Origin of the sequence: Agromyces fucosus, assembly GCF_004134865.1 — a bacterium.
In the GTDB taxonomy this organism is placed as follows: domain Bacteria; phylum Actinomycetota; class Actinomycetes; order Actinomycetales; family Microbacteriaceae; genus Agromyces; species Agromyces fucosus.
In genome coordinates this window covers 287,668-403,010 of sequence record NZ_SDPO01000004.1, presented here as the reverse complement: position 1 = coordinate 403,010, position 115,343 = coordinate 287,668, and the positions used below count along the sequence as shown (strand labels likewise).

Below are 115,343 nucleotides of genomic sequence, written 5' to 3'. Positions count from 1 at the left end.
GAAACCGAGTTCACGGGGGGAGTTCTGAATGCCGATGCGAACGTCCACGGTACGCCTTTCTGCTCTTGCGCCAACCCTACGACACCGGCTCGCGGGGCCGGTGCAGGTTCACTGTCGGCGGAACCCGTTAGCGTTGCCGACATGCAGGTCACCGCGACATCCGACGCCCCAGTTTCGAGGCTCGCGGCAGATGGGCACGTGGCGGTCTTCGGGGCACCCGGCAGCGGCAAGACGACCTTCGCGGTCGAGCTCGTGGCCGACCGCATCGAGCGTCTCGGCCACGCCACCGACGAGGTGCTCGTGCTGTCGGCGACACGGGTCGCGGCGACCGCGCTGCGCGACCGGCTCGCGGTGCGCCTGGGCGTCACCACGCGAGGGCCGCTCGCCCGCACGGCGAACTCGCTCGCGTTCCAGCTGGTGCGCGCGTTCACCGGTGCCCCGGTGACGCTGCTCACGGGTGCCGAGCACGATCAGATCATCGGCGAGCTGCTCGAGGGCGGCATCCGCGACGGGTTCGGGCCCGTCTGGCCCGATCCGCTGACGCCCGAGGTGCGCGTGCTGCGGGGGTTCCGTTCAGAGCTTCGCGACCTGCTCATGCGGGCCGTCGAGCACGGGGTCGACGGGCCTTCCCTCGCCGCGCTCGGCGAGCGCACCGGCCGACCCGAGTGGGTCGCGGCCGCGGCGTTCCTCGAGGAGTACGACGAGGTGAAGGCGCAGTTGCGACCCAACCAGTACGACTCCTCCGAACTCGGCGCGTTCGCGGCCGCGATCGTGCGCCGCAGCACGACGGATGCCTCGGCCGAGGCGGCCCTCGGGCTGCTCGCGCGCGTGCGGCTCATCGTCGTCGACGACGCCCAAGAGGCGACCGAGTCGACCGCCGCGCTGCTCGGGGCGTTCGCGGCCCGCGGGGTCGCGGTGATCGCGCTCGGCGACCCCGACGTCGCCTCCAACGGATTCCGCGGGGGTCGCGCCGAGCTGCTCGGCTCGCTCGGCTCGGTGCTCGGCACCGGGGCCGTGCAGCGCATCGAACTGCCCGTCGTGCACCGGGGTCGACCAGAGCTGCGCTCGATCGTGCAATCGGTGAGCAGCCACATCGGCACCGCGCTCGGCGGCACGCATCGCTCGGCTGTGCGCGAGACGCCGGCCGATGCCGAGATCGACCCGCTCGCCGCCGTGCTCGGCATCGAGGCGCCGTCGCACGCGGCCGAGTGCCAGGCGGTCGCCGCCGTGCTGCGTGAACGCCACCTGCTCGACGGCGTGCCGTGGTCGTCGATGGCCGTCGTGCTGCGCTCGGGTGGCGACGTGCCCGCCTTCGAGCGGGGTCTCGCGCTCGCCGACGTGCCCACCGCCGGCAACGCCGCGCGCACCGCGCTGCGCGACGCCCCTGCCGCCGCAGCGCTGCTCGCGGCGGCCTCGCTCGTGCTCGACCGGGAGCCGCTCACGCCCGAGCTCGCGGTGACCGTGTTGACCGGGCCGATCGGCCGGCTCGACAGCGTGGGCCTCCGCCGGCTCCGCCTCGCCCTGCGGCACGAAGAGCTTGCGAACGAAGGCTCGCGCACGGCCGATGAACTGCTCGTCGAGGCGCTCGGCGCGCCAGGCGGATTCGAGACGATCGACGCCGCGCCCGCACGACGTGCGGCACGACTCGCGAAACTGCTCGCGACGGCGCGAGGCGTCGCCCTGCGCGGCGGCACGATCGAAGAGGTGCTCTGGTCGATCTGGGAGGGCAGCGGGCTCGCGACGGAGTGGGCCGCGCAGGCCGCAGGCACGGGCGTGCTGGCCGAAGAGGCCAACCGAGCACTCGATGCTGCGGTGGCCCTCTTCGCCGCCGCACAGCGCTTCGTCGAACGCGAGCCCGACGCACCGCCAGTGCGATTCGTCGACGAGGTGCTCGCGAGCGAGCTGCCCGAAGACTCGCTCGCGCCGCAGCGCTCGGCCGAGACCGTCGTCGTGACGACGCCGCCTGCCGTCATCGGCCGGGAGTTCGAAGTCGTCGTGATCGCGGGGCTGCAAGACGGCGTCTGGCCGAACCTCCGGCCACGCGGCACCCTGCTGCATGCCGCCCTGCTGCCGCGCGTCGTCGCCGCCGCCCGCGCCGGTGCGCCGCTTCCCGCGCCCGAGACGGTCGCCGAGGCCCGTGCGTTCGTTCGCGGCGACGAGCTGCGGCTCTTCGTGCTCGCGGCCTCGCGTGCGAGCCGCCAGCTCGTGCTGAGCTGCACGGCCAACGACGACGAGCAGCCGTCGATGCTCATGGGCTACGCGAGCGAGCGCATCAAGACCTCCCGTCGTCGGCCGCTGCACCTGCGCGGCCTCGTCGGCGCCCTGCGCGAAGAGGCGACGAGCTCGGGCGGCGGTGAGGCCCCCGCCGCGCTCGCGCTGCTCGCCGAGCAGGGCGTACCCGGTGCTCACCCCGACGAGTGGTACGGACTCGCCGAGCCGTCGACCACGGCACCGCTCGTCGACCTCGAGGGCGATCCCGAGGCGCTCGTCTCGGTCTCGCCGTCGCAGATCGATCGCGCAGAGGAGTCTCCGCTCGGCTGGTTCATCGACCACGTGGCCTCGCCGCCGTCGGGTCTGGCCGCCTCGATCGGCACGATCGTGCACGCCGTCGTCGAAGAGGCGGGCGCCCGCGACGACGGCGACACGAGCATCGAGACGCTGTGGGCCGCCGTCGAAGAGCGCTGGCGCGAACTGCGGTTCGAGGCGGGCTGGGTGGCCGAGCGCGAACGCCGGGGTGCACGGCGCATGGCCGAAGGCGCATCCGACTACCTCGCCAACTTCGTCGACGACGGAAAGGTGCTGCTCGGCGCAGAGGGGCGCTTCACGCTCATCGTCGACCGGGTGCGCATCTCGGGCACGATCGACCGCGTAGAGGCCTCGGCCGACGGCACCACGGTCATCGTCGACCTGAAGACGGGGCGCACCCCGCCGTCGGCCGCCGAGACGGCCGCGCACCCGCAGCTCGCCGCGTACCAGCTGGCCGCACGGGCCGGTGAGGTGCCGAACAGCGGCACGCTCGGCGGTGCGAAGCTCGTCTACCTCGCCAAGCCGACGCGCGGCAACGCCTTCACCGAGCGGGCCCAGCAGCCGTTCGACGACGAGGCCGAGGCCGAGTTCCGGCAGCGCCTCGGCGACGTCGCCCGCACGATGTCGGGCAGTGAGTTCGATGGGCCGGCCGAACTCGGCTACCGCTCCAGGTTCGGCGGCTGGCAGTATCGCGTGCACCTCGTGCCGGCGGTCTCGGCATGACGGCGGCGGGCGGTCTCGCCACGGGTGGCATCGGGGCGGGCGGCATCGGGGCGGGCGGCATCGCCGCGGGCGACAGCGCGCCGAGCGACATCGCCGCTGCCGACATCGCCGCACGGCTCGGGCTGCATGCGCCGACGGCAGAGCAGCGAGCGGTGATCGAGGCCGACCCGCGCGGCCAGAGCATCGTCGTCGCGGGCGCCGGCAGCGGCAAGACCGAGACGATGGCCAACCGCGTGGTCTGGCTGCTCGCGAACGGGCACGTCGCCGTGCCCGAGGTGCTCGGGCTCACGTTCACCCGCAAGGCGGCGGGCGAGCTCGCGGAGCGCATCCGCGAGCGCATCGCCCAGCTCGTCTCGCTCGGCATCGCCGACGTCTCGCTCGACCCGCTCGAGTCGGCGTCGGTCGGCACCTATAACGCCTTCGCGAGCGCCATCTACCGCGAGCACGCGATGCTCATCGGGCGCGAGCCCGATGCGGCGGTGCTCGGCGAGGCATCCGCCTGGCAGCTCGCACGCTCGGTCGTGGCGGCCTCGGCCGACCCGCGGCTCGTCGAGCTCGACGCCTCGCTCGACAAGGTCACGGGCGCGGTGCTGTCGCTCAGTCGCGCGCTCGCCGAGAACGTCGCCGACAGCCGCGACGTGCGCGCGATGACTCGCGACTTCCTCGCCATGGAGGGGCTGCCCATCGAGGCACCGCGCAAGCGCACCGACTTCGCGTCGTTCGTCGACGCCCTCGGCATCGTCGGGGCGCTGCCGCCGCTGCTCGAACTCGCCGACGCGTACGCCGAGGCGAAGCAGCAGCAGGGCTTCGTCGAGTTCTCCGACCAGGTCGCGCTCGCCCTCGCGATCTGCGAGCGCCATCCCGAGGTCGTCGCCGCGCACCGCGAGCGCTACCGCACCGTGCTGCTCGACGAATACCAAGACACGAGCATCGTGCAGACCCGCCTGCTCTCGGCCCTGTTCGGCGAGCAGTCGGTCATGGCGGTCGGCGACCCCGACCAGTCGATCTACGGATGGCGCGGCGCGAGTGCGGCGAACCTCGCACGTTTCGGCCGCGACTTCGCGCCCGGGGGCGACGCCGCCGTCTACGACCTCTCGACGAGCTGGCGCAATCCGAAGATCGTGCTCGAGGGCGCGAACACGCTGATCCTGCCGCTCGACGCGGGCATTCCGAAGGCCCCGCTCGGGGCGTCACCCTTCGCCCAGCCCGGCCGGCTCGAGGCCGCCTGGTCCGAGACGATCGAAGAGGAGGCCGACCTCGTGGCCTCGTGGTTCGCCGAGCGCCTCGGTCGTGCGGGGCGTGGCGTGGCACCCGAAACGGGAGCACGGAGCGGTGCGCTGCTCTGCCGCACCTTCGCGAACGTCGGCATCTTCACCGCCGCGCTCCGTGCGCGGGGTGTGCCCGTGCACGTGCTCGGCATGGCGGGCCTCCTCGACCAGCCCGTGATCGCCGACCTCGTGTGCGTGCTCCGGGTGCTCAACGACCCGACCGCAGGCTCCGAGCTCGTGCGGGTACTCGGCGGCGCACGCTGGCGCATCGGGCCGGCCGATCTCGCGGCGCTGCACTCGCTCGCGAAATGGCTCGCCGATCGCGACCTCTCGACGAGGCGACTCGGCGATGAGGTGCGCGCGGGGCTCCGTGCCTCGATCGCCCCCGATGAATCGCCCTCCATCGTCGACGCCCTCGACTTCCTGCTCGTCGCGCCCGATTCGCACTCGGCGCTCGCCGCGTTCAGCGAGGTCGGGCTCGCCCGAATGCGGCGCGCCGGTGCGCAGCTGCAGTCGCTGCGTCGCCGGGCCGGGCTCGGCCTCGTCGACTTCGTCAGCCTCGTGCAGCAAGAGCTCCTGCTCGACATCGAGGTCGCCGCGAACTCCTCGCAACCGCTCGGGGCGCCGAGCCTCGAGGCGTTCGACGAACTGCTCGCGGGATTCGCCGAGGTCTCGGAGCACGCCACGCTCGGCGCCTTCCTCGGCTGGCTCACCGAGGCCGAGCAGCGCGACCGCCTCGCGCCGCGTCAAGACGAGCCCGAGCCGGGCGCGGTGCAGGTGCTGTCGATCCACGGATCGAAGGGTCTCGAGTGGGACATCGTGGCCATTCCGCGCATGGTCGACGACGAATTGCCGTCGAAGCCGCGCTCGTCGAAGGGGTGGCTCTCGTTCGGCGAGCTTCCCAACGAGTTCAAGGGCGACGCCGACGAGCTGCCCGAACTGCAGTGGCGAGGCGTGCAGAGCCAAGCCGACTTCGACCGCGCGGTCGGGGACTTCGCCGAGGAGAACAAGCAGCGTCATGCCGAAGAGGAGCGCCGCCTCGCCTACGTCGCGCTCACCCGCACTCGCAGCGACCTGCTGCTGACCGGGTCGTGGTGGGCGAGCCAGAAGGCGCCGCGCAAGCCGAGCCCGTTCCTGCGCGAGCTCGTGACCGCCGGGGTGATCGATGCAGGCGTGCTGCCCGGCGCGCCCGAACACGACGAGAACCCGCGCGCCGGCTCGACCGAGCGCGTCCGCTGGCCGCTCGACCCGCTCGGCGTGCGCCACCACACGGTTGTCGCCGCCGCCGAAGCCGTGCGGGCTGCCGCTGCTCGCCCGAGCGGAGAGGGCATCGGTCCCGTGCTCGCCGATCGCATCCGGCTGCTGCTCGAAGAGCGTCGACGTCGCGCCGAGGGGCCGGCGACCGCCGAGGTGCCCGTGCGCGTGCCCGCCTCCCGATTCAAGGACTACGTCGACGATCCCGCCGCCGTCGCCGCGCAATTGCGCCGGCCGATGCCCCAGCGGCCGTACCGGGCGACCCGTATCGGCACGCTGTTCCACCAGTGGGTCGAACAGCGCTCGACGGGCGAGCTCGAGGCCGCCGCCATCGATGCCCTCGACGGACTCGAGGCGTACGCCGAACTCGACATCCCGCCGGACGAACGGGTGGCCGACCCGACCGCCGAGCGGCTCCGAACGCTGCAGGCCACGTTCGAGGCGTCGGAGTGGGGTGGTCGCAAGCCCTCCGCCGTCGAGATCGAGTTGCACCTGCCGATCGGCGACAACGTCTTCGTCTGCAAGCTCGATGCCGTGTTCGACGTCGAGCCGTCGAGCGAACTCGGTCGGCGAGGCATCCGTCATCAGGTCGTCGACTGGAAGACGGGCAAGGCACCGCGCGACGCCCACGATCTCGAACTGAAGCAGACGCAGCTCGCCCTCTACCGGCTCGCCTACGCGAACTGGGCCGGCGTCGAACCCGACGCGATCGACGCGGTCTTCTACTTCGTCGAAGACGACCAGGTCATCAGGCCCGACGCCATCTACGACGAGGCGGCGTTGCGGCGTGCCTGGGCGTCGGTCGCGGCATCCGAGCCGGTGCCCTCGCCGCGCTGACCAGTCCGTCGATCGGCGGCCGGATCTGCCGGGCCGACCGGTTCAGCCGGCTCGGCCCGCTCTTCAGCTGAAGGTGACGCGTCGCCCCAGTCCGAGAGGTCGAGCGGAATGGGCGCGGTCGCGTCGAACGGCGCCGTATCGCGTTCGCCCGCCTCGCGACGCTCGAGATCGGAGAAGTCGTAGCTGTCGGTGAGCAGGCTGCCGCCGGCTTCACGCGACAGGCCGTCGCGTGGCGTCTCGTCGAGCATGCGCTCGACGTCGCCCACGGTGAGGATGGGCCCGGTCTCGGGGGAGAGCGGTTCGCTCGAGCGGTCGTGCACGCTCTCGACGAGCCCGTCGAGGAGTCCGACCGCGTCGGCGATGATGGCATCGTCGCGCACCTCGACGCCGTGCAGGAGCCACTTCGCGAGCTCGAGCTCGCCGTAGAGCAGCGCTCGCTGCGGCAGGTGGGAATCGGCCTCACCGGCGCGGGCGCCGAAGTAGGCGTCGAGTGCACGCTCGGCGGCAGCACCGCGCGAGGTGAGCAGCCAGTGCAGGTCGCGGGCGGGGTCGCCCTGCGCGAGCGCCGACCAGCCGATCAGGCCCGTGACGGTGTCGCCGTCGACGAGGAGCGAGTCGGCTGCGAGCGCGCCGTTCACGACGGTCGGCCGGAACCGCCACAGTGCGGCGTCATCGGTCGCCTCCTCCCAGCGCCGGAGCAGCGCGGCGGGCAGGTGTCCGGTGTCGGCGGCCCGGTCGATCAGTTCGACGACGGCGTCGTGCGATTCGTCGGCGGTCTGGCGGGGCAGGCCTGCGTCGGCGATGAAGCCCGTCGGCAGCGCGTGCACCGCGGCGAGGGCGAGGCCGACCGAGGTGGCGATGCCGTCGTGCTCGGTGAGCTCGTCGGCGGAGCGCGCGGCACCGGGAACGAAGGTCGTGACGACGGCGCGGGTGCCGTCGATGGGCGCCTGGCCGACGACCTCGGGCAGGGCGAACGGCAGGCGCGAGCGGATGCCGGGGGTGAGTGCGCGGAGTGCCACGAGGTCGGCCGACTGCTCGGACTCGGCGGCTTGCGAGCGGGGCACGCGCAGCACGAGCATGCGGTCGTCCGTGCTGTGCAGCAGCACCGCGTCGTAGGCGCCGTGGCTCCTGCGAGTGTGCGCACGCACGGCTCGCACCTCGAGTCCGGGCACCGCCGCCGTGGCCAACGCGGCTAGAGTGAGAGGAGGTCTGGCCATGGCATTCAGCTTAAGCAGGCAATCGCGACTGCGGGCGACCGCCACGCCTTCCGGCCGACTCCGACTCCGACCCGGGCAACGAGGGGTGGCACGTGATCGAACCGACATCGCCGGTGTTCGCGCAATCGACGATCGACCGGGATGCCGCGTCGCGCGCGGATGGCGAGCTCGAGGCCGTGCTCGACGCCGACCCCGAGACGAAGGTCGTTGCCGTGCACCGGGGGCGGGCGCTGATGGCCGAGCGCATCGACGGTTCGGCGCCGGCGCTGCAGCTGTCGCACCCGCACGCCCTTCCCGAGCCGGTGCTGCGCTGCTACCTCGGCCGGGCCGACGGCTCCCGCTTCGAACTGCGGGTCTTCGATGAGGATGCCGCGGCGACCATCGAGCCCGAATCGGCCAGGTGGCAGGGACTCCGCGATGCCGCGGCCGTGCTGGGCGTTCGCGATTCGAGCCTCCTGGTCGAGGCCGTCGCCCTCGCGAACTGGCACGAACGCCACGGTCGCTGCCCGCGCTGCGGCGCCGAGACGACTCCCGTGCAGGCCGGGTGGGCCCGGCGGTGCACGGTCGACGAGAGCCTGCACTTCCCGCGCACCGATCCTGCCGTCATCGTGCTCGTGACCGATGACGACGACCGCGTGCTGCTCGGATCGAACGCCCTCTGGGCGCAGAACCGCTACTCGCTGCTCGCGGGCTTCGTCGAGCCCGGCGAGGCGCTCGAGGCAGCTGTGGTGCGCGAGATCGAGGAGGAGGCGGGCATCCTCGTCGACCGGGTCGAGTACGTCGCCTCGCAGCCGTGGCCGTTCCCGGCGAGTCTCATGCTGGGCTTCACGGCGCGCATCGCAGCGGGCGCGGTGCCCTCTTCGGCGGTGCCCGACGGTGAGGAGATCCTCGAGCTCCGCTGGTTCTCACGTGACGAGATCGTCGCCGCGCAGGCCGAGATCGGGCTGCCGGGAGGCATCTCGATCGCACGCTGGCTGCTCGAGCGCTGGTACGGCGCCCCGCTCGATGCCGAGGGGGCGGGGCTCGCTTGGTCGACGTCGTGACTGTGTCCGACCCCCTGCTCGACGCGCTCGACGACGAGCAGCGCGTCGCGGCAGAGGCGTTGCTCGGGCCCGTGTGCGTGCTCGCGGGCGCGGGCACCGGCAAGACCCGGGCGATCACCCATCGCATCGCGTACGGCGTGGCCTCGGGGACCTACGACCCGGCCCGGGTGATGGCCCTGACCTTCACCTCGCGGTCCGCCGCCGAGCTGCGGGCGCGGCTCAGGGCCCTCGGAGCGGGTGCCGTGCAGGCGCGCACGTTCCACGCGGCGGCCCTCGCGCAGCTCAACCACTTCTGGCCGATCGTCGTCGGCGGCGGTGCGCCCCGGGTGCTCGAGTTCAAGGGGCGTCTGCTCGGCCAGGCGGCCGAGCGTGCTCGGGTGCGGGTCGACACGGCGACCCTGCGCGACGTCGCGGCCGAGATCGAGTGGCGCAAGGTCTCTGGGGCTGGGCCAGAGAGCTACGCCACTCGCCTCGCGACGCGGGGTGCGCCGGGCAACCTCACCGCAGAGCAGTTCCTCGCGGTCGTCGACGCCTACGAGTCGCTGAAGGACGAACGGCGCATGCTCGACTTCGAAGACGTGCTGCTCGCCATGGCCGGAATGATCGAGTCCGAGGCATCCGTCGCCATGCACGTGCGCGAGAGCTACCGTCACTTCATCGTCGACGAGTACCAGGACGTCTCGCCCGCGCAGCAGCAGCTGCTCGACCTCTGGCTCGGCGGTCGCCGCGATCTCTGCGTCGTCGGAGACGCCAGCCAGACCATCTACTCGTTCGCGGGCGCGAGCGCCGACTACCTGCTCGACTTCGAGCGCCGCTACGAGGGCGCCACGGTCGTGCGGCTCGAGCGCAACTACCGTTCGACGAGCGAGATCGTCGACACTGCGAACCGGCTCATGCGAGGTCGTGCGGGCGCGTTGCGGCTCGAGGCCGTCACCGATGCAGACGAGACGGATGCCGCGGCGCCGGCGTCAGCCGCCACCCCGACGCCGTCGGGTGCGACGAAGCCGCAGACTTCCCTGAAGGACACCGGCGAGCCCTCGATCACCGAGTACGCCGACGACCTCGCCGAGGCCCGAGGCGTCGCGACCCGCATCCGCGCGAGCATCGACGCCGGTGCCGCACCCGAGTCCATCGCGGTGCTGATGCGCGTGAACTCGCAGACCGCGATCCTCGAGCGGGCGCTCGACGAGGTCGGGGTGGCCTCGCGCGTGCGCGGTGCCTCGCGCTTCTTCGACCAGCCCGAGGTGCGCGAAGCGGTGCACGCCCTGCGCGCCGCCGCGCTCACCGTGGCGGGCGAGCCGCTCTTCAAGTCGGTCAGCGACGTGCTGCGCGCCCTCGGCTGGAGCGCACAGGCGCCCGACGGTCCGGGCGCGGTGCGCGCCCGATGGGAGTCGTTGAACGCGATCGCGAGGCTCGTCGACGACGCGCCGCCCGGCACGACGTTCCGGACGTTCGCCGACGAGCTGCGCGCCCGGGCCGAGGCCCAGCACGAGCCGACCGTCGCCGCCGTGACGCTGGCGACCATGCACTCGGCCAAGGGCCTCGAGTGGGACCACGTCTACATCGTCGGACTGACCGAGGGCATGCTCCCGATCGCCTACGCGAAGAGCTTCGACGCCATCGACGAGGAACGGCGACTGCTGTACGTCGGCATCACGCGGGCACGGCGGCGCCTCGAGTTGAGCTGGCCGCGTCAGGGCGGCGGGTATCGAGGCGAACGGGAGCCGTCGCGCTTCCTGCAGGAGCTCGGCACCCGCACTCGGGGTGCCACGGGTGCTGCGCCGGCGTCGCGGTCTCGCCCGGTCGGCCGAGCCTGATCGAGGCGCCCCGCAGCGGGTGCCGCGACCAGGCGAGTCGGTCGTCGACGACTGAGGCGACGAGTGCGGCGACATCGTGCACGGCCCTCGGCGTGCAGCTCGCTGCCGGACGACCGGCGAGTTGGGCGGCGATCACGGGCCAGGCGGGGTCGGCGTCGCGCCGTGCCAGCTCGAGGCAGCGCAGGCACGGCCCGTCGCCCGGCTCGATGAGCGGGCCGACGCGCGCGCCCTCGTCGTCGAACACGACCGCGAGGTGCGGCACGTCGGCACGCAGCCACGGCAGGTGCCGGGCGGGCGAGACCACCCAGGTCGCGGCGATGACCGCGAGCGCCACGTCCTCGGCCGCGAGCGCATCGTCATCGGCGCGCACCGGCTCGTAGCCGAGCATCGTGAGGTGCTCGGCGAGGCGGTCGGCGATCTCGCGCGGTGCGTCCACGGCGATGCGATGTCGCGGTCGAGCGGATGCCGCGGCATCCGTCACCGCTTCGAACGCCGGGGCGAGCAGCTCGAGCAATGCCCGCACGTCGTCGGGAGTGCCGCCGAGGGCCGTGCCGATGGTTTCGAGGGTCGAGGTCGATGCGCCGTGCCGGAGCGCCGAGATGAGCCCCGTCTCGAACGCGCCGGGATCGTGCAGCACGACGCGCGGCGTGGCACCGAACTGCAACTCGGTGGGGGAGCGCCATACGATGGGCAGGACCGGGTCGATGCGCGGGGACATGCCGAGAGCATGCCGGAATCGCGCGCCGATCCGCGGAATCCCTCCACAGGTTCGCGCGCGCGGGAACGGCTCGGCCTGCGAGTCGTTCAGCGCGGCGGCTCAGCCCGCGTTCAGCTCGGGGGTTCTTCGCCGTCTTCGCCGGGCGCCGCCGGCGTCTCTCCGCGGAGCAGCTGTTCGAGGGCCTGGTCGAACTCGTCGTCGGCCTCGGTGGTCTCGGTGCCCGTGAGGCGAGCGATGAGGCCCGTGGGGTCGTCGAGGTCTTCGGCGGTCGGCAGCAGGTCGGGATGCGACCAGAGGGCGTCGCGCGCCTCGACGCCCACCGCATCGGTGACCGCGCGCCACATGGCGGTCGCCTCGCGAAGGCGGCGTGGCCGCAGTTCGAGGCCGACGAGGGTCGCGAAGGCCGACTCGGCCGGACCGCCCGAAGCGCGGCGGCGACGGATCGTCTCGGCGATGGCGACGGACTTCGGCAGTCGAGCCGTGGCATCGGCGGTCGCCGCGTCGACCCAGCCCTCGACGAGCGCGAGCATCGTCTCGAGACGTGCGAGCGCCGCTTGCTGCGACTCGCTCTTCGCGCGGATCAGCGCACCGTTGACGACGGCGTTGCGCAGCTCTTCGGTGTTCGACGGGTCGAAGCCCTCTGCGAGCTCCTCGAGCCGGTCGGTGTCGATGTCGATGCCGCGGGCGAACGCCGTGATGGCGGTGATGAGGTGGAGGCGCAGCCAGCGCGCGTGCCGGAAGAGGCGCGCGTGGGCGAGCTCGCGAACGGCGAGGTAGAGCTCGATCTGATCGGTCGGGATGTCGAGGTCGTTGCCGAACTCCGCGGCGTTCTGCGGCAGGATCGCGGCACGGCCGTCGTCGAGGAGGGGGATGCCGATGTCTCCGCCCGAGACGACCTCGGTGGCGAGCTGGCCGACGACCTGGCCGAGCTGCATCGCGAACAGTGCTCCGCCGATGCCGCGCATCATGCGGCTCGCGCCCTCGATCATCGAGCGCATCTCTTCGGGAGCCTGCTCGCTCATGACCCGCGTGAGCGCGTCGGAGATCGAGAGGGCGACGGGCTCTGCCAGCTGGGACCAGATCGGCATCGTGGCGGCGACCCACGCGCGTCGCGTCATGAGCTCGGGAGTGGTGGGCAGTGCGCCGAAGTCGACGGCCTCGTCGAGCCACAGCGAGGCGACCTGGAAGGCCTGGTCGAACCGCGCTCGCTCGTCGTCGCCGACCTGGAGCTGGCCGCTCGCGGCGCGCTCCTCTCCCTGCTTGACCGCCACGCCCCAGTCGATGCCGTCGTCGGCCTTGTTCATCGCCTGCTGCAATTGCGAGAACAGTGCTGCCAGGCTCGCCGGGTCGTTGGGCAGGCCTGCTGCGCCCGCGAGGCTCGACGGATCGATGCCGCCGCCGCCCGAGAGCATCTCGCGGAGCATCTCGCGGAACTCGTCTTCGGGGCTCCGGTCGTCGGGCTCATCTTGCCGATCGGCCACTTTCGCCACCTCCCAGTCGCGTCTGGTTCAACCGTAACGCGGGGGCACGGCGGAGTGTCTGGGAAATGGCCTAGGCTGGGCGTTCCGGGTGTCCGCCCTTCGCGAACAGGGCCGGCACGCGAGTTCGAACACCGCCCGGAAGGATGTCGGTTGAGCATCTTCGACGACGAGACCCCAGGGTCGGACCACACCTCAGCGCCAGACCAGTCCCGCTGGAAGTCCGAGCCGAACGAGGGGCGTCGCCCACTGCGCGAGCGCATCGGATGGATCGCGATCACGGTCGCGATCGTGATCGGCGTGATCTTCGCGTTCATGCCGTCGCCCTACGTGATCGAGCAGCCCGGTCCCGTCTACGACACCCTCGGCGTCGCCGAGAACGGAGACGACGAAGAGGTGCCGCTCATCGAGATCCCCGATGAGACCACCTACCCCACCGACGGCGAGCTCAACCTCCTCACGGTCTCGGTCGTCGGTCGCCCCGGCCAGACGCCGAACTGGCTCGAGGTGCTGGCCGCGTGGTTCGATCGCACGCGCTCCGTCATCCCGGTCGAGGCGATCTTCCCGCCGGGCATCAGCAGCGAAGACCGCGACGCCCAGAACCAAGCCGCCATGGTCGACTCCCAACAAGACGCGATCGCGGCCGCGCTCGTCGAGCTCGACTACGACTTCCCGCGCGAGGTGACGGTCGCCGGGCTCCTCGAGGGCTCGCCCGCCGACGGCATCCTCGAAGAGGGAGACGTCATCGTCTCGTTCGACGGCACCGACGTGAACTCGATCACCGAACTCCAGACGGCGGTGCGCGAGCACGGCACGGATGCCCCGGCGCAGGTCGACATCATCCGCGACGGCGCCCCGCTGACCGTCGAGGTGACCCCCGTCGACCGCGACGGCACGGCCGTCATCGGCGTGGGCGTGCGCATGGTCTACGAGTTCCCGATCGACGTCGAGCTGCAACTCGACGACGTCGGCGGCCCGAGCGCCGGCATGATGTTCGCGCTCGGCATCGTCGACAAGCTCACGCCCGGGCCAATGACGGGCGGCGAGATCTTCGCGGGCACGGGCACCATCGACTCGGCCGGCCGGGTCGGACCCATCGGAGGCATCCGCCAGAAGCTCTGGGGCGCCGAGCGCGCCGGTGCCGACTGGTTCCTCGCCCCCGAGTCGAACTGCGACGAAGTGAGTGGCAACGTGCCCGACGGCGTAACGGTGTTCGCCGTGAAGACCCTCGACGAGGCCCGCACGATCGTCGAAGACGTCGCCGACGGCGACGTGACGGGGTCCTACCCCTCCTGTCCCGCCTGAACAGGCGATTCAAAGGAACGCAACTCTAGGATGGAATCCCGATCCCATCCCGACCGAACACGAGGCCGAGAGTGTCAGCACAGCCGCAAGAACCGAGGATCCCGCGCAGGCGCGCCCCGATCGCGATCACGATCGGCGTCGTTGCCGCGCTCGTCGTCGCGTTCTTCGCCTTCGCCGGCATCTACGCCGACGTGCTCTGGTACGACCAGCTCGGCTTCCTCTCGGTGCTCACCACCGAGTGGATCGCACGCATCGTGCTCTTCCTCGTCGGCTTCGTGGCCATGGCGCTGCCCGTCTGGGGATCCATCCAGATCGCCTATCGTTCGCGTCCCGTCTACGCGAAGCTGAACTCGCAGCTCGACCGCTACCAAGAGGTGTTCGAGCCGCTGCGCCGGCTCGCGATGTACGGCATCCCGGTGGTGCTCGGCATCTTCGCCGGCGTCTCGGCGTCGAGCCGCTGGGAGGGCACCCTCGCGTGGCTGAACCGCACGCCGTTCGGCACGACCGACCCGCAGTTCGGGTTCGACGTCGGCTTCTACGTGTTCGAGCTGCCGTTCTACCGCTCCGTCGTGGGCTTCGCCTCCGCCGTCGTGCTGCTGTCGCTGCTGCTCGTCATCGCCACGAACTACCTCTACGGCGCGCTCCGCGTGAGCGGTCGCGAGATCGTCATCTCGAAGTCGGCGCGTATCCAGATCGCGGTGACCGCCGGCATCTACCTGCTGCTGCAGGCCGTCAGCATCTGGCTCGACCAGTACGCGACGGTGACCGAGACCGGCTCCCTCATCACGGGTGCCTCCTACACCGACGTCAACGCCACGATCCCGGGCCGGGGCATCCTCGCCGCGATCGCCGCGGTCGTCGCCGTGCTCTTCTTCATCACCGCGATCATCGGGCGCTGGCGCCTGCCCCTCGTCGGCACGGCGCTGCTCGTGGTCTCGAGCCTGCTGATCGGCTCCCTCTACCCCTGGGTCATCCAGCGCTTCCAGGTCGACCCGAGCGCGCGTTCGCTCGAGGAGCCGTACATCCAGCGCAACATCGACCTCACTCGAGACGCGTACGGCATCGCCGACGTCGAGGAGATCCCGTTCGAGGCGAAGACCGATGCCGAGCAGGGTGCGCTGCGAGAAGACGCCGCGACGACGGCGAGCATCCGCCTGATGGACCCGCTCGTGATCGGCCCGGCATTCCAGCAGCTCGAGCAGTTCCGCCAGTACTACCAGTTCCCGTCGGCCCTCGACGTCGACCGGTACGAGATCGACGGCGCCTCGCAAGACACGGTCGTCGCGGTGCGCGACGTGAACCTCTCGGGCCTCGGCGACGCCGAGACCTGGTTCAACTCGCACCTCGTCTACACGCACGGCTACGGACTGGTCGCCGCTGCGGGCAACCAGCGCTCGGTCGACGGCCAGCCGGTGTTCCTGCAGTCCGGCATTCCCTCGTCGGGCGTGCTCGGCGACTTCCAGCCGCGCGTGTACTTCGGCGAGAATTCGCCCGCGTACTCGATCGTCGGTGCGCCGAAGGACGCGAAGCCAATCGAGCTCGACTATCCGTCGGGCTCCGAGGGCGCCGACCAGACGCAGACGACCTTCGCGGGCGACGGCGGTCCCAAGCTCGACAACGCCTTCACGAAGCTCGTGTACGCGCTGAAGTTCCAGTCCGAGCAGATCTTCCTCTCCGACCAGGTCACGACCGACTCGCAGATCCTCTACGACCGCGACCCCGTGCAGCGCGTGCAGAAGGTCGCCCCGTACCTGACGCTCGATTCCGACACCTACCCGTCGGTCGTCGACGGCAAGGTCGTCTGGATCGTCGACGGGTACACCCTCTCCGACCAGTACCCGTACTCCAACAAGGTCAGCATGAGCGAGGCGATCGCCGACAGCGAGACGCAAGCGCCGACGCTCGCCTTCGACGAGGTCAACTACATCCGCAACTCGGTGAAGGCCACGGTCGACGCGTACGACGGCACCGTGACGCTCTACGCGTGGGACGAGAAGGACCCGATCCTCCAGACCTGGCAGAAGGTCTTCCCGACGACGCTCGAACCGATGAGCAAGATGTCGGGCGACCTCATGAGCCACGTGCGCTACCCGTCCGACCTGTTCAAGGTGCAGCGTGAGGTGCTCGGCCGCTACCACGTGACCGAAGCGGTTCCGTTCTACTCGCGTGAAGACGCGTGGACGACGCCGAAGGACCCGACCGCCGACACCGGCAGCACGCTGCTGCAGCCGCCGTACTACCTGACGATGCAGATGCCCGGTCAAGACGAGCCGGCATACTCGCTCTACTCGACCTTCATCCCCGAGGCGCGCGGCGAGCAGAGCCGCAACGTCCTGCGCGGCTATCTCGCGGTCGACGCCGATGCCGGTGCCACCGACGGCGAACGCGCCGACGGGTACGGCAAGCTCAGGCTGCTGACGCTGCCCGAAGACGACAACGTGCCAGGCCCCGGTCAGGTGCAGGCCAAGTTCAACTCCGACCCGACGGTCTCGCAATCGCTGAACCTGCTGAAGCAGGGTCAGTCGAACGTGATCAACGGCAACCTGCTGACGGTGCCGGTGGGCGGCGGCCTCCTCTACGTGCAACCCGTCTACGTCGAGTCGACCGGCAACACGAGCTATCCGCTGCTGCAGAAGGTGCTCGTCGCCTTCGGCGACCAGATCGCCTTCCAGGACACGCTCGACCTCGCGCTCGACGTGCTCTTCGGCGGCGACTCGGGTGCCGATGCCGGTGACAACGAGGTGGATCCGGGCGCGACGCCGCCGCCGACCGAGGAGGGCGGCGAGACGCCGACCGATCCGACGGCGCCGAGCGATGAGGTGCAGGCGCTGCTGAACCAGGCGTCGCAGGCGCTGAAGAACAAGCAGGCCGCGCTCGCTGCCGGCGACTGGGCTGCGTACGGCGCCGCCGACGCGCAGCTCGCCGAGATCATCGCGAAGCTGCTCGAAGCCACCAAGGCGGAGTGACGTGGGCGTCGACCTGCGCGGAGGCGAGTGGCTCGACGACAATCTCGCGAACTGGGACGAACGCGTCGCGGTGCACGTGGCATCCGAGATGTACGACCGCACCCGGCTCCGCGAGGGCGGCGACGTGCTCGACCCGATCGTGCGGGAGACGCTCGACCGGCTCTATCCGAACGGCCTCGAGGGTGTGCGGGTGCTGCACCTGCAGTGCCACTTCGGCTCCGATACCCTGTCGCTCGCGAATCTCGGCGCCACCGTCGTCGGTATCGACTTCTCGCCGCAGGCGGTCGCCGAGGCGCGCCGCATCGCCGAAGAGCTCGAGCTCTCGCACCGCGCCCGGTTCATCGAGGCGAACGTCTACGATGCCCGCCACATGCTGCCCGAGCCCGAGTCGTTCGACCTCGTGTTCACCTCGTGGGGCACGATCGGCTGGCTTCCGGATGTCGCGGAGTGGGCGCGCATCGTCGCGTGGTTCGTGAAGCCCGGCGGCCGGTTCGTCTTCGCCGACGGGCACCCCGCCGCGTTCGTGTTCGACGGCGACGGCGGGCCCGGCGGCCTGCCGGTGTTCGCCTACCCGTACTCGAACGAGTCGCCCGACGTCATCGACGATTCCAGCGACTACGCCGACGCCGAGGCATCCCTCGCCAACGCATGCACGTGGGAGTGGATGCATCCGCTCGCCGAGGTCTTCGGGGCGCTCCGCGAGGCCGGCCTCGACGTCGAGACGTTCACCGAGCACTACCGCGTGCCGTGGCGCATCTTCCCGGCGACCGTCGAGGTGGGCGAGGGCATGTACGGCTGGCCCGCCGAGCAGTGGCTGCCGCTCTCGTACGAGCTCGTCGCGGTGCCGCGCACGCCATCGGCCTGAGCAGGTCGGCGCTCGTCGCGGCCACGGCCCCTGAACAGCACGGATGCCTCGGAGCGAGTCTGCTCCGAGGCATCCGCTGTTCTCCGGAATCAGTCGAGCGGGCCCTCCTCAGCTGACCGCAGGGCGTCGCCGAGTGCGCTGCCGAGCTCGCCCCGGTAGTCGCCCGAGAGGTCCCACCACATCGCGCCGCCGTAGCCCTGGGAGGCGAGCCACTCGGCCTTCGCGGTGACCGAGTTCGGGTCGTCGAGGCTCCACCACTGGCCGCTCGCGGCGTCGTACCGCCACGAGGCGCCGAGTGCGGGGTCGAAGTACGCCTCGCCGAGGTCGCGGATCTCGTAGTACGGCTTCGTGCCGAGCGAGGTGACCGCGGGGTCGGGAGTCCATCCGGCGCGGTCGCCGACTGTCACTCCGGTCCAGCCCTGCCCGTAGGCCGCGAGGCCGACGTTCAGCTGGTCGGGGCGGGCGCCGCCGGCGGTGTAGAGCGCGATGGCGTTGTCGATCGCGAGGCCCCAGTTGTTGGCGCCGTCGGGGTGCAGGTTGCCCTGGTGCCCGGTGTTGCCGGTCCATCCGCCGGCGTAGTCGTAGCCTTGCACGTTGAGCCAGTCGATCGAGTCGAAGAGGCGAGCGGTGTTCCAGCCGCCCGCGTTCGTGTTCCAGCCGCCGGCGGGGCCGAACGCGGTGAGCAGGTAGTCCTCGCCCGTCTCGGCGCCGTAGGCATCGAGTTGCGCGCGGAACTCCTCCATGAGCGCGAGGAAGTTCTCCTTGTCCTCGGGCTTCGCGTTCGCCGTCTCGCCGCCGTTGACGGGCCACTCCCAGTCGACGTCGATGCCGTCGAAGATGCCGGCCGCGGCGCCCGGGCCGCCGAGGGTGCCGACCTTCGGCAGGTCGCCCTTGAGGTAGACGTCGATGCACGAGGAGACGAGCGCGGCGCGGCTCTCGGGGGTGGATGCCGCCTCGGAGAAGTTGTCCGACCAGGTCCAGCCGCCGAGGGAGATGAGCACCTTCGTGTCGGGGCTGACCTCCTTCAGCTTCTTCAACTGATTGAAGTTGCCGGCGAGCCGCTGGTGCTTGTTCGCCTTGTCCTTCTTGCCGTCGACGGAGTCGGCCGCCGACACGAGCCGCAGGTAGTCGTTCTGGGCGTCGCCCTCGCCCGGGACATCCGTGATCTCGCACTTCAGGTTCGTCGTGACGTTGCCGAAGGCGTAGTTGATGTGGGTGACGTCATCGATGGCCCCCGTGCGCAGGAGGTCCTCGATCTGGTAGTCGCGGGTGACCGGGGTGTCCGCCATGAGGTAGCCGACGGAGCGGTAGCCGTTGATGTCGGCCGGGCCGCCGGAGCCGGCGTGATCGTGGTGGCCCTGGCCATGGCCGCCGTTTCCGTGGGCGAGTGCGGGGGAGACCGCCGAAGCGGCGATGAGCGCGGCGGCGGCGGCCGTGACGGCCGCTCCGCGGAGCAGGTGGCGTGGTGACATTGAATCCTCATCGATCGTCGTCGGAGCCGTGCTGGGTGAACGGTTGCGGTGAACCTAGCAAGCTCGGATCGAGTTTGGAAAGATTCCTAACAAAGAATGGGGGATCGGGTGCAGCTCGCGGCGGGATCGTTGCGGATTCCTCCATCGAATCGGGCGAACTGTGCAGTCCGTGCACACCTCTTCGGGTGCGTGAAAGCGGATGCCGCGGCATCCGCCGCTCGTTTCATCACCTCCTCCGCCTCGATTCGACGGGGCCCGACACTCGTGATAGAGTTTCTTCTTGTGCCGCGGGGTGGAGCAGTTCGGTAGCTCGCTGGGCTCATAACCCAGAGGTCGTAGGTTCAAATCCTGCCCCCGCAACCAAACGTTCGTCAGAACGCACAAGAAATCCCGGTCTCGAACGAGGCCGGGATTTCTGCGTTTGCGGCGTTCCATGACGGCCCCTCCCTCGTCCCGTGACCGGATGTTGCGGTCGGCGGCGATCCGTGACGGAGCCGCTGGCGATGCAGGCTCGCAGGCATGACAGTGGCGACATGACGACACTCGACGCCACTGCCACCGCCACCGCCGCTACTCCTGCCACCACCGCCAAGTTTGATCGCGCGGCCTTCGCCCGCGAGTGGGAGGACTGGCACCGCGACCACGAGGCCCGTCGGGCCGACCCGCACGGCTTCCTCGCCGTGACCGCGATCCACTGGCTCGACGAGACGCCCACCCGCTACGACGGCATCCCGGGCAACTGGTGGACGGATGCCACGGGGCCCGTCGTCGAACTCGACGACGGCGAGTCCCTCGTGGCAGCCGACGGCACGGGCATCACGGGGCGCCACGCCTTCGGTCCGATCGTCGAGCGCGGCGGTGTCGTGGTGCGAGCCGGTGACGTCGCCGTCGAGGTGGCGCGCCGCGGTGGCCGCGACATCGTGCGACCTCGCGACCCCTCGAACCCCTACCTGGCGCGCTTCACGGGCACGCCCACCTACCTGCCGAACCCGCGCTGGCTCGCTCGCGGGCGGTTCGTCCCCGCCGAGACGGCACGCGAGGTCACGGTCGGCTCGGCCGCCGAGGGCCTGCAGCACGTCTACGAGGTGCCCGGCGAGGTGGAGTTCGAGCTGCGCGGCGAGACCTTCCGGCTCGTCGCGTTCAACGGCCACGCGCCCGGAACGCTCACCGTGCTCTTCACCGACGCCACGAGCGGGCTCACCACCTACGCAGCCAATCGCTCCCTCGAGATCGACGCTCCCGACGCCGACGGCGGCGTGCTGCTCGACTTCAACCGAGCCGTGAACCTGCCCTGCGCCTACACCGACCACGCCACGTGCCCACTGCCGCCCGCGGGCAACCGGCTGCCCGTCGGCATCGAGGCTGGCGAGAAGACGCCGATCGAACGCGACGTCGCTGACATCGCCTGACCTTCGAGCGGAGAGAATCCATGCGCTTCCAGATCCTCGATATCGTCCCGTACGTTCGGAACCCGCTCACCGGCCGGCTCGTGAGCCCGGCGGAACGGCTCGACCAGACCGTCGAGTTCGCCGGCCGGGCCGAGCGCCTCGGCTTCGACGCCTTCGCGGTGGGGGAGCGCCACGCGGGACACTTCCTCTCGTCGTCGCCCACCGTGCTGCTCGGTGCGATCGCGGCCGTGACGTCGACCATCCGACTTCAGACGGGGGTGACCGTGCTGTCGGTGCTCGACCCGGTGCGCGTCGCCGAGGACTACGCGACCATCGACCAGCTCTCGCGCGGGCGCCTCGACCTCACGATCGGCAAGGGCAACGAGGCGGCGCAGTTCCCGCTCTTCGGGCTCGAGATCGACGACCAGTGGGAGCTCCTCGCCGACCGGTACGCGTTGCTGCGACGGCTCTGGCGTGAGACCGACGTCGACTGGGAGGCGACGCCGTACACGCGTGCGCAGCGCGGCACCACGACGCTGCCGCGGCCGTACGCCGGGGCGCCGCGGGTGTGGCACGGGTCGGCGACCACGCTCGCCTCGGCTGCACTGGCCGCGCGCTGGGGCGACCCGCTGTTCAGTGCGAACGCGATCCAGCCGCTGCGCAACTACGCGGTGCTCGTGCAGCACTACCGCGACGAGGTCGCCCGTCACGGCCACGATCCGCGGTTCGCGTACGTGGGGGCCGGCGCCGGTGCGCTGTTCATCGCCGACACGACGCAGCAGGCGCGCGAGCTGTACGGCCCGGTCTACGAAGCGCTCGTCGCGGCGACGAACGTGCCTGGCAACAACTCGACGTTCCGCGACATCGACCACGCGATCGCCGAGGGGCCCGCGCTCGTCGGCAGCCCGCAGCAGGTCATCGACAAGATCGGCCGCTTCCACGGCGCACTCGGGCACGACCTGCAGTCGATCAGCCTGCCGACGACACTGCCGGTCGAGCAGCAGGTCGAGCTCATCGAGCGGTTCGCGGCCGAGGTCGCGCCCGTCGCGCGGCGCGAGTTCCCGAGCACGCTCTGGGGGCCCGGAGATCCGTATGCGCTGCGGCCGGCGGTCGGCGGCGGCGTCGAAGCGGATGCCGCGGCCGTCGTCGAGGCCGCCTCGGCGCCCGTTGGCCGACTCGCCGAGTCTCGAGGAGCGGCCCGGTGAGCGGCGTGTCAGGTGTCGCCCGTAGGATCGAGGATCGATGAGCGACACCCAGCAGACACAGGTGCGTCTCGCACGACCCGACGACTACGACGAGGTCGCCGCCCTGTCGCTTCGCGCCTACGAGCTCGACTACGAGATCTCCGACGGATACCGCGCCTCGATCCTCGCCGTCGGCGATCGCGCCGCCGAGCACGAGGTGTGGGTCGCCGCGGATGCCGCGACGGGCGCCCTGCTCGGTTCCGTCGCGACGCCTCGGCCGGGCCGCACCATCTCCCCGCTCGCGGAGCCCGGCGAACTCGACTTCCGGCTGCTCGCCGTCGACCCGTCGGCTCGCGGACGCGGTGTCGGCGCGCTCCTCACCCGCCATGTCATCGAACTCGCCCGGCAGCGTGGGCTCGACCGGGTCGTCATGAACAGCGGCCCGCAGATGGTGGGGGCGCACGCGCTCTACGAGAAGCTGGGGTTCACCCGCCTCACCGACCGCGAGCGCGAGATCGTCGACGGGGGCCGCACATTCCGGCTGCTCGCGTTCACCATCGACGTGCACGCCGGAGCTGAGGCCGGGCGCGACGAGCTCGGCGTCGCCTCATGAACGCGCTCGACACCGACGTCGTGGTGATCGGCGGGGGAGCGATGGGCTCCTCGGCCGCGTGGAACCTCGCGCGCCGCGGTCGCGAGGTCACCCTGCTCGAACGCTTCGCGCCGGGCCATCGCAACGGCGCCTCGCACGGTGCCTCCCGCAACTTCAACCTCGCGTACGCCGAGCCCGCACACGTCGCCATGCTGCTCGAGTCGCAGCTCGAGTGGCGCGAGCTCGAGGCCGAGACGGGCACCGCGATCCTCGACCAGGTGGGCCTCGTCGACCACGGGCGCAATCCCGGCCACGACCACGTGCACGCCGCGCTCGCCGCGGCCGGCATCCCGAGCGAGTTCCTGCCGCCCGAAGAGGCGGGGCGACGCTGGCCGGGCCTGCGATTCACGACGAGGGCCCTGCACCTGCCGACGGCCGGTCGTCTGAACGCGGATGCCGCGGTGCGGGCGTTCCAGTCGGCGGCGGCCGCTCGCGGAGCCGACGTCCGGCATGAGACCCCCGTGCGCAGCATCCGCGTGCTCGACGACGACCGCGTGCAGGTCGAGACCGATCGCGGAACGATCACGGCCCGCCGCGCAGTGGTGGCCGTCGGCGGCTGGACCTCGAAGCTGCTCGGCGGCCTCGTCGCCCTGCCGCGCCTCGTCGTCACGCAGGAGCAGCCCGCGCACTTCGCTGTGCGCGACGAGACGATCACCTGGCCGGGATTCAACCACCATCCGGGTGCCGACGACGACTGGTGGTACTCGGGCACCTACGGCATGTTCACCCCAGGCGAGGGCGTCAAGGCCGGATGGCACGGGGTCGGCCCCGTGGTCGATCCCGACCGGCGCGACTACGAGGCCGAGCCCGTGCAGTTCGCGGCGCTCCGCCGGTACGCCCGCGAATGGCTGCCCGGCGTCGACGCCGACGTCGCGACCCCGATCAGCTGCACGTACACGACCACGCCCGACTCGACCTTCGTGCTCGACGCCTCGGGGCCGATCACGGTCGGCGCCGGCTTCTCGGGGCACGGCTTCAAGTTCACGCCCGCGGTCGGCCGCATCCTCGCCGACCTGGCCGACGGGCGTCCGTCGTCGGGCATCTTCCGACTGGGGCGATTCACCACAGCCTGAACCGGCACCGCCTGCGCCGGCGTAGGAGTTCGCCACATGCCGACGACGGAATTCGTCATGTGTCGATCCGTGAAGGCCGCCATTCCGACGTTCTCGCGTCGGAGTTGACGTGGGGTGACGCTATCGGTCGCCCCATGAATCACCCCGTTGCCCCGCCCTTCGCCGCTCCGTAGCTTCGACTCGACCCGCTCCATCTCGGCAGCGGAATGCATCGACGAGCAGGACGGAGTGAGCGATGACCACCCAGTTGAGCGTGCGGCACGTGAGCGCGGACGACACGTTGGCGAAGCCGTTGCTCGCCGACCTCGAGCGCGAGTACGACGGCCGCTACGGCGACTTCTTCGGCGAACGTGCGAGCACGGAGCTGACCCGATATCCGGCGTCGGACTTCGCGCCGCCCCACGGCGCGTTCCTCGTCATCCTGGACGACGGCGAGCCGATCGCGGGCGGTGCGTTCAAGCGGTTCGACGACCGCACCGCCGAACTCAAGCGCGTGTGGACGCACCCCGATCATCGTGGCCGCGGCCTCGGTCGACGGGTCGTCGCCGAACTCGAGGCCGTCGCGCGGAGCCGCGGCTACACCGCCGTGACGCTCACGACCGGGCCGCGCCAGCCCGAAGCCGTCGCGCTGTACCTGGCGAGCGGGTACACGCCTCGCTTCGACCCGTCGCTCCCGGCCGACCAGATCGGCATCCACGCGTTCGACAAGGCGCTCGTCACCGAAGGAGTCCGCGCATGAGCCGCATCGTCGCCCCCCGATCCGAGACCACGGCGCATCCGGCAGGAACGGCGACGCCCACGAGTGACGCGGATGCCGCGACCGGCGAGGCGACGTCGGCGAGCGAGCGACCGGCGGATGCCTCGGCGGACTCCGGGGCGCAGGCCGGCCCCACGGGCGGCCGGCCGGACGCCGGCCTCCGGGTCGTGCCCGTCAAGCACTGGGGTCGCTGGGCGTTCTCTGCGATCGTCGCATTCGTCATCCTCCAGTTCCTGTGGTCGCTCGCGACGAACCCGCAGTGGCAATGGGACGTGTTCGCGGAGTACTTCTTCGCACCGTCGGTGATCAACGGCCTGTGGCTGACGCTCGGTCTCACGGTCGTCTCGGGCGTCGCGGGCTTCGTGCTCGGCGCCGTGCTCGCCGTCTTCCGCCTGTCGAAGTCGCCGCTGCTGAACGCGGCGGCATGGTGGTACGTCTGGTTCTTCCGGTCCGTGCCGCTCGTCGTGCAGATCCTCGTCTGGTACAACCTCGGATACCTGTATCCGACGCTCGGACTCGGCACGCCGTTCACCACGGACTTCTGGATCGTCGAGTTCCCCACGACGACGCTCATCAGCGCGTTCGCCGCGGCGGCCATCGGCCTGTCGCTGCACCAGGCCGCCTATTCGGCCGAGATCATCCGGGCCGGCATCCTCTCGGTCGACCAGGGCCAGCTCGAGGCCGCCGGCGCGCTCGGCCTGCCCCGCAGCATCCGCTTCTTCCGCATCACGCTGCCGCAGGCCGCTCGGGCCATCGTGCCGAACGCCTTCAACGAGATCATCGGGCTCGTGAAGGGCACCTCGGTCGTGTTCATCGTCGCGCTGCCCGAGCTGTTCTACACCGTGCAGGTCATCTACAACCGCAACCAGCGCGTCATCCCGCTGCTGCTCGTGGCGGTCGTCTGGTACGCCCTCATCACGACGGTGCTCTCGATCGCCCAGTACTACGTGGAGCGACGCTACGCCCGCGGTTCGGTGCGCGAGCTGCCGCCGACGCCCGTGCAACGGGCCCGGCGCTGGGTCGCGGAGCACTGGAACCGGCTCGGCGACGGGCAGACCTCGGCCGACCCGCCGCCCGCTCGACCCGCCCCCGCACGACCCGAACCCGCCGTGTCGGCCGCTGCTGCGGCATCCGACCAGTCCCGCACCGGAGGTGCCGCATGACCAGCACGACGCTCACGCCATCGTTCGACGAGCAGTACGTCGCGACACGGAAGGTCGCGACCGTCGGCCGCGTCGAGATCTCGGACGTCACCAAGTCCTACGGTGCGAACACGGTGCTCCGCGACGTCTCCCTCGCGATCGAGCCCGGCCAGGTCGTGGCGCTGATCGGGCCGTCGGGGTCGGGCAAGTCGACCCTGCTGCGGGCGATCAACCACCTCGAGACCGTCGACCGAGGATCGGTGACGGTCGACGGGCAGTACATCGGGTACGAGCGGAGGGGCGACACGCTCCACGAACTGCGCGAGGCCGAGATCCTTCGGCGACGCACCCAGGTCGGACTCGTCTTCCAGAACTTCAACCTGTTCCCGCACCTCACGGCGATCGAGAACATCATCGAGGCGCCGGTCGCGCACAAGCGGCTCACGAGGCCGGATGCTCGCGCGCTGGCCGAGGGCCTGCTCGCACGGGTCGGCCTCGCCGACAAGGCGGACCACTACCCGAGGCAGCTGTCGGGCGGCCAGCAGCAGCGCGTCGCGATCGCGAGGGCGCTCGCGCTGTCGCCCAAGGTGCTGCTGTTCGACGAACCGACCTCGGCGCTCGATCCCGAACTCGTCGGCGAGGTGCTCGACGTCATCCGCGGCCTCGCCCGCGACGGGACGACGCTCGTGATCGTCACGCACGAGATCGGATTCGCCCGTGAGGTCGCCGATCGCATCGTGTTCCTCGATCACGGCGAGATCGTCGAGCAGGGAACCCCCGGCCAGGTGCTGCGGAACGCCCGGCACCGTCGCACCCGCGACTTCCTCGCGAAGGTGCTCTAGACCAGAGCGCCCGGCGAGGAGGACCCGGTGCCCGCATCGCACTGCAGGCACCGGGCGAATCCGAGAAACCGACCCGGCTATCGGACGGAACCAACACTAGGAGAGTCCTCTCATGGCAATCAACAAGAAGCAGCTGGGGGTGATCGTCGCGGGCGTCGCGGCCATCGCCATCATCGGCGGCGGCGTCGTCTGGGCGGTCGGCGCCGGCAACTCCGCCGCGGCCGAGGATGCGGCGTCCGGCAGCACCGAGGAGCAGGTGCAGGCGGCGTCGCAGTTCGACCTCACGTCGCAGAACGCCGAAGACCGGCCCACGGTCGAGCCCGTGCAGGCCGCGGTCGACGCGCTCGAGGCGAGCGGGTTCACGCCCATCGAGGCCGGCAAGCTCACCGTGGCGATCTCGCCGTTCGCGGCGCCGCTCGGCGTGCTCGCCTCGGACGACGACGCCACGATCATCGGTGCCGAGGCGGACTTCGGCTCGCTCGTCGCCGACGGCCTCGGCCTCGAGTACAACCCGGTCGCCGTGAACTGGGCCGACTGGCCGCTCGGCATCCAGTCGGGCAAGTACGACCTCGTCGCGTCGAACGTCACGGTCACCGAGGAGCGCAAGGAGCTCTACGACTTCGCGAGCTACCGTCAGGACCTGCTCGGCTTCTACGTGCAGGCCGACAGCGACATCGACGCGATCGAGAGCGCAGCGGACATCTCGGGCCTGAAGATCGTCGTCGGCTCGGGGACCAACCAGGAGAAGATCCTGCTCGCCTGGAACGCCGAACTCGAGGAGGGCGGCGACGCGCCGGCCGAGCTCGTGTACTACGACGACCAGGCGGCATCGGACCTCGCGCTGTCGTCGGGCCGCGTCGACGCCTCGTTCGGGCCGAACGCGACCGCGGCGTACCGCGCCGCGACGACCGGCGAGACGAAGCTCGTCGGCACCTTGAACGGCGGATGGCCCGAGACCGCGCCGATCGCGACGGGAACGCTGAAGGGCAACGGGCTCATCGAGCCGGTGCAGCTCGTGCTGCAGTCGATCATCGACGACGGCACCTACCAGGAGGTCCTCGATCGCTGGGCGCTGACCACGGAGGCCGTGGAGGAGTCGGAGATCAACCCGCCGGGGCTGCCGAAGTCCGAGTAGCAGCCTGAGAACGACGGATGCCGCGTGGCCGATGGGCCACGCGGCATCCGTTCGTTCGCGTTCGCAGTTCAGGCGCTCGTGAGAGCCTCCCGATCGTGGGCGGTACGGGCGCCCTCGGCGAGATCCGCTGCGTCGGCGAGGCCGGATGCTCCCGCCCCCGACCAGGCGTCGGCGAGCAGCCGGTACGACGCGACTCGTGCGTCGTGGTCGTGCGTGATCGTCGTGACGAGCAGCTCGTCGGCGCCGGTGACGCGCTGGAGGGTCTCGAGCAGCCCGACGACGGTCTCGGGGGAGCCGACGAAGCGCGTGTCGAGCCGGTCCTGCACGGCGGTGAGCTCGATGGAGGCGAGTGCGGAGTCGGGCAGGGCCTCCTCCGGGCGCGGGTACGGCACGGCGCCCTGGCCCTCGCGGATCGAGAGCACCCACTCGGCGTAGCCTGCCGCGATGCGGTGCGCCTCGGCGTCGGTCTCGGCGACGACGACGTCGACCGACACGATCGTGTGCGGTCGGTCGAGCCCTGCCGACGGCTGGAAGTGCGCGCGGTACTCCGCCAGCGACTCGATGACCCCGCTGGGCGCGACATGGTAGTTGGCGCCGTAGGGAAGGCCGAGGCGCCCGGCGATGCGGGCGCTCTCCCCGGCGGTCGAGCCGTGGATCCAGACCTGCACGCCGCTGCCCTCGGCGGGCTGCACGGTGACGGCGATGCCGTCGCCCTCGTAGTCTCCGGCGAAGAAGGCCAGCAGGTCGTCGACCGTGTCGGCGAACCGCGCGGCGTCGCCGGGCTCCCGCCCGAGGAGCCGTCCCTGCAGCGCGAAGCGCGCTCGGTCGGTGTGGAACGGGCGCACCGGGGGCACGACGAGGCCTTCGACGATGCGGTTGACGAGGGCCCCGGATGCCGCGACCGCGGGCTCCGCAGCCGGCGCTGCGGCCGGCGGTGAGGCGGCCGGAGCTGACGCCGCGGCCCCCGCCGATGCCGGGGGCGGGAACCCCGAGCGGCCGAGCCCGAGGTCGACCCGGTCGGGCCACAGCGACGCGACGGTGCCGAACGCCTCGGCCACCTGAAGCGGCTCGTAATTGCCGAGGATCGTCGCGGCGGTGCCGACACGGATTCGCTCGGTCGCGCCGGCGATGATGCCGAGCAGGGTGTGCGGCGCCGACCCGGCGACGCCGGGGTTCAGGTGGTGCTCGGCCAGCCAGTAGCGGGCGTACCCGAACGCCTCGGCGTGCCGCGCGAGGTCGATCGAGTTGCGCAGCGCTCCGCCCGCGGTGTCACCGTCGGCGATGGGCACGAGGTCGAGCACCGCGAGCGGCACGCGCCTCGCGCGCGGCCCGCGGCCCGCGGCATCCGTCGACTCAACCGACACGACGCACCTCCTCGGCGATCTGGGTGGGTTCCGGCAGCCCGAGCGTGCGGCGCAGGGTCGCGCCCTCCTCGTACTCGGTGCGGTATACCCCGCGCTCCTGCAGCTCGGGGATGACCCGCTCGACGAACTCGTCGAGGCCGTGCGGCGAGGTGGTGCCGACGATGACGAAGCCGTCGGTCGCGCGCTCCTGCACGTAGCGGTCGAGCTCACGGGCGACGCTTGCGGGCGTGCCGACGAACGACTGGCGTCCGGTGACCGCGATGACGAGCTCGCGGATGCTGAGCCCCTCGGCCTCCGACCTGGCTCGCCAGGCTCGGGCGACCTGCACGGCGTTGGGATAGCGCGGTGCCCAGCCCTTGGTGATCGACGCCTCGGGATCGGGGTCGAACTCGGGGAGCGGCCCATCGGGGTCGCGGTCGGAGAGATCGACGCCCCAGACCTGCTCGAGCACCGTGATCGCGGTCTTCGGTCCGACCTGCGCGAGCGCGTCCTCGCGGGCCCGCTCCGCGGCCTCGGCCTCGGTGTCGCCGAGGGCGAAGGTGACGGCGGGCAGGATCTTCAGCGAGTCCTCGGTGCGGCCACGGCCGGCGAGCCGGCCCTTCACGTCGCGGTAGAACTGCTGCGCCTCCTCGAACACGCTGTGCCGCGAGAAGATGACCTCGGCGTGATCGGCGGCGAAGTCGCGGCCATCGGCCGAGTCGCCCGCCTGCACGATCACGGGATATCGCTGCGGGCTGCGCGGCACGTTGAACCGGCCCGCCACGTCGAACTGCGGCCCGTGATGCGCGAACGGCTCGATCGCGTCGTCGGCGAGGAAGCGCCCGCTCGCGCGGTCGGCCACGACGGCGTCGGGCGACCAGCTGTCCCACAGCTCCTTCGCCACGCTGACGAACTCCGAGGCGCGCGAGTAGCGATCGCCGTGGTCGAGGTAGCCGCCACGGCGGAAGTTCGCGCCGTGGAACGCATCCGAGCTCGTCACGACGTTCCAGCCGGCCCGGCCGTTCGAGAGGTGGTCGAGCGTCGCGAGCTGGCGGGCGAGCTCATAGGGCTCGTTGAACGTGGCACTCAGCGTGCCGACGAGGCCGATGTGGTGGGTGACCGCCGCCAGCGCGGCGAGCACCGCGAGGGTGTTCGGGCGGCCGACGACGTCGAGTTCGTGGATCCGCCCCTTGTGCTCGCGGAGCCGCAGCCCCTCGGCGAGGAACAGGTAGTCGAACCGGCCGCGCTCAGCGGTGCTGGCGAAGTGCTCGAAGGCGGCGAAGTCGATCTGGCTGCGCTGCAGCGGGTCGTTCCAGACGGTCGTGTTGTTGACGCCCGGGAAGTGGGCGGCCAGGTGGACCTGGCGGGGTGTCGTCGTCATGCTGCGGTCTCCTCCACGGCGTAGCGGTTGGCGGGGCGCTCGAACCCGAGGCGTTCGCGCAGGGTCGCCCCCGGGGCATCCGCTCGGTCGAATGCGGGCAGCACCCATTCGGCGAGCTGCTCGAGGTCGCGAGTGAGGCGGGCGGGGCGCAGTCGCACGCCGTCGTAGCCGGCGTCGGTCCAGGCGCCGATGCGCTCGACGAGTGCCTCGGGCGTGCCGGCGAAGATGAGGGCGTCGGATGTCGCCGGCGCGCCGTGCTCGGCGTCGAGGCGTTCGAGCGCGGCGGTCGCCAGCTCGGGCGTCGCCTCGAGCAGCACGACGACGTCGGCGAGCACCGAGAGCGGCCGGCCCGTGCGGCCGACCCGCAGTTCGGCGTTGCGCACCTCGTCGAGGATCGATCTCGCCTGGCTGTCGTCGTGCGGCGTGACGAAGACGAGGTCTGCGCTCGTCGCGGCGAGCTCGTACGGAATCGTCTGGTGCGCGAGCGCGGTCACGAGCGGCTGGCCCTGCGGTGATCGCGGGGTGATCGATGGGCCCTTCACCGAGAACTGCGCGCCCTCGAAGTCGGCGTAGTGCAGCTTGTCGCGGTCGACGAAGCGCGCGGTCGCGGCATCCCGGATGATGGCGTCGTCCTCCCAGCCGTCCCAGAGGCGCCGCACGACCTCGACCGCGTCGCGGGCCTCGTCGAACAGTTCGCGGAGGAGGGCGGAGTCGCCCCGGCGCACCGCTTCGAGGTCGAGGGGCGCGAGGGTCCGGCGACCGAAGTGACGCGCCTCGTGCGCCGCGCCCGAGACCTGCACGCGCCATCCCGCACGCCCGCGGCTCGCGAAGTCGAGCGTCTGCAGGCCGGTCGCGACGTGGAACGGCTCCGTGTGCGTGGTCGTCACCGTCGGCACGAGCCCGATGCGGGTCGTCGTCGGCGCGATGAAGGAGGCGATGAGGAGGGCGTCGAGGCGGCCGCGCACCTCGTCGGTCCGGTCGTCGGCGGCGCCGAACGCCGCTGACTGCAGGCCGAGGGCGTCCTCGATCGTGAGGAAGTCGACGCCGGCTCGTTCGGCGGTGCGTGCGAGGTCGATCCAGTAGCCGGTGCTGAAGAGTTCCGTTGGTCGCGCCGAGGGGTCGCGCCACGCGGCCGGGTGCCAGCCGGCGCCGTCGAGGGCGACTGCGATGGTCGTTCGTCGTGTCATGGCGGCCACTCTCCGCCCGGTATCCGATCACTGCAACGGCGCCCGTCACGGGGCGCCGTCGATCGCAACATCCCTTCACGCAGGATGCCGCGGGGCGGATCGCGCGCGTCATCCGCCGTCGCATTCGCTCACATCGCTTCACGGCGCGTCACGCGACACCATGCGGCTTGCCGTCGGTCGTCGGCCTCGGCACAGTGGTGGCGCGCGACCAGCGACAGGAGACTGAACGACATGACTTCCAGCCGAGTCCCCGCCGCAGGCTCGCTCCTCGAGGAGGAGGCCCTGCGGTTCATCCGCGACCTCATCCGCATCGAGAGCGTCAACACCGGCCGTCCCGACGCCATCGGCGATGGTGAGACCCGCGCCGCCCGGTACGTGCAGGCCGCGCTCGAGGAGGTCGGGTACGAGACGACCCTGCTCGAGTCCCGGCCGGGCCGGGGGAGCGTCGTCGCCCGCCTCGCGGGACGCGATCCGTCCCGCGGGGCGCTCGTCGTGCACGCGCATCTCGACGTCGTCCCCGTCGAGGGGCAGGACTGGACGCATCCGCCCTTCGGGGCCGAGATCGAGGACGGCGTGCTCTACGGGCGCGGCGCCGTCGACATGAAGAACTTCGCCGGCGTCATCCTCGCGGCCGCGCGAGCGTTCAAGCGCGACGCCGAGGTGCCAGAGCGGGACCTGGTCTTCGCGTTCTTCGCCGATGAGGAGGCCGGGGGCGTGTGGGGCGCGAAGTGGCTCGTCGAGCACCACCCCGAGTTGTTCGAGGGAGCCACCGAGGCGCTCAGCGAGGTCGGCGGGTTCTCCGTGCCGCTCGCGCCCGGGCGCCGCGCCTACCTCATTGCGACCGCCGAGAAGGGCGTCGCATGGGCCCGGTTGCGCACGCGCGGCCGCCCAGGCCACGGCTCGCGGCCGACGGCGGACAACGCCGTCGTGCGCCTCGCCCGCGCCGTCGCGGCGGTCGGCGAGCACCGCTTCCCGGTGACGCGCACCCCCGCCCTCGACGCGTTCCTCGAGCGGTTCGGAGCGGCGCGCGGCGTCGAGTTCACGGATGCCGCGCTCGAGACGCAGCTCGACGAGCTCGGGTTCGTCGGCGGCATCGTCGGCGCGACCCTGCGCGACACCGCGTCGCCGACCGTGCTCGAGGCCGGATCGAAGACCAACGTCATCCCCGCCGTGGCGACCGCCGCGCTCGACCTCCGGATCCTGCCCGGACACGAGGACACGTTCCGCGCCGACCTGCAGCGCCTCGTGGGCGACGACGTCGAGCTCGAGGTGGGGCGATGGATCCCGCCCATCGCCGCGCCACTCGATTCCCCGCTCCTCGGGATCGCCCAGCATGCGATCGCCGCCGAGGACGACCACGGCGTCGTCGTGCCCTACCTGCTGCCTGCGAGCACCGACAACAAGCACCTCGCCCGCCTCGGCATCGCCGGCTACGGCTTCGTGCCGCTGCGGGTGCCCGACGACTTCGACGTGTTCTCGCAGTTCCACACGGCTGACGAGCACATCCCGGTCGACGCCCTGTACTTCTCCGCGCGCGTCACGTGGCGACTTCTCCGCGAGGCGTGACGCAGCAGGGCGCGGTCACGCGGCGACATCCGCGGGGCATCCGATCGCGTTCGACGGCCCATTCGTGACACCCGGATACGCCGCGTGAAGGCCCGTTTCGCTCGCTTACCCTGCGCGTCCGATGCGATCCCGGCATGGGCCGAAGGGGGTTAGCGTCCCATCCATGCCGAACATCTCCATCGTCGCCGTCTCCGGAAGCCTGCACTCGCCGTCGAAGACCACCGTGCTCGCCCGCGAGATCCTCGAGGGTTTCGCCACCGCCCTGCGTTCGGGTCAGGGCGATGACCTCGAGGTCGATACGCACCTCATCGAGCTCTCCGACATCGGCCGCGAGTTCTCGGGAGCGCTGAGCCGCTCCGACCTGAGCCCGATCGCCGAGGAGGCGCTGCGCCGCATCGAGTCGGCCACGCTCCTCGTCGTCGCCAGCCCGGTGTACCGGGCCTCGTTCACGGGCCTGTTCAAGCACGTGTTCGACTTCGTCGGGCAGTACGCGCTCATCGACAAGCCGGTGCTGCTCGCGGCGACGGGAGGCAGCGACCGGCATGCGCTCATCATCGAGCACCAGTTCCGGCCGCTGTTCTCGTTCTTCCAGGCGATCACCCTGCCGATCGGCGTGTACGCCAGCGACACCGACTTCGTCGACTACCGCATCGATTCGCAGGCGCTGCGCGACCGCATCGAGCAAGCCATCAGCCGCGGTCTCCCGGTCGTTCGGAGCACGGTGCTGCCGGTGTCGGAGTACGTCGCGACCTGGTAGCCGTAGGGGAGTCGACCCAGCGGTTCCTCTGAAGTGGTCGAGCGGTCTCGAACCGTGACGTAAACTGGTCGAACCACCGCAGATGACTCGATCATCCGGTGGATGACTGCCGCAAGGCAGTCGGTGACGCGGGGTGGAGCAGTTCGGTAGCTCGCTGGGCTCATAACCCAGAGGTCGTAGGTTCAAATCCTGCCCCCGCAACCAAGGTGTTCGTCAGAACCCACGAAGAAATCCCGGTCTCGAATGAGGCCGGGATTTCTGCGTTCACGGTGACGAGTCGTCGCTTTCGGCCAGATGCACGTCAGCTGCCGCTCAGCGGTGCGGTAAGCGGCGCGGCCGACCGTTGACTGCACGAACGTGCACCCTGTTGGGCGGACAGCGGCCCCCTGACTCGTCGACCGGCCGATCGAGCTCGGTTTCCTGGGAGGATGTGCGATTGCTGTTGGTTGTTTACGGCGTATGCTTATGCTGTAAACACGGCTCGGAAATGGAGGGGCGATGCGTGAGAAGCTGACGAAAGATCGAGTGATCGACGCCGCCATCGCGATCGCCGATGACGGCGGCCTTGAAGCGATCAGCATGCGCCGGGTCGGCGAGCAGCTCGCGGTCGAGGCGATGGCCCTCTATCGCCACGTGAGCAACAAGGACGAGCTTGTGAACTCGATGGTCGAGCGGGTGGCCGCCCGGTTCAGCGTTCCGCCGACGGAAACGGGCTGGAAAGGCGCGCTGCGAGCGAGCGGGATCGCCGCATACGAGGTACTGAAGGAACACCCGTGGGCGTCAGCCCCCCTCGCTTCGCGCGGACATGTCGGCCCGGAGCGGCTGCGCTACGTCGATGCCGTGCTGGACCGCCTCCGCGAAGGAGGGCTCTCCGTGCAGCTGGCGCACTATGCGTTGCATGCCTACGACGGTCACGTCATGGGCTCGATGCACCGGCAAGCCCGAAATGACGGCGAGGCGGACGCAGGTGTCGAGGTGGCAGCCCTTCGCGCCGGCGAGCTGTCGGCGCAGTACCCCCGCATCGCGGAATCGATGACCGAAGCAGTTCACGACGAAGACGCCGAGTTCGAGCTCATCCTCGATCTCATCCTCGACGGCTTCGATCGCCTCGCCCAGGCCGGACCGTCGAGGCCCTAGCCGGAGCGTCACCCCTCCAGGTTCCGCGTGCCCTGTCGCCCCAGGCACACACGCCCGGCCTCGTCGTGCGCCCGCGCCGACGAGACGGCAATTCCATGCACGTTCAGAAAGAGGACAATGATGACCTTCGACTTACCCCCCAAGCGTCAGTGGGCGCTCCTGAGCCTTGCGATCGCACTCGTGCTCCTCGGCGGCGCCCTCGGCGCCCTCGTCCAGACAGCGTTCGGCGCTGTCAGCGTCCGCGACATCACGATCGCCGGCGAACGCGGCGAGATGATCGCCGGCAAGCTCTACATCCCAGACTCCGCAACGGCGGAGACACCCGCGCCGGGAATCCTCGCGATCCACGGCGCGAACAACTCCAGCGAGATGCAGGATGCCTACGCGATCGAGCTGTCCCGACGCGGATATGTCGTGCTCGCGCCCGACCAGTACGGCCACGGTGGATCCGACGGACATCAGGAGTCCGGCTGGATCGGCGCGGCAGCCCTGCGCTATCTGCACGAGCTTCCGATGATCGATCCGGACAACGTCGGCATCGGCGGGCACTCCCGCGGCGGCGCCGAAGCCTACGTCGCCGCCGCGACCGAACCCGACCTGTACCGGTCGATCGTGTTCGAAGCCTCGGGCCCGGTCCCGTACGCGCTGCCCGACCCCGAGGACCCGCCGACCCTCAAGAACGCGCTGTTCATCATGTCGTCGTTGGAGGAGTTCGCCGAACCGGTCTGGGGCGAAGCCGTACCCGCGAACGTGCCCGACGGTGACATCGCGATGGCCCAGGTCGGCACCGACCAGCCCGTCGTCCTCGACGAGGTCTACGGTGACGTCGCCGACGGTTCCGCTCGGAAGATGGTCCTCGTCGCCGGCAACCACCCGTTCATGACCTTCAGCTTCGATGCGGTCCAGAATGCCGTGGACTGGTACGGCCAGACCCTCGACGGGGGCGCGGCGCTGAACGGGCAGGTATGGATCTGGAAGGAGATCGGGGGAGGCCTCGCGCTCATCGGCGGCTTCCTCGCCGTGTTCGCCGTGGGCGGCCTGCTCTGGGGTTCGCCGGCGTTCGCCGCTGCGCGTCGACTGGTTCCCCCCGCTCGCGGCGAGCGCTTCGGGTGGCCGTGGCTCATCGCGGCGGCGATCACCGGCGTCGTCCCGGTCGTGACGTTCTGGCCGTTCCAGGAACTCGGCAACATCGGCCTGGCGGGCCTGCCGTTCTGGCCGCAGACGTGGGCCAACGGCATCCTCGCCTGGGCCGTTCTGAACGGCGCGATCTCGCTGGTGCTCATCGCGACCTGGTACGTCCGCTCCAAGCGGCGCGGCCGCGTCTCGGTGCACGACCTCGGCCTGACGGCGAGCGGAGGCTTCAGCTGGGCGGTCGTCGGCAGGTCAGCGGCCGTCGCGCTGCTCGCAGTGGGGTCCGCGTACCTGCTGCTCGTGCTCTCCGACTGGCTCTTCAAGACGGACTTCCGCTTCTACACGGTGGCGCTGGCGATCATCGACGGGCGGCACTGGGCGATCTTCCTTGCCTACCTGCTCCCGTTCGTCGCGTACCTCCTCGTGCTCAACGTCGGACTGAGCTCGCAATTGCGATGGACCGGGGCGAAGCTCACGCCGGCGCGGCAGATGATCGCATTCTCACTCGTCCTGGCTGCTCCACTGCTCGTCGGCTTCCTCATCGACTACCTGCCGATGCTCACCGGGGGCACGATGCCGGTGAACGAGCCCCTCAAGTCGCAGTTCGTGCTGATCGGATACCAGTTCCTGATCATGCTCCCGCTCGCCGCTTGCCTGGCCGTGTACTTCTACAAGGCTTCAGGCTCGGTCTACACGGGAGCATTCACGGCCGCCCTCCTGATCGTGTGGAACATCACCACGACGACCACGATTCACGCTGACGACGGCGGTGAGTGGGGCGCGGGCGCCATCATCGCGAGGATCGTGGTGCCCATGCTCATCGGCATCGGATTGATCGTGCTGGCCGTCTTCCTCGCTCGAAGAGGACGTGGCGCCCCGGAGGAACCCGAGAGCACCACAGGTGAAGAAGCGCGCGAAGTCCGCGTCTGAGCACCTGACGAATTCCGCAGCAGGAGGCGCCGGTCCACGACGCCGCTGCGGAACAGGAGGGGGCGTCCGCCCGAGATCGGGCGCTCCCTCCGCCCTCTGCCCCGACCACATGAAGGGGTGCGGCGAACAGCACGGCCGGGATCCGGACACTCGGTACGGTTGATGCATGACAGTCGTTGACCGTGACATGGTGCTGATCGAGGGCGGATCGTTCCGTATGGGGTCCGACGAGTTCTACCCCGACGAGCGCCCCGTTCACGAGCGTCGGGTCGACCCGTTCTGGATCGACCGGCACGAGGTCACGAACGAGCAGTTCGCCGAGTTCGTCGAGGCGACGGGCTACGTGACCGTCGCGGAGCGCGAGTTGGACCCGGGAGCGTTCCCCGACGCGGATCCGGCCGATCTCGTTCCCGGAGCGATGGTGTTCACACCGACGAGCGGCCCAGTCGACCTCCGCGATTGGCGAGGGTGGTGGCGTTGGCAGCCCGGTGCGTACTGGCGGAGCCCCTTCGGCCCGGGGTCCTCGATCGACGAGCGCATGCGGCATCCGGCCGTCCATGTCTCCTTCGAGGACGCGACGTCGTACGCGGAATGGGCGGGGCTCCGGCTGCCCACCGAGGCCGAGCACGAGTTCGCGTCGCGCGGCGGCATCGATGGTGCGCCGTTCGCGTGGGGCGAGGAACCCTACCCGGGCGGCGTCGCGCAGGCGAACTCCTGGCTGGGCCGGTTTCCCTACGACAACCAGGGAGTGGGCGGAACGGCCGAGGTCGGCACGTACCCCGCGAACGGCTTCGGGTTGTTCGACATGATCGGCAACGTCTGGGAGTGGACGAGCGACTTCTACACGCCTCGCCATGTGCGATTGTCGGATGCACCGGTCGACGCCGGGAAGCGTGCGAACCTGCTCGCTCGCGCCAGCGCAGACGAGGCGTTCCCCGCGACGGCACGGCGGGTCCTCAAGGGCGGGTCCTTCCTGTGCTCGCCGGAGTACTGCCTGCGCTTCCGGCCGGCGGCGAGGTCGCCGCAATCGGAGGACACCGGGATGTCGCACATCGGATTCCGCTGCGCGAAGGACGCATAGCCGGCACCCGATCGGCCCGAGGCACGTGACGTCGCCGCATCGGCTCTGCTACCGTCCGAACGGAAGCCGAATCCAAGTGGGGGAGACGAAGAGATGGCCGAGAAGCCGAACATCATCCTGTTCATGTCGGACGACGTCGGGTGGGGCGACCTGGGATGCTACGGCGGCGGTGAGAACCGCGGTGCGCCCACGCCGAACCTCGATCGGCTCGCGGCCGAAGGCCTGCAGTTCATGTCGTTCTACGGGCAGCCGAGCTGCACCCCCGGGCGCGCCGCAGCCCTGACCGGTCGGCTTCCGATCCGCAGCGGCATGACGACGGTCGCCTTCCCCGGGCAGGGCGGCGGTCTGCCCGCAGGGGAGTGGACCCTCGCGAGCGTCCTCAAGAAGGCCGACTACGACACGTGCCACATCGGGAAGTGGCACCTCGGCGAGGACCCCTCCGCGATGCCGACGGCCCACGGCTTCGACGAGATGTACAACACGACGCTGTACCACCTGAACGCGTACACGTACACCGACAAGACCTTCAACCCCGACTTCCCGTTCGACGACGAGGCGACCATGAAGATGTGGGGCAACGTCACCGGGGCGATCGAGGGCAAGGCCGGCGAGGAGGCGCGCGAGGTCGAGAAGATCGACGCCTCGAACATCCCCTTCATCGACGAGAAGTCGACGAACCACGCGCTCGACTATCTCGACGACCACGCGAACGGCGAGAACCGGTTCTTCCTCTACCTGAACACCGCGAAACTGCATCAGCCGAACCTGCCGCACCCCGACTTCGAAGGTGCCTCGCTCGCCAAGTCGAAGTACCTGGACTCCCTCGTCGAGCTCGACCATCGGGTGGGTCAGGTCGTCGACAAGGTGCGAGAGCTCGGCATCGCCGAGAACACGCTCATCGTCTGGACGACCGACAACGGCGCGTGGCAAGACGTCTACCCCGACTGCGGGTACACCCCCTACCGCGGCACGAAGGGCACCGACTACGAGGGTGGGAGTCGGGTTCCCGCGATCGCGTGGTGGCCAGGCACGATCGAGGCCGGACGACGCAACTCCGAGATCGTCGGATCGCTCGACCTCATGGCCACCTTCGCGAACCTCGCCGGTGTGGACCTGCCGACCGACGACCGCGAGGGCGAGCCCACCATCTTCGACAGCTGCGACCAGTCCGCCCTCCTTCGGGGCGACGGGCCGTCCACCCGCGACCACTGGCTCTACATGACCGAGACCGAGATGGTCCCCGGAGCCATTCGCGTCGGCAAGTGGAAGGCGGTGTGGAACATCCGCGACGGCTGGCGTGGCCCCGCCTCGTACACGGCGATCGTCCCGGAACTGTTCGACCTCTGGCAGGACCCGCAGGAGCGCTACGACATCTTCATGACGAGTTATGCGGAGAAGACCTGGCAGGCGCCGCAGATGGCCGCACGTCTCCTCAGCGTGCTGCCGACCTACACGAAGTACCCCAATCGCCCGATCCAGTCCGCGGGAATCAGTTACGCCATGTTCGAGATCGAGGACGCGCAGGTGCAGGAGCAGCTCGCGAAGATGCTCCACGGCTTGTCATCGGCCGGATGAACGCGAACCACGGCTCCGTTCGCGACGAGGCCGCAGCTCAGCCGATCGCCTCGTGGATCGCGCGAAGGGCGTCTTCGAGGCTGCCATAGGTCCGGACGACTCCGAGCCGTGGGCGCATCCACATCATCTCGTACACGCCGTCGAGGTCTTGGAGGTAGCCGATGATCCGGAGGTCGCCGTCTTCGAAGCGGCCGTCGCAGACACGCCACATCGTCTCGCTCAACGGGGTGAGGTCCACCTTCTCGGTGCTGCCTGCTGCTCGAAGCATCCGTACCCTCCCGTCTTGGGCGAAGGGTCGCACGCTCCCGGCGCTTGGGGGAACCCGAGCCGGGCGTGCGCGTCGATCTCGCGGTACCGCGTGCGACCCTTCTGTCGGCTCTCGGAACACCGACTCATTCGATTATCGGGAGCCGATCGACAGTGCAACAGGGACTTGACAAACCCATCGAAGAACGCCCAGAACGTCGTCCCGTGCGGGCGCCCGATCGCCTCTGGCGCGCGCGTGCCCGTCGTGCTTGACTGACCGAGGACGTTCCATGGTGCACATCGGAGAACTGGCGGTCGCGCATGTCGGAATCGGAAACCCATCTCGACGACGGACCGATCGTCGTGGGCGTCAAGCCCGGCATCCCCTTGCGGATCATCGAGACCGCGGAACGCACCGCGGCGTCGTTCGGGTGCGAGGTCGTGTTCGCCTACGTCGAGCTCAACAGCGCCCTCGTCGAGCTCGACGACACGGAGCTGCGCACCCGGGAGTCGCTCGATCCCAAGATGGACGACGAAATGGCGGGCGTCGCCGCAGAAGTCGGCGACATGCTCGAGGGGGCCCTCGCCGGCAGCGAGGTCTCCTGGTCGTTCCGAGTGCTCGCCGGCGATCCGGCGAGCGCGTTGTCGCGACTCGCCGCTGATCTCTCCTCGAGGATGCTCGTGGTCGGCACGCGTCGGCACGGGGGCCTCCACCGCGTCGAGGAGTTCTTCGCGGGCTCGGTCGCGAAGTCGCTCGCGATGGGCCAGGACCGCCCGGTGCTGCTCGTGCCGTTGAGCCGCATCGACCACTGAGTCGCGGCACTCAGGTGGCTCACGCCGCAGGCTCACGCCGCAGGCCCGAGCCGCCGGCCCCAGCCGCGACGAAGGGATCCCGGCCTCATGCGAGGCCGGGATCCCTTCGGTCGTCAGGTCGTTCGACCCACGCGGGGCGCTATGCGGACTGCAGCGCCTTCGCCTTGAGCGACTCGAACTCGGCCTGCGTGATCGCGCCGCTGTCGAGGAGCTGCTTGCCCTTCTCGATCTCCGCCGCCGTCGACGACGAGGAGGAAGAGCCTGCGACGCTCCGGATGTAGTCCGCACTCGCCGCCTGCGACTCCGCCACCCGGGCGGCATTGCGCTCCGCCATGCCGCGACCGCGCGCGATCAGGTAGATGAACGCCGCGAGGAAGGGCACGAACACCAGGAACAGGACCCAGAGAGCCTTCCCCCAGCCGTTCAGCGAGTGATCCCGGAAGATGTCGACGATCACCGTGATGAAGACCCAGATGCACGCGATGACCACGTAGAACCAGAAGAGCCAGATGATGAAGTCCCAGAAGCTGTTCATTGCCGACGGCCTTTCGTTTCGTCTGCCGCAGTTTCACTGCGGCTTCCGCGAGGCTATGGCTTCGGTCTCACGGGCGCATCATTCGAATCGGATGATTCGCCACGATGCGTTCTCGCAAGCCGCAAGGGGTGCCGGGAACTGCTCGAGGGCGTACCCTCAGCGCATGGGAACGTTGTACTACGGCGACTCCGGCACCCCTATCGGCATCGAAGATCGCACGCTCGCACACCTCAAGGTCGCGGTGATCACGAAACTCCGTCGTGGCGAGAGCTTCACCCTCTCGTGGCAGCACACCGAGGATCAGCCGCGCGGGCGGAGCACCATCTGGCTGCATCCCGCCGTCTCGCTGCGCTTCGTCTTCGACGAACCCGAGCAGCCCGAACTCAACCGGCGCTGGATCGAGGAGCTCATGCGTTCCGCGAACAGCACCGGCGGGGTCCAACTCGTCGCCGAGGAGCTCGACACCACCCCGATCGAGACGATCCCGGAGCAACCGGTGCGCGTCGGCGTGGACGTCCAGCCCGTGGAGGACGGCGACTGACGGATCCCACGGCCCTCGAGAGACCGGCGGATCAGCCCTCGTCGACGTCTCCGCGTCGGCCGGACTTCCCGCCGAGCCATCCGCGCCGGCGGAATGCGACGTAGAACACGATGTCGAGCGCGAGCAGCGCGATGCCCACGGCGACCCAGCCGTACTCCCACTTGATGAGCGGCAGGTTCTTGAAGTTCATGCCGTACAGGCCCGCGGCGACGGTCGGAATCGCGAGCAGCGCCGCGAACGCCGAGATGGTGCGCATGTCCTGGTTCTGACGCGCGGCGACGTTGCTCTCGTGGCTGGAGACGACGGCGTCGAGTGCCTCGTGCTGGGCGGACGCGAGGCTCGCCACACCCTCTGCGGCATGCTCGAGGTGCAGGAGACTCGGTTGGAGCGCCGGCTCGTCCGCGGCGAGCGCCTCGAGTTCCGACGTGCCCGCTCGAAGCGCCGCCGCGAGACCCGACGCGGCCCGATCGATCCTGCCGATGCGTTGCCGCAGCCGGTAGATGCGGCGGTAGTCCTCGCGCACTCGGCTGTCGAAGACCTCGGCCTCGACCTCGTCGAGATCCTGCTCGACCTCGGCACCGAGTTGGACGAAGTCGCGGACGACGGCGTCGAGGATGCGGTAGACGGCGGACAGCGGCGACGAGACCGCGTTCAGCGCGGGCGCATCGGGTTCGTCGGGTTCGTCGAGCACTGCCCCGATGTCGCGGATGTCCTCGTCGGGCCCGCGCTGCACGACGAGGAGTTCGTCGCCGTGCAGCACCATCGCGATGTCCGTGACGGCACGCGTGGATCCGTCGGCCGTCGGGTTGAGATCCCAGACGGTGAGGTACAGGTGACCGTCGAAGGTCTCGAACTTCGGATGCTGGCGTCCCTCGAGGAGGTCGGTCACGACGAGCGGGTGCAGCCCGAAACGGCGCCGCGCACGCTCCAGATCGTCCCGGCCCGGATTCACGAGGAGGACGGGCCGGAACTCGGGAGGCACGGCGTCCGCCAGGGGCCGTCCCAGGTCGAGGTCGTGGCTCACACGCTGTTGCGACCCGCGACCATCCGGATGATCCATCCGATCACGGCGATCGCGAGGAGGACCAACCCGACCCAGAGGAGGAAGTTGAGGGATTGCACGAGGCCACCGGTGATCGCCAGGATCACGGCGACGACGACGACGATGATCAGCAGGATGTTCATGGGAGACTCCCTTCGCCGGCCCCGGTCTGGGTGGGAGCGGGGCCATTCAGTGACGTAACAGTAGGCCGTCGGAATATTCGCCGTCGAGGGCTTGACAGGCGCGCCGCCCGCTCGGCGAGGATCTCGCTAGGCGAGGATCTTCTGCACCGTCGTGCGCAGCTCCTCGCTGGTGTGGATCTCCTGGTCGAGGTTCGCCTGGAGGAGGCCGACCACCTCCGAGAGCCCCATGCTCTCGGCCGGAAGGATGAGCGACTCGTAGGCCGCGATCTCGTAGTGCTCGTTGCCGAGGGCGCAGGAGACGGCGACCTGATCACGCAGTTTGGCAGCGCTGCGCTCCAGCGTCGACGCCGCCTGCTTCGAGATGCCCTTCGTGCTCGGCGAGGGGGCCGTCGAGGACTTCAGGTCGGCGGCCGCGAACGCCTTCTGCAGATTGGCCAGTTGCTCCCTGGTCTCGTCGGCGTGGTGGCGGAACAGCTTCTTCACCTCTGCGCTCTTCGCAGCCTTCGTCAGCTCCTCGAGCGCGGCCAACGAGTCGTTCTCCATCGTCAGCGCCGTTCGCAGCTGGAAGTGAAACAGCTCCGTCGGCGTGTCGAGCGTCTGCTGGACCATTCGATCCTCCTTCACGTGTGGGCCGTCCATCTGGCGATGGGGCCGCTCCGGTCGTGTCCCGACCATGTTGGTCCAACGGCGTCGAGGGGGTGAAGGGGGTTGCCTCGATGGTGCTGCATATGCATCACCGGCTGGCTCCCGGCTCCTCGGCAGCCGAGTCCGCCGCGATGGAGTGCTCCTCGCCGAAATGTCAATCCCTTTCTGCGGAGTGCGGCCCCGCGTAGCTTCGAGATGCCGGCCCCGATGGCGTGGCCGGCCTGAACGAGGAGCACACCGATGAGAGACCCCGACCCTACGGAGTCGAACACGGACGACGAGCTCGACCGGGGGGTCGAAGCGGCGGAGCAGCATCAACAGGCTGAAGAGCACGCCGATCCCCACGAGCAGGTCGTCATCCGCGACCCCGAGACGGGTCGCACGAGCGAGGAGCCGGCACAATGAGTTCCGTACTCGATGAACCGACGCGCGACGAGCGCGCCTTCCGGTCGACCGGACTACCACCGATCGGACTGTGGTGGCCGATGCTCGAGCGCCCGCTCCGACGGGAGGTGCTGGAGAACGTCGATGCACCGCTGCGTGCCGTCGTCGTTCGCCGCATCTTCGAACTCTGCGAGCTCGACCCCGGCCGGGCGCCACGCCTCGGCGTCCGACTCGGCGACAATGAGCGCGCCTACATCGCCGGATGGATGCACTCGGTCGACTGGACCTGACACCTGATCGACCGGACCTGACGTCGTGGGCCTGACGCGTTCGTCGGAACCTGAGGGCCGCGTCAGGTGATCGCGGGCGGCCTCACTCGTCGGGGTGGGTTTCGCCCCGGTCGAAGCGATCACCGCCGTCGACGCTCGCAGCGAGTTCCGCTGCGACGCGGTCGAGTTCGCCCGCGGGAACGGTGAGCTGCGCGTCGCTGAGGCGTTGCGCGAGGGCCTGCCGGATGTCGTCGATGGAGTGGCGGCCGAGATCCGCGCGTGTCTGCGCGATGATGCCCTCCCACTTCGCACGGGTCGACGCATCGTTCTGGTCCATGATGGGTGCGTCCTGCACGCCGTCCGGGGCGGCGTCACTCCAGGCGTTGCCCCGCGAGTCCGGTTCGGAGTGCATTCCGGTGTCATTCGTCATGAGGCCACGCTGCCCTGACGGGCGGTGGGAGGGAAGGGGCTTGACATGAGTCCCGCGACCTCGGCGAACGGCATGGAGAGCGGAGTCGGCGCCCGGCGCTCCCGCCCGTCGCATCCTTCGCGATACAGCCCGCGCAGCCCGATCGCGCCCGAGTCGCGGTGACGCTCCCGTTGGCGCGCGGCACCGGTGCCCTCGAGGCGAATCCGCTCGAGTCCGTCGATCACGAGCTCGAGGTCTCCGGATGCCTCGAGCGAGGGGCGGATCCACTCGACGAGGCCGTCGGCCAGGGCCCACACGGTGCTCATCGTGCCGGAGAGCGGGTCGGGGAGCCGTGCGTCCGCCCCGCGGCGCCCGGCTTCCCAGAGCGCCGCGTCGACCAGTTCGGCCGGCGCGCAGGAGCCGGCGGCCCCCTGCGCGGAGGTGTCGACGATGGCACGGGTCAGGGCGGCTGCCATCACCGAGTCGTCGACCGAGAGCTGCGCGTCGAACACCCGCACCTCGACGGTCGGGAAACGCTCCGAGAGCCGGGCCGCCCATGCGATCGATCCCAGGTCGATGAGCGCTCCCATGTCCACCAGAAGCTGCGTGCGACGGCGATAGTCCGCGGCGTCGTCGAACACCGGCGGGCACCCGGCCGTCGGCATCCGTCGGAGGATGACGTTGCGCCAGCTCTCGAAGCCCGTGTCGCGGCCGTGCCAGAACGGTGAATCGCCGGTGATCGCGAGGAGGAACGGCAGCCAGTCGCGGGTGCCGTTCAACGCTCGGACTCGAGCATCCGGGTCGACGACCTCGACATGGACGTGCAGGCCGTTGACCTGGTGGTCGACGAGCATCTCGCCGAACTCGCTCGCGATGTGCTGGTACCGTTCGGTCGGCACGATCGCCGCGGCGCCGTCGACGTCAAACGGCGTGCCGCCGGCGAGGGGGATGACCGCGAGTTCGCGTGCCGCGTCACCGAGCGCCGTGCGGAACGCGAGGAGTTCCGTTCCGGCGGCCGCGACACCGGTCTGGATCGTCGTCGCGTACTCGAGTTGCGCCGCGAGGAACTCGCCGCCGATCTGCGGTGCCAGCTCCTCACGTACGGAGAGCCGGTCCCTGATCTCACCCGCCAGGGACACCGGGACGAGGCGGTGCGGGTCCACCAGCATGAACTCCTCTTCGACTCCGAATCGCAGCATGGCCGTGTCCCTTTCGCCGGGTGAGTCGAGTGTGACCGCGAACGACGGCGTGCTGGAAGGGGTTGACGGGTCCCCGGCCCGGTGTTAGCCGCTCGGCGCGGAGATCGGCGTCCCCTTCACGGCTCCTCTCAACCCGCCGACGCCCCGTTCCCCCGGAGCGATTGATCCGGGCCTGGGGCCCGATCCTCCGACCTGCTGGAGGCCGGGTCCGAACCGGCGAGCACCTCGTCCAGCAGGCGGAACGCGTTCTCGACGGTGGCGTCGACGACGTCTGCCGGATCGCCCGCGAAGCGGAACTCCTCGACGACGGTGCGGTCGCCGACGGATGCCGCGATGAAGACCGTTCCCGGCGGGTTGCCCTCCACGGGGTCGGGGCCTCCCGCACCGGTCGCGGAGACGGCGATGCCGGCACCGAGGAGCCGGCGGACTCCCACAGCCATCTCGACTGCGCACTTCGCGGTCACCACCGGCCCAGGAGTGACGCCGAGTACGTCGAACTTGACTCGGGAACTGTAGGCGACGAGGCCGCCAGCGAACCAGTCGGATGCGTCGCCGGTCGCCGCCAGCGCCGCATCGATCGCACCGCCGGTCAGCGATTCGGCGACGGCGACCGTCGATGCCGACGACATCGCCCGGTCGCCGATGCGCTTCGCGAGCACCTCGATCCGCTCATCGTGCGGCGTCTGCGCGGCACCGGTCTCGTCGCTCACGGCATCCCCTGTTCGCCCTCGTCGAAGTTCGTCCCTCGCCCGTTCGCGCGCGGACGGGCGTCGGTCGATCCCACGCTAGAGCGCGCCCGGCCCGACGAAGAAGGGGTTGACTTCGAGGGTGCGCGGGCGGGCTGTCAACCCCCTATCGACTCGGGCCGATCGTTCATACGGTGAAGGTCACCGAGAACAGCAACAACGAAATCCCTACGACGATTGGAGGACGACCATGTCGCGATCCGAATCACTGATCGACCCGACCACGAAGCATCCCGCCGGCCCCTTTCCACGCCAGCAGCAGGACCCGCCCGGCCGCACCGAGGAGATGGCCCCGACGCCCGATCACGGGGAGGAGAGCTATCGCGGCGCGAACCGGCTGGTGGGGCGCAAGGCGCTGATCACCGGCGGCGACTCCGGCATCGGGAGGGCGGTCGCGATCGCGTTCGCCCGTGAGGGCGCCGACGTGGCGATCTCGTATCTGGAGAGCGAGGCGAGCGATGCCGAGGAGACGGCACGCTGGATCGAGGACGCCGGCCGCATGCCGCTCCTGCTCCCAGGCGATCTGCGGTCCGAAGCGCATTGCGAGCAGCTGATCGAGCGAGTGCGGTCGACCTTCGGCGGCCTCGACCTGCTCGTGCTGAACGCGGCGCACCAGCGCGACCGGGGCGGCATCGACGAGATCCCCACCGACGACTTCGAGACCGTCATGCGGGTGAACCTGTTCGCACCGGTCTTCCTGGCACGCGCAGCGGTGCCCCAGATGCAAGCCGGGGCGAGCATCATCACGACGACCTCGATCCAGGGGTTCGATCCCTCGTCCCGCCTCGTCGACTACGCGATGACGAAGGCCGCGCTGGTCGCGTTCACGAAGGCACTGGCCGAGGAGCTCGGGCCCCGAGGCATCCGCGTGAACGCCGTGGCGCCGGGCCCGATCTGGACTCCGCTGATCCCGGCGACCGGATGGCCCGACAAGCTGCCCGACTTCGGTCGCGACACGCCGCTCGGCCGGGCCGGCCAACCTGCGGAACTCGCGGGAGCGTACGTCTACCTCGCTTCGGAGGATGCGTCGTACGTCTCGGGCGCGATCGTGCCGGTCACGGGCGGACGCCCGCTGTAGAGCCCCGAACGGAGGTGGGACGCGGGGCGCGCGCGAGTCGTATCATTCGAGCATGGGCAAGCTCATCTACAGCACGTCCCTGCGCGAGTTCGACATCGACGACCGCGCCCTCGCCCACCTCCGCGTCGCGATCCTGACCAAGCTGCGCCGCTCCGAAAGCTTCGCGTTCACCTGGGAGCACGGGATCGAGCGCGGCAGCGGGCGAACGACGATGTGGATGAACCAGTCCATCCCCGTGCTGTTCGTCTTCAGCGGCAACCGGCCGCCGAAGCTCAACCGGATCTGGATCGAGGAGCTGATCCTCTCCGCCAGCAGCACCGCAGGGCTGCACCTCGTTCCGGAGCCCGAGGCGTCGGAGCCCTTCGAGCTCGACTGATCGCCCGACCGCCCGCCTTCACGTGTTCGTGAGGATCACGAGCCGCTGCGTCGCCCGGGTCATCGCGACGTACCGGTCGACCGCTCCCTCGATGCCGGTGCCGAACGACTCGGGGTCGATGAGCACCACGAGGTCGAACTCGAGGCCCTTCGCGAGCTCGGGCGTCAGGGACCTGACGCGCGCGGAACGACCGGATGCATTCGTACCACTGCCGCTCGCTGCGCTGCCTGCGATCACGCACGCGGTGCCCTCGGCGTGCTCGGCGAGCCATGCCTCGAGGATCCCGTCGAGCTCTGCGACCGCGCCATGGGCGACCGGGATGCCGCTGCTGCGCACCGACGTCGGCACGTTGGCATCGGGAATCGCCGCCCTGATGACGGGCTCCGCCTCGGCCATGACCTCCTCCGGAGTGCGGTAGTTGATCGTGAGGTGGGCGAGCGCGACGTGCTCGAGCCCGATGCGCGCGAGGCGCTGCTGCCAGGACTCGGTGAACCCGTGCCTCGCCTGGGCGCGGTCGCCGACGATGGTGAGGCTGCGCGACGGGCAGCGTGCGAGCACCATCCGCCACTCGGCATCCGTCAGCTCCTGCGCCTCGTCGACGACGATGTGGGCGAACGGCCCGGCGAGTTCGTCGGCGCCGCGGCTCGGCAGTTCGGCCTCGTCGATCAACGAGTACTGCACGTCCTGACCGCGCAGCATCGTCATGACGCCCTCGCCGTCGTCGTGCACCTGCGCCTCGAGCAGGTTGTCGATGACGCGCGACATCTCCTCGCGCTGGGCGGCGGCGGCAGCCTCGCGCCGTCGGCGGTCGCGGGATGCCTCGGGGTCGCCGATGCGCTGCCGAGCAGCGTCGAGGTAGGGGAGGTCGGCGACGGTCCACGCACGGGGGTCGGTCCGCTGCAGCAGCCGCACCTCGTCGTCGGCGAGCCAGGGGGCGCATCGCCGGAGGTACGCGGGCACCGACCACAGGTCGGCGACGACCCCGGCTGGATCGAGCACGGGCCAGGCGCGATTGAAGGTCGTGCGGAGTTCTCGACTGTCGGCGAGGGCGGCGCGGAGCGCCTCGGGCTCGACGTCCTCGTCATGCTGTTCGGCCAGGATGCCCAGCAGCTCCTCCCAGACCTCGAGGCGGGCCTCGTTGTGCGGGGTGCCGGGCTCGGGAGCGTCGAACGCCTCGGCCCAGTCGTCGGCGTCGACCGACACGTCGGCCCATGGCGTCTCGATCGTCATGCCGGCGCGAGGCGGACGCTCGTAGTATCCGACCGCACGCTCGACGGCCTGCACGAGATCGCCCGAGGACTTCGCCCCGGCGACTGCCGGATCGGGCTCGGCTGCAGCGGCGGCGCCCTCCGGGACGAGGTCGCGGAGGGTGCAGGTCGCGACGCCCTCCTCGCCCAGCCCGGGGAGGATGTCGGCGACGTAGTCGAGGTAGGGCTGGTGCGGGCCGATGAACAGCACCCCGCCGCGACGGTGCCCGAGGCGCGGATCGGAGTAGAGCAGGTACGCCGTGCGGTGCAGCGCGACGACGGTCTTGCCGGTGCCGGGTCCGCCGTCGACGACGAGGGCGCCGCGGGAGCCGGCGCGGACGATCGCGTCCTGGTCGGCCTGGATGGTGCCGAGCACGTCCTGCATCCGGGCCGAGCGGGTGCTGCCGAGGCTCGCGATGAACGCCGACTGCTCGTCGAGCGCGGCATGCCCGTCGAGCGCGTCGGGCGTGAACACCTCGTCCCAGTAGTCGGTGACACGGCCGCGGGTCCAGCGATATCTGCGGCGGCTGGTCAGGCCCATGGGATCGCCGTGCGTCGCCCCGAAGAAGGGTTCCGCGGCGGGGGAGCGCCAGTCGACGAGCAGCCGGCGCCCGTCGGGCGCGGTGAGGCCGAGCCGCCCGATGTACACGGGCTCGCCGCCGTCGGCGGCGACGATCCGGCCGAGGCAGAGGTCGAGGCCGAAGCGGCGCAGGGTCCGCAGCCGGCCCGTGAGACGGTGGATCTCGAGGTCCCGATCGAGCGCGGCCTGGCCGCTCCCGCCGGGCGCCCTCAGTTCGACCGCGAGACGGTCGGAGACCTCGGCGATGGAGTGCCGGAGGGCCTCGGCGATGGCCGAGAACTGCGCCTCGTCGTCCGCGATGAGCGACGGGGCGGCCTTGGCGGCGAGGGAATCGGGAAGGTCGAACACGTGCGAAGTCAGTGCAGCTCCTCTGCGTCGTGAGCGGATGTCTCCGGCTCGGCCGACCAGTATGCGCCGCCGAAGGGGCCTTGCCGCAAGCCCCCCTCTCCGCGATATCCTGAGAGTGGAGAGCATTGGTGCTCTCCTTCGTCGTTTCTCCGCCTGTTCCGCGGGCTGTTCCGCCGGTGTTCGCGGTCATCCAGCTCCTTTCACCCGGATTGGGTGATGACCACGGCTCCCCCCGGCCATAGGTTGTGCTCGCGTGCCCGGTCTCCACGGCACGCGGATCGGAGTCCTCATGTGGTGGACGAAGAAGCGCTCGCCTGCAGTAACGGCGGCGTCGGCGCCGCCGTCGGCGACCGTCCCGCCCGAAGCGGTCCTCGTGCGGGACGAGCACCGAAACGCGTTCATCCTCATGGGCATCGGCGGTGGCACGGTCGCGGTCTTCGGCCTCGCCGCGATCTCGGGCATCTTCGCCCCGGTCTTCCTCGCCTTCGTGCTCACGATCTGCGTGCACCCCCTGCGACTCTGGCTCGAGGCTCGCGGAGTGCCCCGGGGCATCGCGACGGGGTCGGTGATCCTCGCGGTGACGCTGCTCCTCGTCGGCCTCGGGTACTTGATCCTCATCGCCATCGGCCAGTTCGGCACGCTGCTGGCCGACTTCAGCGACGAGATCGCGGCGTTCGGCAAGTCCGTCGCGGCGTGGCTGAACTCGATCGGCATCGACTCCACCGAGGTCAGCACCATTGCGGCCGGCTTCGACCCGTCGTCGCTGCTCGGGTTCCTCGGCGGGATCGTCGGCGGACTCACCGGGTGGGTGACGGGCCTCGTGATCATCTTCACGATGCTGCTGCTCATGGCCATGGACGCGGCGTTCCTGCCGCACCTGCACCGCCAGCTGCAGCCGGTCCGCCCGCTCATCGTCTCGGGGTTCGTGAACTACGGCGACAACATCCGCCGCTACATGGTCGTGACCACGGTCCTCGGCCTCGCCCAGGGCGTCGTCAACTGGATCGCCCTGCTCATCCTCCAGGTGCCCGGCGCATTCATCTGGGGACTGCTGGCCTTCATCTGCTCGTTCATCCCGAACATCGGCTACTTCCTCGCGATCATCCCGCCGATCATCTTCGGCGCGCTCGTCGGCGGATGGCCCACGGTCATCGCCGTCATCATCGTCTACGGCGTGATCAACGCCGTCATCCAATCGATCATCCAGCCGCGCGTCGTCGGCAAGGCGGTGAGCCTCAGCCAGACGATCACGTTCTTCTCGGTGCTGTTCTGGGCCGTCGTGATCGGACCGATCGGTGCGATCCTCGCCATCCCGCTCACCCTGCTCGTGCGCCTCCTCCTCGTGGACTCGAACCCCTCGATGGGATGGATCCGGCCCATGCTCGGCGAGCTCGACGAGACGAAGCAGATCATGGCCGATTCCGACGCCGAGACCAAGGCCGCGCGCCAGGAGCGGAAGGCCGCGAAGGCTGCGAATCATCCGTTGTAGGTGATGCGGCGGGGGCCCTGCCGCGATTGTCTGTCAGAACGATGCTGCGCCGACGAGCAGAGGGGGAGGACGTCTCATGGACTACACCGACCGGCTGCGACGCCTGGCGATCAACGACGAACGGCTCGCCGAGACGGAGACCGGCGAGGTCGTCGCCGGAGCAGGCCGACTCGACCCCAAGTCGCTGGCGCTCGCGAGGATCGCCGCACTCGTCTCGATCGGCGGCGCAGAGCCGTCCTTCGGGGCGCAGGTCGACGCGGCGATCAGTGCCGGCACGACGGCGACGCAGATCGTGGACGTGCTGGTCGGCGTCATCCCCATCGTCGGGCTTCCGAGGGTCGTGGCAGCTGCGCCCAAGGTCGCCCTGGCGCTCGGGCACGACCTCGAGGTCGATGTCGACGAACTCGGAGCGGCCGAGCCGCGCTAGGCACCGGGCTCGGCGTTCGCGACCGTCGGCTCAGAGCCCCGAACCGAGCAGCCCGAGCTGCGTTGCACGCTCGACCGCATCGCTCCGTGCGGAGACGCCGAGCTTGCGATAGATCGATCCGAGCTCGGAGCTCACGGTGTTGCGCGAGACGAAGAGCCGCTCCCCGATCTCCCGGACGGAGAGGTGCGTCTGCAGGTACGGCAGGAGTCGCAGCTCCGCCGGGGTCAGCGGCGGGCCGCCGCCGTCGCCCTGCTGCTCGCTCATCGTCACGAGGCGCCGGAACTCCTCGACCTGCCGAGTGAGGGCGCCGAGGCCGGGCCTGCGGAGGAGGATGTCGTCGATCTCGCGCAGCAGGTGGTGCGCGGTCGCGTGATCGGCGACGGCCCAATAGACCTTGGCGAGCTGCAGCCGCGCCCGGACCGCGAGGTAGGGGAGCGCCTCGGTGCAGGCGGGGCGTGCGCGCATCGCCCGAGTGAGCTCCCGGCGCACGGCGGCGAGGTCGCCGTGGTGGAGCGCGAGGCGTGCCGCCTGCGTGAACGCGAGCACCGCCGTCGCGTAGTCGTACATGTGCCGCTCGTCGATCGCCTCCAGTGACGCGGTGACGTGCGCCTCCGCCTCGTCCCATCGCCCGTCGTCCATCGACAGCAGCGCGAGCTCGGCCGCACAGGCGACGAGTCCCTCGGCGTTGCCCGTCGCCGAGGCGATCGCCGCGCCTTCGCTGAGCGCCGTCACGGCGCCCGGGACGTCGCCGACGAGCAACCTCGCCTCGCCGCGCAGCTGGAGGGCCTGATCCCGCCACGGGCTCCAGCTCGGCTCGGCCGCGCACGCCAGCTCCGCGTCGGCGAGCGCCTGCTCGGGGCCGGCCGCGCACATCGCCGACCGCAGCATCGCGCGGGCCGAGTCGAACGACGCCGAGCCGTCATCGGGCACGCCGTCGTACGAGATGTTCTCGAGCATCGACGCCCACCGTGCGGCCTCTGTGGACTGACCCGCGAGCGCCATGACCCATCCCGCGAGCACGGCGAGCGGGGGGTACGCCTCGATCGCCGGATCCCCGATCTCCCGCATCCATCGCTGTACGGTGGCGAGCTGCCCGGACTGATAGCTCGGCAGCGCCGTCGCGGCGACGAGACGTGCGGTTCGCGCGCGCTCGGCCGGCTGGTCGAGCAGCAGTTCGATCGCCATGGCCGTCGAGCCCTGCGCTTCGAACCAGCTCGCCGCCCGGCTCTGGAGTTCGGGCACGGCCTGCGATTCGAGGCGCCGGAGCTCGCCGAGCAGGAACTCGCGGTAGAGGGCGTGGTACCGGTACCAGCCGCGGCTGCGGTCGAGCGGGACGATGAACACGTTCGAGGCATCCAGTTCGGCGAGCACGAGCTGGGCGTCGTGGGTGCCGAGGATCGCATCGCAGAGCGGAGCAGAAAGGGTGTCGAGCACCGACGTGCGCCGGAGGAAGCGCTGGTGATGCTCGGGCAGGTTGACGAGGGACTCCCGGTACAGGTAGTCGGCGACATAGCGATCGTCGCCCGAGACGGTCGCCGGCGGCCGGTCGCCGTCGCCGGCGATCGCGGCGGCGAGCACGACGCCGACCGGCCAGCCCTCGGTGCGTTCGACGAGCTCGAGTGCATCGTCGGCCGAGAGCGGCACCTGCGTGTTCGCGAAGATCGCCTGGACGCCGACGGCATCGAGGGCGAGCTCATCGGCCGTGATCTCGAACGCATCCCCTTCGGCGCGCGCTCGAGCGATGTGCCAGGGTTCGCCGCGACTCGCGACGACGAGTTGCGAGCCGGCGGGGATGCCGGCGAAGACGACGCTGAGCACGTCGCGGCAGGCTGGATCACGCAGCTCCTGCAGATCGTCGAGCACCAGCACGAACGGCGCCGGGGCACGGCGCAACGCGGCGGCGAGCAGCGGTGCCTCGCGGCCGAGCAGGGCGACGCCATGCCCGGTCACCGGGAGCGGCCCGCGCGCGCGACCGGCCTGGATGCGTGCCACGGCAGCAGCGAGGAGCGTCAGCAGTGCGGCCGGATCGTCGTCGTAGCGGTCGAGCGACACCCAGGCGACGGGGCGGCGCTCGCTCCGCGTCCATTCGGCGAGCAGGCTCGACTTGCCGTACCCGGCGGGGGCGGTGACCCCGACGAATCGGCGCCCGCTCGAGCGGGCCGCCTCGATCTGCGGGGCGCGACTGACGTAGCCCTGGGCCGGCGGCTCCGGGGCTGAAAGTTTGGCGTCGAGCAGTTGCTGATCGAGCTCGACTCCCGGCGTCTCCGCCGACGGGGCATCACCGCGCACGGTCGAAGCATATTGACCGGTCGGCCGCGCAACAACGCCCCGATGTGGGTGTGTCGAGATGAGACCTGCGACGACGGATGCCCCGTGCTCCGCCGTTCACCCGCGAATCGGCAATCACGCGATGTGAATGATGCCCCGCGCGGCGATCAGGGCCACGCTGACGATTGTTCATTCGAATCGCCGGCCGACGATCACGCCGACGGCGCCGAGCAGGAGGGCACACGATCATGAGCACTGTTCCACAGCAGAGCGGGTGGATCGGATGGATCGGCTTCGCGGCCATCATCCTCATCCTCAACGGTGCGTTCAGCGCATTGCAGGCGTTCGTCGCGCTGCTCGGCTCCAACACGTACTACACGGTCACGGAAGAGGGGCTCTTCCTCTTCGACATCACGGGCTGGGGATGGTGGAACCTCATCATCGGCCTGCTCCTCGTGCTCACCGGTGTCGCCCTCCTCTCGGGAGCGACCTGGGCGAGGGTCGTCGCGATCATCGTGGTCTCCCTGAGCGCGCTCGGGCAACTGCTCCTCATCCCGGCGCAGCCGTGGTGGTCGATCATCGTCATCGGCGTCGACATCCTCGTCATCTACGCGATCACCGCCCACGGCCGGGAGCTCGCGCAGGCCGACGGCTAGTCGCTGCCGACCTCGAGACTGCCGCAGGCACTGGGACCGGGGGGTCCAGTGCCTGCGGCCATGTTCGGCCGTGCCTGGCGGCGTCGTGGTTGCGCTCAGCGAGCGGCCGGCACCGCCTCCGCGGCATCCGTCGGCACGCCCTCGCGGCGAGCCGCGGCATCCGTGCCCTTCGGCCGGATCAGCACGATCGCCAGCACGCAGCCGACGAGCATCGCGACGCCGGCGGCGACGAACGCCGCCGAGTAGCCGCCCACGAACGCGTCGAGCTGACTCGCGGCGCTCGTGACGACGACACCGCCGGCGGCGGCTGCGTAGGCCGTCGTGAAGATCGACAGCCCGAGCGAGCCGCCGATCTGCATCGCCGCGTTCACGGTCGCGCTGGCCGCTCCGGCGTCATGGCCGGCGACACCCGCGAGTGCGAGGTTCTGCATGGGCACGAAGAGCATCGCCATGCCGATGCCGAGCAGCACGAGCGCGGGCAGCACCTGCACGAGGTAGTCGCCGCCCACGGTGATGAGGCTGAGCAGGAAGAGCCCGCTCGCCGCGACCAGGGGGCCCCCGATCATGAGCGGTCGGGCGCCGAACCTCGACAGGAACCGGGTCGCGAGCGGCGCGACGAGCGCGATCACGATCGTCAGCGGCAGGCTCGCGAGACCGGCCTGCAGCGGTGAGAACCCGAGCACGATCTGCAGGTGGAACGTCAGGTAGACGGTGGCGCCGATCATCACGCTGCCGGCGATCGCCTGCAGCAGGAACGCGCCGCCGCGCACGCGGTCGAGCACGATGCGCAGCGGCAGCAGCGGCTGGGCCACGCGTGACTCGACCCAGACGAAGAGTGCGAGCAGGGCGATACCGGCAGCGATGAAGGCGATGGTGCCGATCGAGACCCAGCTCTCCTCGGCGAGCGTGAATCCGAAGACGAGGGAGGCGAGGCCGAGCGCGACGGTCACGACACCGAGCCAGTCGTAGCGGTTGTCGCCCTCCGCCCGGCTCTCGGCGACGAGCACGGCGCCGGCGACGATTCCCACGATCACGATGGGCACGTTGACGAGCAGGCACCACCGCCAGTCGACGAACTCCGTGAGCAGGCCGCCGAGCACGAGGCCGACGCCGGCACCGGCGCCGGCGACCGAGCCGAACACCGCGAACGCGGTGTTTCGCTCGCGCCCGCCCGGGAAGGTCACGGTGAGCAGTGCGAGTGCCGCAGGCGCCATCATGGCGGCGAACGCGCCCTGCAGGCCGCGGGCCAGGATCAGCTCGCCGCCGCTCTGGGCGATGCCGCCGACGACGGAGGCCGCCCCGAATCCGGCCATGCCGACGAGGTAGGTGCGCTTGCGGCCCCAGTAGTCGGCGATCCGGCCGCCGAGCAGGAGCAGCGCGCCGAACGCGAGGGCATAGGCGGTGACGACCCATTGACGTTCGGAGTCGCTGAGCCCGAGGGCGATCTGCGCCTGCGGGAGCGCGATGTTGACGATCGTGCCGTCGAGCACGACGACGAGTTGCGTCGTCGCGAGGATCACGAGGACCCACCAGCGCCGGGAGGAGGAATTGGACATGGGCGTAGCCGAACCTTTCGGAGGAGAACGCGTGAATTCCGGGGTTTCCAGCCCGGATCGTTGCGCACTCTTCAGCGGCTCGACCACGCCAACCTCGGGGTTGGCCAGACGTCGAGGATATCAGTCGTCCCGTTTCTGTCGCCCCGAGCGCACTGCCGAGGAGCGCCATAGGCTGGTGCCATGCAGAGGGAGACCGAGGGCTTCGGCGTCGCCGTCGCGCAGTTCGCGCCGGACGACGACGCGGCGCGCAATCGCAGCGAGATCGAGCGACTCGCCGCGCTCGCCGCAGCGCGCGGAGCGGGCCTCGTGGTGTTCCCGGAGTACTCGAGCCACTTCACGCCCGAACCCGGCGAAGGATGGCTCGCGGCGGCCGAATCGCTGGGCGGTGCGTTCACGACCCACCTCGCCGCGGTCGCCGATCGGCTCGGCGTGCACCTCGTCGCCGGCATGATCGAGCGGCTCGACCGCGAGGGCGACGCCGCCGACGACCGACGCGTCGCGAACACCGTCGTCGCCGTGGCGCCCGGCGCCGGCCTCGTCGCCACGTACCGCAAGCTGCACCTCTACGACGCGTTCGGGCAGCGGGAGTCGGCGTGGGTCGCCCCGGGAGCGCTCGAGGCGCCCGAGATCTTCGAGGCCGGCGGTCTCCGCTTCGGCCTGCAGACCTGCTACGACGCGAGGTTCCCCGAGGTCACCCGTCGCATCGTCGATGCCGGCGCCGACGTCGTGTGCATGCCGGCCGAATGGGTGCGCGGCCCGTTGAAGGAGTCGCACTGGAGGGTGCTCACGACCGCGCGCGCGCTCGAGAACACGATCTACGTCGCCGCCGCCGACCACGCCCCGCCGATCGGCGCGGGCAACAGCATGGTCGTCGATCCCATGGGCGTCGAGCTCGTCACCATCGGCGACACGACGGATGTCGCGGTCACCTGGGTCTCGAAGGCACGCATCGACGCCGTCCGCACGGTCAACCCGGCGCTTGCACTGCGTCGCTTCGCCGTCACCTCGCGCTGAGCCCGGCGAGGCGAGCGGAGGCCTCCTCGAGCACCTCTCGCCGCTTGCAGAACGCGAATCGGACGAGGCTGCGGTAGCCGTCGTGGCGATCGGGGTGCACGAACGCCGTGACGGGGACGCCGACCACGCCGGCGAGCCCTGGCAGCGCCCGGCAGAGCTCGGCGCCGTCGGTGTACCCGAGCGGCGCGGCATCCGCGATCACGAAGTACCCGGCCTGCGGAAGCGAGAGGGCGAAGCCCGCCGCCTCGAGGCCGGAGGCGAGGAGGTCGCGCTTGGCCGCGAGAGCGGCCGCGGCATCGGTGAAGAAGGCGTCGGGCAGCCCGAGGCCGGTCGCGATGGCCGGCTGGAACGGTGCGCCGTTGACGTAGGTCAGGTACTGCTTCACGGCGAGCACGGCGGTCACGAGCGGCGCAGGCGCGGTGAGCCAGCCGACCTTCCACCCGGTCGTCGAGAAGGTCTTGCCGCCCGACGAGATCGAGATCGTGCGCTCGCGAGCTCCCGGCAGGGTCGCGATCGGGATGTGCGTCGCGCCGAACACGAGGTGCTCGTACACCTCGTCGGTGACGATCAGCGCGTCGTGCCGTTCGGCGAGCTCGACGACGAGCGCGAGGGTCTCGGCATCGAGCACGGCGCCCGTCGGGTTGTGCGGCGAGTTCACGAGGATCACGCGGGTGCGGTCGGTCACGGCCGCCCGTAGCTCGCCGTGGTCGGGCCGCCAGCCGCTGACGGCGCTGGACCCCGGCTCGCTCGCCAGCGGCTCGCGAGACCAGCGCAGCGGCACGGTGCGATGCACTCCGCCGGCGCGGGCGATGATCGCCGCGTACGCGTCGTAGTACGGCTCGAAGGTCACGACCTCGTCGCCGGTGTCGACGAATGCGAGCAGGGTGGCCGCGAGGGCCTCGGTGGCGCCCGCCGTCACGAGCACCTCGGATGCCGCGTCGACTTCGATGCCGTACCACCGGCGCTGATGCGCGGCGATCGCCTCGCGCAGCACCGGCATGCCGGCACCGGGCGGGTACTGGTTCACGCCGTCGGCGATGGCCTGCCGCGCCGCCTCGAGCACCTCGGCCGGGCCGTCTTCGTCGGGGAAGCCCTGCCCGAGGTTGATCGCGCCCGTGCGCGCCGCGAGCGCGCTCATCTCGGCGAAGATCGTGGGGGCGATCGAGCCGTCGGCGGCGAGGAGGCCGGCGCCGGCCGCGGTGCGCTGCCAGGGCGCACGGCCCGGCGCGGGGGAGTAATCGCTCACGTTCTCACCGTACGCGAGGGTGGCGCCGCTACGCTGGCGCAGGCAGCGAAGCTCCCGGCGACGGCATTCGGAGAAATCCCGGCGCGGGGATAGCAGAGTCATAGACTCCGCCGATCGGGCACACAGCTTGCTTCGGGATGCTGGCATCGCTTGGAAGGAGCACACCATGACCGACACCACGAACGGAGCCGCGGGGGAGCCCCGCGAGGACGACGTCATTCCGACGCCCGCGGCCGCCGAGAGCGCTGCCCCCGTCACCCCTGAGACTTCCGCCGCAGCGACCGAGACCGCGTCGCTGAGCGAGACCCCTGCGCCCGAGGCCGAGTCGACGGATGCCCCGGCGCCCGTGGCACCCGCGACCCCGGCCGCCCCCGCGGCGCCGGCAGCGGCAGCGCCGGCCGCCGCCGCACCCGTCGCAGCCCCTGCGGCCGCGGCGCCCGCCGCTGCACCCGCTGCACCCGCGGCCCCGACTCCGGCCCCGGCTCCCGCCGCGACCGGTACCGTCTACGAGCCCGGGCAGGAACCCCAGCCGTACAGCGCCCCGCAGTACACGAAGCAGCCGACCCAGCCGACCCAGCCCGTGGCCGCGGCATCCGCAGCCCCCGCGCAGCCCGGCCAGGTGCCGCCCGCTTTCGGCGGCCCCGCCGCGCCCCAGAACCAGACGCAGCCGACGGTGCCGCTCAACGGCGTCCCGGCCGCTGGCACCGCTCCCGCAGCGCCCAAGCAGCGTCGCGTCGGACTCGGCGTCGCCGCCGCGATCGTCGCCGCCGCGCTCATCGGCGGCGCATCGGGCGCGGGCATCAACGCCCTGCTCGCGAACGACAACGGTGCGCCGACGAGCGATGCCGCGAACTCCGCGCAGAACATCGTCGTCAACGACACCGACTCGGTGAACCAGATCACTGCCGTGGCAGCGAAGGCGAGCCCGAGCGTCGTGACGATCTCGGTCTCCGGCGGCCAGGCCGGCGGAACCGGCTCCGGCATCATCCTCTCCGACGACGGCTACGTGCTGACGAACACCCACGTCGTCACGCTCGACGGCGCGACGGGCGACCCGACCATCCAGGTCAAGACGAACGACGGCCACCTCTACACGGCCGAGCTCGTCGGCACCGACCCGCTCTCCGACCTCGCGGTCATCAAGCTGGTCGACGCCTCGGGCCTGACGCCCCTCGAGTTCGCCGACTCCGACAAGCTCAACGTCGGCGACACGGCGATCGCGATCGGTGCACCCCTCGGCCTCTCGGGCACCGTCACCAACGGCATCGTCAGCGCGCTCAACCGCTCCATCGACGTGGCCTCCTCGGCCGCGCCGACGACCCCCGACGACTCGCAGGGCGACGGCGGCGACCAGGGCGGCGACGGCGGCGACGGCTCCGACAGCCCGTTCGACTTCTTCTTCGACCTGCCCGACCCCGAGGGCGGCGAGACCCCGCAGCAGCCGAGCGCTTCGGCCGGCCAGGTGTCGCTCCCGGTCATCCAGACGGATGCCGCGATCAACCCGGGCAACTCCGGCGGCGCGCTCGTCGACTCCGACGGCAAGCTCATCGGCGTGAACGTCGCGATCCTCTCCACGGGCGGCGCGGCCCAGGGCGAGACCGCCGGCAACATCGGCGTCGGCTTCGCCGTGCCGTCGAACCTGGCCAAGCGCATCGCCGACGAGATCATCGAGAACGGCTCGGCCACGCACGGCCTGCTCGGCGCCACCGTGACCTCGGCCGAGGCCGAGGGGTCGAGCGACACCGTGGGTGCGCTCATCTCCGAGGCGCCCGAGGGCGGGGCCGCCGCGGCCGCCGGCCTGCAGTCCGGCGATGTCGTCACCGAGTTCAACGGCGTGCCGATCACCGACCAGACCGACCTCACCGCACAGGTCCGGGCGCTGCCCGGCGGGGCGAAGGCCGAGCTGACCTTCACGCGCGACGGCGAGTCGCAGACGGTCAGCGTGACCCTCGGAACGTTCGAGGGCTGATCCGGGGGATCGATCGACCGGCGGGTCCGGGTCCGAGAGGACCCGGGCCCGCTCTCGTGCGCCAACGGTCGCTCGAAGGCGCTGCTGCTAGGCTCGATCGACCCGAGCGACGAGTGAGGAACATGCCCGAGAACCACCCTGAAGCGATGCCCGCATCGCTCCTCGGCGTCTCCTACGTCATGCCGGTGCTGAACGATGCCTCGCACGTTCGAGCCGCCGTCGAGTCGATCCTCGCTCAGGACTACGCGGGGCCCGTCGAGGTGCTCATCGCCCTCGGGCCGTCGATCGACGGAACGAACGAGCTCGTCGCCGATCTGGCGGCTCGTGACGACCGCGTGCGCGTGCTCGAGAACGAGGTCGGCTCGACGCCCGCCGGGCTCAACATCGGCATCCGTGCGGCGCAGTACCCCGTCGTCGTGCGGGTCGACTCGCATTCGATGCTTCCCACCGACTACGCACGAATCGCGGTCGACGAACTCGAACGCACGGGCGCCGACAATGTCGGCGGCATCATGGACGCCCGCGGCGAGACCGCCTTCGAGCAGGCCGTCGCCCTCGCCTACACGACCAAGGTGGGGCTCGGCGGCTCCGCGTTCCATGTCGGCGGCTCGGCGGGCCCGGCCGACACCGTGTACCTCGGGGTGTTCCGCCGCGACGCGCTCCTGCGCGTGGGCCTCTTCGACGAGACCATCAAGCGCGGCCAGGACTGGGAGCTGAACCGGCGCCTGCGCGAGACCGGCGGCGTCGTCTGGTTCACCCCGCGGCTCGGCGTCACCTACCGGCCTCGCTCCTCGCTCGATCGCCTCGCCCGCCAGATGTTCTCCACCGGACTCTGGCGCGGTGAACTCGCACGCCGGTTCCCGTCGGCGAACGGCATCCGCTACTTCGTGCCGCCCCTCATGGTGCTCGGCGTCGCGATCGGGCTCCTCGTCGGCATCGCCGGCCTCGTGCAGGCCGCGCTCGGTGCGGCGCCCTGGCTGCTCCTCGGCTTCGTCGTGCCCGTCGTGTACCTGCTCTTCGTGGTCGCGGCCACGCTCGTGTACGCCAGCAGGCGCGGTGCACGCACCGCGGCGTGGTTTCTCGTAGTGTTGCCCTGCATACACGTCTCGTGGGGGGTGGGCTTCGTGCCCGGATACCTCTCGCTGACGAGCAACATCGCCAGGCACACGGGAAGGTGACGCGGATGTCGCAGACCGGTCCGGTCACCACGAGACCCACGTCGATCGCGGAGCTCCGCGAGGTGACCCAGCCGCCCGAGGTGCGCGGTCGTCGCAACGCCGAGCACTGGACGGCGTCGCTGTACCTCCGCAACCTCTCGCCGTACCTCACGTGGATGCTGCTGAAGACCTCGATCTCGGCCAACGGCGTGACGGGGCTCATGATCCTCGTCGGGTGGTCGACGGCCGCGGCGCTGCTCATCCCCGGCATCTGGGGCGCACTGCTCGCGGTGGTGCTCGGCCAGCTGCAGATGCTCGTCGACTGCTGCGACGGCGAGGTCGCCCGCTGGCGCCGCACGTCGTCGCCCGCCGGCGTCTTCCTCGACAAGGTCGGGCACTACTCGACCGAGGCGCTCATCCCGCTCGCACTCGGCATCCGCGCCGCCGCCTACCCGCTCGAGTTCCCCGCCGACTTCCTCTGGACCACGATCGCCGCGCTCCTCGCGCTCGTCATCGTGCTCAACAAGGCGCTGAACGACATGGTGCACGTCGCCCGCGCGAACGCCGGTCTCGCCAAGCTCGCCGACACCCACGGAGAGACGGCCCCGCGCGGCGGCCTCGTCGCGAAGCTCCGCAAGGTGGCGCGATTCCTGCCGTTCCACCGCCTGTACCACTCGGTGGAGCTCACGCTCATCGCCTTCGCGGCGGCGCTCGTCGGACTCGTCGCGGGGCAACCGATCACCGACCGCATCGTGCTCGCGGTGCTCCTGCCGCTCGCCGTGCTCTCCGTGATCGGGCATTTCGTCGCGATCATGGCCTCCCGTCGTGTCCGGTCCTGAGCGAGCGGACGTCGCGGCACCTCCCCGTGTCGGCGTGGTCGTGCTCACGATGGGCAAGCGGCCCGACGACCTCGCGCGGGGCATCCGGAGCATCCTGGGCCAACGGGGCGTCGTCACCGATGTCGTGTGCGTCGGCAACGGCTGGGATCCGGCGACGGCGCAGCCGCCGCTCCCGCCCGAAGTGACGACGCTGCACCTGCCCGAGAACCTCGGCATCCCCGCCGGCCGCAACCGCGGCGTGCCGCTCGTGTCGGGCGAAGCGATCTTCTTCCTCGACGACGACGCCTTCCTGCCGAGCGACACCTTCCTCGCCGACGGATGCCGCATGCTCGCCGAGCGGCCCGAGATCGGCCTCATTCAGCCCCGGGTCGTCGACCCGACCGGCCGAGTGTCACCCCGCCGCTGGATCCCGCGCATCCGCAAGGGCGATCCGTCGCACTCGAGCAACGTCTTCTCGTGCTGGGAGGGCGCCGTGCTCATGCCTCGCGCGGTCTTCGACGCGACCGGCGGCTGGGCCGACCCGTTCTTCTACGCGCACGAGGGCATCGAGCTGGCCTGGCGAGTGTGGGACACCGGGCATGTCGCGTGGTACGCCGGGGAGCTCGAGGCGGGGCATCCGGTCATCGACCCTGCACGGCACGCGTACTACTACCGGCTGAACGCCAGGAACCGCGTCTGGCTCGCGCGGCGGAACCTCCCCGCCGTGCTCGTGCCGTTCTACGTCGGCTCGTGGACGGCGATCCAGGTGCTGCGCTGGGCGCGACAGCCCGCAGCGCTCAAGGCCTGGTTCGCCGGGTGGCGCGCCGGGTGGCGTGAGCACCCGGGGGAGCGACGGCCGATGCGCTGGCGCACGATCTGGCGCATGACCCTCGCCGGGCGACCTCCCGTGGTGTGACGCGGTAACGATCGGCTCTCAGTGCCGGCGCAGCGCCGGCAACGAGGCATCCGCTCAGCCCGACCTCGCTACCCTTGGACAGTGGGATTGAGGAAAGACGCGCGACGCGCCGTCAAGCTGGCCAAGGACATCATGTGGTCCCGACGCGCGCAGCGCTCGCTCGGCGTGAAGCTCGCCGAGCAGGAGCCGCTGCAGCCGCACCGCTTCCGCGTCGGCGTCTACTTCGCCGACGGCAAGGTCAACCTCTACCAGCTGCGGCAGTGGTACGCCCCGCTCGCCGAGCTCGCCGAGCGGCACCCCGTGCTCATCCTGAGCCGCGCATCCGGTGCAGCGCTCGCGCTGCTCGACGAGTCACCGGTTCCCGTCGCCTACGTGCGCCGTGTCGCCGACCTCGAGCGCGTGATCGCCGAGCAAGACCTGCACGTCGTCTTCTACGTGAACCAGAACGCCAAGAACTTCCAGATGATGCGCTACGGCCGCCGCTGGCACGTGTTCATCAACCACGGCGAGTCCGACAAGATGTACATGACGACGAACCAGTTCAAGGCCTACGACTACTCCCTGATCGCGGGCGACGCGGCCCGGGCACGGCTCGAGAAGGTGCTCTGGGACTACGACTTCGACAAGCGCGCCATCCCCATCGGCCGGCCGCAGGCCGACCACTACCTCGACGGCGCGGCGCTGCCGTACACGCCCGACGACCGCGAGGTCGTGCTCTACGCGCCCACGTGGGAGGGTGACCGCGGCGCGGCGGCCTACGGCTCGATCGCCACGCACGGCGTCACCCTCGTGCAGGGACTGCTGGCCACCGGGCGGCACCGGGTCATCTACCGGCCGCATCCGCGATCGGGCGTCGTCGACCACGAGTACGGTGCCGCGAACCGCGCGATCATCTCCGCGATCGAGGCGGCGAACGCCGCCGACCCGTCGGCGCAGCACATCTACGACGACGGCCCGAAGCTCGGATGGCAGCTCGCCGCAGCCGATGTCGCGATCGTCGACATCTCGGCGATGGTCTACGACCGCCTGGCAGCGGGCAAGCCGCTCCTGATCACCAGACCGACGAACCCCGAGGCGCAGATCGACACCTCGGGCTACCTGCAGGCGTGCGAATGGCTCGACGTGACCGATTCCGCGGCGATGGTCGCCCGCGTCGACGACGTCGCGCACGATGAGGCAGCGCTCGAGCGGCTCGGCGTCTGGGTGGAACGCTATTTCGGCGACCCGACGCCGGGCGTCACCACGGCGAGGTTCCACGCGGCGGTCGATCACCTCATGGCCGAGTGGGAGCGCTTCGCCGCGCTGCACGCCGCTGACGGCGAGATCGACGAGAGCGACGTGCGCGCCGGCGAACAGGACGAGGACGAACTCGAGGCCTAGCGTCGTCGGTCGACTCGGTGGGCGTGGGAGTCAGTGCGGCGGATCGCCGTCGCCGGCGTGATGCCGTCGCAACATCTCGTCACCCGCGTCGACGTAGCCCTCGAAGAGGCCGACGACCGCGTGCAGGCGTTCGCGAGCTCGTGCGTCCTCGGTGAGCGCAGTTCCCGAGCGCAGGGTTCGGATGAGGGTGCGCGTGCGTTCGTGGCTCGCGGCGAGCAACTGCTCGAATCCGCCGACGGCCTCCACGCGAAGTCGTCGACTGCCGGGCTGGGGGATGGTCCGCGCGAGCCCCCAGGAGACGAGCTCCCGGACCGCGGTACTCGCCCCGCCGGTACTGAGGCCGAGTTCGGCTCCGATGGTGTCGAGCGTCTCGGGGCCCTGCCGGAGCAGCAGGAATCCGTAGACGCGCCCGGTCGCGCGTGAGAGGTGCCAGGCCGCGAGCGCGTCGCCGACCGACTCGATGAACTCGGCGGCCCGTTCGTCGTGTTCACTCATGAGGCACCGCTGCCAGTACCTCGAGGAGCGCTGCCGTCGTCTGGTCGGGGGCATCGAGGGTCACGACGTGACCGGCACCCGTGATCACCCGTTCGCCGACGCCCTCGGCCCTCGCCCACTCCGGCATCGCCGTTGCGATGTTGCCCGTGCGATCGAGCTCCCCGCGGATGAGGCCGAGCGGAACGGGAGCACGGTAGTCCGCATCGGGATCGACGAACCCGACCGCAGCGCGCCAGACGTCGAGGAACACGCGCTTCGGCATCCGCGCGAACATCGCCTCCGTCGCGGTGATCGCCGCGGGCGTCACGGCTGACGCGCGAGCGAGCACGCCGGGCAGTCGCGATGCCGGTACGAGCGACAGGGCGGGAGCGGCGAGGCGCAGCGCACTGCGTTCGCCGCGCGAGAGCGGGCCCGTGTTCCAGGTCGAGTCGACGGCGACGAGTGCTCCGGCCCGACGGGGATCCCGGCGCACGAGCGCTTGTGCGATGTTGCCGCCGAGCGAGTGCCCCACGAGGGTGGGCTGCTGGAGTGAGAGGTGGTCGAGGAGTGCTGCGAGATCGTCGAGTGCAGCTTGCCCGCTGAAGCGAGTGCCGGGTTCGAGGTGCGAGGCGCCGTGGCCGCGCAGGTCGAATGCGACGACCGGGTGTCCGGCGTCGCGCAGCGCGCGGGCTTGCGGCGCGAACATCGAGTGGTCCATGCCCGCGCCGTGGATGAGGACGACCGGTCGCGCGTCGCCGTCGAGCATCGCGAAGCGGATCGTCGCGCCCGGGCGCGAGAGGACGCGATCTAGATTCAGCATATTCTGAATATAGCGAATTTCAGGTTCCCTCGGGTCGCTCCCCGTCGACCTGGGCGGATTCCGAAGCCGCATCGTCGTCGGGGCGGTGCGTGATCGCGCCTCGTGCGGCCCGGCCCGCGGCACGCCCTGCGGTCTGGATGCCGCGGCTCGCGCTGAGCGCTGCACCGCCGACGACGGCGCCGGCGCGCGAGAGCCGCGACGCGGCCCCGCTCAGGATGGAGTCCCCCTCGCGCGGCTCGAGTTCGAGCGGCAACGTCTGCGGAGCCTGGCCGAACGCGAATCGGGACTGCTTCAGGACGCGGCGGCCGAGCACGCTGTTGCCGATGCCGCCGATCGCCGCGCCGATGCCGAACGGGATCGCCTTGCCGATGATGCCGGCGCCGCCGCGCACCGCGAACTGCCTGATGAAGACGGTGCGCAGCTTGTCGACCACCGGGCCGATGATCGCCCGCGGCATGCTGTTCGTGATGAGCTCGCCCCAGTAGACGTTGCGTGCGGCCCCGGTGCCCGAGGCCTGCCCGGCGAACTGGCGTACCAGGTCGACGCCTTCGTTGCCGAGCATGAGGGTCATCACGAGTGCCCGAGCGCGATCGGGGTTGTCGACGGCGATGCCGTGCACCTCGGCGACCGACTGCGCGAACAGGGCGGTGGCTTCGAGGAAGCCCGCCGTCTCGACGCCCGACAGCGCGAGCGTCACGCCCGTGCCGATGCCGGGGATCACGGCGGTCGCTCCGACGGCCGCGCCCCCGGTGGTGACGGCGGCGAGGTACCTGCGCTCGAGGATCCGCACGATCTGCTCGGGGCTGGCGCCGGGTGAACGCCGACGGACGGAACGCAGATGGGCGACCACGATCGGCCGCTGGATCGCGAGCACGCGATCGATGCCCCGTTCGACGCCGTGGGCACGCCCCTCGTCGGCGACGAACCCCGCATCGCCGCCGGATCCCGGGTCGGCGCTGCTCGCGGAACGGTCGGTCTCGGGGCCGCCTTCTCGCGGCGCGCCAGAGCCCATCGAGGTGATCGTGTGCACGCGGTCCTGCATGTGGAGATTGTAAGCGGCCGAGTCGGGAGTCGTCCGTGCGCGGCATCCGCCCTGCGAGGTCGCAGCCGAGGGGCTGGGCCGAAGTGCGTGGTTCGAGGGACATTTGCCCCCCAAAGTGAGGGTTTCTCTTGTCAGCGAAGTCTGCATGGGAGTAGAACGGGCTCGAGCGCGTGCCGACCCGACATGCGCGGGGTGGCATCGAGCCGGGGGGACATCATGCGTGCCCAGAACGACCAGAACCGCTTTGCTCTGCGCTCCACAGGCGGACGCCGCGAACATCGACGTCGCGATTGGCGGCCCGGCCTCGCCGTCGTCGCCTCGATCGGCGCATGGACCCTCGCCCTGACCGGCGCACAAGTCGCATACGCGGATCCGGTCGCCGAACCCCAAGACGTCGCGAAGCTGCGCGCGGGGATCGCGGCGCTGGCGGAGGTCGCGCTCGGCGACTACGAAGACGTCGGTCCGCTCGCGAGCGCACTCCCGCTCGCCGATGTCGCACCGGGCGCCACCGTCGTGCGACCGGGCGCCGCGATGCAACTCGCCGCAACCCTCGAAGCGGGAGTCAAGACGGCACTCCTCGGACTCGCCGAGTCCGCGACGACCGCCGACTTCATGGCGGCCGTCGACGGGCTCGATGCGGATATCGCTGGCACGCACCTCGACCTGTCGACCGGAAACCTCGTCGACTCGGGTGACGCACGCGGCTTCGACCTCGCGATCACGGTGTCGCGCACCGTCGATTCGCCGCTGGCGATCGTCGACCCCGACGGCCCCGGCGGCCAACCGCTCCGGCTGGTCACGGCCCAGGCCGATCCGGCACCGTACGACGTGGCATTCGAGTTCGAGGGTGCCGTGCGCACCGACCCGCAGGGGCTCCGATTCTGGCTCGACACGACCGGCGGCGAACCCGAGGTCGCCTTCCGTGCGGCACTCGCCGGCGATGACGCCTTCGCCTTCCCGGGCGGCGCGGCGGCGGTCGGCGTCGGCGACGTCGAGATCCTCGGCGACAGCTCCGTCGACGTCACGGCCGAATGGACCGGCACGATCGATGACGTGAACGGCGACGGCCGGCTCGCGATGTTCGAGCCAGCGGCCTTCGAGGGCGGTGAGGAGACTCCCGGCGAGCTGACCATGCCCGCCGAGCAGCTCACGACCTTCCAGGTCGCGGGTGAGGCGACCGCCGACATCCGCTTCAGCTCCTCGTTGCTCGGGCTCGACGCGATCACCCCGCCGTCGCTCTCGCTGGACGCCGACCTCGCCACGACCCCCGACCTGCTCGCCGAGCTCACCGCGACGGACGGCGACCTCGAGGCGTTCGAGGCGTTCACGAGGATCGGACCGGTCGACCTCGTCTCGGGGCTCGTGCAGTACGGCACGCTGCTGCGCGCCCTGCAACGCCATCCCTCGGTCAACGCGCAACTGCCACTGCTGAGCGGGACCCTCGCCGACCTCTACGACCTCGGCGGCGAGTTCTCCGCGCTGGCGGAGTCGCTCGTGACCATCACCCCGCCTGCCGGTGACGACCCGACCGACCCGGCCGAGCCGCTCATCACCGTCGGTCTCACCACCGTCGGCGACCTCGCCGACGCGATCTCGAGCGAGATCACCGGCGCCGACGCGACGATCACACCGGTCTTCGACCGCGCCGACGAGTCGGTTCGGCTCGACTTCGACATCGAGACGCAGCTCGACGGTGTGCCGGAGGTCGTGCTTCCGCCGATCGATCCGAACCTGCCGGTGCCGGAACCCTCGGCTCAGCTCGCGTTCGGCGACCAGCTCCTCGATCAGACTGGCCTCCGCGGGGTCAGCGCGTCGGGAGGTGCGCAGACGCCGACGACGGACGTGGCCGTCGAGGTCGACCTGCCGATCGTGATCGACCTCTCCGAGGCCTCCAGCGATGGACCCGCAGGTCAGGACGATCCGGCGACGGCAGTCGTCGAGTTCGAGGACCCGATGGTGTTCGAGCGGTTCGAGACCGAACTCGTCGACGGGGCGGAGGTGACCCTCACGCAGGAGGTCGCCGTCGACCTCGTGGGCGAGGGGCAGATCGGCTTCGTGCCGGCCTCGGTGACCGGTGTGTACGAGCTCGAGCAGAACGGCTCGAACGCCACCACCGAAGCCGACGTGGATCCGGCCGCCGGTGGCGACGCCAGTCCGCGACTGACCGACCTCCTCGCGGGGCTCTATGCGAACGGGGGCGACGCGGCGAGCTACCCGCTCACGGAGGCGACCCGCCACGCCGCGGTGTCTGCGGCCCTCGAGGTGCACGGCCATGGAGCTGATCCGGCACAGCACTTCACCGCCGCCCCCGGCACCATCACCGTCTCCGGCACGGGCTTCGACCCGTCGACCTACACTGCGGACGGCGCAAACGACGAAATGGCCCTGCTTCGAGCCTTGGACGTCGATACCTCGGCACCCGACCGACTCCTCGGGCGCGCGCTCGACGGTCTCGGCGAGGTCGTCGACGCCCTCGATTCGGTCGACTCCGCCCTCGGCGGCGGTGCCACCGTGCCGTTCCTGAACCGGGGTATCGAGCGTCTGCTGCGCGACGTGACCGGGCTGAAGGACTCGTACAACGCGTTCCGCGGCGGCCAGTTGCCCGCCGACCTCGCCGTGTTCGAGACGGAACTCGAAACAGCCCTCGGGCTCGACATCGCGTTCCGCCTCCGCGATCTCGACGCCGGCGGCGGCCTCGACCCGGTGCTCGTCATCGACCTCTCGGGCGAGAAGGCCGCGGCGATCGACGTTCCACTCTCGCTCGCCGATGCCGACATCCCCGCGATCGCGGGAACCAGTGGCGCGGGCGAGCTGCACGCGCAGCTCGCTGCAGCGCTCCAGGTCGGCGTAGTGGTCGGCCTCGAACCCGGTGACGCACCCAGTACGCCGCGGCTGCTCGACTCGAGCCGTCTGTCGATCACGGCCGAGGTCGCCGAATCGTCGCCCGGCGCGACGGAGCTCGCCGTGCACCTCGGGCCGTTCGCGGCCCAGCTCGGCGATGCGGCGAACCAGACCGGCCGCATCGCGGTCGGCGTCCAGTTCGGGCTCGAGCGCTCGGATGCCCCGGAGCCCGGGGATGCCGCAGAGGCGCCGATACCGGTCGGCGACTTCTTCTCGGGCACGTTCGGCTTCACCGCCGAGTCCCCGGTCGACGGCGGCTACGAGTGCGCGGCACCCGGACAGGCTCCGATCACGGGGGAGTTCGGTTGCGCCGCACTCCCTGTGCTGTACGACCCGGGTACGGGCCTGCAGACGCTGAGCGGCGCACCGCGGGAGACGCCGAGCGCCGACGACTACCTCACGGTGACGATCGACGACCTGACGAGCGCGCCCGAGGTCGATGCGCCTGCCGCCCTCGCGACCGCGTTCGACGCACTCGACTTCAGCTTCGACAGCCTCACCGACGGGCTGAAGTCGATCGGCGTGCTGCTGAATCTCGCGATCCAGGCGAGCCAGGCAGGCGGGCAGCTTCCGGTCGTCGGCGAGGATCTCACGGCGCTCGCCGACGGCCTGGCGGACGTGAAGGCCTTCCTCGACGACCCGCAGATCCCGGGCATGCCGGGCGCGACCGTCGACGAAGCGGTGTTCGGCCCGCAGGGCGTGCGCCAGGCGCTCTCCGACAAGCTGATCGCGGCGGGCGTCCTGCGCGACTCCGACTACGGCGCCGTCGGCACATGGCCCGCTGAGGCCGCCGGGGACACGACCGCCGACGCCACCGACCTCCGCGTCGTCCCCGTGTGCGACGACGGTGCGGGCGGTGAGGTGGTGTGCCCTGCAGGCGCGCCGCTCACCGACCTCCTCGACCTGCGCATCGAGCTCGAACTCGGGCAGGGTGCCCGCACGATCGCGGGCGACGGATGCCCCGACGCGACCGCCTGCCCCGGCACCGCCGAGATCCCGCTGGACCTCGGTCTGCCCGGCCTTCCGCTCTCACTGACCGGCACGGTCACCGCGCAGGCGGGATGGACGATCGAGCTCGGCTTCGGCATCTCACGCGATGACGGCTTCTACCTGCTCGACAACCCCGTGCCCGGTACGGGTCTCGCCGACCCGGAAGCCGACGGCGGTCCGCAGGAGATCCGCGTCAACCTCGGCGCCCACCTCGTCGAATCGGTGCCGATCGCCGGCCGGATCGGCTTCATCGGCATGGAGGCGACCGACAACCGACCGGGCGGCCAGGCGAGCGGTGCGAGCCTGACCGCACAGCTCGGCGTCGTTGCATCGGAATGCGACGGCCTCGACGGAACCCCCTTCGAAGCCGGTGTCGCGGCACCCGCCGATCACTGCACGGGTGTGATCCCGATCACCTCGTTCCTCTCGGGCGAGGTGGGCGAGTTCCTGACCGAGCCGAGCATCACCGGAGGCATCCACCTCGATCTCGCGATCAACACGGGCATCACGAGCGGTGAGACCTTCAGCACGGTGAACACGACCCTGCCGAGCTTCGTCGCGGACTTCACGCTCGACTGGGAGTTCACCGGCGACACGTCCAGCGACCCGGCGATCGCGCTCGACCACATCGGAGTGAAGGCCGGTGAGCTGTTCACCAAGATGTTCGGTGAGGTCATCTCCACGATCGACCCGATCATCGAGCCCATCGAGCCGATCCGGGAATTCCTGTTCTCACCCATTCCGGTGATCAGCGACCTCTCCGAGTTCTTCGACGGCCCGCCGGTGACGATGGTCGATCTCGCCGAGGCGAGCGGACTCGTCGACGTGTCGCTGCTGAAGGACATCAACCAGGTGTTCGAGTTCCTCGAGCTCGCGAGGACGCTCGCGAACGGCGAGTCCATCACGCTGATCGAACACCTCGAGCTCTCGAGCACTTCGGCGCAGGACTCTGCGCCGCCGACGCCCGACGAGGTGGAGGAGCTCTACGACGAGGACGCCGTCGCGGCCGAGGCGAGCTCCCCTGCGAAGAAGACGCAGTTCGGTTCGACGGTCAAGAGCCCGCTGACGGCCGCCGGCAAGGCCGGTGAGTTCGACGCACTCGGCGCATCTGCCGGGTCGGGCGACGTGTCGGACTTCAGCTACCCGGTGTTCGACGACCCCTCGTGTCTCGTCGGACTGCTGCTCGGCAAGGACTGCGCGGTCGTCGAATGGCGACCGGACCCACTGACGGTCCACATGGAGTACACCATGAGCTTCGGCCCGTTCTTCGGGGTGCTGTACGTGACCATCGGCGGGGCGCTCGACGCGAAGGCCGAGCTCGGCGCCGGAGTCTCCACTCGTGGCATCCGCATGCTCGGTGAGCAGGTGTTCTCGGGCGCCGAGGTGAAGCTCGACGCCGCGACGATCGCTGCGCCGTTCCTGCAGAGCCTGTACCTGACCGACCAGAATGCCGCCGGCAAGGACATCGCCGAGTTCGAGGTGTCGGGCACGATCACGGCCGGGGCGAAGCTCGACATCTTCATCGCCGAGGCCGGGGTGCGCGGCGGGATCACCGCGACCTTCGGGTTGAACCTCAACGACACACCCGAGGCCGATGGTCGCATGCACATCGACGAGATCATCGAGAAGTTCCCCACGCCGATCTGCCTGTTCGACATCGAGGGCAAGCTCATCGCCTTCCTGGAGGTGTTCGCGGAGTTCGGCGTCTGCCCGTTCTGCTACTCCGACAGCTGGCGGCTCGCCGAGATCACGCTCTTCGAGTTCTCCTCGTCGTGCGCCGACGCCAAACCGGTGCTCGCCGAGGTGATCGACGATTGGGTCGAGCTCAACGTCGGCGATCGTGCGAACCCCGAGCGCAAGGCGTTCATGGAGGTGACGAACGAGAGTTTCACCGTCCGGCAGATGTCGGCCGAGCCCGACGGGGACGGCAAGTTCCCCTTCATCGTGACCGCGTTCGGGTACAGCCAGCCCTTCACAGGCGTGGGCGTGAAGCTCGCGTCGGGCGACGGCAACGACTCGTTCCTCTTCTCGGGCTCCGGCACCGGCGCGCAGGCCGGTGAGGACCCCGACGTCGAGTCGAATGTCGACGACGGGGAGACGCCCGCCGATCCGAACCGGTGGAGCTTCACCGCGCCGGTCGTCGCGAACCTCGGCGTCGGTAACGACTCGATCGCGACCGGGGACGGCGCTGACACCGTCGACGGCGCGGCGGGCGACGACACCATCAGCCTCGGCGACGGCGCGAACATCGCCTCCGGCGATGACGCCGACGGCTCGGGCGACGGCGTCGACCAGCTCACCGGCGGCGACGACCTCGACACGTTGCGCGGCGGGGGGCTGAACGACGTCATCGACGGCGGTCTCGGCGGCGACCGGATTCTCGGCGACAGCGGCAACGACACGCTGCGTGGCGGCAAGGACAAGCTCAAGGTGCCCCCGGGTGCTCCGCTGCCCGAAGGCGTCTCGAACGAGATCGACGGCATCGACACGATCGTCGGCGGCCCCGGCAACGACACCATCCTCGGCGGCAGCGGTGGCGACAAGCTCTACGGCGACAGCGAGATCGCGAATGCCGTCGGCGACGAATCGCCGGCAGCGCTCGGCGATGACGGAACGGACCGCGTCGAGGGCGAGAGCGGAGCCGACCTGATCTACGGTGGAGGCCTCGACGACCTGCTCTTCGGCGGCTTCCGCCTGGCGACGACGGGGGTCGACGACTCCGCCGACCAGATCCAGGGCGGCGACGGCGCCGACCAGCTGTTCGGCTCGAACGGCGCAGACCTGCTCTTCGGCGGTCGCGGCGGCGACACCATCGCCGGCGAGGCGGGCACCGATGAGGTGCACGGCCAGTCCGACGACGACCCCGCGGTCGGCGGCGGCGTCGACGACGACAAGCTGTGGGGCGGACCGGGCGCCGACACGATCACCGGCGACGGCGGCGATGACGAGCTCATCGGCGACGGCGACGGTGCCGATGGCGGGACCATGGGCGGCGACACCGCCGACGGCGGCGACGGCGGCGACCTCGTGCTCGGCGACAACGGCACGATCGACGGCGGGCCCGGCGCGAGGGTCGCGCACCCGAGCGAGACCGTGGGTGTCGGAGACCCGAGGCTCGACGGCGGCGACGGCGCCGACGAGATCTACGGCGAAGGCGGCGCCGACTTCGCCTACGGCGGCGCGGGTCGGGACCTCGTTCACGGCAACGGCGGCGCCGACGAGGTGCACGGCGAAACCGGCGACGACGAGGTGTGGGGCGATACGGATGCCGACGTCGGCTACGGCGGCCCCGGTAGCGACGTGGTGTTCGGCAACGCGGGCAGCGACCAGCTGCACGGTCAGGAGGGCATCGACCTCATCGTCGGCGGCCACAACGGGCTGACCGGCGCCGATGTCGGCGACGTCATGTACGGCGGGCCCGACGACGACCGTGCGTTCGGTGACGACGTCGACATCGCCGGCGGACTCAACGGCATGCTCGACGCCCTCGACGAGGTGACGATCACGCCATCGGCGGATGCGGCCACCTACGGGCCCGACACCGGCGACGGCGGCACGGGCTCCGACGAGTTCCACGGCCAGGACGCGGTCGACGCCCTCTACGGCGCCGACGACTACGACCAGCTCTTCGGCGAGCTCGACGGCGACCGGCTCGTCGGCGGCGCCGGTCCGGATGACCTCATCGGCGACCGTGGAACCATCGCGCCGCCGGCGCGCCTCGTCGAGGTTCCCGCGGGCGGCTGGGAGCCGGGCACGCCGAACGGGTCACCGATCACGGAGATCGAACTCGTCTCGCCGACGGTGGGCGGCGACGACCTGATCTGGGGTGACTTCGACACCGCTGATGCCCCGTGGCCGACCGGCGGCGACGACCGCGGCTTTGGCGGCCACGGCACCGACACGCTGCGCGGCGGCGCGCATGACGACCACCTCGAGGGCAACGGGGGGCAGGACCGGATCTTCGGCTTCGACGAGGACTCCGACCACTCGAGCGACGGCGCCGACGACCTCATCGGCGGCTCGTCACCGGTGAACCCGCTCGCCGACCCCGAGGGCGTGAACCTCGCACCCGATGAGGGCGAGATCGAGATGCAGGGCAACGGCGAAGACGACGTCATGACGGGCGACAACGCCGTGCTGACACGGCAGCCCGACCCCGACGACGCCGATGCCTGGCGCACCGACCCCGTCACCGGCGGCGTGTTCCGCGAGGTGTCCCTGCTCGACACCGAGAAGACCGGCGCGAGCCTCGACACCGTCTCGGGCGGCGACTTCATGCTCGGCAACGACGAGAACGACCGGATGTTCGGAGAGGGCGGCAACGACCTCGTGCAGGGCAACGCGCACGACGACCTCGTCGAGGGCGACCAGGACGGCGACTGGCTGGAGGGCAACGGCGACGAGGACGACCTCATCGGCGGCTCCTCGTTCCCCGACCAGCCCGACACCGGTGACGTGCTGTGGGGCGGCGGAGGGGCCGATGTGCTGACGGGCGACAACGCGTGCATCGTGCGCGACGTGCCCGGCGTCGACTTCGACCCGAGCTCGTGCGCGGCGCTCGACAGCCCGGCACCCGCGGACTTCCACTACGTGACGAGCCAGCTCGGTGTCGAGACGCGCCGCGGCCTCGTCTCGCACGACCTCGACGGGCCCGTCGCGAGTGAGTTCGGGCGCGACATCCTGAACGGCGGTTCCGGCGTCGACGCCGAGTTCGGGCAGGACGGCAACGACTTCCTGTTCGGCGACGGCGGCGCCGACTTCCAGCACGGCAACGGGGGCACCGACGTCGTCGTGGGCGACCGGCAGCTCGGACAGTACAGCGGCATCGTCCTGCCGCCGGAGGTCGGCGGCGTGCTGCCGGCGGTCGTGTCGCCGCCGTCGGGGCTGCCCGGCGCGCCGAGCGTCGGCACCGAGCTCGTCGGCCCGGCCGAGGCCGACGGCCAGGACGACCAGTTCGGCGGTTCGAACCTCGCCGGCCACCGCGACTCCGGCGACTGGCTGTTCGGTGACGGAGAGGCCGACTTCCAGCTCGGCGACAACGGTGAGCTGAACCGCACCGTCGAGGGCGAGGGGGCGGATGCCGCCTACGCCGTGTACGAGGAGCGCTATCCGGGCAACGAGGCGCCCGCCGACGGCTCGGCCGTCATCGAACGCGAGGTGACCCGCTACGACGTCGGGGCCTCCGCGGGCGCGGGCGTGTGGGGTGCCGACCTCATCTTCGGCGGCAACGGCACCAACCCGCTGATCTCCGCAGGGGCCGGCGACGGAGACGACAGCCAATGGGGTCAGGACGGCGACGACAAGCTCTTCGGAGAGGACGGCGACGACGACCAGTTCGGCGAACTCGGTGCCGACACGATGTGGGGCGGCGACGGAGGGGACGCCATGGTGGGCGACCGCGGCGGCGTGCAGACCCGCTTCGTCGAGGTCGACGGCAGCGATGCCGACGACCCGGACATCCTCACGCACACGAGCCAGGGCCCTCCGGGCATCAACATCGGTGGTCCCGACTCCGGCGCGAAGGATGCCATGCTGCATCCCTTCGAAGCGCACCCGCTGTATCGCGGCACGTCGCTCACGCACGATCGCGACGGTTCGGTGCTCGCACTGAACGGACATGAGGCCGGCGGAGCCGACCGCATGCGCGGCGGGCCGGGTCACGACTCGATGCACGGCGGCGAGGGCGCCGACGTCATGAACGGCGACTCCGGCGGCGACTACGCCTATGGCGACGACGGCGCCGACGTCATGTGGGGCGGGCGCGGCAACCCGGTGGTCGGAACACCCGACCTGCCGGGTCGCAACGCACCCGGTGCCGATGGACAGTGGATCGACGTGCTGTTCGGCGGCTACGGCGCGAACGCGACCGAAGCGGGGGCCGACATCATCGACTACCAGCCGCGTCCCGGAGTCGATCCGGCTCTCTGGGCGACGATGGTCGCGGCGTACGCCGACACGGCGCCTGAGAACTCCGGCGCCGAGACCAGGCAGCACCACCACGGCACCGACTGGCAGTACGGCGGCTGGGACCGCGACGTGCTGCAGGCGGATGTCTCGGCCAACGGTCCGAACGACGGCGACAAGCTGCTCGACTGGGGCGGCGCGTACAACCTGTACACCGCGTGCAACTCCGCCTACGGCGGCTGGAACGACGTGCGCAAGATCGACCCGAACAACTTGCTCGGGCTCGAGAAGCTCGCGTACCTGACGGGCGCCCGCTCCGACTTCGACGGGGCACCGACGCTCGGCGACGTGCAGGCGTCGGGCGGCTCGGCGTTCAGGGAGGCGGCGATCGTCTACACGAAGGACCTCAAGAACAACACGGGCAAGGCCTTCTCGGGCACGCCCGGCCACTTCGAGGACTTCATCTGCACGAGCGACTGACGAGCGGTGCGGATGTCGCGGGGCCCGTGCCCCGCGACATCCGCATCGGCAGTACTGCTGCTAACCGACGCCGTGGTCGGCGTTGTAGCGGGCGAGCACGTCGTCGATCGGGCCGTCGAGCACGAGCGCGCCCTTGTCGAGGTAGAGGCCGCGCGTGCAGAACCGGCGGAGATCGCGTTCGTTGTGCGAGACGAAGAAGAGCGTGCGGCCGCCGGCGAGCAGTTCGTCGATGCGGCGGTAGCACTTCTCGCGGAACGCCTTGTCGCCCACCGCGAGCACCTCGTCGACGAGCATGATCGGTTCCTCGAGCTGCGAGATCACCGCGAAGGCGATGCGCACCTTCATGCCGCTCGAGAGGTGCTTGTAGGGCGTGTCGAGGAAATCGCCGATGTCGGCGAACTCGATGATCTCGTCGAACTTCGCGTCGATCTGCGCGTTCGTCATGCCGTGCAGTCCCGCCGTCAGGTAGACGTTGTCGCGCACGGTGAGATCGTCGACGAACCCGCCGGTGATCTCGATGAGCGGGGCGACGCCGCCCGTGATCTCGACGGTGCCCTCGTCGGCGATCATCACGCCCGCGACGAGCTTCAGCAGCGTCGACTTGCCCTGGCCGTTGCGGCCGACCACCCCGATGGCCTCGCCGGGGCGCACCTCGATCGAGACGTCCCGCAGCGCCCAGAACTCGCCGGGGCGGGTGCGGCGGCGGCGGCCGGCGAGCAGGTCCTTGAACGAGCGGCGACCACGGCGGTTGCGGCGGAAGCGGATGCCGAGCCCGGTCGTGCGAATGGCGAAGGGTGCCGAGGAGACGGCGGTCGTGGCATCCAAATCAGATCTCCTTCAGCACTTGGCGCTCCGAGGAGCGGAACACCCACAGGCCGACCGCGAGGATCGCGAGCGACATGAGCGCGGAGATCGCGACGTTGAACCAGTCGAGTTCGTCGGGGTAGAACCCGGCGCGGTAGATGCCGAAGATGCCGGAGAGCGGGTTGAACGCCGCCCAGAAGTGCAGCTGCGGCGGCAGGTCGGTGACGCCGTAGATGATGGGAGAGGCGTAGAACAGGAACCGCAGGGCGAGCTTGACCGCTCGCTCGAGGTCGCGGAAGAACACCACGAGCGGTGCCACGACCAGCGCGACGCCTGCGGTGAGCACGGCCTGCATCACGATCGCGATCGGGAACAGCGCGAGCTCCCAGTGGAGCTGGATCTCGTCGCGGAAGATCACGACGAACAGCGCCAGCACGGGCAGCGCGAGCAGGAACTCGATGCCCTTCGAGAGCACGATGCGGTTGACCCAGATCGTTCTCGGGATCATGGTCGAGCGCACGAGCTTGGCGTCCTTCAGGAAGGCGCGCGTCGAATCGGAGACCGACCCGTTGAACCACATCCACGGCAGCAGGGCCGACAGCAGGAAGACGAGGTAGGGCTCGGTGCCCACCGGCCGCTGGAAGACCTGGGTGAAGACGAACCAGTAGATGCCCGCCATCACGAGGGGGTCGAGCACCGACCACACGTAGCCGAGCGCGGACGTCGAGTAGCGCACCTTCAGGTCGCGCGTCGTGAGCAACCACAGCGAATGGCGGTACCTGGCCCACGGCGTCCGCTGCAGCGGATGGGCATCACCGTATGCTCTCGACACCGTGCTCATCACGCTCTCATCGTAGATGCCGTACCGGGGTAGATTTGTCTCAGACGGGTGGCAAGTGCCGAGCCCAGTCGGAAGGAGCCTCGTGCACCGCACCAGCACCCGCGTGATCCTGAGCTGCGCCGCGATCGGCGTCGGCGGCGGCCTGTTCGCCGCAGGAGCGGGCTACGCCGCCGGGCTCATCGCCGGCATCGCCCCGATGCTCTACGGCATCACGATCGGCTCGCACTTCCTGCCGAGTGCCGTGGCGCTCGCGCTGCTCAAGCGTCCGGGCGTGGGCATCCTCACCGGTTTCATCGCGGGACTCGTCGGTGCGGCGTTCGCCCCGCACTGGATCCTGCGCTTCCTCGGCACGGGTCTCCTCGTCGGCGCGCTGCTCGAGCTGCCGTTCTTCATCACGCGCTACAAGAACTGGTCGCCGTGGCTGTACTACGTCGCCGCGGGGGCCTCCGGCCTCATCCTCGCCGCCGGCACCTTCATCGCCCTCGGCCCCGAGCACTACGCGCCGTGGTTCTGGGCGCTCTACCTCGCGATGTTCGCGCTGAGCCCCATCGCCTTCACCTGGCTCGGCCGGGTGATCGCCGCGTCGCTCGCCAGGGCCGGCGTGGCCCGCACCCTGACGACGGGGCGCTGAGCCCCCTCGGCGCAGACGGCAGAAAACGAAGAGAGCGGATGCCTCGTGGCATCCGCTCTCTTCTGCTGTGTTGTGCTGCAGGTCACACGAAGTGGTTCGCGCGCTCCAGGTCTTCGGCGAAGTCGATCTCGACCGCGTAGAGGTCGGAGATGTCCATCGGCTCGACGAGGAGGCCGTTCTGCTCGATCGCGAGCTCGAGGCCGCGCTCGAAGTAGTCCTGGTCGCCCACGCGCTGCAGATGCGCGAGGAACGTGGCCTTGTCACGGCTCGAGATGTAGTTGATGCCCACGGCCTCGCCGAGACCGCCCTTGACGGTCTTGGACAGCGCCTTGATGTAGCCCTCGGCGCTCGTCGTGTACTTCACCTCTTCATCAGAGACCTTCGAGGTGTTGACCGTGACGAAGGACTGGTCCCGAGCGATGTAGGGCAGCGCGCGGTCGAGGATCGACGGGTCGAAGACGACGTCGCCGTTCATCCACAGCACGCCGCCGGGCTGCGACGCCGCGAGGGCGCGCATGAGGCTCTTCGAGGTGTTCGTCTGGTCGTACTCCTCGTTGTAGACGAACGACGCCTGCGGGAACGCCTCGATGATGTGCTCGAGCTTGTAGCCGACGACGATCGTCACGTTGGCGTTGCCGCCGAACGCGTGCTCGATGTTGTCGAACTGCTGGCCCATGATGGTGCGGCCGTCGCTGAGTTCGGTGAGGGGCTTGGGGAGGGATCGCCCGAGCCGGCTCCCCATGCCGGCCGCGAGAATCACGATCTGGGTCACTGCATCTCCTTCGGTGGGTCGGATGCCCCGGGCCCCCCTCCTCGTCGCCGAGGATTGGCCCGGATTTCATCCGGAAGTTCACATATGGACACGCCGTTATGCCGGTACTCAGGATATCGGGGCCGTCCGCTGCCCACCATGTGGGGGTCAAGGTCGTAGTGCGATCGTGATACGACACTCAGCCGATACCCAGTCTCCCTTCGCAATCGCCTCCCGACAAGGCTCGCAAGGGCGGTACTGATTGATAGGTTGTCTGGGTGACTTCCGTTTCGCGCTCCGAACACGACGACGAAACTGCCGAAGGCACCGGCGCGGGGGCGTCCGAATCGACGCAGTCCCAGCCGGCGCGTTCGACAGCGGCGGCGAAGCGCCCTGCGCGCACGTCCGCTCCGAAGACGACCGACGCCGCGACGGCGAGGTCGGCGAAGTCGACGGCGGCGAAGAAGTCCGCGGCCGCGACCGGGTCGAAGACCGCAGCCGCGAAGACGACGGCCGCCAAGACCGCCGCCGCGAAGACGACGGCCGCGAAGACGGCTGCCGCGAAGAAGCAGGCCGCCGCTGCAGCCGCAGCCGAGTCTGTCGAGTCCGCCGAAGGCGAGACGCTCGAGACCCCGCCGGCCTCCAAGCGCACGGCCGCGTCGCGCACCGCCTCCGCGAAGGCCGCAGCTGCGCGCGGCGAGGCCGCCAAGACCACGAGGGCTCCGCGTGCCACCGCGGCCAAGAGCACCGCGACCACCCGCACCGAGGCCGCAGCCACGGCAGCGTCGCGCCGTCAGTCGCAGCAGGTCGCTGCGGCGCTCACCACCGAGACGACGGCCGCCGAGCGGCCCACCCGCAAGGCTCCCGACACCGCCGCGGCGACGGTGTCGGAACCCCCGGTCGCGCCCGAGGGTCGCGCCGTGCGGTCCGAGATCGACGAGGAGACGGTGGAGCGCGCGCCGACTCGCCCGATCACCGGCACCGCAGCAGCAGCCTCGGCCGCGGCACTCGCCGGCAGCGAGGTCGCTGAGGCGCCCGCAGCAGAGTCCCCGGTCGTGGCTCCCGCCGCGGAAGCCCCGGTCGTCAGCGCCCCGTCGCCCGTAGCCGAGACGAGCGACGCCGTCGCCGCGGCATCCGGCAGCGCGGCCCAGGCCGTCGCGGTGATCCAGCCCGTCAAGAAGCCCGCGGCCCGCAAGAAGCGCTCGCTGCGCCCGGCTCGCAGCGCACCTCCGGCGACCGCGCCGAGGGTGCTCGCGATCGAGGGGCTCGTGAAGAAGTTCGGCGAGAACACTGCCGTCGACGGCATCAGCCTCGAGGTGCGCGCCGGCTCGTTCTTCGGCATCGTCGGCCCGAACGGCGCCGGCAAGACGACGACCCTCTCGATGGTCACCGGGCTCCTTCGCCCCGACTCGGGGTCCGTCCGCATCCACGACATCGACGCGTGGGCCAACCCCCAGGCGGCCAAGCGCGCCACGGGCGTGCTGCCCGACCGCCTGCGGCTGTTCGACCGGCTGACCGGTGCGCAGCTCCTCTACTACTCGGGAGTGCTGCGCGGTCTCGACAGCCGCACCGTGCGCGAGCGCAGCGCCGACCTGATCACGGCGTTCGGCCTCGACGACGCCGTCGACCGCCTGGTCGCCGACTACTCCGCGGGCATGACCAAGAAGATCGCGCTCGCGTGCGCCATGATCCACTCGCCGCGCCTTCTCGTGCTCGACGAGCCGTTCGAATCCGTCGACCCCGTGTCTGCGGCGAACCTCACCGAGATCCTCGAACGCTACGTGGCGGGCGGCGGCACCGTCGTGCTCTCGAGCCACGGCATGGATCTCATCGAGCGCGTCTGCGACTCCGCGGCGATCATCGTGGCCGGTCGCGTGCTCGCGGCCGGAACGCTCGACGAGGTCCGCGCCGGGCAGACCCTCGAAGACCGATTCGTCGAGCTCGCCGGCGGACGCAAGGCTGCGGAAGGCATGGAATGGTTGCACAGTTTCTCCGACTGAAACTGAGGCTGCTCGGCAACATCTTCCAGCGCAGCACCTGGCAGGTCGTCGGCATCGTCATCGGGCTGATCTACGGGCTCGGTCTCGCGGCACTGCTGTTCGCCTCGCTCGTCGGGCTGCGCTTCGTCGATGACGTCGACACCATCCGCGACGCCTTCGTCGTGGCCGGATCGATCACCGTGCTCGGCTTCATCGTCGTCCCGCTGATCTTCGGGGTCGACGACACGATGGACCCCCGGCGATTCGCACTCTTCGGCCTGCCCGACCGCTCGCTCGCGATCGGGCTCGCCGTGGCGGCCGTCGTCGGCATCCCGGCGCTCGTGCTCGCCATCGTGCTGCTCGGCACCGTGGTGACCTGGTCGCGCGGATTCGGCGAGACCCTCCTCGCGATCCTCGCCGCGGCGATCGCCTTCGCCACCTGCCTGCTGCTCGCGCGCGTCGCCACCGGCCTCGCCTCCCTGCTGCTCGCGACCCGACGGGCCCGCGAGCTCAGCGGCGTGCTCGGCCTGCTCCTGATCGTCATGGCGTCGCCGATCATCGTCGTGCTCGTCTCGGTCGACTGGGAGAGCTCGGGCGCCGAGGTCATGGCATCCATCGCCGGCGTGCTCTCCTGGACCCCGTTCGGCGCGGCCTTCGCGGTGCCCGGCGATGCAGCCGCTGGCGAGTGGGGCGCCGCGATCGTCAAGTTCCTGATCGCCGCGGCGAGCCTCGTGGTCATCTGGTTCGGCTGGAAGTCCCTCGTCGCCAAGATGCTCGTGACCCCCGGCCGCGAGGCCTCGGCGAAGAGCTACCGCGGTCTCGGCTGGTTCGACCGGCTCCCGCAGGGCGCCGCCGGCGCCGTCGCCGCACGCAGCTTCACCTACTGGTTCCGCGACGCCCGCTACTGGGTCTCGCTCGTCATGGTGCCGATCGTGCCCGTCATCGTGATGGTGCCGCTCAGCCTCGCCGGCGTGCCGACCGAGTACCTCTGGCTCATCCCGGTGCCGCTCATGTGCCTGTTCCTCGGCTGGAGCCTCCACAACGACACCGCCTACGACTCGACGGCCGTCTGGCTGCACGTCGTCTCCGGCGTGCGCGGGATCTCCGACCGCATCGGCCGCCTCGTGCCCGTGCTGATCGCGGGAGTGCTCGTCATCGGCCTCGGCAGCGCCGTGACGGTCTTCGTGCTGAACGACTGGCGCCTGCTGCCGTCGCTCCTCGGCGTGAGCACCGCGCTGCTGCTTGCGGGCCTCGGGGTCGGCTCGATCACGTCGGCCAGGTTCCCGTATCCCGCGGTCAAGCCCGGCGACAGCCCGTTCCAGCAGCCGCAGGCCACCGGCACGATCACGGCGCTCGTGCAGTCCATCACGATGATCGGCTCGCTGCTCATCGCGCTGCCCGCCGTGGTGTTCGCCGCGCTCGGCATCCTGGTCGATCCGGCATGGCACGCGGCATCCTTCGCCTCGGGAGTCGGTCTCGGTCTGCTCGTGCTGGTGGTCGGCGTGATGGCGGGCGGCCGGGTCTTCGACCGCCGCGGCCCCGAGATCGTCGGTGCCGCGATCCGCGCGTAGAATCGAACGCATGATCTCCTCCGTGCGCGTGAGCATCGCCGACCCCGGTTCGCCGGGTGGCGGCACCGACGTTCTCGACCGCGAGCTCGAGAAGCTCCTGAACGAAGAGGCCATCGAGCCCGGCGACCACGAGCGGTTCTCGCACTACGTGCAGAAGGACAAGATCCTGCAGTCGGCCCTCACCGGCAAGCCCGTGAAGGCGTTGTGCGGCAAGAAGTGGACCCCGGGGCGCGACCCCGAGAAGTTCCCCGTCTGCCCGACCTGCAAGGCGATCTACGAGAAGATGAAGGCGGAGTAGCCCGCGCTCAGCGGTACGACGTCGGGATCACGGGTTCGCCGCGACCCAACCGGAACGCCTCGATCGGCAGCTCCTGCATGACCGTGGAGCGGTGCGCGCGCGCAGCCTCGGTGCCCGCCTCGCCGAGGAACGCGGGGTCGGGTTCGCCGCCGGCCATGAGCTGCACCATGAGCGGGCGCAACTCGGTGCCCGCCTCGAATTCCGCCTCGCCGTCGGGGCCGTCGCCCACGAAGACGAGTTCCTCGCGAGCGGTGAGGGTCGAGTCGAGGCGGCGCGCGGCGTTCTTGCGGCCGCCGACGCTCGCCTTCTGCGTCGACGCCTTCGCGACGGAGACCCACTCGCCGGCGTCGTCGCGACGTGCGACGAGCTTGAACACCATGCCCGCTGCCGGGAACCCAGAGCCGGTGACGACCGCCGTGCCGACGCCGTAGGCGTCGACCGGGGCACCCGAGAGCCCGGCGATCGTGAACTCGTCCAGATCGCTCGTGACGGTGATGCGCGTGTCGACGGCGCCGAGCGTGTCGAGCTGCTCGCGCACCGCGGCGACGACGGTCGGCAGGTCGCCCGAGTCGATGCGCACGGCGCCGAGCTCGGGTCCGGCGACCTTCACGGCGAGCTCGACGCCCTTCGTGATGTCGTAGGTGTCGACGAGCAGGGTCGTCTTCGGCCCGAAGGCCTCGACCTGGGCCCGGAACGCACTCTCTTCGGTGTCGTGCAGCAGCGTGAACGCGTGCGCGGCGGTGCCCATCGTCGGGATGCCCCAGGTGCGCCCCGCCTCGAGGTTCGAGGTGGCGTCGAATCCCGCGATGTAGGCGGCTCGCGCAGCGGCGATCGCCGAGCCCTCGCTCGTGCGGCGGGAGCCCATCTCGGCGATCGGCCGGCCGAGGGCGACGGAGACCATGCGCGCGGCGGCGCTCGCGACCGACGAGTCGTAGTTGAGGGTCGAGAGCACGACGGTCTCGAGCATGACCGCTTCGGCGAACGTCGCCTGGATCGTGAGCAGCGGCGAGCCGGGGAAGTAGGCCTCACCCTCGCGGTAGCCCCAGATGTCGCCCGTGAACCGGTAGTCGGCGAGCCAGTCGAGGGTCGCCGGCCGCACCACCTCATGCGCGCGGAGCCACTCGAGCTCGGCCTCCTCGAAGCGGAACCGCTGGATCAGCTCGAGCAGGCGCCCGGTGCCCGCGACGACGCCGTAGCGCCGCCCGTCGGGCAGGCGCCGCGCGAAGGCCTCGAACAGGCTCTCGCGATGGGCGGTGCCGTCGAGCAACGCGGCATCGACCATCGTCAGTTCGTATCGGTCGGTGAAGAGCGCTGCTGAGCCGGTCACCCGCCCAGCCTATCGAGGAGGGTGCGCTCAGCGAGGACCGCTACGCTTGCATGTCGTGACGGATGCACCGATCGGGATCTTCGACTCCGGGGTCGGCGGGCTCACCGTCGCCCGGGCCGTGAAAGACCAGTTGCCCAACGAGTCGATCCTCTACATCGGCGACCTCGAGCACTCGCCCTATGGGCCGAAGAAGATCGCCGACGTGCGCGGCTACGCGCTCGCGGTGCTCGACGACCTCGTTGCGCAGGGCGTGAAGATGCTCGTGATCGCCTGCAACACGGCTTCGGCCGCGATGCTCCGCGATGCTCGCGAACGCTACGACGTGCCCGTCGTCGAGGTGATCCAGCCCGCCGTGCGTCGTGCCGTCGCGACGACGAAGACCGGCAGGGTCGGCGTCATCGGCACCGCAGGCACCATCAGCTCACGCGCGTACGACGACGCGTTCGCCGCGGCCCCGCATCTCGAGCTGTTCTCGCGGGCCTGCCCGAGGTTCGTGGAGTTCGTCGAAGCCGGCGTCACCACCGGCGACGAGCTGCTCGCCGTCACCGAGGAGTACCTCGCGCCACTCAAGCGGGCGCGCATCGACACCCTCGTGCTGGGCTGCACGCACTACCCGTTCCTGAAGGGCGCGATCTCCTACGTCATGGGCGAGGAGGTCGCGCTCGTCTCGAGCGACGTCGAGACGGCGAACGACGTCTACCGGGTGCTCGTCGGCACCGGCACCGAACGCCGCGCCGCGACTCCGCCGAGCTACCGCTACGAGGCGACGGGCCGCTCGACGAGCGCGTTCCTCGACCTTGCCCATCGCCTCATCGGCCCCGAGATCCCGAGCGTCGAGCTCGTGGAGACGGGTGCCGTCACGATTCCAGACCACGTACGGCTTCGACAGGAGAACGCATGACCGAGGCATCCGAGCCCACCACCCTCATCCGCGCCGATGGGCGCACCGCCGATCAGCTGCGGGCGGTGACCATCGAGCGCGGCTGGAGCGAGCACGCCGAGGGCAGCGCCCTCATCTCGTTCGGCAAGACGAAGGTGCTCTGCACCGCGTCGTTCACGAACGGCGTGCCCCGCTGGATGAACGGCAAGGGCAAGGGCTGGGTCACCGCCGAGTATTCGATGCTGCCCCGCGCCACCAACACGCGCAACGACCGCGAGGCCGTGAAGGGCCGCATCGGCGGGCGCACGCACGAGATCAGCCGCCTGATCGGTCGCAGCCTCCGCGCCGTGGTCGACACCAAGGGGCTCGGCGAGAACACCATCCAGATCGACTGCGACGTGCTGCAGGCCGACGGCGGCACCCGCACCGCCGCGATCACGGGCGCCTACGTCGCACTCGCGGACGCGATCGAGTGGGCTCGGGCCAAGAAGTTCGTGGGCCAGCGCGCCCAGCCGCTCATCGACACGGTCTCAGCGGTGTCGGTCGGCATCATCGACGGCACGCCGATGCTCGACCTCGCCTACGTCGAGGACGTGCGCGCCGAGACCGACATGAACGTCGTCGCGACGGGTCGCGGCCTCTTCGTCGAGGTGCAGGGCACGGCCGAGGGTGCTCCGTTCGACCGCCGCGAGCTCGACTCGCTGCTCGACCTCGCCCTCGCGGGCACCGCCGAGCTCACCCGCATCCAGCAGCGCGTGCTCGCCGAGGCCGTCGCGGCAGCGGGGGAGTGACGCCGATGGGCCTCGAGATCGTGCTCGCCACCCACAACCAGCACAAGGTCGACGAGTTCCAGAAGATCCTGGGCGAGCGGATGCCGGGGCTCACGGTGCTCGCCTACGACGGGCCCGAACCCGTCGAGGACGGCACCTCGTTCGAGGAGAACGCGTTCATCAAGGCGAGAGCAGCTGCCGCGCACACCGGCCGCATCGCCCTCGCCGACGACTCGGGCATCGCGGTGGACGTCATGGGCGGGTCGCCGGGCATCTTCTCCGCCCGATGGGCGGGGCCGGGTCGGGGCGCGCAGGCGAACCTCGACCTGCTGCTCGCGCAGCTCGGCGACATCCGCGACCCGCATCGCACCGGGCACTTCCACTGCACTATCGCGCTCGTGGTGCCCGAGGCGGCCGGCGGCCCGCACGAGTACGCCGCCGTCGGCCTGTGGCCGGGGCGCATCGCGCTCGAGGAGTCGGGGGCGCACGGATTCGGGTACGACCCGATCTTCATGCCCGAGGGCTTCGAGGTCTCGGCAGCCGAGCTCGCGCCCGAGGTGAAGAACTCGCACAGTCATCGGGCCCGGGCGTTCGCGGCGCTCATTCCCGAGCTCGAGCGGATCAGCGCGGCTCGATGAGCGGTACGGCGGCCGGGTCGACCGGCCGCCGACTCGCTAGGAGGCGCGGCGGGCGCGGGCGGCGCGGCGCTTGAGGGCGCGGCGCTCGTCTTCGCTGAGGCCACCCCACACGCCCGAGTCCTGACCGGTCTCGAGGGCGTACTGCAGGCAGATCTCGGTGACGGTGCAGCGACCGCACACGGTCTTCGCCTTCTCGATCTGGTCGACGGCGGGGCCGGTGTTGCCGACCGGGAAGAAGAGTTCCGGGTCTGCGGTGAGGCAGGCGGCCTTGTCGCGCCAATCCATATGGGGATGCTCCTTGCGGGGTGTACTTCGATTGCAGACGCGCACGATTGCGCTTGCCGAAACCGGCTGCTGCAGGGGGAAAGCCGAATCTCGGGAAGTAGGATCAGAGACTGATCGGCTCACGTCCCTGTGAGCATCAATTCGGCCTCATAAATGGTCGCATAGCGGAGAGATCGAATCAATAGCTGTGTATGGGATAACCCTGTGAATCCGCGCGAGGATGCCCCCCTCGAGGCGCACGACGACTCATCCGACCGCGTTGCAACCCCCGATACCGGTGTGCGCACCGCACTCGTCGTGGTGAGCGTGCTGCTGCTCCTCGAAGCCGCAGCGATGGTCGCCCTCGTGATCTGGCTCGTGATCGACCTGTTCTCGCTCGAGCCGTCGTCGTACGCCACGGCGATCGCACTGCTCGTGCTCGTCGCGATCGGCGCCATCTGGGTGGTGACGGTGGCGCTCGGATCGCTCCGGCAGGCGCCGTGGTCGCGGGCGGCGGCGATCGTCTGGCAGATCCTGCAGGTCTCGATCGCCGTCGGCGCCTTCCAGGGCCTGTTCGCACGACCCGACGTGGGCTGGGCGCTGCTGGTGCCCGCCATCACCGTCATCGGGCTCCTGCTGTGGGCCCCGGTGCGCCTCGCCTACACCCGTCCTGAGGGCGGGGCGGCCGAGCTCTAGCCGTCGAGGCCGAGGTCGCGGCGCAGTCGCGCCACGTGCCCGGTCGCCTTGACGTTGTAGAAGGCGCGCTCGATGCGACCGTCTTCGCCGATCACGAACGTCGAGCGGATGGATCCGACGACGATCTTGCCGTAGAGCGACTTCTCTCCCCAGACGCCGTACGCCTGCTGCACCGCGAGGTCGGTGTCGGAGAGCAGCGTGTAGGTCAGCCGGTCACGGGCGGCGAACGCGGCGAGCTTCGCGACGTCGTCCTTCGAGACGCCGAGCACGCGGATGCCGGCGCTCGCGAACGAGTTCAGGTTGTCGCGGAAGTCGCAGGCCTCGGTCGTGCAGCCCGGGGTCATCGCCTCGGGGTAGAAGTAGAGCACCACCTTGGAGCCGCGGAGCTCCGAGAGGGTGACCGCGTCGCCGTTCTGGTCGAGCAGGGTGAAGTCGGGAGCGAGGTCGCCGGGGGCGAGTCGTGCATCGGTCATACCTCCATGGTAGGCACGTCGACGGATGCCTCGGCGCCGCTGGAGTCCGCACGCCGGCGTTGCCCCGTCAGACTGCGGTGCCGCCCGCGAAGGTCGTGAGCAGGCGCTGCAGGGACTCCAGGCGGGCCGGGCCGGTCTCGCCGAGCTCTCCGGCGGCGACGGCCTCGGCCATGGCGCAGTCGGGGGCATCCGGCAGGTGCGTGCACCCGCGCGGGCAGCGCTCGGCCAGTCGGTCGAGGTCGGTGAAGGCGCGCAGGATGTTCGCCCGATCGACGTGTCCGAGGCCGAACGAGCGCACACCGGGGGTGTCGATGACCCAGCCGGTTCCCGGCTCTGCGCCGGAGGGCCGTGCGCCGGGTGCGTCGGCGTCGGGGAGGTCGGCGGCGTCGAAGCGCAGCCACACCGTCGACGAGGACGTGTGGCGACCGCGGCCCGTGACGACGTTCACGTGGCCGGTGGCGCGCTTGGCGCTCGGCACGAGGGCATTCACGAGCGTGGACTTGCCGACGCCCGAGTGGCCGACGAACACCGTGCGGTGGCCGACGAGCACGCGTGCGATCTCGTCGAGCGGCATGGAATCCTCACCGCTGAGGAAGACGGTCAGGTCGAGGCCGGCGAAGTTGCGGAGGAACTCGGCCGGGTCGGCGAGGTCGGTCTTGGTGATGACGAGGAGCGGGCGGATGCCCGCGTCGAACGCCGCGACGAGGTAGCGGTCGAGCAATCGGATGCGCGGTTCGGGGTTCGCTGCGGCCACGACGATGAGCATCTGGTCGGCGTTGGCGACGATGACGCGCTCGACCTCGTCGGTGTCGTCGGCGCTGCGTCGCAGGAGGGTCGTGCGCTCGCCGACCCGCACGATGCGCGAGAGGGTGCCCGGTTCGCCGGACGTGTCGCCGACGAGGTCGACGTGATCGCCCGTGACGACCGACTTGCGGCGCAGTTCGCTGGCACGCGCCGCGGTGATCACGCGTTCGTCGGGGCCGTTCTCGTCGATCAGCACGCTGTAGCGCCCGCGGTCGACGCCGATCACCATGCCGGCGACGGCATCGGCGTGCTCGGGTCGCTGCTTCGTGCGCGGCCTGCTGCCACGGCGGCTCGGCCGCACCCGCACGTCGGACTCGTCGAACTCGGGCTCGTCGTCCTCGTCGTCGTCGGTGCTCCACCAGGTCATGCCAGCATCTGCTCCCAGAGCGCGGTGAACTGGGGGAGGGTCTTGCCCGTCGACGCGATGTCGTCGACGATGACGCCGGGCACCGCGAGGCCGATGATCGCGCCGCTCGTGGCCATGCGGTGATCGGCGTACGCCCGCCACGGCCCGCCGTGGAGGGGCGCCGGCACGATTCGCAGGCCGTCGTCGAGTTCGGTGACGTCGCCCCCGAGCCCGTTGATCTCTGCGGTGAGGGCGGCGAGGCGGTCGGTCTCGTGATGACGGATGTGACCGATGCCGGTGATCGTCGAGGGTCCGTCGGCGAGGGCCGCGAGCGCCACGAGGTTCGGCGCGAGCTCACCGGCCTCCGAGAGATCGAGGTCGACGCCGCGGATGCCGCGGCCGCCGTCGCTCCGCTCGGGCGCGTGCACGGTGAGCCGGTCGCCCTCGACCTCGACTCGAGCGCCGAACAGCGGCAGGATCTGCGCGAGCTGCGCGCCGACCTGCGTGGTCGCGGCGGGCCAGCCCGTGATCGTGACGGAACCGCCGGCGACGAGCGCCGCGACGAGGAACGGCGCGGCGTTCGACAGGTCGGGCTCGATGTCGACGTCGATCGCGCGGATCGGTCCGGGTGCGACCGTCCACCGACCGGGCTCCGGGCTCGTCACCTCGACGCCGCGCGCACGGAGGGTCTCGATCGTCATCTCGATGTGCGGCATGCTCGGCAGCCGCTCGCCGGAGTGGGTCAGGTCGAGGCCGTGCTCGAACCGCGGGGCCGACAGCAGCAGTGCGGAGACGAACTGGCTCGACGCCGAGGCGTCGATCTCGAGCGGCCCGCCGCCGACCGAGCCGGTGCCGTGCACGGTGAACGGGAGGGTGCCGCGCCGGTCGTCGTCGAGGTCGACACCGAGGGCGTGCAAGCCGTCGATCACCCCGGCCATGGGGCGGCGGCGCGCATGCTCGTCGCCGTCGAACATCGTGGGGCCGAGTGCGAGCGCGGCGACCGGCGGCAGGAACCGCATGACGGTGCCGGCGAGCCCGCAGTCGATGGTGGTCGAGCCGAGCAGCTCCTCGGCGGGCGTCACCCGGAGGTCGTCGCCGAATCCGCCGTGGCCGGGCACCCGCTCGAACCGGGTGCCGAGGGCGCGCAGGCCCTCGACCATGAGCTCGCTGTCGCGCGACCAGAGCGGCGCGCGCAGCGTCGACGGCCCGTCGGCGAGGGCGGCCAGCACGAGCTCGCGATTGGTGAGCGATTTCGAGCCGGGCAGGCCCAGCACCGCGGAGAGCGGGGCCGCGGCGACCGGCGCGCGCCACCCGTCATCCGTCTCGGTCTGCCGTGCATCGCCGTACGGATCGAATTCGGGTGCGGAATACTTCGAAATCTGCATCGGTTATCAACAGTAGCGTCCGGAAACGCGGAAGGAGTCGGTGTTGCGCATGTCGATCGGAGTACTCGAACGCCCCGCGGTCACAGGGGTCGACGATCTAGGATGGCCGGTGATGACTGCCGACCAGATCGATGCGACGCCGACCGACCCCGAGGCTGCCGAGACCTCCGAGCCCGGGGCCGCTGACAGCGAAGCGGCCGCGCGGCCGCTCAGCGAGCTCTTCGAAGAACAGGCGCTGCCGTTCATCGACCAGCTCTACGCCGCCGCGCTGCGCATGACGAAGAATCCGGCCGACGCGCAGGACCTCGTGCAGGAGACGTTCGTCAAGGCGTTCGCAGCATTCGGGCAGTTCACCCAGGGCACGAACCTGAAGGCGTGGCTGTACCGCATCCTCACGAACACCTTCATCAACAGCTACCGCAAGAAGCAGCGCGAGCCGTACCAGGGCACGATCGACGACCTCGAGGACTGGCAGCTCGGCGGCGCCGAGTCGACCACCGCGCGGGCGAGCCGTTCAGCCGAGGCCGAGGCGATCGACCACCTGCCCGACAGTGCCGTGAAGGACGCGCTGCAGGCACTCCCCGAAGACTTCCGCCTCGCGGTGTACTTCGCCGACGTCGAGGGCTTCTCCTACCAGGAGATCGCCGACATGATGAACACCCCCATCGGGACCGTGATGAGCCGCCTGCACCGTGGCAGGCGCCTGCTCCGCGAATCCCTCGCCGACTACGCCCGCGAACAGGGATTCGCCGCGGGCGAGAAGTCAGCCAAACCCACCAGGAGCACGAAATGACCGACTGCGGCTGCGACAAGGCGAGGGCCGAACTCGAGGAGTACCTGCACAACGAGCTGCGGGCGGCGGATGCATCCGACATCCGCGAGCACGTCGCGAACTGCGCCGACTGCCAGGCGGAGCTGCGCGTCGGCGTGGCGATCACCGAGGTCGTGCAGCGCGCGTGCCGCGAGAGCGCGCCCGAGCAGCTGCGGGTGCAGGTGCTGTCGCAGATCCGGCTGTACCAGTCGACGCACACCGTCGCCTGACGGTTCCGAGCGGCGTGCCGGTCTCAATCGTTCGTTCGATGCGGGCGATGACCGCCGCACCGTAGCGTCGGTGATGTGATCGACGACTCCGACCGAACGGCCAAGCGCCGCGTGCCCACGTGGCTGCGCGTCGCCATTCCCGCTGCCCTCATCCTCATCTGGTTCGCGCTCTTCGGCGCCGGCGGCGCGGCGTTCGGCTCGCTGAGCGACGTCTCGACGAACGACCAGGCGCAGTTCCTCCCCGCATCGGCCGAGGCGACCGAGGTGACCGAGCTGCAGGAGGGCTTCCGCGACTCCAATGACATCCCGGCGATCGTCGTGATCGCCGGCGACGAGGCGCTCGACGACGACCAGCTCGCCGAGATCGACGACCTCAGGGACGACCTGCTCGCGGTCGACGGCGTGAACGCCGACGGTGCGTCGCCCGTGCTCGCGTCCGACGACGGCGCCGCGGTCCAGATGATCCTGCCGATCGAGAAGGTCGAGGGCGGGGAGAAGCCGGCCGAGATCGTCGCCGAGGTCCGATCGGTGCTGGACGAGCACCCGATCGACGGGACCACGGCCGCCGTGACCGGCCCCGCCGGCTTCACCGCCGACCTCTCGGCGGCGTTCAGCGGCATCGACGGACTGCTGCTCGCCGTCGCGCTCGCCGCGGTGTTCCTCATCCTCATCGTCGTCTACCGCTCGCCGCTGCTGCCGTTCATCGTGCTCTTCACGAGCCTCACGGCGCTCTGCGCCTCGGTCTTCACGGTCGTGGCGCTCGCTCGCGCAGACATCCTGCTGCTCTCGGGGCAGACGCAGGGCATCCTGTTCATCCTCGTGATCGGCGCGGCCACCGACTACGCGCTGCTCTACATCTCGCGCTACCGCGAGACCCTCGCGCACCACGAACGCAAGTGGGACGCCACGTGGGCGGCGCTGAAGGGCTCGTGGGAGCCGATCGTGGCCTCGGGCGGCACCGTCATCGTCGGCCTCCTCATCCTGCTCGTGAGCGAGCTGACGTCGAACAAGGTGCTCGGTCCGGTCGCAGCGATCGGCATCGTGTTCGCCGTGCTCGCCGCGCTGACGCTCCTGCCCGCGCTGCTCCTCTGGGCTGGGCGCGCCGCCTTCTGGCCGAGGAAGGTCGCCCACGTCGGCGACCGCGCCGAGGTGCACGCCCGTCACGCGGCCGGCGTCGTCGACGCCTCGGCGCCCGACGAGTCCGACCTGCCCGATCGGGGCATCTGGGCGGGTGTCGGCCGACTCGTCTCGAAGCGACCGCGCACCGTCTGGATCGTCTCGGTGCTCGCACTCGGCGCCATGTCCCTCGGCCTCGCACAGCTCGACGCCGACGGCGTCGCGTCGAGCGAGTTCGTGCTGGGCGAGTCGCAGGCGCGCGACGGTCAGGCGATGCTCGGCGAGCACTTCCCAGCCGGGTCGGGCACCCCGGCGATCGTCATCGGCCCCGAGGACGAGCTGCAGCAGATGGCCGATGTCGCGCTCGACACGACCGGCGTGGACTCCGTCGCCGTCGTGAGTGCCGACTCGCCGGCCGGCACCGCGCCGGTCACGAGCGACGGCGTCGAGGCCTTCGGTCCGCCCGGCACGCCGGCACCTGCCCCGACCGTCGTGGACGGCGAGGTGCAGCTGCAGGTCACGCTCACCGACCCGTCGGACTCCCTCGAGGCCGAGGCGACGGTCGGCGAGCTTCGCTCGAACCTCGACGAGGTCGGCACCGACGTGCTCGTCGGCGGCCAGACCGCGGTCGCGCTCGACACCAACGCCGCGGCGATCGCCGACCGCACGCTCGTGATCCCGCTCGTGCTCGCCGCGATCCTCGTGATCCTGATGCTCCTGCTGCGATCCATCGTGGCGCCGCTCATCCTGATCGGCAGCGTCGTGCTCTCGTTCGCTGCCGCACTCGGCGTCTCGGCCCTGGTGTTCGAGCACGTGTTCCACTTCCCCGGGGCCGACCCGTCGGTGCCGCTCTTCGGATTCGTGTTCCTCGTCGCGCTCGGCGTCGACTACAACATCTTCCTGATGACGCGGGTGCGCGAGGAGTCCCTGCGGTTCGGCACGCGGTCCGGCATCATCCGGGGGGTGCGGCTCACGGGCGGCGTCATCACCTCGGCCGGGCTCGTGCTCGCAGCGACGTTCGCGGCGCTCGGAGTGCTGCCGATCCTGTTCCTCGCGCAGATCTCGTTCATCGTCGCCTTCGGCGTGCTGCTCGACACGTTCCTCGTTCGCACGCTCCTGGTGCCCGCGCTCGCGTACGACATCGGGCGAGCCATCTGGTGGCCGAGCAAGCTGTCGCGCGGCAAGGCCTGAGCAGGCGGAACGACGAAGCGAGCGGATGCCCCGGGGCATCCGCTCGCTTCGTTCGTTGCTGTTCGGGTCGCTACAGCGTCGTCGCGGTGCGCACGAGCTCCGCCTGCTCAGCGGCGTGCCGCTTCGCGGAACCGGTGGCGGGCGACGCCGCAGCCGTTCGCGCGACGACCCGCACTGGGCGGTCGCCGAGCTTGTTCGTCTCGATGATGAAGTACGGCCACGCGCCCTGGTTCTCGGGCTCGTCCTGCGCCCACATCAGCTCGGCGTTCGGGTACGAGTCCGCGACGTCCTTCAGCTGACCGGCGGGCAGCGGGTACAGCTGCTCGAGACGGACGACGGCGACCTCGGTGTTCTGCTGCTTCTCGAGCTCGGTGATGAGGTCGTAGTAGATCTTGCCCGAGACGAACACGACGCGCTTGACGGCGGCCCTGTCGGTGATCCGGGCGTCGTCGATGACGGGTTCGAAGCGGCCGCTCGTGAAGTCGGCGACCTCGCTCGTCGCGCCGCGGAGGCGGAGCATCGCCTTCGGCGTGAAGACGATCAGCGGGCGGCGCGGGCGGGCGTAGGCCTGGCGGCGCAGCAGGTGGAAGTACGACGCGGGCGTCGACGGGCGTGCCACCGTCATGTTGTTCTCGGCGCAGAGCTGGAGGTACCGCTCGATGCGGGCGCTCGAGTGGTCGGGACCCTGACCCTCGTAGCCGTGCGGCAGCAGGAGCACGACGCTCGAGCGCTGGCCCCACTTCTGCTCGGCCGACGAGATGAACTCGTCGATGATGGTCTGCGCGCCGTTGGCGAAGTCGCCGAACTGCGCCTCCCACATCACGAGTGCGTCGGCGCGCTCGACGGAGTAGCCGTACTCGAAGCCCATCGCCGCGTATTCGGAGAGCAGGGAGTCGTAGATCCAGAAGCGCGCCTGGTTCTCGGAGAGGTTCTGGAGCGGCAGCCACTCCTGGCCGTTCACCCGGTCGTGCAGCACGGCGTGGCGCTGCACGAACGTGCCGCGACGCGCGTCTTGCCCGGCGAAGCGCACCGGCGTGCCCTCGAGGAGGAGCGAACCGAGCGCGAGCAGCTCGCCGAAGCCCCAGTCGACCTTGCCGTTGCGGCTCATGTCGAGGCGCTTCGTCAGGAGCTGCTGGATCTTCGGGTGCACCGTGAAGCCCGACGGCTTGTTGTTGAACGCGTCGCCGATGGCGTGCACGACCTCGGTCGAGACGCCGGTGGTCTCGAGCTCGCCGGCGGCGGGCTCTTCGGGCTTGGCGGAATCGGTCGCCCCGATGATCGGGATGGCGCCGGTCTGCGCGGCGTGCGTCTCGGCGAAGGCGCGCTCGAGCCGGTCCTGGAAGTCGCGGTGCGCCTCTTCGTACTCGAGCTCGGTGATGTCGCCGCGGCCGACGAGCGCCTCGGTGTAGAGCTTGCGCACGGAGCGCTTCGCCTCGATGAGGTTGTACATGAGCGGCTGCGTCATCGAGGGGTCGTCGCCCTCGTTGTGGCCGCGACGGCGGAAGCAGACGAGGTCGATGACGACGTCGCGCTTGAACTCCTGGCGGTAGCGGAACGCGAGCTCGGCCACGCGGACGACGGCCTCGGGGTCGTCGCCGTTCACGTGGAAGATCGGGGCCTGGATCGTCTTCGCGACATCCGTCGAGTAGATCGATGAGCGGGCGTCGCCCGGCACCGTCGTGAAACCGACCTGGTTGTTGACGACGATGTGGATCGTGCCGCCCGTGCGGTAGCCGCGGAGCTGCGACATCTGCATGGTCTCGAGCACGACGCCCTGACCGGCCATCGCGGCGTCGCCGTGCACGAGGATCGGCAGCGTCGAGAAGGTGCCGATCGGCTTCCGGTCCTGCTTGGCGCGCACGATTCCCTCGAGCACGCCGTCGACGGCCTCGAGGTGCGAGGGATTCGCCGCGAGCGAGACGGGGATCTGGTGCCCGTCGTCGGCGGTGAAGGTGCCCTGGGTGCCGAGGTGGTACTTGACGTCACCCGAGCCCGAGAAGCCCTTCGACTGCTGGGTGCCTTCGAACTCGCGGAACACCTGGCCGTAGGTCTTGCCGGCGATGTTCGTGAGCACGTTCAGGCGGCCGCGGTGCGCCATGCCGATGGCGACCTCGTCGAGGCCCTCCTTCGCGGCGCCCTGCAGGATCTCGTCGAGCATCGGGATGACGGACTCGCCGCCCTCGAGGCTGAAGCGCTTCTGGCCGACGTACTTCGTCTGCAGGAAGGTCTCGAACGCCTCGGCCTCGTTGAGCTTGCCGAGGATGCGCATCTGCTCGTCGTGCGTCGGCTTCTCGTAGCTGCGCTCGACCTCGTTCTGGATCCACTTGCGCTGCACGGGGTCCTGGATGTGCATGTACTCGATGCCGATGGTGCGGCAGTACGAGTCGCGGAGCACGCCGAGGATGTCGCGGAGCTGTGCGGTGCGCGTGTCGCCGAAGCCGCCGGTGACGAACTCCCGGTCGAGGTCCCAGAAGGTCAGGCCGTGGCTCGCGATGTCGAGGTCGGGGTGGGAGCGCTGCACGTACTCGAGCGGGTCGATGTCGGCCATGAGGTGGCCGCGCACGCGGAAGGCGTTGATGAGCTCCTGCACGCGAGCGGTCTTGTCGATCGCGCTCGCGATGTCGACCGAGATGTCGGGCGCCCAGCGGATCGGCTCGTAGGGGAGCCGGAGCGCGGCGAAGAGGTTCTCGTAGAAGCCGCGCTGGCCGAGGAGCAGCTCGTGCACCTTCTTCAGGAACTCGCCCGAGCCGGCGCCCTGGATGACGCGGTGGTCGTAGGTCGAGGTCAGCGTGATCGTCTTGCCGATCGCGAGGTGCGCGAGGGTCTTCTCTGAGGCGCCCTGGAACTCGGCGGGGTACTCGAGGGCGCCGGCGCCGATGATGCAGCCCTGGCCCCGCATGAGCCGGGGCACGGAGTGCACGGTGCCGATGCCGCCGGGGTTGGTCAGCGAGACCGTGGCGCCGGCGAAGTCATCGGCCTTCAGCTTGTTCTGGCGGGCGCGCTGGACGAGGTCTTCGTACGCCGCGAGGTACTCGTTGAACGTCATCGTCTCGGCGCGCTTGATCGCTGGCACGAGTAGGGCACGGGTGCCGTCGGGCTTCGGGATGTCGATCGCGATGCCGAGGCCGATGTGCGCGGGCTTGACGAGGCTCGGCTTGCCGTCGGGCTCGGCGTAGTAGACGTTCTGGCTCGGGAACTCCTTGAGCGCCTGGATGAGCGCCCAGCCGATGAGGTGGGTGAAGGAGATCTTGCCGCCGCGCGAACGCCGCAGGTGGTTGTTGATCACGATGCGGTTGTCGATCATGAGCTTCGCCGGGATCGTGCGGACGCTCGTGGCGGTCGGCACGGTGAGCGAGGCGTCCATGTTGGCCGCGAGCGCCTTCGGCATGCCCTTGAGGGTGACGACCTCGTCTTCCTTCGGGGCGTCGGCGACGACGGGCTGCGGGCTCGTGACGGGCACATCGGCCGGCACGGGCTGCGTGCGCGGGGCGACCGACGTCGTGCGCGCCGCCGGGGTCTGACCGATGACGGGCACGGGTGCCGTGGAGGGCGCGGCGTGCTCGGCCGACGTCGCTGCCGGGGGCGCGGAGTCCGCCGGCGCGGCGGGCGGGGCGGTCTCAGCCGCGGGCGTCGCCGCCGCGGCATCCGTCGCCGGTGACCCGGTCGTCGGGTCTGCGCCCTCGGTCTTCACCTGGCGGTAGTGCTCGAGCACCGGCCACCAGGTCTTGTCGACCGATTGGGGATCGACGAGGAACTTCTCGTACATCTCGTCGACGAGCCATTCGTTGGCTCCGTATTCGCCCGACGTCGTCTCGTCGGATCCCGACCCGGTCAATTGGCTCGACACAGCCTCTCGCCCACTCTCTCCATTGATGCTGGAATTACCTGCTCCGTGGTCTCGCCATACGCGCGGGCATGACGAATCACCGTCTCCCAGCCTAATCCCCTCAATGGAGCCCTGAGCACGGCGCGGCGGTAGCGTGGCGGCATGGAGTTCTACCGGACGACACCCAGCCACGACCTCACCTACTCGGACGTGTTCCTCGTTCCGAGTCGTTCCGCCGTCACGAGCCGTCTCGACGTCTCGCTCGCGCCCGATGACGGCTCGGGCGCCTCCATCCCGCTCGTGTCGGCGAACATGAACTCGATCACCGGTCCGCGACTGGCTGCCACGCTCGCACGCCGCGGCGGGCTCGGCGTGTTGCCGCAGGACATGCACCTGCAGGACCTCGACGCGGCGATCCGCGCGGTCAAGGCGCAGTCGCCGCGCTTCGACACTCCGCACGACTTCAGTCCGGATGCCACGGCCGCCGACGCACTCGAGGTGCTGCCGCCGATCGCGGGTCACGGCATAGTGCTGCACGACTCGCGAGGCGAGTACGTCGGATGCATCCCCGCCGATCGCCTCGCTACGGCCCTGCCCGATGCGCGCCTCGGCGACCTCGTGCACGGCGGGCTCGCCTCCCTCGACGCCGACGACGTGTCGTCGCCCCGCAGGGCCTTCGACCTCATGGTCGAAGCCGGCCTCGAGTTCGCCCCGGTGCTCGAGCACGGGCGCGTGGTCGGCACCCTCAGCCGCCGGAGCGCGCTGCGCGGCACGATCTACGAGCCGAACGTCGACGCCGGCGGACGACTCAGGGTGGCGGCCGCGGTCGGCATCAACGGCGACGTCGCGGCGAAGGCGACGGCGCTCGCGGCCGCGGGCGTCGACATGCTCGTGATCGACACCGCGCACGGGCACCAAGAGGGCATGCTCCGCGCCGTGTCGATCGTTCGCTACCTCGGGCTCGACCTCCCGATCGTCGCGGGCAACATCGTGACCGCCGACGCGGTCGCCGACCTCGTCGAGGCCGGTGCCGACGTGCTGAAGGTGGGGGTCGGGCCGGGCGCGATGTGCACGACCCGCATGATGACCGCCGTCGGTCGCCCCCAGTTCTCCGCGGTGCTCGAGACGGCCGAGGCCGCTCGGGAGCTCGGCGCGGCCGTGTGGGCCGACGGCGGCGTGCGCTACCCGCGCGACGTCGCCCTCGCGCTCGCCGCCGGGGCGGCATCGGTCATGATCGGCTCCTGGTTCGCGGGCACCATCGAGGCTCCGGGCCTGCTGCGGCACGATGCATCCGGTCGCCTCTACAAGGAGAGCTGGGGCATGGCCTCGACGAAGGCCGTGCGCGAGCGCTTCGACCGGCTCTCGCCCTACGAGCTGGCGCGCAAGGAGCTGTTCGCCGAGGGCATCTCGTCGTCGGCCATCTCGCTCGACCCGCTGCGCCCCTCGATCGAGGACCTGCTCGACATGATCACCTCGGGGGTGCGCAGCTCGTTCACGTACGCGGGTGCGCGCACGCTCGAGGAGTTCCGCGACCGCGCGCTCGTCGGCATCCAGTCGGCGGCGGGATACGAGGAGGGCAAGGCGCTGCCCGTCAGCTGGTGAACCGATGCAGCCCCAGGGCTGTGGATGGCGCCGCCGATCCGCCGCTCGCGCCGATACGCTGCGGTGCCATGGTGCATCCGTTCGAGATCATGGCTCAGCCGATCCGTCGCCGGATCGTCGAGGTGCTCGCGGTCGGCGACCACACGGCCGGTGAACTCTGCGACGTCGTGACGGTCGAGCACGGGGTCTCGCGGACCGCGGTCTCCCACCACCTGGCCGCGCTGCGGGAACGCGGCGTGGTCCGTTCGGATGTCGACGCCGCCGATCCGCGGGCCAGACGGTACTTCCTCGATTCGGAGTTCCTGATGCGGCTCGACGACGCCGTCTGCGAGCTCTTCGAGCTCTGGGACCATCGGTACGGCACCGCGCAGGGCCGGGCGCCGCTCGTCGACCCGCGTCGCACCAGGGTGCGCCTCCACCGCTTCGGGGACGCGGCAGATCGACGCCGCGCGCGATCGATCGCGGCGTGGACCGACGACGACGCGGCGGAACGCTCGAACTGACCGGTGACCGATGCCCGCTCGCCGGTGACCGGTGACCGATGACCGGTGACGGCAGTCCTCGATCGTCGTTCGAGTCGGAGACCGAACGGTCGTGATCGATGTCTCGCTGAATTCCTCGTGTGAGATCTGCCTCATGTGAGGCAGATCTCACATGGTGCAAGACGAGTGACGTTCGCCCTGGTCGGGATGATCTCGGGCACGGCAGGGCACGGCAGGGCAGGGCAGGGCGGGCAGGGCACGGCAGTGCAGGGGAGGGCAGGGCAGGCAGGGCTGACAGGGCACGGCAATGCAGGGGAGGGCAGGGCAGGGCACGGCAGTGCAGGGGAGGGCAGGGCAGGCAGGGCTGACAGGGCACGGCAATGCAGGGGAGGGCAGGGCAGGGCAGGGCAGGCAGGGCACGGCAGTGCAGGGGAGGGCGGGCAGGGCACGGCAGTGCAGGGGAGGGCAGGGCAGGCAGGGCTGACAGGGCACGGCAGTGCAGGGGCGGGCAGGGCAGGGCAGGGCAGGGCAGGCAGGGCAGGGCAGGCAGGGCACGGCAGTGCAGGGGAGGGCAGGGCGGGCGAAGCGGATGCGGAGGGCGTGTGACGCTCCGGTTACGGCTGGGCGATCGCACGGAGCGCGCCGATATACTGAGGCGACAATGGACGATCCTCCCTCTGCCACTGCTCCCGGTCATAGACCCCCGCCCGTGACTGCTCGCGGAGGTGGCGATGTCTGAGTGGATACTCCTCGGCATCGGGCTCCTCCTCACGATCGGCACGGGCTTGTTCGTCGCCAGCGAGTTCGCCCTCGTCAATCTCGATCGGGCCGACCTCGAGGCGCGTCGCGCGAGGGGTGAGACGAAGCTCGCGCTCACCATCGCAGCGCTGAAGATCACCTCGACGCACCTGTCGAGCGCGCAGCTCGGCATCACGCTGACCACACTGCTCACCGGCTACACGATGGAGCCGGCGATCTCGTCGCTCCTCGCAGGTCCGCTGGCCGCGATCGGCGTGCCCGAGGCGTTCGTGCGCCCCGTCGGCACCATCACCGCGGTCGTCGTCGCCACCCTGCTCTCGATGGTCCTCGGCGAGCTCGTGCCCAAGAACTTCGCGCTCGCCCTGCCGCGGCAGACGGCGGTGCTCGTGATCCCCTTCCAGACGGCGTTCACGTGGGTCTTCCGTCCCGCCATCTCGCTGCTGAACGGCAGCGCGAACGGAATCCTCCGCTCCTTCGGCATCGAGCCGAAGGAGGAGCTCTCCGGTGCCCGATCAGCCGAGGAGCTCTCGTCGCTCGTGCGGCGCTCGGCGAGTGCTGGAATGCTCGAGCAGGACACGGCGACCCTCCTCGGCCGCACGCTGCGGTTCGCCGACCACGACGCCTCCGACGTGATGACTCCGCGCCCGCGCGTCGCCGCCGTGCAGCGCCAGGAGCCCGCCGAAGCCGTGCTCGAGCTCGCACGGACGACCGGGTACTCCCGCTTCCCCGTGTACGACGAGAACCTCGACGACGTCGTCGGGCTCGTGCACGTCAAGCAGGCGGTCGCGGTTCCGCGAGAGAAGCGCTCCGAGGTGCCGGCATCGGCGCTGCAGTCCGACGCGCTGCGCGTGCCCGAGACGATGAAGCTCGACACGCTCCTCGAAGAGCTCAGGGGTCGCGGCTACCAGATGGCCGTCGTCGTCGACGAATACGGCGGCACTGCGGGGGTGGCCACCCTCGAGGACCTCGTCGAGGAGCTCGTCGGCGAGGTCTCCGACGAGCACGACCGCACGCGCGCGGGAATCGTCCGGCGCGGCGACGACGTGAGCTTCCCCGGAATACTGCGACCCGACGAACTGCTCGAGCGCACCGGCATCCGCGTGCCCGAGAACGGAGACTACGAGACCGTGGCCGGATTCGTCATGGCCGAACTCGGGCGACTGCCCGCCGTCGGCGACGAGGTGCTCATCGAAGACGGCACGCTCGTCGTGCAGCGACTCGACGGACGTCGCATCGACCGGGTGAGGTTCGTGCCGAATCCCCTGCCCGAAGCCGACGACCTCGAAGGGGGCGACCGATGAGCGACTGGGCCGGCATCGTCTGGCTGATCGTGCTGCTCATCGCGAACGCCTTCTTCGTCGGCGCCGAGTTCGCCGTCATCTCGGCTCGGCGATCGCAGATCGAGCCGCTCGCCGAGCAGGGCAAGCGCAGCGCCAAGACCGCGCTCTGGGCCATGGAGCACGCGACGCTCATGCTCGCCATGAGCCAGCTCGGCATCACGATCTGCTCGCTGCTGATCCTGAACGTGTCCGAGCCCGCGATCCACCACCTGCTCGAGGTGCCGCTGCACCTCACGGGCTGGTCGGCCGAGGTCGTCTCGACGATCGCGTTCATCGTGACCCTCGTGCTCGTGTCCTACCTGCACGTCGTGTTCGGCGAGATGGTGCCGAAGAACCTGTCGTTCTCGGTGCCCGACCGGGCGGTGCTGCTGCTCGCGCCGCCGCTCGTCTTCCTCGCCCGCATCTTCCGGCCCATCATCGTGGCGCTGAACGCCACCGCCAACGGGGTGCTCCGGCTCTTCGGCGTCGAGCCGAAGAACGAGGCGAACTCGACCTACACGCTCGAGGAGGTGCAGACGATCGTGCACCAGTCGCGCCGCGAGGGCGTCCTCGACGACGCGAGCGGCACCCTGACCGCCGCCTTCGAGTTCACGACGAAGCGCGTGCAGGACGTCGCGGTGCCGCTCGAGTCGCTCGTCAGCCTGCCGCCAGCTGCGACTCCCCGCGACGTGGAGCGAGCGGTGGCCCGTCGCGGGTTCTCGCGCTATCCGATCCTCGACGAGTCGGGTGAGCCCGACGGCTATGTGCACCTGAAGGATGTGATCGACCTCGACGACGACGAGCTCGACGACCCGATCCCGGCCAAGCGCGTGCGTCGTCTCGTGTCGATCTACGCGGGCACCGACCTCGAGGACGCGCTCGCGACGATGCGTCGCCTCGGCACGCACGTCGCCCGCACCTTCGATGAGGACGGCGCCACGACCGGCGTCATCTTCCTCGAGGACATCATCGAGGAGCTCGTGGGCGAAGTGCAGGACGCCACGCGACGCGGCTGATCCGTGCGCGCCGGCGGCGGGTGCTCTCCCGGATGGGGGACTGCCGCCGCCTGGCTGCGCGCGTAGACTCCACAATGGATGAAAGCGAGGATCCATCATGTTCGAGTCAGCGCGCGCGTACTCCGTCCTTCCGGCATCCGACCTCGAGCGGGCCGTCCGGTACTGGAAGGACACCTTCGACCTCGACCCGGTGATGACCGACGAGACCGGCGTGCTCTTCGAGGTCGCGGGCGGACGCGTGCTCGTCTACGAGACCCAGTTCGCCGGCACGGCTCGCAACACGGCGTTCGGCATCGACACCGACGACCTCGACGCGGCGATGTCGGAGCTCCGGTCGCGCGGCGTCGAGTTCGCCGACTACGACATGCCGGGACTCACGACCGTCGACGGCGTCGCCGAGATGGACGGAATGCGGTCCGCCTGGTTCACCGACAGCGAGGGCAACATCATCGCCATCGGCGAGCGCAGCTGACCTCCGGTCTGCCCGGGGCCGGCTCAGACGAGGGCGCGGAGCCACGCCTCGAGCGATGCGGCATCCGTGAACACGTGCCCGTCGCCGCCGACCGCCTTCGCGCCCTCGACGTTCTCGGCCTTGTTGTCGATGAACACGAAGTCGGATGCCGCGATGCCGAGCTCGTCGATGACGTGCTCGTAGATCGCGGCGTCGGGCTTCACCAGGTCGAGCTCGCCGCTGACGAACACCCGGTCGAACAGCGGGGCGAACGAACCGTGCCGCAGCCACCCCGAGTAGTCCGCCCCCGCGTTGGAGAGCAGCGCGAGACGGGTGCCGCCCGCCGCGAGGGCGTGCAGCACGCCGAGCGTGCCCGGATCGAGCGACAGCCAGCCCCGGTGATCGATCGCCCAGAGCTCGTGCACGTCGACGACGTTCCATTCGACGCCCAGATCTGCCGCGACGGCCTGCCAGTACTCGGCGATCGAGGTGGTGCCGCGGTCGAGGCCCGTTCGATGCTCCCAGTAGGCCGTCCAGAACTCCTCGGCACGCTCGCGCACCCCGGCGCGCGCCAGCAGACTCGCTCGGTCGGCTTCGCTCGGCTCGCGTGAGATGACCTCGCCGTAGTCGAAGACGACGACACGGGGAGCGAGGCTGATCGGTGCGGGAAGTGTCTGAGGCATCCCCGCCAACCTATCGTGGGAGCATGAACAGCCCGTGGCAGGAATGGACCGCCGCCGATGCGGCGGAATGGATCGTGGCACCGCTCGCCGATGACGACAAGTACTCGCGAGGCGTGCTCGGCATCGTGGCCGGCTCGCCCGAGTACCCGGGTGCGGCGGTGCTGTCCGTGGAGGCCGCGCATCGCGCCGGCCTCGGCATGGTGCGTTACACCGGCCCCCGGGCGGTGCGCACGGCGGTGCTCGCCCGTAGGCCCGAGACCGTCACCGCGCCCGGCCGGGTGCAGGCGTGGCTCGTCGGCTCCGGCATCGACATGGGGCGGCGCTCGTTCATGCTCATGGGCGACCTGCAGGGATCGCTCGCGTCCGGTCTGCCCGTCGTGCTCGACGCCGGTGCGCTCGACCTCGTCGGCACCCACACGGCACCCACCGTCATCACGCCTCACGCCAGGGAACTCGCCGCCCTGCTCGCCTCGCGCGAGATCGACACGAGCATCGCGCAGGTGCGCGACGACCCGGCCGGGTGGGCGCTCCGGGCCGCGAAGGAACTCGGGGTGGCCGTGCTGCTGAAGGGCGCGGTCACCCACGTCTGCGATCCCGACGGCGATCGCTACACGATCACGGCGCCGACCCACTGGCTGGCCTCGGCCGGCACCGGAGACGTGCTCGGCGGTATCCTCGGAGCCCTCGTCGCCACCCACCACGAGCGCATCACGGAGGACGCGGAGGTGCTCACGGCGCTCGCGGCGACCGCGGCCTGGGTGCACGGCGAGGCGGCGCGGCGTGCGACCGCAGCGGTCGGCGGCGGACCGATCACGGCGCTCGACATCGCCGAGTCGATCCCGCCCGTCATCGGGGCCCTGCTCGCGGGCTGAGCGAATCCGCCTCAGCCGGCGAGGAACCTCGCGAGGAACTCGCGCGTGCGCTCTTCGCGGGGCGCCTCGAAGAACTGCCGCGCCGGGGCGTCCTCGATGATCCGGCCGGCGTCGAGGAAGACGACGCGGTCGGCGACCTCGCGCGCGAACGCCATCTCGTGCGTGGCCATCACGATCGTCGTGCCGCCGTCGGCGAGGGAGCGCACGAGCGCGAGCACCTCGCCGACGAGCTCGGGGTCGAGGGCGCTCGTCACCTCGTCGAGCAGCAGCAGCTCTGGCCCGGTCGCGATCGCGCGCACGATCGCGGCGCGCTGCTGCTGGCCTCCCGACAGCCGGTCGGGGAACGCGCGGGCGAAGTCGGCCAGTCCGATCGAGGCGAGCAGCTCGAGCCCTCGGCGCTCGGCCTCGGCGCGCGGCACCCGGTGCACGAGCCGCGACGCGAGCGTCACGTTGTCGAGCACGCTGAGGTGGGGGAACAGGTTGTAGTGCTGGAAGACGACTCCGATGCGGGCCCGCACGCCGTCGGCGTCGACGCGAGGATCGCTGACCTCCTCGCCGCGCAGCAGGATCTCGCCGTCGTCGACCTGCTCGATCAGGTTGATCGTGCGGAGCAGGGTCGACTTGCCCGACCCGCTCGCACCGACGAGCGCGACGACCTCGTGCGCCGCCACGTCGAGGTCGATGCCGTCGAGCACGACGTGGTCGCCGAACGCCCGGCGGACTCCTCGGAGCCGCAGCACCGGCTCGGTCACGGAAGCGGATGGCGCGTTCATACGATGCTCCCGACCTGCTCGCGCGCCCGCATGCGTGCCGACAGCCAGTCGGTCAGGCGGATCATGGGCCAGGCGAGCAGCACGAAGAGCAGGCCCGCCACCACGTAGGGCGTGAAGTTGAAGTAGTGCGCCGTCTCGATCTGCGCGGCACGCACGGCATCGACGGCACCGAGCACCGAGATCAGCCCCACGTCCTTCTGCATGGCGACGAAGTCGTTCATGAGGGCCGGCGTCACCTTACGGAACGCCTGCGGCAGCACGATGCGCCGCATCGTCTGACCGTGGCTGAGGCCCAGCGACCGGGCGGCGAGCCGCTGCGACGGGTGCACCGCCTCGATGCCGGCTCGGAACACCTCGGAGACGTAGGCCGAGTACGTGAGGATGAGGGCGATCGTGCCCAGCACGGCGACGGGCACCCGGGGGAAGAAGTCGAGACCGGGCACCCCGTAGCCGATCAGGTACAGCACGATGATGAGCGGCATGCCGCGGAAGAGGTCGGTGTAGCCGGCCGCGAGCGCCCGCAGCGGGAAGAACACCGGACCTCGAAGGGTGCGGAGGGTCGCCAGCAGCAGGGCGACGATCACCACGCCGACGCTCGCGCCGACGAGCACCTGGATGTTCAGCCAGAGGCCCTCGAGGATGCGGGGGAGCGAGGCGAGTGCGACCGTCGGGTCGAAGAACGTCTGCTGCACCTGCGCCCACCCGGGCGAGCCGATAAGGGCCCACGCGAGCAGGCCCGCGAGCACGATCGTCGAGAGCGCACTGACGAGCACCGAGCGACCGGTCTGGCGCTTCCGGAACGCGCGCCGCTCGAGCTCTAGGGTGCTCGGCTGCCACGCGGTCGACGAGCCGCGGGCGTCGGTCGTGTCGGTCACGGACTCACGCTATCGGCGGTCGGCGGATGTCGCGGCATCCGCAGCTCGGAAGACCGGGTCGTTCGGAGCACCGGCGTCACTCGAGAACGGGTGCGCCGCCCTCGCCGCCGAGCCATTCGGCGGCGAGCTCGTCGAGCGTGCCCCGCTCGCGGAGGGCGTCGACGGCTGCCGTCACCTCGGCCGTGAGCGGCGAGCCCTTGGCGAGCACGAGACCGAACGCGTCGCCGCCGCCGGCGGTCGCAGGGAGCTGGCCGACGATCTTGCCGCCGTCGAGCTCGACGCCCGTGAGGTAGAACGCGGTCGGCAGATCGACGACGATCGCGTCGACCGTGCCGCTCTGGAGCGCGAGCTTGGCATCGTCGTTGGTGTTGAAGACCTGGGCGCCGGCGGTCGGGGCGATGACCTCCTCGACGGCGGCGAAGCTCGTCGTGCCGGTCTGCGCGCCCACGAGGAGGTCCTTCAGGTCGGCGATCGAGGTGGCCGACGCGGCGGGCGAGGATTCGGTCGTGATGACCACCTGGGTGGTCTCGTAGTACGGCGACGAGAAGTCCACGTTCTGCTCGCGCTCGTCGGTGATCGAGAACTGCTGCAGGTTGATGTCGAAGTCCTTCGGCCCCGGTGCGATGGCCTGCTCGAAGGTCGAGCGCACCCAGACGACGTCGTCGGCGGCGAAGCCGAGCTCGTCGGCCACGGCATAGGCGACGGCGGCCTCGAAGCCCTCGCCCGACTCGGGGTCGTCGTCGAGCACCCACGGGAAGTAGGCGGGCTCGCCGGTCGCGATCGTGAGCTTGCCGTCGGTCACGTAGTCGCCGCCGCCCGACGCATCGCCCGCGCCACCGGCGCAACCGGCGAGAGCGAGGGTCGCGGATGCCGCGATGATGATCGCGGTGAGGGAGCGTCGGGTCATGGTGGCCTCCATACGGGTGTGCCTCCAGCATCGCGGATGCCGCCGAGCGCCGGGGGGCGCGTGGCGGAATGTGACGCTCGGCTAGGCTCGTCGCCATGACGGACGGGGACGAGCGCGAGGCATCCGCTCACCGCATCCGCCGGTTCCTCGGCACGAGGGCCGCGCTCTGGACGGGCTTCGCGCTCGTGCACGCCGCGCTCATCTGGCTGAACCTGGCCGCGCCCGGCTACCCGCTCGGGGACGTGACGGCCGTGTACCGGCTGTGGGCCGAGAACGCCGCGCACGGCTGGCTGCGCATGGGCATCGACGCGCCGTGGGTCTACCCGATCCTCGCCTTCGCACCGATGGCCGCGTCGCTCGCATTCGGCTCCGCCTGGTACGCGCAGACGTGGCTCGCGATCGTGACCGTGCTGAACGCGATCGCGTTCAGCGTGCTCATCGGCCGCGCGAGCCTCTCGCGCCCGCGCCGGATCGCGGCCTGGTGGTGGCTCGGCTTCCTCGCGCTGCTCGGCCCGATCGCCTTCGGCCGGATCGACGCCATCACGGTGCCGTTCGCGATCACCGGCCTGCTGTGGGCGGCCGGCCGGCCGCGGGTGGCCGCGACCCTGCTCACGATCGGCGCATGGATCAAGGTCTGGCCCGCTGCGCTCGTCGCCGCGCTCGTGATCGCCGCGCGCCGGCGGCTCGAGGTGCTCACCGTCGCGGTGTCGCTCAGCGTCGGCATCCTCGGCGTCAGCCTGCTGGCGGGTGCGGGCACCAACGCGATGGGGTTCATCGCCGAGCAGGCGGGGCGGGGACTCCAGGTCGAGGCGCCGCTCGCGGTGGCCTGGCTGTGGCAGATCGTCGCGGGATCGAAGTCGGTGCGGATCGTCTACGACCGCCAGATCCTGACGTTCCAGATCGACGGCCCCGGTGCGGATGTCGCGGCAGCCCTGACCACCCCGCTGATGGCCCTCGGTGTCCTCGTCGTCGTGCTCGTCGGAGTTCGCGCAGCTCGCCGGGGCGCCGTGTTCGGACGCCTGCTGCCGCCGCTCGCGCTCTCGCTCGTGGTGGTGCTCATGCTCGCGAACAAGGTCGGCTCGCCGCAGTTCGCGACCTGGCTCGCGGCTCCGGTGATCCTCGGGCTCGTCCTGCGCCCGGGGCGGTTCGCCGTGCCGGCGTTCGTCGCCGCGTCGATCGCGCTCTTCACGCACATCATCTACCCCTACTGGTACGGCTGGCTGCTGATCGCCGACCCCGCCTTCGTCCTCCTGCTGACGGGCAAGTCGCTGCTCCTCGTGGTGCTGCTCGTCTGGGGCATCCGCTCGATCTGGCGGCTCGGGTCGCCGCGCTCGCCGCGATCACCGCGCTCGAGCGTGCGCGAGGCAGACGCGGTCGGCAGCACAATGGACCTCGACGACCACTGAAGGAGACGAACATGCTGGTGGCATTCTCAGTCGCGCCGAGCGGCACGGGCAGGAACGACGGATCGGTGCACGACGCCGTCGCGGCGGCGGTGCGCATCGTGCGGGAGTCGGGCCTGCCGAACCGCACCGACTCGATGTTCACCACGATCGAGGGCGACTGGGACGAGGTCTTCGACGTCGTGCGCCGCGCCACCGAGGCCGTCGGCGAGTACGGCTCGCGTGTCTCGCTCGTGCTGAAGGCCGACATCCGTCCGGGATACGTCGGCGAGCTCGAGGCGAAGCTCGATCGGCTCGAGACGGCGATGGAGGGGCTCGACTCCGGCGCGTGAGGCTCCCTCGACCGACCGCATCGAATCGATTCGAGTTCTGTGCGAGAATCGACGGGTGACCCTCCCCGACGACGGGCCGACGACACTGTCGCCGGCCCGCATCCGTTTCGCGCTCCTCGCGCTCGCCCTCGGCGGCTTCGCCATCGGTTCGACCGAGTTCGTGGCCATGGGCCTGCTTCCGAACATCGCGTACGACCTCCTGCCCGACCTCTACGCGCAGTCGTCGGCCGATGCGAACGCGAACGCCGGCTGGATCATCTCGGCCTACGCCCTCGGCGTCGTGGTCGGTGCGCCGACGATCGCGGCAGCGGCCGCCCGCTGGCCCCGCAAGCGGCTCCTGCTCACGCTCCTGGCCGCCTTCACGCTCGGCACCATCGCGTCGGCCGTGCTGCCGAGCTTCGAGCTCGTGCTCATCGCCCGGTTCATCTCGGCCCTGCCGCACGGCGCCTACTTCGGCATCGCCTCGCTCGTCGCCGCGAGCCTGATGGGCCCCGGCAAGCGCGCGCGAGGCGTCGCCCTCGTGCTCTCGGGGCTCACGATCGCGAACGTCATCGGCGTCCCCGCGATCACGTGGCTCGGCCAGCTCGCCGGCTGGCGCGTCGCCTACCTCGCGGTCGCCGCGATCTTCGCCCTCACCTTCGTGGCGGTGCTCATCGCCGTGCCGTGGCAGGCGGGCGACCCCGGAGCGACGATGAAGCGCGAACTGAAGGCGTTCACCCGGGCCCAGGTGTGGTTCGCCCTCGGCATCGGCGCGGTCGGCTTCGGCGGCCTCTTCGCCGTCTACAGCTACGTTGCACCGCTCGCCACCGACGTGACCGGATTGCCCGAGGAGTTCGTGCCGTTCGTGCTCGTCGCGATCGGCGTCGGCATGACCGTCGGCAACCTCGTGGGCGGCCGACTCGCCGACTGGAGCGTGCGTCGCTCGATGTACCTGTTCTTCGCAGTCCTCGCCGGCGCGCTCGTGCTGCTCGGGTTCACGGCGTCGAGCCCGTACGGCCTCCTCGCCGGCGTGCTGCTCGTGGGCGCGGCATCCGCGGCCCTCTCGCCCACCATCCAGGCACGGCTCATGGACGTCGCACGCGACAGCCAGTCGATCGCCGCGGCACTGAACCACTCCGCGCTGAACATCGGCAACAGCCTCGGCGCACTGCTCGGCGGCATCGCGATCGCAGGCGGCCTCGGCTACGTCGCCCCGATCTGGATCGGGCTCGTGCTCACGCTCGCCGGGGCCCTGCTCGCCGTGACCTCGTTCGCGCTGGATCGCTCCCGTGCGCGCCGCGGCGTCGCGGTGCCGTATGCCACGGGCGCGATGCACGCCGTCGAGTCGTGAGCCCGACTCGGTCGGCGTGAACCCGACTCAGTCGGACTGCAGCAGGATGCCGTCGAGGATCGCGCGCTTGCGCAGCGCCACCTTGGTGCCGACGTCGTACCCTGCCGCCCGGTACTTCTCGCGGATGCGCTTGAGGTAGCTCTTGGCCGTCTCCTCGGAGATGCCGAGCTGGAACGCCACGGCCTTGACCGGCTGACCGGCCCCGTAGAGCGCCATCACTCGGCGCTCCTGCGCCGAGAGCTTCGGCGACGTGCCCTCTGCGGTGAGCGCGAGCTCGAGCTCGGGCGTCAGGTAGGACTCGCCGATGCGGGCCGCGCGGATCGCCTCGATGATGGTCTCGACCGGCTCGGACTTCACGAGATAGCCGAGGGCGCCGGACCCGAGGGCCTCGCGAACGACGGTCGGCTCCGAGTAGGTGCTCATGAGCATCGTCTGCACGCCGGCGGACTTCAGCATCGACAGCTTCAGCGAGATCGGGATGTTGTCGCGCAGGTCGAGGTCGAGGAGCACGACGTCGACCGGGAACTCGGGATGGGCGAGGAGCTCGGACCACGAGGGCACCGCGGCGAGCAACTCGATGTCGGGCGCTGCCGTGCGGATCCACTCGGAGAGCGCCCCCAGCAGCATGCGATGGTCGTCGACGATCGCCAGGCGGATCGGTGGAGCGCTCTCAGTCATCAGATTCCCCTTTTACGGGCCGCCCCGCGGACGGCCGTACCGCCTGCCGAGACGTTCGGGTCGACCCGGCAGTCGATGTCGATTCGAAAGGATTCGGGCCCAGGAACGACATCGTGTGTACCGACTGTACCGAGTGCATCCCACGTTGCGGGGTCGACGCGACGTTGAACGACGCCTGAGACCTCGATCGAGAGCTGCAGATCGGGCGATTCGGGGTCGGAGGCGTTGCGGGGCTCACGGCAGATGACGTGCGCTGCGAGCTCGGCCGTGCCCTTCGAATGCTCCCCGACGAGGAACCACAGGCCGAGCAGCAGTCCGTCGCGCTGATCGGACGAGAGCACGCCGGCCAACCCGCCGGGATCGTCGACCGTGACCCGATTGCTGAGATACGCCGACTCGGTGACGGCGTGTCGCAGCCAGGTGTCGTTGCGTCCCTCGATGAGCCGCACGCGCAGCCGTGCGGCGAGATCGCCGGCGCGTTCGGCCGCTTCGGCGGGGAGCGGGATGGCGATGCGCCCCGAGCCGACGTCGTCGAGGAGCGACTCGGCGTCGAAGTCGAGCTGCGCGAGCTCCTCGGAGGCGCGCATGCCCACGGCGGTGCGGGGCGTCGAGACGGTGCTCTGCACGAGGGAGAGGTCGAGCTCGCGTCGGATGAGCCTGCGGAACCCGCCGATCGCGATCACGGCGACGGCCATCGGCAGCACCGTGGTCGCCGCGACGGTGAGCCCGCTCACCGTGTAGTGGCCCGCCGTCGCGACCTGGAGGAGCGCGGACACGGCGATCGCAGCGCCGATCAGGCTCGCAACCAGCATCGGGATCCGCGTGCCGCGGATCGCGGCCACCGGCATCAGCACGGCCCCCGCCGCCGCCGCCGCGGTCGGCGTGACACCGAGGTGCAGCAATCCCATCGTGGCCGTCAGGTCGAGCCACACGGGTGCGACGAGCGCGAGGAGCAGCACGACGTACAGCACGTCGGGCAGCGGGGCGTTGCGCGACACGAGGCGGGAGACCACGCCGATGCCGACGACGCCGACGAGCGCGAGCCAGGCCGGCCACGGGCCTGGCCCCGGAGGGAAGAGCGGGGCCAGGGTCGCGGCGTGCGCGAGGTGGCCGATGATGATGAAGGCCGAGGCGATCGTGATGCCGGTGGCCAGGCGTCGGCCGCCGTGGCTCTCGCGGACGTCGCCGGCTGCCCGTGCCGATCGGCTCGGCCGCCGGAACTGACGCCCGAGCGTGGTCGCTGCGATCCGCGGTTCGCTCATGGCTTCGGCACCTCGAGCATCACCGTCGTGCCCGAGCCCGGCGAGGAGAAGATCCGAGCGCGACCGCCGACCACGCTGAGCCGGCCGACGACCGACTCCGCGTAACCGAGCCGGCCGCCGCCGACCGCGTCGGGTTCGAAGCCCGAGCCGGCGTCGGTGACCATCGCCCTGACCGTGCGCTCGTCGTCGCTGACCGTGACATCCGCCTCGGTGACCCCTGAGTGCCGGCGAACGTTCTCGAGGCACTCGCCGAGCGCGCCGAGCAGCGCGTCGAGCGTGTCGCGGGGCAGCGCGAGCCTGCCGGCACCGTGCCAGTTCACGTCGAGCCCCATGCGTGCGAACCGCTGGCGCACCGACTCGAAGGTGACGCCGAGGCTGTCGTCGTCGGCCTCGGGGGAGAAGACCGCGGTCGAGCCGCGGTCGAGCGGCGCACCGAGCCGCAACTGCTTGAGCAGCCGCGCATCGTCGCCGGCCTGCTGCCGGAGCGCGCCGGCGCCGACCCCGACGCCCGAGTGGGCGAGCAGGCTCAACGTCGCGAGCACGGTGTCGTGCAGCACGCGGGCATCCTGTCGCTGCTGCGACTCCAGCTCGCTCGCGAGCCGCTCGGCCTCGTGGGCGCGGCCGACCTCGTGGATGCGGTCGGCGGCGGCGGCGATCGAGCGGTCGAGCCAGACGCCGATCGAGGAGTTCGCGGCCCAGCCCATGAGCGCGCCGATCGCGACGGTCTGCATCGCGTGGCCGGTGACCGCGACGACGCCGACGGCGATGAGCACGGCCGCGAGGAGTCCGAGCACGATGAATGCCCCGTCGGGCCGGACGATGAGCGGGATCGCCACCGACGACGCCGTGACCGCGGCGGTGACGGCCATCGCCGAGACGGCGACGGGATCGATCACGGGCGCGGCGCCGAGCACGCTGATGAGCGCCACCGAGCAGGCCACCGCCCCGAGGGCGGGCGCGATGGCACCGCGAGCCGTGTACACGACGATGCAGACGATGGCGCCGGCGCTGAGCACCGCGGCGAGGAGGAGTTCGAGGCCCGTCGACGCCCCGGGCACGAGCAGGCACAGGAACGACCCGACCGCGCCGCTCAGGCCCGACACCCTCGC

The 115,343-nt window shown here is 70.5% G+C and carries 95 protein-coding genes and 2 tRNA genes (2 of these 97 only partly in view); 59 read left to right on the top strand and 38 right to left on the bottom strand.

Annotated features, from left to right (window positions below; translation table 11 throughout):
- Positions 1-48 carry the start of a DUF3107 domain-containing protein gene (locus ESP57_RS17320; protein ID WP_056014418.1) on the bottom strand. 177 nt of this gene lie to the left of the window's left edge, so the window shows 48 of its 225 coding nt (coding positions 1-48); it begins with the start codon at positions 46-48; its stop codon lies beyond the left edge, outside the window.
- A 93-nt stretch (positions 49-141) separates the two neighbouring features.
- Here ESP57_RS17320 and ESP57_RS17315 point away from each other — a divergent pair, with 93 nt between their 5' ends.
- Positions 142-3,249 (top strand): UrvD/REP family ATP-dependent DNA helicase, encoded by a 3,108-nt coding sequence (locus ESP57_RS17315; RefSeq protein ID WP_129232375.1) that lies wholly within the window; start codon positions 142-144, stop codon positions 3,247-3,249.
- On the top strand, positions 3,246-6,608 hold the full coding sequence (locus ESP57_RS17310) for an ATP-dependent helicase (protein WP_129232374.1): 3,363 nt from the start codon (positions 3,246-3,248) through the stop codon (positions 6,606-6,608). The genes ESP57_RS17315 and ESP57_RS17310 overlap by 4 nt, the downstream gene beginning before the upstream one ends.
- Here the strand turns inward: ESP57_RS17310 and ESP57_RS17305 are convergent.
- The gene (locus tag ESP57_RS17305) at positions 6,536-7,756 is read right to left on the bottom strand and encodes a phosphotransferase (RefSeq protein WP_207904581.1); all 1,221 of its coding nucleotides are present in this window, start codon (positions 7,754-7,756) and stop codon (positions 6,536-6,538) included. The two genes, ESP57_RS17310 and ESP57_RS17305, sit on opposite strands and share 73 nt — an antisense overlap.
- A 161-nt stretch (positions 7,757-7,917) precedes the next feature.
- On the opposite strand from ESP57_RS17305, the gene nudC reads away from it, so the two are divergent.
- Both nudC and ESP57_RS17295 read left to right on the top strand, forming a co-directional pair.
- Complete coding sequence (gene nudC, locus ESP57_RS17300; RefSeq protein ID WP_056014411.1) at positions 7,918-8,868, top strand: NAD(+) diphosphatase; 951 nt, start codon at positions 7,918-7,920, stop codon at positions 8,866-8,868.
- A gap of 2 nt (positions 8,869-8,870) precedes the next feature.
- Positions 8,871-10,685 (top strand): ATP-dependent helicase, encoded by a 1,815-nt coding sequence (locus tag ESP57_RS17295; protein ID WP_056014997.1) that lies wholly within the window; start codon positions 8,871-8,873, stop codon positions 10,683-10,685.
- Positions 10,686-11,513: 828 nt separating this feature from the next.
- Here ESP57_RS17295 and ESP57_RS17290 read toward each other — a convergent pair.
- Positions 11,514-12,884 carry a zinc-dependent metalloprotease gene (locus ESP57_RS17290; protein ID WP_056014408.1) on the bottom strand — a complete coding sequence of 457 codons (1,371 nt, stop codon included), beginning with the start codon at positions 12,882-12,884 and terminating at the stop codon, positions 11,514-11,516.
- Positions 12,885-13,034: 150 nt separating this feature from the next.
- Here ESP57_RS17290 and ESP57_RS17285 point away from each other — a divergent pair, with 150 nt between their 5' ends.
- From ESP57_RS17285 to ESP57_RS17275, 3 genes are all read left to right on the top strand, one after another.
- On the top strand, positions 13,035-14,186 hold the full coding sequence (locus ESP57_RS17285) for a YlbL family protein (RefSeq protein WP_243648573.1): 1,152 nt from the start codon (positions 13,035-13,037) through the stop codon (positions 14,184-14,186).
- A 71-nt stretch (positions 14,187-14,257) separates the two neighbouring features.
- Complete coding sequence (locus ESP57_RS17280; RefSeq protein ID WP_129232373.1) at positions 14,258-17,152, top strand: UPF0182 family membrane protein; 2,895 nt, start codon at positions 14,258-14,260, stop codon at positions 17,150-17,152.
- 1 nt (position 17,153) lies between these two features.
- Positions 17,154-18,017, top strand: coding sequence for a class I SAM-dependent methyltransferase (locus ESP57_RS17275; protein WP_129232372.1), 864 nt, complete (start codon positions 17,154-17,156; stop codon positions 18,015-18,017).
- 89 nt (positions 18,018-18,106) lie between these two features.
- On the opposite strand, the gene ESP57_RS17270 is transcribed toward ESP57_RS17275, so the two are convergent.
- Positions 18,107-19,489, bottom strand: coding sequence for a glycoside hydrolase family 18 protein (locus ESP57_RS17270; RefSeq protein WP_129232371.1), 1,383 nt, complete (start codon positions 19,487-19,489; stop codon positions 18,107-18,109).
- A 286-nt stretch (positions 19,490-19,775) separates the two neighbouring features.
- On the opposite strand from ESP57_RS17270, the gene ESP57_RS17265 reads away from it, so the two are divergent.
- The 9 genes from ESP57_RS17265 (at position 19,776) to ESP57_RS17225 (ending at position 27,662) form a co-directional block, all read left to right on the top strand.
- Positions 19,776-19,852 (top strand) — tRNA-Met (locus ESP57_RS17265).
- Positions 19,853-20,022: 170 nt separating this feature from the next.
- Entirely contained in the window at positions 20,023-20,898 is an 876-nt protein-coding gene (locus ESP57_RS17260) for a DUF1684 domain-containing protein (protein WP_129232370.1), read from the top strand.
- Positions 20,899-20,918: 20 nt separating this feature from the next.
- Positions 20,919-22,082, top strand: a complete 1,164-nt coding sequence (locus ESP57_RS17255; protein ID WP_129232369.1) for an LLM class flavin-dependent oxidoreductase — start codon at positions 20,919-20,921, stop codon at positions 22,080-22,082.
- A 37-nt stretch (positions 22,083-22,119) separates the two neighbouring features.
- Positions 22,120-22,674 carry a GNAT family N-acetyltransferase gene (locus ESP57_RS17250; protein ID WP_129232368.1) on the top strand — a complete coding sequence of 185 codons (555 nt, stop codon included), beginning with the start codon at positions 22,120-22,122 and terminating at the stop codon, positions 22,672-22,674.
- Positions 22,671-23,786, top strand: coding sequence for an FAD-dependent oxidoreductase (locus ESP57_RS17245; protein ID WP_129232367.1), 1,116 nt, complete (start codon positions 22,671-22,673; stop codon positions 23,784-23,786). The genes ESP57_RS17250 and ESP57_RS17245 overlap by 4 nt, the downstream gene beginning before the upstream one ends.
- 235 nt (positions 23,787-24,021) lie before the next feature.
- On the top strand, positions 24,022-24,525 hold the full coding sequence (locus ESP57_RS17240; RefSeq protein ID WP_129232366.1) for a GNAT family N-acetyltransferase: 504 nt from the start codon (positions 24,022-24,024) through the stop codon (positions 24,523-24,525).
- Entirely contained in the window at positions 24,522-25,706 is a 1,185-nt protein-coding gene (locus ESP57_RS17235; RefSeq protein WP_129232365.1) for an amino acid ABC transporter permease, read from the top strand. Before ESP57_RS17240 ends, ESP57_RS17235 begins: the two co-directional genes overlap by 4 nt.
- Entirely contained in the window at positions 25,703-26,527 is an 825-nt protein-coding gene (locus ESP57_RS17230) for an amino acid ABC transporter ATP-binding protein (protein ID WP_115962130.1), read from the top strand. Before ESP57_RS17235 ends, ESP57_RS17230 begins: the two co-directional genes overlap by 4 nt.
- Before the next feature lie 112 nt (positions 26,528-26,639).
- Entirely contained in the window at positions 26,640-27,662 is a 1,023-nt protein-coding gene (locus tag ESP57_RS17225) for an ABC transporter substrate-binding protein (RefSeq protein ID WP_056014382.1), read from the top strand.
- Positions 27,663-27,730: 68 nt separating this feature from the next.
- On the opposite strand, the gene ESP57_RS17220 is transcribed toward ESP57_RS17225, so the two are convergent.
- Genes ESP57_RS17220 through ESP57_RS17210 form a run of 3 tightly spaced genes read right to left on the bottom strand, consistent with a single transcriptional unit; the run spans position 27,731 to position 31,573 of the window.
- Positions 27,731-29,026 (bottom strand): LLM class flavin-dependent oxidoreductase, encoded by a 1,296-nt coding sequence (locus ESP57_RS17220; RefSeq protein ID WP_207904580.1) that lies wholly within the window; start codon positions 29,024-29,026, stop codon positions 27,731-27,733.
- Positions 29,016-30,386 (bottom strand): NtaA/DmoA family FMN-dependent monooxygenase, encoded by a 1,371-nt coding sequence (locus ESP57_RS17215; RefSeq protein ID WP_129232364.1) that lies wholly within the window; start codon positions 30,384-30,386, stop codon positions 29,016-29,018. Before ESP57_RS17215 ends, ESP57_RS17220 begins: the two co-directional genes overlap by 11 nt.
- Entirely contained in the window at positions 30,383-31,573 is a 1,191-nt protein-coding gene (locus tag ESP57_RS17210) for an LLM class flavin-dependent oxidoreductase (protein WP_115962139.1), read from the bottom strand. The genes ESP57_RS17215 and ESP57_RS17210 overlap by 4 nt, the downstream gene beginning before the upstream one ends.
- Before the next feature lie 231 nt (positions 31,574-31,804).
- Here ESP57_RS17210 and ESP57_RS17205 point away from each other — a divergent pair, with 231 nt between their 5' ends.
- The 7 genes from ESP57_RS17205 to ESP57_RS17175 all read left to right on the top strand — a co-directional run bounded on the left by ESP57_RS17205 (position 31,805) and on the right by ESP57_RS17175 (position 39,750).
- Entirely contained in the window at positions 31,805-33,139 is a 1,335-nt protein-coding gene (locus tag ESP57_RS17205) for a M20/M25/M40 family metallo-hydrolase (RefSeq protein WP_115962142.1), read from the top strand.
- A gap of 163 nt (positions 33,140-33,302) precedes the next feature.
- Positions 33,303-33,896, top strand: coding sequence for an FMN reductase (msuE, locus tag ESP57_RS17200; RefSeq protein WP_115962145.1), 594 nt, complete (start codon positions 33,303-33,305; stop codon positions 33,894-33,896).
- Between the two features lie 127 nt (positions 33,897-34,023).
- Positions 34,024-34,100: transfer RNA gene (locus ESP57_RS17195), tRNA-Met, on the top strand.
- A 321-nt stretch (positions 34,101-34,421) separates the two neighbouring features.
- A complete protein-coding gene (locus ESP57_RS17190; RefSeq protein ID WP_165877509.1) occupies positions 34,422-35,033 on the top strand; it encodes a TetR/AcrR family transcriptional regulator C-terminal domain-containing protein in 612 nt (203 codons plus the stop codon).
- Positions 35,034-35,153: 120 nt separating this feature from the next.
- Positions 35,154-37,094 (top strand): alpha/beta hydrolase family protein, encoded by a 1,941-nt coding sequence (locus ESP57_RS17185; RefSeq protein ID WP_165877508.1) that lies wholly within the window; start codon positions 35,154-35,156, stop codon positions 37,092-37,094.
- A gap of 187 nt (positions 37,095-37,281) precedes the next feature.
- Positions 37,282-38,175, top strand: a complete 894-nt coding sequence (locus ESP57_RS17180) for a formylglycine-generating enzyme family protein (protein WP_082571624.1) — start codon at positions 37,282-37,284, stop codon at positions 38,173-38,175.
- Positions 38,176-38,268: 93 nt separating this feature from the next.
- Complete coding sequence (locus ESP57_RS17175) at positions 38,269-39,750, top strand: arylsulfatase (RefSeq protein WP_129232362.1); 1,482 nt, start codon at positions 38,269-38,271, stop codon at positions 39,748-39,750.
- Positions 39,751-39,787: 37 nt separating this feature from the next.
- On the opposite strand, the gene ESP57_RS17170 is transcribed toward ESP57_RS17175, so the two are convergent.
- On the bottom strand, positions 39,788-40,018 hold the full coding sequence (locus ESP57_RS17170; RefSeq protein WP_056014350.1) for a hypothetical protein: 231 nt from the start codon (positions 40,016-40,018) through the stop codon (positions 39,788-39,790).
- A gap of 299 nt (positions 40,019-40,317) precedes the next feature.
- Here ESP57_RS17170 and ESP57_RS17165 point away from each other — a divergent pair, with 299 nt between their 5' ends.
- Positions 40,318-40,809 (top strand): universal stress protein, encoded by a 492-nt coding sequence (locus ESP57_RS17165; RefSeq protein WP_129232361.1) that lies wholly within the window; start codon positions 40,318-40,320, stop codon positions 40,807-40,809.
- A 139-nt stretch (positions 40,810-40,948) separates the two neighbouring features.
- Here the strand turns inward: ESP57_RS17165 and ESP57_RS17160 are convergent, their stop codons facing one another.
- Positions 40,949-41,344, bottom strand: a complete 396-nt coding sequence (locus ESP57_RS17160; RefSeq protein WP_056014344.1) for an SHOCT domain-containing protein — start codon at positions 41,342-41,344, stop codon at positions 40,949-40,951.
- Between the two features lie 163 nt (positions 41,345-41,507).
- Here ESP57_RS17160 and ESP57_RS17155 point away from each other — a divergent pair, with 163 nt between their 5' ends.
- Positions 41,508-41,885 carry a DUF7882 family protein gene (locus ESP57_RS17155; protein WP_243648572.1) on the top strand — a complete coding sequence of 126 codons (378 nt, stop codon included), beginning with the start codon at positions 41,508-41,510 and terminating at the stop codon, positions 41,883-41,885.
- 31 nt (positions 41,886-41,916) lie between these two features.
- On the opposite strand, the gene ESP57_RS17150 is transcribed toward ESP57_RS17155, so the two are convergent.
- The 3 genes from ESP57_RS17150 to ESP57_RS17145 form a co-directional block, all read right to left on the bottom strand.
- A complete protein-coding gene (locus ESP57_RS17150) occupies positions 41,917-42,909 on the bottom strand; it encodes a magnesium transporter CorA family protein (protein ID WP_165877507.1) in 993 nt (330 codons plus the stop codon).
- Positions 42,906-43,070: a hypothetical protein gene (locus ESP57_RS18525; RefSeq protein WP_165877506.1), complete on the bottom strand. Its 165-nt coding sequence runs from the start codon at positions 43,068-43,070 to the stop codon at positions 42,906-42,908. The genes ESP57_RS17150 and ESP57_RS18525 overlap by 4 nt, the downstream gene beginning before the upstream one ends.
- 126 nt (positions 43,071-43,196) lie before the next feature.
- Positions 43,197-43,679 (bottom strand): YciE/YciF ferroxidase family protein, encoded by a 483-nt coding sequence (locus ESP57_RS17145; RefSeq protein WP_129232359.1) that lies wholly within the window; start codon positions 43,677-43,679, stop codon positions 43,197-43,199.
- Between the two features lie 276 nt (positions 43,680-43,955).
- Between ESP57_RS17145 and ESP57_RS18520 the strand changes: the two genes are divergently transcribed.
- Both ESP57_RS18520 and ESP57_RS17140 read left to right on the top strand, forming a co-directional pair.
- The gene (locus ESP57_RS18520; protein ID WP_157377152.1) at positions 43,956-44,120 is read left to right on the top strand and encodes a hypothetical protein; all 165 of its coding nucleotides are present in this window, start codon (positions 43,956-43,958) and stop codon (positions 44,118-44,120) included.
- Positions 44,117-44,389 carry a hypothetical protein gene (locus ESP57_RS17140; RefSeq protein WP_056014335.1) on the top strand — a complete coding sequence of 91 codons (273 nt, stop codon included), beginning with the start codon at positions 44,117-44,119 and terminating at the stop codon, positions 44,387-44,389. The genes ESP57_RS18520 and ESP57_RS17140 overlap by 4 nt, the downstream gene beginning before the upstream one ends.
- A gap of 82 nt (positions 44,390-44,471) precedes the next feature.
- Here ESP57_RS17140 and ESP57_RS17135 read toward each other — a convergent pair whose 3' ends face one another.
- The 3 genes from ESP57_RS17135 to ESP57_RS17125 form a co-directional block, all read right to left on the bottom strand.
- Positions 44,472-44,798 (bottom strand): hypothetical protein, encoded by a 327-nt coding sequence (locus ESP57_RS17135; RefSeq protein WP_129232358.1) that lies wholly within the window; start codon positions 44,796-44,798, stop codon positions 44,472-44,474.
- Positions 44,795-45,976 carry a carboxylate-amine ligase gene (locus tag ESP57_RS17130; RefSeq protein ID WP_115962169.1) on the bottom strand — a complete coding sequence of 394 codons (1,182 nt, stop codon included), beginning with the start codon at positions 45,974-45,976 and terminating at the stop codon, positions 44,795-44,797. Before ESP57_RS17130 ends, ESP57_RS17135 begins: the two co-directional genes overlap by 4 nt.
- A 128-nt stretch (positions 45,977-46,104) precedes the next feature.
- Entirely contained in the window at positions 46,105-46,686 is a 582-nt protein-coding gene (locus tag ESP57_RS17125; RefSeq protein WP_243648571.1) for a CinA family protein, read from the bottom strand.
- A gap of 226 nt (positions 46,687-46,912) precedes the next feature.
- Here ESP57_RS17125 and ESP57_RS17120 point away from each other — a divergent pair, with 226 nt between their 5' ends.
- On the top strand, positions 46,913-47,800 hold the full coding sequence (locus ESP57_RS17120) for an SDR family oxidoreductase (RefSeq protein WP_056014325.1): 888 nt from the start codon (positions 46,913-46,915) through the stop codon (positions 47,798-47,800).
- A 52-nt stretch (positions 47,801-47,852) separates the two neighbouring features.
- Positions 47,853-48,176 (top strand): DUF7882 family protein, encoded by a 324-nt coding sequence (locus ESP57_RS17115; RefSeq protein ID WP_056014321.1) that lies wholly within the window; start codon positions 47,853-47,855, stop codon positions 48,174-48,176.
- 18 nt (positions 48,177-48,194) lie between these two features.
- On the opposite strand, the gene helR is transcribed toward ESP57_RS17115, so the two are convergent.
- The gene (helR, locus tag ESP57_RS17110) at positions 48,195-50,351 is read right to left on the bottom strand and encodes an RNA polymerase recycling motor ATPase HelR (protein WP_243648570.1); all 2,157 of its coding nucleotides are present in this window, start codon (positions 50,349-50,351) and stop codon (positions 48,195-48,197) included.
- Positions 50,352-50,604: 253 nt separating this feature from the next.
- On the opposite strand from helR, the gene ESP57_RS17105 reads away from it, so the two are divergent.
- Entirely contained in the window at positions 50,605-51,840 is a 1,236-nt protein-coding gene (locus ESP57_RS17105) for an AI-2E family transporter (protein WP_129232357.1), read from the top strand.
- A gap of 76 nt (positions 51,841-51,916) precedes the next feature.
- Positions 51,917-52,267, top strand: a complete 351-nt coding sequence (locus tag ESP57_RS17100) for a carboxymuconolactone decarboxylase family protein (protein ID WP_056014313.1) — start codon at positions 51,917-51,919, stop codon at positions 52,265-52,267.
- A 30-nt stretch (positions 52,268-52,297) separates the two neighbouring features.
- Here ESP57_RS17100 and ESP57_RS17095 read toward each other — a convergent pair whose 3' ends face one another.
- Complete coding sequence (locus ESP57_RS17095; RefSeq protein WP_129232356.1) at positions 52,298-54,556, bottom strand: winged helix-turn-helix domain-containing protein; 2,259 nt, start codon at positions 54,554-54,556, stop codon at positions 52,298-52,300.
- A gap of 227 nt (positions 54,557-54,783) precedes the next feature.
- Here ESP57_RS17095 and ESP57_RS17090 point away from each other — a divergent pair, with 227 nt between their 5' ends.
- Complete coding sequence (locus ESP57_RS17090) at positions 54,784-55,191, top strand: DUF7144 family membrane protein (protein ID WP_056014308.1); 408 nt, start codon at positions 54,784-54,786, stop codon at positions 55,189-55,191.
- A 95-nt stretch (positions 55,192-55,286) separates the two neighbouring features.
- Here the strand turns inward: ESP57_RS17090 and ESP57_RS17085 are convergent, their stop codons facing one another.
- Positions 55,287-56,747 carry an MFS transporter gene (locus tag ESP57_RS17085; protein WP_129232355.1) on the bottom strand — a complete coding sequence of 487 codons (1,461 nt, stop codon included), beginning with the start codon at positions 56,745-56,747 and terminating at the stop codon, positions 55,287-55,289.
- Positions 56,748-56,927: 180 nt separating this feature from the next.
- On the opposite strand from ESP57_RS17085, the gene ESP57_RS17080 reads away from it, so the two are divergent.
- Positions 56,928-57,761, top strand: a complete 834-nt coding sequence (locus ESP57_RS17080; protein WP_129232354.1) for a carbon-nitrogen hydrolase family protein — start codon at positions 56,928-56,930, stop codon at positions 57,759-57,761.
- On the opposite strand, the gene ESP57_RS17075 is transcribed toward ESP57_RS17080, so the two are convergent.
- Entirely contained in the window at positions 57,748-59,007 is a 1,260-nt protein-coding gene (locus tag ESP57_RS17075) for an aminotransferase class I/II-fold pyridoxal phosphate-dependent enzyme (protein ID WP_243648569.1), read from the bottom strand. The two genes, ESP57_RS17080 and ESP57_RS17075, sit on opposite strands and share 14 nt — an antisense overlap.
- Positions 59,008-59,173: 166 nt before the next feature.
- Between ESP57_RS17075 and ESP57_RS17070 the strand changes: the two genes are divergently transcribed.
- The 5 genes from ESP57_RS17070 to ESP57_RS17050 all read left to right on the top strand — a co-directional run bounded on the left by ESP57_RS17070 (position 59,174) and on the right by ESP57_RS17050 (position 65,247).
- Complete coding sequence (locus tag ESP57_RS17070) at positions 59,174-60,976, top strand: S1C family serine protease (protein ID WP_129232352.1); 1,803 nt, start codon at positions 59,174-59,176, stop codon at positions 60,974-60,976.
- 146 nt (positions 60,977-61,122) lie between these two features.
- Positions 61,123-62,154: a glycosyltransferase family 2 protein gene (locus ESP57_RS17065; protein WP_243648568.1), complete on the top strand. Its 1,032-nt coding sequence runs from the start codon at positions 61,123-61,125 to the stop codon at positions 62,152-62,154.
- A gap of 5 nt (positions 62,155-62,159) precedes the next feature.
- Complete coding sequence (locus ESP57_RS17060; protein WP_056014287.1) at positions 62,160-62,972, top strand: CDP-alcohol phosphatidyltransferase family protein; 813 nt, start codon at positions 62,160-62,162, stop codon at positions 62,970-62,972.
- Positions 62,973-63,021: 49 nt separating this feature from the next.
- Positions 63,022-63,867 carry a glycosyltransferase family 2 protein gene (locus ESP57_RS17055; RefSeq protein WP_129232506.1) on the top strand — a complete coding sequence of 282 codons (846 nt, stop codon included), beginning with the start codon at positions 63,022-63,024 and terminating at the stop codon, positions 63,865-63,867.
- 81 nt (positions 63,868-63,948) lie between these two features.
- On the top strand, positions 63,949-65,247 hold the full coding sequence (locus ESP57_RS17050; RefSeq protein ID WP_056014283.1) for a CDP-glycerol glycerophosphotransferase family protein: 1,299 nt from the start codon (positions 63,949-63,951) through the stop codon (positions 65,245-65,247).
- 30 nt (positions 65,248-65,277) lie between these two features.
- On the opposite strand, the gene ESP57_RS17045 is transcribed toward ESP57_RS17050, so the two are convergent.
- Genes ESP57_RS17045 through ESP57_RS18800 form a run of 3 tightly spaced genes read right to left on the bottom strand, consistent with a single transcriptional unit; the run spans position 65,278 to position 67,583 of the window.
- Positions 65,278-65,742, bottom strand: a complete 465-nt coding sequence (locus ESP57_RS17045; protein WP_129232350.1) for a GbsR/MarR family transcriptional regulator — start codon at positions 65,740-65,742, stop codon at positions 65,278-65,280.
- Positions 65,735-66,541, bottom strand: a complete 807-nt coding sequence (locus ESP57_RS17040; RefSeq protein WP_129232349.1) for an alpha/beta fold hydrolase — start codon at positions 66,539-66,541, stop codon at positions 65,735-65,737. The genes ESP57_RS17045 and ESP57_RS17040 overlap by 8 nt, the downstream gene beginning before the upstream one ends.
- Before the next feature lie 19 nt (positions 66,542-66,560).
- A complete protein-coding gene (locus ESP57_RS18800; RefSeq protein ID WP_243648567.1) occupies positions 66,561-67,583 on the bottom strand; it encodes a hypothetical protein in 1,023 nt (340 codons plus the stop codon).
- A gap of 216 nt (positions 67,584-67,799) precedes the next feature.
- On the opposite strand from ESP57_RS18800, the gene ESP57_RS17030 reads away from it, so the two are divergent.
- Positions 67,800-77,858 (top strand): calcium-binding protein, encoded by a 10,059-nt coding sequence (locus ESP57_RS17030; protein ID WP_129232348.1) that lies wholly within the window; start codon positions 67,800-67,802, stop codon positions 77,856-77,858.
- A 60-nt stretch (positions 77,859-77,918) separates the two neighbouring features.
- Here the strand turns inward: ESP57_RS17030 and ESP57_RS17025 are convergent, their stop codons facing one another.
- Both ESP57_RS17025 and ESP57_RS17020 read right to left on the bottom strand, forming a co-directional pair.
- Positions 77,919-78,683 (bottom strand): ABC transporter ATP-binding protein, encoded by a 765-nt coding sequence (locus tag ESP57_RS17025; protein WP_200941751.1) that lies wholly within the window; start codon positions 78,681-78,683, stop codon positions 77,919-77,921.
- A gap of 1 nt (position 78,684) precedes the next feature.
- Positions 78,685-79,503, bottom strand: a complete 819-nt coding sequence (locus ESP57_RS17020; RefSeq protein ID WP_056014266.1) for an ABC transporter permease — start codon at positions 79,501-79,503, stop codon at positions 78,685-78,687.
- An 82-nt stretch (positions 79,504-79,585) separates the two neighbouring features.
- Here ESP57_RS17020 and ESP57_RS17015 point away from each other — a divergent pair, with 82 nt between their 5' ends.
- Positions 79,586-80,134, top strand: coding sequence for an ECF transporter S component (locus tag ESP57_RS17015; RefSeq protein WP_056014263.1), 549 nt, complete (start codon positions 79,586-79,588; stop codon positions 80,132-80,134).
- A gap of 82 nt (positions 80,135-80,216) precedes the next feature.
- Here the strand turns inward: ESP57_RS17015 and ESP57_RS17010 are convergent, their stop codons facing one another.
- Positions 80,217-80,906, bottom strand: coding sequence for a phosphocholine cytidylyltransferase family protein (locus ESP57_RS17010; protein WP_268753237.1), 690 nt, complete (start codon positions 80,904-80,906; stop codon positions 80,217-80,219).
- Positions 80,907-81,163: 257 nt separating this feature from the next.
- On the opposite strand from ESP57_RS17010, the gene ESP57_RS18905 reads away from it, so the two are divergent.
- From ESP57_RS18905 to ESP57_RS16995, 3 genes are read left to right on the top strand one after another with little or no spacing between them, the layout of a single operon-like run.
- A complete protein-coding gene (locus ESP57_RS18905) occupies positions 81,164-82,885 on the top strand; it encodes an ABC transporter ATP-binding protein (protein ID WP_424220155.1) in 1,722 nt (573 codons plus the stop codon).
- Positions 82,861-84,435 (top strand): hypothetical protein, encoded by a 1,575-nt coding sequence (locus ESP57_RS17000; protein WP_056014260.1) that lies wholly within the window; start codon positions 82,861-82,863, stop codon positions 84,433-84,435. Before ESP57_RS18905 ends, ESP57_RS17000 begins: the two co-directional genes overlap by 25 nt.
- Before the next feature lie 10 nt (positions 84,436-84,445).
- Positions 84,446-84,733 (top strand): DUF3039 domain-containing protein, encoded by a 288-nt coding sequence (locus ESP57_RS16995; RefSeq protein ID WP_056014257.1) that lies wholly within the window; start codon positions 84,446-84,448, stop codon positions 84,731-84,733.
- Positions 84,734-84,740: 7 nt separating this feature from the next.
- Here ESP57_RS16995 and ESP57_RS16990 read toward each other — a convergent pair whose 3' ends face one another.
- Entirely contained in the window at positions 84,741-86,060 is a 1,320-nt protein-coding gene (locus ESP57_RS16990) for a nicotinate phosphoribosyltransferase (RefSeq protein ID WP_082571619.1), read from the bottom strand.
- A 55-nt stretch (positions 86,061-86,115) separates the two neighbouring features.
- On the opposite strand from ESP57_RS16990, the gene murI reads away from it, so the two are divergent.
- Genes murI through rdgB form a run of 3 tightly spaced genes read left to right on the top strand, consistent with a single transcriptional unit; the run spans position 86,116 to position 88,348 of the window.
- Positions 86,116-86,961: a glutamate racemase gene (murI, locus tag ESP57_RS16985; protein WP_129232347.1), complete on the top strand. Its 846-nt coding sequence runs from the start codon at positions 86,116-86,118 to the stop codon at positions 86,959-86,961.
- Positions 86,958-87,731, top strand: coding sequence for a ribonuclease PH (gene rph / locus ESP57_RS16980; protein ID WP_056014254.1), 774 nt, complete (start codon positions 86,958-86,960; stop codon positions 87,729-87,731). The genes murI and rph overlap by 4 nt, the downstream gene beginning before the upstream one ends.
- A 5-nt stretch (positions 87,732-87,736) precedes the next feature.
- A complete protein-coding gene (gene rdgB, locus ESP57_RS16975) occupies positions 87,737-88,348 on the top strand; it encodes an RdgB/HAM1 family non-canonical purine NTP pyrophosphatase (RefSeq protein ID WP_129232346.1) in 612 nt (203 codons plus the stop codon).
- Between the two features lie 36 nt (positions 88,349-88,384).
- On the opposite strand, the gene ESP57_RS16970 is transcribed toward rdgB, so the two are convergent.
- Entirely contained in the window at positions 88,385-88,633 is a 249-nt protein-coding gene (locus ESP57_RS16970) for a WhiB family transcriptional regulator (protein ID WP_022893204.1), read from the bottom strand.
- Between the two features lie 204 nt (positions 88,634-88,837).
- Here ESP57_RS16970 and ESP57_RS16965 point away from each other — a divergent pair, with 204 nt between their 5' ends.
- Positions 88,838-89,308, top strand: coding sequence for a hypothetical protein (locus ESP57_RS16965; RefSeq protein WP_243648566.1), 471 nt, complete (start codon positions 88,838-88,840; stop codon positions 89,306-89,308).
- On the opposite strand, the gene bcp is transcribed toward ESP57_RS16965, so the two are convergent.
- The 3 genes from bcp to aroA all read right to left on the bottom strand — a co-directional run bounded on the left by bcp (position 89,305) and on the right by aroA (position 92,316).
- On the bottom strand, positions 89,305-89,781 hold the full coding sequence (gene bcp / locus ESP57_RS16960; RefSeq protein WP_115962190.1) for a thioredoxin-dependent thiol peroxidase: 477 nt from the start codon (positions 89,779-89,781) through the stop codon (positions 89,305-89,307). The genes ESP57_RS16965 and bcp overlap by 4 nt on opposite strands.
- A 67-nt stretch (positions 89,782-89,848) precedes the next feature.
- Positions 89,849-90,952, bottom strand: a complete 1,104-nt coding sequence (rsgA, locus tag ESP57_RS16955) for a ribosome small subunit-dependent GTPase A (protein WP_056014243.1) — start codon at positions 90,950-90,952, stop codon at positions 89,849-89,851.
- Positions 90,949-92,316 (bottom strand): 3-phosphoshikimate 1-carboxyvinyltransferase, encoded by a 1,368-nt coding sequence (aroA, locus tag ESP57_RS16950; protein WP_056014240.1) that lies wholly within the window; start codon positions 92,314-92,316, stop codon positions 90,949-90,951. Before aroA ends, rsgA begins: the two co-directional genes overlap by 4 nt.
- Before the next feature lie 112 nt (positions 92,317-92,428).
- Here aroA and ESP57_RS16945 point away from each other — a divergent pair, with 112 nt between their 5' ends.
- The 3 genes from ESP57_RS16945 (at position 92,429) to ESP57_RS16935 (ending at position 95,664) form a co-directional block, all read left to right on the top strand.
- Positions 92,429-93,109: a sigma-70 family RNA polymerase sigma factor gene (locus ESP57_RS16945; protein ID WP_115962196.1), complete on the top strand. Its 681-nt coding sequence runs from the start codon at positions 92,429-92,431 to the stop codon at positions 93,107-93,109.
- Complete coding sequence (locus ESP57_RS16940) at positions 93,106-93,357, top strand: zf-HC2 domain-containing protein (RefSeq protein ID WP_056014237.1); 252 nt, start codon at positions 93,106-93,108, stop codon at positions 93,355-93,357. The genes ESP57_RS16945 and ESP57_RS16940 overlap by 4 nt, the downstream gene beginning before the upstream one ends.
- Positions 93,358-93,432: 75 nt before the next feature.
- Complete coding sequence (locus ESP57_RS16935) at positions 93,433-95,664, top strand: MMPL family transporter (RefSeq protein ID WP_235507798.1); 2,232 nt, start codon at positions 93,433-93,435, stop codon at positions 95,662-95,664.
- A gap of 70 nt (positions 95,665-95,734) precedes the next feature.
- Here ESP57_RS16935 and ESP57_RS16930 read toward each other — a convergent pair whose 3' ends face one another.
- Positions 95,735-99,511, bottom strand: coding sequence for a multifunctional oxoglutarate decarboxylase/oxoglutarate dehydrogenase thiamine pyrophosphate-binding subunit/dihydrolipoyllysine-residue succinyltransferase subunit (locus tag ESP57_RS16930; protein ID WP_129232345.1), 3,777 nt, complete (start codon positions 99,509-99,511; stop codon positions 95,735-95,737).
- A gap of 141 nt (positions 99,512-99,652) precedes the next feature.
- Between ESP57_RS16930 and guaB1 the strand changes: the two genes are divergently transcribed.
- The 5 genes from guaB1 to ESP57_RS16900 all read left to right on the top strand — a co-directional run bounded on the left by guaB1 (position 99,653) and on the right by ESP57_RS16900 (position 105,140).
- Positions 99,653-101,092, top strand: a complete 1,440-nt coding sequence (gene guaB1, locus ESP57_RS16925; RefSeq protein ID WP_129232344.1) for a GMP reductase — start codon at positions 99,653-99,655, stop codon at positions 101,090-101,092.
- Between the two features lie 68 nt (positions 101,093-101,160).
- The gene (locus tag ESP57_RS16920) at positions 101,161-101,595 is read left to right on the top strand and encodes an ArsR/SmtB family transcription factor (protein WP_129232343.1); all 435 of its coding nucleotides are present in this window, start codon (positions 101,161-101,163) and stop codon (positions 101,593-101,595) included.
- Positions 101,596-102,305: 710 nt separating this feature from the next.
- A complete protein-coding gene (locus ESP57_RS16910; RefSeq protein WP_056014224.1) occupies positions 102,306-103,634 on the top strand; it encodes a hemolysin family protein in 1,329 nt (442 codons plus the stop codon).
- Positions 103,631-104,668 carry a hemolysin family protein gene (locus tag ESP57_RS16905; RefSeq protein WP_129232342.1) on the top strand — a complete coding sequence of 346 codons (1,038 nt, stop codon included), beginning with the start codon at positions 103,631-103,633 and terminating at the stop codon, positions 104,666-104,668. The genes ESP57_RS16910 and ESP57_RS16905 overlap by 4 nt, the downstream gene beginning before the upstream one ends.
- A gap of 97 nt (positions 104,669-104,765) precedes the next feature.
- Complete coding sequence (locus tag ESP57_RS16900) at positions 104,766-105,140, top strand: VOC family protein (protein ID WP_056014218.1); 375 nt, start codon at positions 104,766-104,768, stop codon at positions 105,138-105,140.
- Positions 105,141-105,163: 23 nt separating this feature from the next.
- Here ESP57_RS16900 and ESP57_RS16895 read toward each other — a convergent pair whose 3' ends face one another.
- Positions 105,164-105,802 (bottom strand): HAD family hydrolase, encoded by a 639-nt coding sequence (locus tag ESP57_RS16895; protein WP_129232341.1) that lies wholly within the window; start codon positions 105,800-105,802, stop codon positions 105,164-105,166.
- Between the two features lie 23 nt (positions 105,803-105,825).
- On the opposite strand from ESP57_RS16895, the gene ESP57_RS16890 reads away from it, so the two are divergent.
- Positions 105,826-106,674, top strand: coding sequence for an ADP-dependent NAD(P)H-hydrate dehydratase (locus tag ESP57_RS16890; protein ID WP_115962215.1), 849 nt, complete (start codon positions 105,826-105,828; stop codon positions 106,672-106,674).
- 11 nt (positions 106,675-106,685) lie between these two features.
- Here ESP57_RS16890 and ESP57_RS16885 read toward each other — a convergent pair whose 3' ends face one another.
- The 3 genes from ESP57_RS16885 to ESP57_RS16875 form a co-directional block, all read right to left on the bottom strand.
- Entirely contained in the window at positions 106,686-107,447 is a 762-nt protein-coding gene (locus ESP57_RS16885) for an amino acid ABC transporter ATP-binding protein (protein WP_129232340.1), read from the bottom strand.
- Positions 107,444-108,322, bottom strand: coding sequence for an amino acid ABC transporter permease (locus ESP57_RS16880; protein WP_129232339.1), 879 nt, complete (start codon positions 108,320-108,322; stop codon positions 107,444-107,446). Before ESP57_RS16880 ends, ESP57_RS16885 begins: the two co-directional genes overlap by 4 nt.
- Positions 108,323-108,398: 76 nt before the next feature.
- On the bottom strand, positions 108,399-109,229 hold the full coding sequence (locus tag ESP57_RS16875) for an ABC transporter substrate-binding protein (protein WP_056014967.1): 831 nt from the start codon (positions 109,227-109,229) through the stop codon (positions 108,399-108,401).
- A 95-nt stretch (positions 109,230-109,324) separates the two neighbouring features.
- Here ESP57_RS16875 and ESP57_RS16870 point away from each other — a divergent pair, with 95 nt between their 5' ends.
- From ESP57_RS16870 to ESP57_RS16860, 3 genes are read left to right on the top strand one after another with little or no spacing between them, the layout of a single operon-like run.
- Positions 109,325-110,635: a glycosyltransferase 87 family protein gene (locus tag ESP57_RS16870; RefSeq protein ID WP_129232338.1), complete on the top strand. Its 1,311-nt coding sequence runs from the start codon at positions 109,325-109,327 to the stop codon at positions 110,633-110,635.
- A gap of 11 nt (positions 110,636-110,646) precedes the next feature.
- Positions 110,647-110,964, top strand: a complete 318-nt coding sequence (locus ESP57_RS16865) for a thiamine-binding protein (RefSeq protein ID WP_056014200.1) — start codon at positions 110,647-110,649, stop codon at positions 110,962-110,964.
- 55 nt (positions 110,965-111,019) lie between these two features.
- The gene (locus ESP57_RS16860) at positions 111,020-112,294 is read left to right on the top strand and encodes an MFS transporter (protein ID WP_129232337.1); all 1,275 of its coding nucleotides are present in this window, start codon (positions 111,020-111,022) and stop codon (positions 112,292-112,294) included.
- A 27-nt stretch (positions 112,295-112,321) separates the two neighbouring features.
- Here the strand turns inward: ESP57_RS16860 and ESP57_RS16855 are convergent, their stop codons facing one another.
- The 3 genes in view from ESP57_RS16855 to ESP57_RS16845 are tightly spaced (each overlapping or abutting the next) and all read right to left on the bottom strand, a layout consistent with a single transcriptional unit that may run on beyond the window.
- On the bottom strand, positions 112,322-112,972 hold the full coding sequence (locus ESP57_RS16855; protein WP_056014193.1) for a response regulator transcription factor: 651 nt from the start codon (positions 112,970-112,972) through the stop codon (positions 112,322-112,324).
- Positions 112,972-114,234: a hypothetical protein gene (locus ESP57_RS16850; protein ID WP_115962230.1), complete on the bottom strand. Its 1,263-nt coding sequence runs from the start codon at positions 114,232-114,234 to the stop codon at positions 112,972-112,974. Before ESP57_RS16850 ends, ESP57_RS16855 begins: the two co-directional genes overlap by 1 nt.
- Positions 114,231-115,343: the 3' portion of a sensor histidine kinase gene (locus tag ESP57_RS16845; RefSeq protein WP_115962233.1), read on the bottom strand. Its footprint extends 45 nt past the window's final position; the window shows 1,113 of its 1,158 coding nt (coding positions 46-1,158); its start codon lies off the right edge, out of view; the stop codon is at positions 114,231-114,233. Before ESP57_RS16845 ends, ESP57_RS16850 begins: the two co-directional genes overlap by 4 nt.

What these genes read in the sequence shown, in the direction of transcription:
- ESP57_RS17315 (WP_129232375.1), top strand. Translation starts at nt 142, where the DNA reads ATGCAGGTCACCGCGACATCCGACGCCCCAGTTTCGAGGCTCGCGGCA.
- ESP57_RS17310 (WP_129232374.1), top strand. Translation starts at nt 3,246, where the DNA reads ATGACGGCGGCGGGCGGTCTCGCCACGGGTGGCATCGGGGCGGGCGGC.
- ESP57_RS17270 (WP_129232371.1), bottom strand. Translation starts at nt 19,489, where the DNA reads ATGTCACCACGCCACCTGCTCCGCGGAGCGGCCGTCACGGCCGCCGCC.
- ESP57_RS17260 (WP_129232370.1), top strand. Translation starts at nt 20,023, where the DNA reads ATGACGACACTCGACGCCACTGCCACCGCCACCGCCGCTACTCCTGCC.
- ESP57_RS17255 (WP_129232369.1), top strand. Translation starts at nt 20,919, where the DNA reads ATGCGCTTCCAGATCCTCGATATCGTCCCGTACGTTCGGAACCCGCTC.
- ESP57_RS17250 (WP_129232368.1), top strand. Translation starts at nt 22,120, where the DNA reads ATGAGCGACACCCAGCAGACACAGGTGCGTCTCGCACGACCCGACGAC.
- ESP57_RS17245 (WP_129232367.1), top strand. Translation starts at nt 22,671, where the DNA reads ATGAACGCGCTCGACACCGACGTCGTGGTGATCGGCGGGGGAGCGATG.
- ESP57_RS17240 (WP_129232366.1), top strand. Translation starts at nt 24,022, where the DNA reads ATGACCACCCAGTTGAGCGTGCGGCACGTGAGCGCGGACGACACGTTG.
- ESP57_RS17235 (WP_129232365.1), top strand. Translation starts at nt 24,522, where the DNA reads ATGAGCCGCATCGTCGCCCCCCGATCCGAGACCACGGCGCATCCGGCA.
- ESP57_RS17230 (WP_115962130.1), top strand. Translation starts at nt 25,703, where the DNA reads ATGACCAGCACGACGCTCACGCCATCGTTCGACGAGCAGTACGTCGCG.
- ESP57_RS17225 (WP_056014382.1), top strand. Translation starts at nt 26,640, where the DNA reads ATGGCAATCAACAAGAAGCAGCTGGGGGTGATCGTCGCGGGCGTCGCG.
- ESP57_RS17215 (WP_129232364.1), bottom strand. Translation starts at nt 30,386, where the DNA reads ATGACGACGACACCCCGCCAGGTCCACCTGGCCGCCCACTTCCCGGGC.
- ESP57_RS17210 (WP_115962139.1), bottom strand. Translation starts at nt 31,573, where the DNA reads ATGACACGACGAACGACCATCGCAGTCGCCCTCGACGGCGCCGGCTGG.
- ESP57_RS17205 (WP_115962142.1), top strand. Translation starts at nt 31,805, where the DNA reads ATGACTTCCAGCCGAGTCCCCGCCGCAGGCTCGCTCCTCGAGGAGGAG.
- msuE (WP_115962145.1), top strand. Translation starts at nt 33,303, where the DNA reads ATGCCGAACATCTCCATCGTCGCCGTCTCCGGAAGCCTGCACTCGCCG.
- ESP57_RS17185 (WP_165877508.1), top strand. Translation starts at nt 35,154, where the DNA reads ATGACCTTCGACTTACCCCCCAAGCGTCAGTGGGCGCTCCTGAGCCTT.
- ESP57_RS17180 (WP_082571624.1), top strand. Translation starts at nt 37,282, where the DNA reads ATGGTGCTGATCGAGGGCGGATCGTTCCGTATGGGGTCCGACGAGTTC.
- ESP57_RS17175 (WP_129232362.1), top strand. Translation starts at nt 38,269, where the DNA reads ATGGCCGAGAAGCCGAACATCATCCTGTTCATGTCGGACGACGTCGGG.
- ESP57_RS17170 (WP_056014350.1), bottom strand. Translation starts at nt 40,018, where the DNA reads ATGCTTCGAGCAGCAGGCAGCACCGAGAAGGTGGACCTCACCCCGTTG.
- ESP57_RS17165 (WP_129232361.1), top strand. Translation starts at nt 40,318, where the DNA reads ATGTCGGAATCGGAAACCCATCTCGACGACGGACCGATCGTCGTGGGC.
- ESP57_RS17160 (WP_056014344.1), bottom strand. Translation starts at nt 41,344, where the DNA reads ATGAACAGCTTCTGGGACTTCATCATCTGGCTCTTCTGGTTCTACGTG.
- ESP57_RS17155 (WP_243648572.1), top strand. Translation starts at nt 41,508, where the DNA reads ATGGGAACGTTGTACTACGGCGACTCCGGCACCCCTATCGGCATCGAA.
- ESP57_RS18525 (WP_165877506.1), bottom strand. Translation starts at nt 43,070, where the DNA reads ATGAACATCCTGCTGATCATCGTCGTCGTCGTCGCCGTGATCCTGGCG.
- ESP57_RS17145 (WP_129232359.1), bottom strand. Translation starts at nt 43,679, where the DNA reads ATGGTCCAGCAGACGCTCGACACGCCGACGGAGCTGTTTCACTTCCAG.
- ESP57_RS18520 (WP_157377152.1), top strand. Translation starts at nt 43,956, where the DNA reads ATGAGAGACCCCGACCCTACGGAGTCGAACACGGACGACGAGCTCGAC.
- ESP57_RS17140 (WP_056014335.1), top strand. Translation starts at nt 44,117, where the DNA reads ATGAGTTCCGTACTCGATGAACCGACGCGCGACGAGCGCGCCTTCCGG.
- ESP57_RS17135 (WP_129232358.1), bottom strand. Translation starts at nt 44,798, where the DNA reads ATGACGAATGACACCGGAATGCACTCCGAACCGGACTCGCGGGGCAAC.
- ESP57_RS17130 (WP_115962169.1), bottom strand. Translation starts at nt 45,976, where the DNA reads ATGCTGCGATTCGGAGTCGAAGAGGAGTTCATGCTGGTGGACCCGCAC.
- ESP57_RS17120 (WP_056014325.1), top strand. Translation starts at nt 46,913, where the DNA reads ATGTCGCGATCCGAATCACTGATCGACCCGACCACGAAGCATCCCGCC.
- ESP57_RS17115 (WP_056014321.1), top strand. Translation starts at nt 47,853, where the DNA reads ATGGGCAAGCTCATCTACAGCACGTCCCTGCGCGAGTTCGACATCGAC.
- ESP57_RS17100 (WP_056014313.1), top strand. Translation starts at nt 51,917, where the DNA reads ATGGACTACACCGACCGGCTGCGACGCCTGGCGATCAACGACGAACGG.
- ESP57_RS17090 (WP_056014308.1), top strand. Translation starts at nt 54,784, where the DNA reads ATGAGCACTGTTCCACAGCAGAGCGGGTGGATCGGATGGATCGGCTTC.
- ESP57_RS17085 (WP_129232355.1), bottom strand. Translation starts at nt 56,747, where the DNA reads ATGTCCAATTCCTCCTCCCGGCGCTGGTGGGTCCTCGTGATCCTCGCG.
- ESP57_RS17080 (WP_129232354.1), top strand. Translation starts at nt 56,928, where the DNA reads ATGCAGAGGGAGACCGAGGGCTTCGGCGTCGCCGTCGCGCAGTTCGCG.
- ESP57_RS17070 (WP_129232352.1), top strand. Translation starts at nt 59,174, where the DNA reads ATGACCGACACCACGAACGGAGCCGCGGGGGAGCCCCGCGAGGACGAC.
- ESP57_RS17065 (WP_243648568.1), top strand. Translation starts at nt 61,123, where the DNA reads ATGCCCGCATCGCTCCTCGGCGTCTCCTACGTCATGCCGGTGCTGAAC.
- ESP57_RS17060 (WP_056014287.1), top strand. Translation starts at nt 62,160, where the DNA reads ATGTCGCAGACCGGTCCGGTCACCACGAGACCCACGTCGATCGCGGAG.
- ESP57_RS17055 (WP_129232506.1), top strand. Translation starts at nt 63,022, where the DNA reads ATGGGCAAGCGGCCCGACGACCTCGCGCGGGGCATCCGGAGCATCCTG.
- ESP57_RS17045 (WP_129232350.1), bottom strand. Translation starts at nt 65,742, where the DNA reads ATGAGTGAACACGACGAACGGGCCGCCGAGTTCATCGAGTCGGTCGGC.
- ESP57_RS17040 (WP_129232349.1), bottom strand. Translation starts at nt 66,541, where the DNA reads ATGCTGAATCTAGATCGCGTCCTCTCGCGCCCGGGCGCGACGATCCGC.
- ESP57_RS18800 (WP_243648567.1), bottom strand. Translation starts at nt 67,583, where the DNA reads ATGCAGGACCGCGTGCACACGATCACCTCGATGGGCTCTGGCGCGCCG.
- ESP57_RS17030 (WP_129232348.1), top strand. Translation starts at nt 67,800, where the DNA reads ATGCGTGCCCAGAACGACCAGAACCGCTTTGCTCTGCGCTCCACAGGC.
- ESP57_RS17020 (WP_056014266.1), bottom strand. Translation starts at nt 79,503, where the DNA reads ATGAGCACGGTGTCGAGAGCATACGGTGATGCCCATCCGCTGCAGCGG.
- ESP57_RS17000 (WP_056014260.1), top strand. Translation starts at nt 82,861, where the DNA reads ATGGTTGCACAGTTTCTCCGACTGAAACTGAGGCTGCTCGGCAACATC.
- ESP57_RS16995 (WP_056014257.1), top strand. Translation starts at nt 84,446, where the DNA reads ATGATCTCCTCCGTGCGCGTGAGCATCGCCGACCCCGGTTCGCCGGGT.
- rph (WP_056014254.1), top strand. Translation starts at nt 86,958, where the DNA reads ATGACCGAGGCATCCGAGCCCACCACCCTCATCCGCGCCGATGGGCGC.
- rdgB (WP_129232346.1), top strand. Translation starts at nt 87,737, where the DNA reads ATGGGCCTCGAGATCGTGCTCGCCACCCACAACCAGCACAAGGTCGAC.
- ESP57_RS16970 (WP_022893204.1), bottom strand. Translation starts at nt 88,633, where the DNA reads ATGGATTGGCGCGACAAGGCCGCCTGCCTCACCGCAGACCCGGAACTC.
- bcp (WP_115962190.1), bottom strand. Translation starts at nt 89,781, where the DNA reads ATGACCGATGCACGACTCGCCCCCGGCGACCTCGCTCCCGACTTCACC.
- rsgA (WP_056014243.1), bottom strand. Translation starts at nt 90,952, where the DNA reads ATGACCTGGTGGAGCACCGACGACGACGAGGACGACGAGCCCGAGTTC.
- aroA (WP_056014240.1), bottom strand. Translation starts at nt 92,316, where the DNA reads ATGCAGATTTCGAAGTATTCCGCACCCGAATTCGATCCGTACGGCGAT.
- ESP57_RS16945 (WP_115962196.1), top strand. Translation starts at nt 92,429, where the DNA reads ATGACTGCCGACCAGATCGATGCGACGCCGACCGACCCCGAGGCTGCC.
- ESP57_RS16940 (WP_056014237.1), top strand. Translation starts at nt 93,106, where the DNA reads ATGACCGACTGCGGCTGCGACAAGGCGAGGGCCGAACTCGAGGAGTAC.
- guaB1 (WP_129232344.1), top strand. Translation starts at nt 99,653, where the DNA reads ATGGAGTTCTACCGGACGACACCCAGCCACGACCTCACCTACTCGGAC.
- ESP57_RS16920 (WP_129232343.1), top strand. Translation starts at nt 101,161, where the DNA reads ATGGTGCATCCGTTCGAGATCATGGCTCAGCCGATCCGTCGCCGGATC.
- ESP57_RS16910 (WP_056014224.1), top strand. Translation starts at nt 102,306, where the DNA reads ATGTCTGAGTGGATACTCCTCGGCATCGGGCTCCTCCTCACGATCGGC.
- ESP57_RS16905 (WP_129232342.1), top strand. Translation starts at nt 103,631, where the DNA reads ATGAGCGACTGGGCCGGCATCGTCTGGCTGATCGTGCTGCTCATCGCG.
- ESP57_RS16900 (WP_056014218.1), top strand. Translation starts at nt 104,766, where the DNA reads ATGTTCGAGTCAGCGCGCGCGTACTCCGTCCTTCCGGCATCCGACCTC.
- ESP57_RS16895 (WP_129232341.1), bottom strand. Translation starts at nt 105,802, where the DNA reads ATGCCTCAGACACTTCCCGCACCGATCAGCCTCGCTCCCCGTGTCGTC.
- ESP57_RS16890 (WP_115962215.1), top strand. Translation starts at nt 105,826, where the DNA reads ATGAACAGCCCGTGGCAGGAATGGACCGCCGCCGATGCGGCGGAATGG.
- ESP57_RS16885 (WP_129232340.1), bottom strand. Translation starts at nt 107,447, where the DNA reads ATGAACGCGCCATCCGCTTCCGTGACCGAGCCGGTGCTGCGGCTCCGA.
- ESP57_RS16875 (WP_056014967.1), bottom strand. Translation starts at nt 109,229, where the DNA reads ATGACCCGACGCTCCCTCACCGCGATCATCATCGCGGCATCCGCGACC.
- ESP57_RS16870 (WP_129232338.1), top strand. Translation starts at nt 109,325, where the DNA reads ATGACGGACGGGGACGAGCGCGAGGCATCCGCTCACCGCATCCGCCGG.
- ESP57_RS16865 (WP_056014200.1), top strand. Translation starts at nt 110,647, where the DNA reads ATGCTGGTGGCATTCTCAGTCGCGCCGAGCGGCACGGGCAGGAACGAC.
- ESP57_RS16855 (WP_056014193.1), bottom strand. Translation starts at nt 112,972, where the DNA reads ATGACTGAGAGCGCTCCACCGATCCGCCTGGCGATCGTCGACGACCAT.
- ESP57_RS16850 (WP_115962230.1), bottom strand. Translation starts at nt 114,234, where the DNA reads ATGAGCGAACCGCGGATCGCAGCGACCACGCTCGGGCGTCAGTTCCGG.